At 59.0% G+C, this 112553-nt stretch carries 112 protein-coding genes (2 of these 112 only partly in view); 49 read left to right on the forward strand and 63 right to left on the reverse strand.

What is annotated here, in order from left to right:
- Positions 1-307 carry the final stretch of a polyprenyl synthetase family protein gene (locus AC4FIA_RS00280; protein WP_490364254.1) on the forward strand. It extends 695 nt beyond the left edge of the window, so only the last 307 of its 1002 coding nucleotides appear in the window; its start codon lies beyond the left edge, outside the window; its stop codon occupies positions 305-307.
- Here AC4FIA_RS00280 and AC4FIA_RS00285 read toward each other — a convergent pair whose 3' ends face one another.
- Together AC4FIA_RS00285 and AC4FIA_RS00290 are read right to left on the reverse strand one after the other, a co-directional pair.
- Positions 308-1135 (reverse strand): 4-(cytidine 5'-diphospho)-2-C-methyl-D-erythritol kinase, encoded by an 828-nt coding sequence (locus AC4FIA_RS00285; protein WP_490364255.1) that lies wholly within the window; start codon positions 1133-1135, stop codon positions 308-310.
- A complete protein-coding gene (locus AC4FIA_RS00290) occupies positions 1122-2840 on the reverse strand; it encodes a tetratricopeptide repeat protein (RefSeq protein WP_490364256.1) in 1719 nt (572 codons plus the stop codon). The genes AC4FIA_RS00285 and AC4FIA_RS00290 overlap by 14 nt, the downstream gene beginning before the upstream one ends.
- A gap of 521 nt (positions 2841-3361) precedes the next feature.
- On the opposite strand from AC4FIA_RS00290, the gene AC4FIA_RS00295 reads away from it, so the two are divergent.
- Positions 3362-3946, forward strand: a complete 585-nt coding sequence (locus AC4FIA_RS00295; protein WP_490364257.1) for a LytTR family DNA-binding domain-containing protein — start codon at positions 3362-3364, stop codon at positions 3944-3946.
- Here AC4FIA_RS00295 and AC4FIA_RS00300 read toward each other — a convergent pair whose 3' ends face one another.
- Complete coding sequence (locus AC4FIA_RS00300; protein WP_490364258.1) at positions 3947-5596, reverse strand: electron transfer flavoprotein-ubiquinone oxidoreductase; 1650 nt, start codon at positions 5594-5596, stop codon at positions 3947-3949. It abuts the gene before it with no gap.
- Between the two features lie 269 nt (positions 5597-5865).
- On the opposite strand from AC4FIA_RS00300, the gene greA reads away from it, so the two are divergent.
- Together greA and AC4FIA_RS00310 are read left to right on the forward strand one after the other, a co-directional pair.
- Entirely contained in the window at positions 5866-6336 is a 471-nt protein-coding gene (greA, locus tag AC4FIA_RS00305; RefSeq protein WP_287473444.1) for a transcription elongation factor GreA, read from the forward strand.
- A gap of 17 nt (positions 6337-6353) precedes the next feature.
- Positions 6354-7358, forward strand: coding sequence for a hypothetical protein (locus AC4FIA_RS00310; RefSeq protein ID WP_490364259.1), 1005 nt, complete (start codon positions 6354-6356; stop codon positions 7356-7358).
- Here AC4FIA_RS00310 and AC4FIA_RS00315 read toward each other — a convergent pair.
- The 4 genes from AC4FIA_RS00315 to AC4FIA_RS00330 are packed head-to-tail and all read right to left on the reverse strand — an operon-like array spanning position 7355 to position 11437.
- Positions 7355-9436 carry a molybdopterin-binding protein gene (locus tag AC4FIA_RS00315; RefSeq protein WP_490364260.1) on the reverse strand — a complete coding sequence of 694 codons (2082 nt, stop codon included), beginning with the start codon at positions 9434-9436 and terminating at the stop codon, positions 7355-7357. The two genes, AC4FIA_RS00310 and AC4FIA_RS00315, sit on opposite strands and share 4 nt — an antisense overlap.
- Positions 9433-9924, reverse strand: a complete 492-nt coding sequence (gene mobB / locus AC4FIA_RS00320) for a molybdopterin-guanine dinucleotide biosynthesis protein B (RefSeq protein WP_103910416.1) — start codon at positions 9922-9924, stop codon at positions 9433-9435. Before mobB ends, AC4FIA_RS00315 begins: the two co-directional genes overlap by 4 nt.
- The gene (gene mobA / locus AC4FIA_RS00325) at positions 9921-10553 is read right to left on the reverse strand and encodes a molybdenum cofactor guanylyltransferase MobA (RefSeq protein WP_490364261.1); all 633 of its coding nucleotides are present in this window, start codon (positions 10551-10553) and stop codon (positions 9921-9923) included. The genes mobB and mobA overlap by 4 nt, the downstream gene beginning before the upstream one ends.
- The gene (locus AC4FIA_RS00330; protein WP_490364262.1) at positions 10550-11437 is read right to left on the reverse strand and encodes a formate dehydrogenase accessory sulfurtransferase FdhD; all 888 of its coding nucleotides are present in this window, start codon (positions 11435-11437) and stop codon (positions 10550-10552) included. Before AC4FIA_RS00330 ends, mobA begins: the two co-directional genes overlap by 4 nt.
- Positions 11438-11486: 49 nt before the next feature.
- Between AC4FIA_RS00330 and AC4FIA_RS00335 the strand changes: the two genes are divergently transcribed.
- Both AC4FIA_RS00335 and AC4FIA_RS00340 read left to right on the forward strand, forming a co-directional pair.
- On the forward strand, positions 11487-12197 hold the full coding sequence (locus AC4FIA_RS00335; RefSeq protein ID WP_103910419.1) for an AzlC family ABC transporter permease: 711 nt from the start codon (positions 11487-11489) through the stop codon (positions 12195-12197).
- Positions 12194-12520 carry an AzlD domain-containing protein gene (locus AC4FIA_RS00340; protein WP_103910420.1) on the forward strand — a complete coding sequence of 109 codons (327 nt, stop codon included), beginning with the start codon at positions 12194-12196 and terminating at the stop codon, positions 12518-12520. Before AC4FIA_RS00335 ends, AC4FIA_RS00340 begins: the two co-directional genes overlap by 4 nt.
- On the opposite strand, the gene AC4FIA_RS00345 is transcribed toward AC4FIA_RS00340, so the two are convergent.
- The 4 genes from AC4FIA_RS00345 to AC4FIA_RS00360 form a co-directional block, all read right to left on the reverse strand.
- Entirely contained in the window at positions 12505-13161 is a 657-nt protein-coding gene (locus tag AC4FIA_RS00345; RefSeq protein WP_287473450.1) for a hypothetical protein, read from the reverse strand. The genes AC4FIA_RS00340 and AC4FIA_RS00345 overlap by 16 nt on opposite strands.
- A gap of 34 nt (positions 13162-13195) precedes the next feature.
- The gene (locus tag AC4FIA_RS00350) at positions 13196-13330 is read right to left on the reverse strand and encodes an aa3-type cytochrome c oxidase subunit IV (RefSeq protein ID WP_103910422.1); all 135 of its coding nucleotides are present in this window, start codon (positions 13328-13330) and stop codon (positions 13196-13198) included.
- A 108-nt stretch (positions 13331-13438) separates the two neighbouring features.
- Entirely contained in the window at positions 13439-14476 is a 1038-nt protein-coding gene (locus tag AC4FIA_RS00355) for an MBL fold metallo-hydrolase (protein WP_490364263.1), read from the reverse strand.
- Positions 14476-16191 carry an acyl-CoA dehydrogenase gene (locus AC4FIA_RS00360; protein ID WP_490364264.1) on the reverse strand — a complete coding sequence of 572 codons (1716 nt, stop codon included), beginning with the start codon at positions 16189-16191 and terminating at the stop codon, positions 14476-14478. Before AC4FIA_RS00360 ends, AC4FIA_RS00355 begins: the two co-directional genes overlap by 1 nt.
- A 130-nt stretch (positions 16192-16321) precedes the next feature.
- Between AC4FIA_RS00360 and AC4FIA_RS00365 the strand changes: the two genes are divergently transcribed.
- Complete coding sequence (locus AC4FIA_RS00365; RefSeq protein ID WP_490364265.1) at positions 16322-17278, forward strand: L-threonylcarbamoyladenylate synthase; 957 nt, start codon at positions 16322-16324, stop codon at positions 17276-17278.
- An 82-nt stretch (positions 17279-17360) separates the two neighbouring features.
- Entirely contained in the window at positions 17361-18356 is a 996-nt protein-coding gene (locus AC4FIA_RS00370) for a LacI family DNA-binding transcriptional regulator (RefSeq protein ID WP_490364266.1), read from the forward strand.
- Positions 18357-18473: 117 nt separating this feature from the next.
- Here AC4FIA_RS00370 and AC4FIA_RS00375 read toward each other — a convergent pair whose 3' ends face one another.
- The 5 genes from AC4FIA_RS00375 to AC4FIA_RS00395 all read right to left on the reverse strand — a co-directional run bounded on the left by AC4FIA_RS00375 (position 18474) and on the right by AC4FIA_RS00395 (position 23031).
- Complete coding sequence (locus tag AC4FIA_RS00375; protein WP_490364267.1) at positions 18474-18944, reverse strand: DUF1330 domain-containing protein; 471 nt, start codon at positions 18942-18944, stop codon at positions 18474-18476.
- A complete protein-coding gene (locus AC4FIA_RS00380) occupies positions 18945-19673 on the reverse strand; it encodes a hypothetical protein (RefSeq protein ID WP_490364268.1) in 729 nt (242 codons plus the stop codon).
- A gap of 200 nt (positions 19674-19873) precedes the next feature.
- Positions 19874-21007 (reverse strand): Gfo/Idh/MocA family protein, encoded by a 1134-nt coding sequence (locus tag AC4FIA_RS00385; RefSeq protein ID WP_490364269.1) that lies wholly within the window; start codon positions 21005-21007, stop codon positions 19874-19876.
- A gap of 12 nt (positions 21008-21019) precedes the next feature.
- Positions 21020-21913: a sugar phosphate isomerase/epimerase family protein gene (locus AC4FIA_RS00390; RefSeq protein ID WP_490364270.1), complete on the reverse strand. Its 894-nt coding sequence runs from the start codon at positions 21911-21913 to the stop codon at positions 21020-21022.
- A 14-nt stretch (positions 21914-21927) separates the two neighbouring features.
- Positions 21928-23031: a Gfo/Idh/MocA family protein gene (locus tag AC4FIA_RS00395; protein WP_490364271.1), complete on the reverse strand. Its 1104-nt coding sequence runs from the start codon at positions 23029-23031 to the stop codon at positions 21928-21930.
- Between the two features lie 104 nt (positions 23032-23135).
- Here AC4FIA_RS00395 and iolC point away from each other — a divergent pair, with 104 nt between their 5' ends.
- The 3 genes from iolC to AC4FIA_RS00410 are packed head-to-tail and all read left to right on the forward strand — an operon-like array spanning position 23136 to position 25797.
- Complete coding sequence (gene iolC, locus AC4FIA_RS00400; protein ID WP_490364272.1) at positions 23136-24116, forward strand: 5-dehydro-2-deoxygluconokinase; 981 nt, start codon at positions 23136-23138, stop codon at positions 24114-24116.
- 11 nt (positions 24117-24127) lie between these two features.
- Complete coding sequence (locus AC4FIA_RS00405; protein WP_490364273.1) at positions 24128-24970, forward strand: 5-deoxy-glucuronate isomerase; 843 nt, start codon at positions 24128-24130, stop codon at positions 24968-24970.
- The gene (locus tag AC4FIA_RS00410) at positions 24967-25797 is read left to right on the forward strand and encodes a class II fructose-bisphosphate aldolase (RefSeq protein ID WP_490364274.1); all 831 of its coding nucleotides are present in this window, start codon (positions 24967-24969) and stop codon (positions 25795-25797) included. Before AC4FIA_RS00405 ends, AC4FIA_RS00410 begins: the two co-directional genes overlap by 4 nt.
- Here AC4FIA_RS00410 and AC4FIA_RS00415 read toward each other — a convergent pair.
- Positions 25794-26369: a YqgE/AlgH family protein gene (locus AC4FIA_RS00415; RefSeq protein WP_490364275.1), complete on the reverse strand. Its 576-nt coding sequence runs from the start codon at positions 26367-26369 to the stop codon at positions 25794-25796. The two genes, AC4FIA_RS00410 and AC4FIA_RS00415, sit on opposite strands and share 4 nt — an antisense overlap.
- A 156-nt stretch (positions 26370-26525) precedes the next feature.
- Here AC4FIA_RS00415 and AC4FIA_RS00420 point away from each other — a divergent pair, with 156 nt between their 5' ends.
- Complete coding sequence (locus AC4FIA_RS00420) at positions 26526-27326, forward strand: protein-disulfide reductase DsbD domain-containing protein (RefSeq protein ID WP_490364276.1); 801 nt, start codon at positions 26526-26528, stop codon at positions 27324-27326.
- Here the strand turns inward: AC4FIA_RS00420 and AC4FIA_RS00425 are convergent, their stop codons facing one another.
- The 4 genes from AC4FIA_RS00425 to AC4FIA_RS00440 form a co-directional block, all read right to left on the reverse strand.
- On the reverse strand, positions 27327-30710 hold the full coding sequence (locus tag AC4FIA_RS00425) for an efflux RND transporter permease subunit (RefSeq protein ID WP_490364277.1): 3384 nt from the start codon (positions 30708-30710) through the stop codon (positions 27327-27329).
- A 2-nt stretch (positions 30711-30712) separates the two neighbouring features.
- Positions 30713-32170, reverse strand: a complete 1458-nt coding sequence (locus tag AC4FIA_RS00430; RefSeq protein ID WP_490364278.1) for an efflux RND transporter periplasmic adaptor subunit — start codon at positions 32168-32170, stop codon at positions 30713-30715.
- Positions 32171-32270: 100 nt separating this feature from the next.
- On the reverse strand, positions 32271-32813 hold the full coding sequence (gene moaB / locus AC4FIA_RS00435) for a molybdenum cofactor biosynthesis protein B (RefSeq protein WP_103909106.1): 543 nt from the start codon (positions 32811-32813) through the stop codon (positions 32271-32273).
- Positions 32814-32819: 6 nt separating this feature from the next.
- Positions 32820-33596 carry a uracil-DNA glycosylase gene (locus AC4FIA_RS00440; protein ID WP_490364279.1) on the reverse strand — a complete coding sequence of 259 codons (777 nt, stop codon included), beginning with the start codon at positions 33594-33596 and terminating at the stop codon, positions 32820-32822.
- 107 nt (positions 33597-33703) lie between these two features.
- Between AC4FIA_RS00440 and AC4FIA_RS00445 the strand changes: the two genes are divergently transcribed.
- From AC4FIA_RS00445 to plsY, 4 genes are all read left to right on the forward strand, one after another.
- Entirely contained in the window at positions 33704-34654 is a 951-nt protein-coding gene (locus AC4FIA_RS00445) for an aspartate carbamoyltransferase catalytic subunit (protein WP_103909108.1), read from the forward strand.
- A complete protein-coding gene (locus AC4FIA_RS00450) occupies positions 34651-35196 on the forward strand; it encodes an aspartate carbamoyltransferase catalytic subunit (RefSeq protein WP_490364280.1) in 546 nt (181 codons plus the stop codon). The genes AC4FIA_RS00445 and AC4FIA_RS00450 overlap by 4 nt, the downstream gene beginning before the upstream one ends.
- Before the next feature lie 26 nt (positions 35197-35222).
- Positions 35223-36518, forward strand: coding sequence for a dihydroorotase (gene pyrC / locus AC4FIA_RS00455; protein ID WP_490364281.1), 1296 nt, complete (start codon positions 35223-35225; stop codon positions 36516-36518).
- A 116-nt stretch (positions 36519-36634) separates the two neighbouring features.
- Complete coding sequence (plsY, locus tag AC4FIA_RS00460; RefSeq protein ID WP_103909111.1) at positions 36635-37243, forward strand: glycerol-3-phosphate 1-O-acyltransferase PlsY; 609 nt, start codon at positions 36635-36637, stop codon at positions 37241-37243.
- On the opposite strand, the gene AC4FIA_RS00465 is transcribed toward plsY, so the two are convergent.
- Both AC4FIA_RS00465 and AC4FIA_RS00470 read right to left on the reverse strand, forming a co-directional pair.
- Complete coding sequence (locus AC4FIA_RS00465) at positions 37231-38025, reverse strand: alpha/beta fold hydrolase (RefSeq protein ID WP_490364282.1); 795 nt, start codon at positions 38023-38025, stop codon at positions 37231-37233. The two genes, plsY and AC4FIA_RS00465, sit on opposite strands and share 13 nt — an antisense overlap.
- 11 nt (positions 38026-38036) lie before the next feature.
- Positions 38037-38636 (reverse strand): 2-hydroxychromene-2-carboxylate isomerase, encoded by a 600-nt coding sequence (locus tag AC4FIA_RS00470; protein ID WP_490364283.1) that lies wholly within the window; start codon positions 38634-38636, stop codon positions 38037-38039.
- 94 nt (positions 38637-38730) lie between these two features.
- On the opposite strand from AC4FIA_RS00470, the gene AC4FIA_RS00475 reads away from it, so the two are divergent.
- Positions 38731-39741, forward strand: coding sequence for a ribose-phosphate pyrophosphokinase (locus AC4FIA_RS00475; protein ID WP_490364284.1), 1011 nt, complete (start codon positions 38731-38733; stop codon positions 39739-39741).
- 51 nt (positions 39742-39792) lie between these two features.
- On the opposite strand, the gene AC4FIA_RS00480 is transcribed toward AC4FIA_RS00475, so the two are convergent.
- Positions 39793-40146, reverse strand: coding sequence for an H-type lectin domain-containing protein (locus tag AC4FIA_RS00480; RefSeq protein ID WP_490364285.1), 354 nt, complete (start codon positions 40144-40146; stop codon positions 39793-39795).
- Positions 40147-40365: 219 nt separating this feature from the next.
- On the opposite strand from AC4FIA_RS00480, the gene AC4FIA_RS00485 reads away from it, so the two are divergent.
- From AC4FIA_RS00485 to cysG, 11 genes are all read left to right on the forward strand, one after another.
- Positions 40366-40950 carry an ANTAR domain-containing response regulator gene (locus AC4FIA_RS00485; RefSeq protein ID WP_490364286.1) on the forward strand — a complete coding sequence of 195 codons (585 nt, stop codon included), beginning with the start codon at positions 40366-40368 and terminating at the stop codon, positions 40948-40950.
- Positions 40947-42098 (forward strand): CmpA/NrtA family ABC transporter substrate-binding protein, encoded by a 1152-nt coding sequence (locus tag AC4FIA_RS00490; RefSeq protein WP_490364287.1) that lies wholly within the window; start codon positions 40947-40949, stop codon positions 42096-42098. Before AC4FIA_RS00485 ends, AC4FIA_RS00490 begins: the two co-directional genes overlap by 4 nt.
- 252 nt (positions 42099-42350) lie before the next feature.
- Positions 42351-43721 carry a CmpA/NrtA family ABC transporter substrate-binding protein gene (locus AC4FIA_RS00495; protein ID WP_490364288.1) on the forward strand — a complete coding sequence of 457 codons (1371 nt, stop codon included), beginning with the start codon at positions 42351-42353 and terminating at the stop codon, positions 43719-43721.
- A gap of 93 nt (positions 43722-43814) precedes the next feature.
- The gene (locus AC4FIA_RS00500; protein WP_490364289.1) at positions 43815-44894 is read left to right on the forward strand and encodes an ABC transporter permease; all 1080 of its coding nucleotides are present in this window, start codon (positions 43815-43817) and stop codon (positions 44892-44894) included.
- Between the two features lie 5 nt (positions 44895-44899).
- On the forward strand, positions 44900-46582 hold the full coding sequence (locus AC4FIA_RS00505; RefSeq protein ID WP_490364290.1) for an ABC transporter ATP-binding protein: 1683 nt from the start codon (positions 44900-44902) through the stop codon (positions 46580-46582).
- Positions 46583-46586: 4 nt separating this feature from the next.
- A complete protein-coding gene (locus AC4FIA_RS00510; protein WP_490364291.1) occupies positions 46587-47063 on the forward strand; it encodes a globin family protein in 477 nt (158 codons plus the stop codon).
- Positions 47060-49498, forward strand: a complete 2439-nt coding sequence (gene nirB / locus AC4FIA_RS00515; protein ID WP_490364292.1) for a nitrite reductase large subunit NirB — start codon at positions 47060-47062, stop codon at positions 49496-49498. The genes AC4FIA_RS00510 and nirB overlap by 4 nt, the downstream gene beginning before the upstream one ends.
- Positions 49495-49836 (forward strand): nitrite reductase small subunit NirD, encoded by a 342-nt coding sequence (gene nirD, locus AC4FIA_RS00520; protein WP_103909122.1) that lies wholly within the window; start codon positions 49495-49497, stop codon positions 49834-49836. Before nirB ends, nirD begins: the two co-directional genes overlap by 4 nt.
- Positions 49833-52412 carry a molybdopterin-dependent oxidoreductase gene (locus AC4FIA_RS00525; protein WP_490364293.1) on the forward strand — a complete coding sequence of 860 codons (2580 nt, stop codon included), beginning with the start codon at positions 49833-49835 and terminating at the stop codon, positions 52410-52412. Before nirD ends, AC4FIA_RS00525 begins: the two co-directional genes overlap by 4 nt.
- Positions 52409-53344: a glycosyl transferase family 3 gene (locus AC4FIA_RS00530; RefSeq protein WP_490364294.1), complete on the forward strand. Its 936-nt coding sequence runs from the start codon at positions 52409-52411 to the stop codon at positions 53342-53344. The genes AC4FIA_RS00525 and AC4FIA_RS00530 overlap by 4 nt, the downstream gene beginning before the upstream one ends.
- Complete coding sequence (gene cysG, locus AC4FIA_RS00535; RefSeq protein WP_490364295.1) at positions 53341-54741, forward strand: siroheme synthase CysG; 1401 nt, start codon at positions 53341-53343, stop codon at positions 54739-54741. Before AC4FIA_RS00530 ends, cysG begins: the two co-directional genes overlap by 4 nt.
- A 97-nt stretch (positions 54742-54838) precedes the next feature.
- Here the strand turns inward: cysG and AC4FIA_RS00540 are convergent, their stop codons facing one another.
- The 6 genes from AC4FIA_RS00540 to AC4FIA_RS00565 all read right to left on the reverse strand — a co-directional run bounded on the left by AC4FIA_RS00540 (position 54839) and on the right by AC4FIA_RS00565 (position 60826).
- The gene (locus AC4FIA_RS00540) at positions 54839-55264 is read right to left on the reverse strand and encodes a F0F1 ATP synthase subunit epsilon (RefSeq protein WP_103909126.1); all 426 of its coding nucleotides are present in this window, start codon (positions 55262-55264) and stop codon (positions 54839-54841) included.
- A 60-nt stretch (positions 55265-55324) separates the two neighbouring features.
- Positions 55325-56749, reverse strand: a complete 1425-nt coding sequence (gene atpD, locus AC4FIA_RS00545) for a F0F1 ATP synthase subunit beta (RefSeq protein ID WP_490364296.1) — start codon at positions 56747-56749, stop codon at positions 55325-55327.
- Between the two features lie 16 nt (positions 56750-56765).
- Positions 56766-57641 (reverse strand): F0F1 ATP synthase subunit gamma, encoded by an 876-nt coding sequence (locus tag AC4FIA_RS00550; RefSeq protein ID WP_490364297.1) that lies wholly within the window; start codon positions 57639-57641, stop codon positions 56766-56768.
- Between the two features lie 15 nt (positions 57642-57656).
- Complete coding sequence (atpA, locus tag AC4FIA_RS00555; RefSeq protein ID WP_490364298.1) at positions 57657-59195, reverse strand: F0F1 ATP synthase subunit alpha; 1539 nt, start codon at positions 59193-59195, stop codon at positions 57657-57659.
- Entirely contained in the window at positions 59196-59762 is a 567-nt protein-coding gene (locus tag AC4FIA_RS00560) for a F0F1 ATP synthase subunit delta (protein WP_287473481.1), read from the reverse strand.
- Between the two features lie 314 nt (positions 59763-60076).
- Complete coding sequence (locus AC4FIA_RS00565) at positions 60077-60826, reverse strand: class I SAM-dependent methyltransferase (protein ID WP_103909131.1); 750 nt, start codon at positions 60824-60826, stop codon at positions 60077-60079.
- A gap of 62 nt (positions 60827-60888) precedes the next feature.
- Between AC4FIA_RS00565 and gloB the strand changes: the two genes are divergently transcribed.
- The 3 genes from gloB (at position 60889) to AC4FIA_RS00580 (ending at position 65085) form a co-directional block, all read left to right on the forward strand.
- Positions 60889-61650, forward strand: coding sequence for a hydroxyacylglutathione hydrolase (gene gloB / locus AC4FIA_RS00570; RefSeq protein ID WP_490364299.1), 762 nt, complete (start codon positions 60889-60891; stop codon positions 61648-61650).
- Positions 61651-61798: 148 nt separating this feature from the next.
- A complete protein-coding gene (gene clpA / locus AC4FIA_RS00575; RefSeq protein ID WP_490364300.1) occupies positions 61799-64126 on the forward strand; it encodes an ATP-dependent Clp protease ATP-binding subunit ClpA in 2328 nt (775 codons plus the stop codon).
- Entirely contained in the window at positions 64126-65085 is a 960-nt protein-coding gene (locus AC4FIA_RS00580; RefSeq protein ID WP_490364301.1) for a M23 family metallopeptidase, read from the forward strand. Before clpA ends, AC4FIA_RS00580 begins: the two co-directional genes overlap by 1 nt.
- A gap of 5 nt (positions 65086-65090) precedes the next feature.
- On the opposite strand, the gene AC4FIA_RS00585 is transcribed toward AC4FIA_RS00580, so the two are convergent.
- From AC4FIA_RS00585 to AC4FIA_RS00595, 3 genes are read right to left on the reverse strand one after another with little or no spacing between them, the layout of a single operon-like run.
- Positions 65091-67196 (reverse strand): peptidoglycan -binding protein, encoded by a 2106-nt coding sequence (locus AC4FIA_RS00585; RefSeq protein WP_490364302.1) that lies wholly within the window; start codon positions 67194-67196, stop codon positions 65091-65093.
- A 3-nt stretch (positions 67197-67199) separates the two neighbouring features.
- Positions 67200-68417 (reverse strand): biopolymer transporter ExbB, encoded by a 1218-nt coding sequence (locus AC4FIA_RS00590; RefSeq protein WP_490364303.1) that lies wholly within the window; start codon positions 68415-68417, stop codon positions 67200-67202.
- A 55-nt stretch (positions 68418-68472) separates the two neighbouring features.
- Positions 68473-69018, reverse strand: coding sequence for a gamma-glutamylcyclotransferase (locus tag AC4FIA_RS00595; RefSeq protein ID WP_103909137.1), 546 nt, complete (start codon positions 69016-69018; stop codon positions 68473-68475).
- A 67-nt stretch (positions 69019-69085) separates the two neighbouring features.
- On the opposite strand from AC4FIA_RS00595, the gene AC4FIA_RS00600 reads away from it, so the two are divergent.
- Both AC4FIA_RS00600 and AC4FIA_RS00605 read left to right on the forward strand, forming a co-directional pair.
- The gene (locus tag AC4FIA_RS00600) at positions 69086-70036 is read left to right on the forward strand and encodes a DUF2125 domain-containing protein (protein WP_490364304.1); all 951 of its coding nucleotides are present in this window, start codon (positions 69086-69088) and stop codon (positions 70034-70036) included.
- 57 nt (positions 70037-70093) lie between these two features.
- Positions 70094-71368, forward strand: coding sequence for an acetylornithine deacetylase/succinyl-diaminopimelate desuccinylase family protein (locus AC4FIA_RS00605; protein WP_490364305.1), 1275 nt, complete (start codon positions 70094-70096; stop codon positions 71366-71368).
- Between the two features lie 12 nt (positions 71369-71380).
- On the opposite strand, the gene AC4FIA_RS00610 is transcribed toward AC4FIA_RS00605, so the two are convergent.
- The 3 genes from AC4FIA_RS00610 to panB all read right to left on the reverse strand — a co-directional run bounded on the left by AC4FIA_RS00610 (position 71381) and on the right by panB (position 73860).
- The gene (locus tag AC4FIA_RS00610) at positions 71381-72049 is read right to left on the reverse strand and encodes a hypothetical protein (RefSeq protein ID WP_490364306.1); all 669 of its coding nucleotides are present in this window, start codon (positions 72047-72049) and stop codon (positions 71381-71383) included.
- Positions 72050-72172: 123 nt separating this feature from the next.
- Positions 72173-73015, reverse strand: coding sequence for a pantoate--beta-alanine ligase (gene panC / locus AC4FIA_RS00615; protein ID WP_103909141.1), 843 nt, complete (start codon positions 73013-73015; stop codon positions 72173-72175).
- Positions 73016-73026: 11 nt separating this feature from the next.
- Positions 73027-73860: a 3-methyl-2-oxobutanoate hydroxymethyltransferase gene (panB, locus tag AC4FIA_RS00620; protein ID WP_473030861.1), complete on the reverse strand. Its 834-nt coding sequence runs from the start codon at positions 73858-73860 to the stop codon at positions 73027-73029.
- 330 nt (positions 73861-74190) lie between these two features.
- Here panB and AC4FIA_RS00625 point away from each other — a divergent pair, with 330 nt between their 5' ends.
- The 3 genes from AC4FIA_RS00625 to AC4FIA_RS00635 are packed head-to-tail and all read left to right on the forward strand — an operon-like array spanning position 74191 to position 76453.
- Complete coding sequence (locus AC4FIA_RS00625) at positions 74191-74685, forward strand: hypothetical protein (RefSeq protein ID WP_490364307.1); 495 nt, start codon at positions 74191-74193, stop codon at positions 74683-74685.
- A gap of 21 nt (positions 74686-74706) precedes the next feature.
- Positions 74707-75447 (forward strand): glucose 1-dehydrogenase, encoded by a 741-nt coding sequence (locus tag AC4FIA_RS00630; RefSeq protein WP_490364308.1) that lies wholly within the window; start codon positions 74707-74709, stop codon positions 75445-75447.
- Positions 75431-76453: a P1 family peptidase gene (locus AC4FIA_RS00635; protein ID WP_490364309.1), complete on the forward strand. Its 1023-nt coding sequence runs from the start codon at positions 75431-75433 to the stop codon at positions 76451-76453. The genes AC4FIA_RS00630 and AC4FIA_RS00635 overlap by 17 nt, the downstream gene beginning before the upstream one ends.
- Position 76454: 1 nt before the next feature.
- Here AC4FIA_RS00635 and AC4FIA_RS00640 read toward each other — a convergent pair whose 3' ends face one another.
- Together AC4FIA_RS00640 and AC4FIA_RS00645 are read right to left on the reverse strand one after the other, a co-directional pair.
- On the reverse strand, positions 76455-77246 hold the full coding sequence (locus tag AC4FIA_RS00640; RefSeq protein WP_103909146.1) for an SseB family protein: 792 nt from the start codon (positions 77244-77246) through the stop codon (positions 76455-76457).
- A complete protein-coding gene (locus AC4FIA_RS00645) occupies positions 77239-77826 on the reverse strand; it encodes a uracil-DNA glycosylase family protein (RefSeq protein WP_490364310.1) in 588 nt (195 codons plus the stop codon). Before AC4FIA_RS00645 ends, AC4FIA_RS00640 begins: the two co-directional genes overlap by 8 nt.
- A 127-nt stretch (positions 77827-77953) precedes the next feature.
- Between AC4FIA_RS00645 and AC4FIA_RS00650 the strand changes: the two genes are divergently transcribed.
- Positions 77954-78292 carry an ArsR/SmtB family transcription factor gene (locus tag AC4FIA_RS00650; RefSeq protein ID WP_490364311.1) on the forward strand — a complete coding sequence of 113 codons (339 nt, stop codon included), beginning with the start codon at positions 77954-77956 and terminating at the stop codon, positions 78290-78292.
- The gene (locus AC4FIA_RS00655) at positions 78285-79313 is read left to right on the forward strand and encodes a permease (RefSeq protein ID WP_490364312.1); all 1029 of its coding nucleotides are present in this window, start codon (positions 78285-78287) and stop codon (positions 79311-79313) included. Before AC4FIA_RS00650 ends, AC4FIA_RS00655 begins: the two co-directional genes overlap by 8 nt.
- A 170-nt stretch (positions 79314-79483) precedes the next feature.
- Here AC4FIA_RS00655 and AC4FIA_RS00660 read toward each other — a convergent pair whose 3' ends face one another.
- Together AC4FIA_RS00660 and AC4FIA_RS00665 are read right to left on the reverse strand one after the other, a co-directional pair.
- Complete coding sequence (locus AC4FIA_RS00660; protein ID WP_490364313.1) at positions 79484-79864, reverse strand: Rieske (2Fe-2S) protein; 381 nt, start codon at positions 79862-79864, stop codon at positions 79484-79486.
- Positions 79861-80799: a VOC family protein gene (locus tag AC4FIA_RS00665; protein WP_490364314.1), complete on the reverse strand. Its 939-nt coding sequence runs from the start codon at positions 80797-80799 to the stop codon at positions 79861-79863. Before AC4FIA_RS00665 ends, AC4FIA_RS00660 begins: the two co-directional genes overlap by 4 nt.
- A 199-nt stretch (positions 80800-80998) precedes the next feature.
- Between AC4FIA_RS00665 and AC4FIA_RS00670 the strand changes: the two genes are divergently transcribed.
- The 4 genes from AC4FIA_RS00670 to AC4FIA_RS00685 all read left to right on the forward strand — a co-directional run bounded on the left by AC4FIA_RS00670 (position 80999) and on the right by AC4FIA_RS00685 (position 85342).
- On the forward strand, positions 80999-81934 hold the full coding sequence (locus AC4FIA_RS00670; protein WP_490364315.1) for a LysR family transcriptional regulator: 936 nt from the start codon (positions 80999-81001) through the stop codon (positions 81932-81934).
- Between the two features lie 66 nt (positions 81935-82000).
- The gene (locus AC4FIA_RS00675) at positions 82001-83125 is read left to right on the forward strand and encodes an FAD-dependent oxidoreductase (RefSeq protein WP_490364316.1); all 1125 of its coding nucleotides are present in this window, start codon (positions 82001-82003) and stop codon (positions 83123-83125) included.
- Positions 83126-83146: 21 nt separating this feature from the next.
- The gene (locus tag AC4FIA_RS00680) at positions 83147-84307 is read left to right on the forward strand and encodes an alpha/beta hydrolase family protein (RefSeq protein WP_490364317.1); all 1161 of its coding nucleotides are present in this window, start codon (positions 83147-83149) and stop codon (positions 84305-84307) included.
- A 72-nt stretch (positions 84308-84379) separates the two neighbouring features.
- Positions 84380-85342 carry a fumarylacetoacetate hydrolase family protein gene (locus AC4FIA_RS00685; RefSeq protein WP_490364318.1) on the forward strand — a complete coding sequence of 321 codons (963 nt, stop codon included), beginning with the start codon at positions 84380-84382 and terminating at the stop codon, positions 85340-85342.
- A gap of 104 nt (positions 85343-85446) precedes the next feature.
- Here the strand turns inward: AC4FIA_RS00685 and AC4FIA_RS00690 are convergent, their stop codons facing one another.
- Positions 85447-86538 (reverse strand): autotransporter domain-containing protein, encoded by a 1092-nt coding sequence (locus AC4FIA_RS00690; protein ID WP_490364319.1) that lies wholly within the window; start codon positions 86536-86538, stop codon positions 85447-85449.
- Positions 86539-86806: 268 nt separating this feature from the next.
- Here AC4FIA_RS00690 and AC4FIA_RS00695 point away from each other — a divergent pair, with 268 nt between their 5' ends.
- Both AC4FIA_RS00695 and AC4FIA_RS00700 read left to right on the forward strand, forming a co-directional pair.
- Positions 86807-87580 carry a cyclase family protein gene (locus tag AC4FIA_RS00695; RefSeq protein WP_490364320.1) on the forward strand — a complete coding sequence of 258 codons (774 nt, stop codon included), beginning with the start codon at positions 86807-86809 and terminating at the stop codon, positions 87578-87580.
- A gap of 3 nt (positions 87581-87583) precedes the next feature.
- On the forward strand, positions 87584-89470 hold the full coding sequence (locus tag AC4FIA_RS00700; RefSeq protein ID WP_490364321.1) for a TRAP transporter large permease: 1887 nt from the start codon (positions 87584-87586) through the stop codon (positions 89468-89470).
- A 109-nt stretch (positions 89471-89579) separates the two neighbouring features.
- Here AC4FIA_RS00700 and AC4FIA_RS00705 read toward each other — a convergent pair whose 3' ends face one another.
- From AC4FIA_RS00705 to ribA, 5 genes are all read right to left on the reverse strand, one after another.
- Complete coding sequence (locus AC4FIA_RS00705; protein ID WP_490364322.1) at positions 89580-90803, reverse strand: FAD-dependent oxidoreductase; 1224 nt, start codon at positions 90801-90803, stop codon at positions 89580-89582.
- Positions 90803-91816 carry a TRAP transporter substrate-binding protein DctP gene (gene dctP, locus AC4FIA_RS00710; protein WP_490364323.1) on the reverse strand — a complete coding sequence of 338 codons (1014 nt, stop codon included), beginning with the start codon at positions 91814-91816 and terminating at the stop codon, positions 90803-90805. The genes AC4FIA_RS00705 and dctP overlap by 1 nt, the downstream gene beginning before the upstream one ends.
- A 144-nt stretch (positions 91817-91960) precedes the next feature.
- Positions 91961-92473, reverse strand: a complete 513-nt coding sequence (locus AC4FIA_RS00715) for a L,D-transpeptidase family protein (protein WP_490364324.1) — start codon at positions 92471-92473, stop codon at positions 91961-91963.
- A complete protein-coding gene (locus AC4FIA_RS00720) occupies positions 92470-93471 on the reverse strand; it encodes an LLM class flavin-dependent oxidoreductase (protein ID WP_490364325.1) in 1002 nt (333 codons plus the stop codon). Before AC4FIA_RS00720 ends, AC4FIA_RS00715 begins: the two co-directional genes overlap by 4 nt.
- A 78-nt stretch (positions 93472-93549) precedes the next feature.
- Positions 93550-94641, reverse strand: coding sequence for a GTP cyclohydrolase II (ribA, locus tag AC4FIA_RS00725; protein ID WP_490364326.1), 1092 nt, complete (start codon positions 94639-94641; stop codon positions 93550-93552).
- A gap of 140 nt (positions 94642-94781) precedes the next feature.
- Here ribA and AC4FIA_RS00730 point away from each other — a divergent pair, with 140 nt between their 5' ends.
- Together AC4FIA_RS00730 and AC4FIA_RS00735 are read left to right on the forward strand one after the other, a co-directional pair.
- Positions 94782-95468 (forward strand): response regulator transcription factor, encoded by a 687-nt coding sequence (locus tag AC4FIA_RS00730; RefSeq protein WP_103909152.1) that lies wholly within the window; start codon positions 94782-94784, stop codon positions 95466-95468.
- Positions 95469-95720: 252 nt separating this feature from the next.
- Positions 95721-97088 carry a KAP family P-loop NTPase fold protein gene (locus tag AC4FIA_RS00735; RefSeq protein WP_490364327.1) on the forward strand — a complete coding sequence of 456 codons (1368 nt, stop codon included), beginning with the start codon at positions 95721-95723 and terminating at the stop codon, positions 97086-97088.
- A gap of 51 nt (positions 97089-97139) precedes the next feature.
- Here AC4FIA_RS00735 and pnp read toward each other — a convergent pair whose 3' ends face one another.
- The 10 genes from pnp to AC4FIA_RS00785 form a co-directional block, all read right to left on the reverse strand.
- Positions 97140-99281, reverse strand: coding sequence for a polyribonucleotide nucleotidyltransferase (gene pnp / locus AC4FIA_RS00740; protein WP_103909155.1), 2142 nt, complete (start codon positions 99279-99281; stop codon positions 97140-97142).
- A 240-nt stretch (positions 99282-99521) separates the two neighbouring features.
- The gene (gene rpsO, locus AC4FIA_RS00745; RefSeq protein WP_103909156.1) at positions 99522-99791 is read right to left on the reverse strand and encodes a 30S ribosomal protein S15; all 270 of its coding nucleotides are present in this window, start codon (positions 99789-99791) and stop codon (positions 99522-99524) included.
- A 149-nt stretch (positions 99792-99940) separates the two neighbouring features.
- Complete coding sequence (locus tag AC4FIA_RS00750; protein ID WP_490364328.1) at positions 99941-100891, reverse strand: calcium-binding protein; 951 nt, start codon at positions 100889-100891, stop codon at positions 99941-99943.
- Positions 100892-100965: 74 nt separating this feature from the next.
- Positions 100966-101622 carry a DUF1643 domain-containing protein gene (locus AC4FIA_RS00755; protein ID WP_490364329.1) on the reverse strand — a complete coding sequence of 219 codons (657 nt, stop codon included), beginning with the start codon at positions 101620-101622 and terminating at the stop codon, positions 100966-100968.
- Positions 101529-102440, reverse strand: coding sequence for a tRNA pseudouridine(55) synthase TruB (gene truB / locus AC4FIA_RS00760; protein ID WP_490364330.1), 912 nt, complete (start codon positions 102438-102440; stop codon positions 101529-101531). Before truB ends, AC4FIA_RS00755 begins: the two co-directional genes overlap by 94 nt.
- Positions 102441-102534: 94 nt before the next feature.
- The gene (locus AC4FIA_RS00765; protein WP_103909159.1) at positions 102535-102720 is read right to left on the reverse strand and encodes a Trm112 family protein; all 186 of its coding nucleotides are present in this window, start codon (positions 102718-102720) and stop codon (positions 102535-102537) included.
- Entirely contained in the window at positions 102717-103358 is a 642-nt protein-coding gene (locus AC4FIA_RS00770) for an LON peptidase substrate-binding domain-containing protein (RefSeq protein WP_490364331.1), read from the reverse strand. Before AC4FIA_RS00770 ends, AC4FIA_RS00765 begins: the two co-directional genes overlap by 4 nt.
- Positions 103359-103386: 28 nt before the next feature.
- Entirely contained in the window at positions 103387-104298 is a 912-nt protein-coding gene (trxA, locus tag AC4FIA_RS00775) for a thioredoxin (RefSeq protein ID WP_287473516.1), read from the reverse strand.
- Positions 104299-104382: 84 nt separating this feature from the next.
- Positions 104383-105171 carry an exodeoxyribonuclease III gene (locus AC4FIA_RS00780; protein ID WP_490364332.1) on the reverse strand — a complete coding sequence of 263 codons (789 nt, stop codon included), beginning with the start codon at positions 105169-105171 and terminating at the stop codon, positions 104383-104385.
- Positions 105172-105297: 126 nt separating this feature from the next.
- Positions 105298-105951 (reverse strand): peroxiredoxin, encoded by a 654-nt coding sequence (locus tag AC4FIA_RS00785; RefSeq protein WP_103909163.1) that lies wholly within the window; start codon positions 105949-105951, stop codon positions 105298-105300.
- 160 nt (positions 105952-106111) lie between these two features.
- On the opposite strand from AC4FIA_RS00785, the gene AC4FIA_RS00790 reads away from it, so the two are divergent.
- Positions 106112-107554, forward strand: coding sequence for an aldehyde dehydrogenase family protein (locus AC4FIA_RS00790; protein WP_490364333.1), 1443 nt, complete (start codon positions 106112-106114; stop codon positions 107552-107554).
- An 81-nt stretch (positions 107555-107635) separates the two neighbouring features.
- Here the strand turns inward: AC4FIA_RS00790 and AC4FIA_RS00795 are convergent, their stop codons facing one another.
- The 7 genes from AC4FIA_RS00795 to AC4FIA_RS00825 are packed head-to-tail and all read right to left on the reverse strand — an operon-like array spanning position 107636 to position 111754.
- Positions 107636-108286 (reverse strand): RluA family pseudouridine synthase, encoded by a 651-nt coding sequence (locus AC4FIA_RS00795; protein WP_287475484.1) that lies wholly within the window; start codon positions 108284-108286, stop codon positions 107636-107638.
- Positions 108286-109173 carry a homocysteine S-methyltransferase family protein gene (locus AC4FIA_RS00800; RefSeq protein ID WP_490364334.1) on the reverse strand — a complete coding sequence of 296 codons (888 nt, stop codon included), beginning with the start codon at positions 109171-109173 and terminating at the stop codon, positions 108286-108288. Before AC4FIA_RS00800 ends, AC4FIA_RS00795 begins: the two co-directional genes overlap by 1 nt.
- A 27-nt stretch (positions 109174-109200) precedes the next feature.
- Positions 109201-109806, reverse strand: coding sequence for a LysE family translocator (locus tag AC4FIA_RS00805; RefSeq protein WP_490364335.1), 606 nt, complete (start codon positions 109804-109806; stop codon positions 109201-109203).
- 2 nt (positions 109807-109808) lie between these two features.
- Positions 109809-110180: a GFA family protein gene (locus AC4FIA_RS00810; RefSeq protein WP_490364336.1), complete on the reverse strand. Its 372-nt coding sequence runs from the start codon at positions 110178-110180 to the stop codon at positions 109809-109811.
- Between the two features lie 3 nt (positions 110181-110183).
- Complete coding sequence (locus AC4FIA_RS00815; protein ID WP_488049530.1) at positions 110184-110801, reverse strand: LysE family translocator; 618 nt, start codon at positions 110799-110801, stop codon at positions 110184-110186.
- Entirely contained in the window at positions 110798-111256 is a 459-nt protein-coding gene (locus AC4FIA_RS00820; RefSeq protein WP_490364337.1) for a GAF domain-containing protein, read from the reverse strand. The genes AC4FIA_RS00815 and AC4FIA_RS00820 overlap by 4 nt, the downstream gene beginning before the upstream one ends.
- Before the next feature lie 54 nt (positions 111257-111310).
- The gene (locus tag AC4FIA_RS00825; RefSeq protein ID WP_490364338.1) at positions 111311-111754 is read right to left on the reverse strand and encodes an Lrp/AsnC family transcriptional regulator; all 444 of its coding nucleotides are present in this window, start codon (positions 111752-111754) and stop codon (positions 111311-111313) included.
- A gap of 82 nt (positions 111755-111836) precedes the next feature.
- Between AC4FIA_RS00825 and AC4FIA_RS00830 the strand changes: the two genes are divergently transcribed.
- Together AC4FIA_RS00830 and AC4FIA_RS00835 are read left to right on the forward strand one after the other, a co-directional pair.
- Positions 111837-112436 carry a LysE family translocator gene (locus tag AC4FIA_RS00830; protein WP_490364339.1) on the forward strand — a complete coding sequence of 200 codons (600 nt, stop codon included), beginning with the start codon at positions 111837-111839 and terminating at the stop codon, positions 112434-112436.
- Between the two features lie 60 nt (positions 112437-112496).
- Positions 112497-112553, forward strand: partial view of an acetyl-CoA carboxylase carboxyltransferase subunit alpha gene (locus tag AC4FIA_RS00835; protein WP_490364340.1) — the beginning only. Its footprint extends 903 nt past the window's final position; only the first 57 of its 960 coding nucleotides appear in the window; its start codon is at positions 112497-112499; the stop codon falls past the right edge of the window.

A 112553-nucleotide genomic window follows, 5' to 3' on the forward strand; every position in this document is an offset into this window, starting at 1 on the left:
CGGTAAAAACGTTGGTGACGATTTCCGTGAACGCAAACTGACCCTGCCTGTCATCAAAACCATCGCCAAAGCCGACGATGAAGAACGCGCCTTCTGGAAGCGGACCATCGAGAAAGGCAAACAGGAAGACGGTGATCTGGAACACGCCTTGGATCTTCTGAACCGTCACGGTGCGCTTGAAGCAACGCGCGACGATGCGCTGGAATGGGCTGAAAAAGCGAAGACAGCGTTGTCCGCGATCCCGCAAAGCGATCTGCGCGACATGTTGATTGATCTGGCGGATTACGTGGTCGCGCGGATCAACTGATCACGGGTTCAGCGTAACGGGCGCAACCCACCAATCCGGACGCTTGGCCGCAATGCGCAAGGCCGCCTGTTGGGCGGTCTCCTTATCCGGATAGAGCCCGAAGCACGTTGCCCCCGATCCGGACATCCGCGCCAAGAGCGCATCGTCGAGAACCGCCAGAACATCGTCGATCACAGGCGCAATCTCGCGCGCCGGAGCGGACAAATCATTGCGTTGGCCCGCCAACCAGTCCGCTGCCGCGGTCACATCGGCAAAGTCCGGGATGACGTCTGGCATCGGCGCATTATTCTTTGTCGCCAATCCTTTGAACGCCGCCGGAGTGGGGACACCCACGCGAGGATTGACCAGTACAGCAGGCATGGCGGGCAGTCCTTCGACGGGCATCCGCCCTTCGCCTGCGCCAGAAATACGGGCCGCTTTCGGCTCCAGACACATCGGCACATCAGCCCCCAGTGTCATCGCATTGCCCGGCAGGGGCATTCCCCACATCTCACCCAGCGCGCGCAGCGTGGCCGCCGCATCGGACGATCCGCCGCCGATACCTGCAGCCGACGGCAATTCCTTGTGCAAGTGGATCGACGCACCGCGCACCGGATCCAAGAGGCGCGCGGCTTTCAGAACCAGATTTTCCTCGCCGGTCGGGACACCATCGGCAAAGGGGCCATCGACGCTCAACGCCAGTTCGCTGTTCGGCGATACTTCGATGCGGTCGCCAAAATCGGCGAACACAACCAGCGAATCCAATAGGTGATAGCCGTCAGAGCGTTGGCCCAAGACGTGAAGGGTCAGGTTGATCTTTGCCGGAGCAAAGTCGTTAATTTTTGTCATCAGTTACCATGTTCAGCGGATCAGCGCCTTCTTCTTCAAGAAGCTGATCCAGCCCGACTTCCAATTTGCGCCGGATGCGGTCGGCATCCGCGTCTTCGGACACATTTTCGTAGTCCACAAAACTTAAGGCACGTCGCCACATAAACTGGGCCTCTGTCCGACGGCCAACAGCCCAATAGCTGTCCCCGAGGTGATCGTTCACAACAGGATCGATCGGCATCAGCTCGGCTGCGCGTTCAAGATGTTCGACGGCCTCTTCATAACGCCCGAGTTTGAAAAGAACCCAGCCAAGGCTGTCGACGATATAGCCGCTGCCCGGTTCGGCTGCGACCGCCCGTTCAATCATATCCAAAGCCTCATCCAGCTTGGTCTGCTTTTCGACCAGCGAATACCCCAGATAGTTCAGAACCTGCGGCTGATCGGGGTTCAGGTCCAGCGCGGTGCGAAAGTCGGCCTCGGCCGCCTCCCAGTTGCCGGACCGTTCGTTGGAAATCCCCCGCGCGTAGAACAAGAACCATTGCGACCGCTCGGGTTCGTCGAACAGGTCGATGGCTTTGGCGTAGGCTTCAATGGCGTCGTCATATTCGTTCAATGACCGCTTCAAGTCGGCTAAGGTCGATTGCACGACGGGCAAATCGCCGTGGGTCTCCGCAAGGCTTTCCAACACTTCCACCGCCGCATCGGTGCGGCCAGCAGCGCGAAGGGCACCTGCCCGCCCCAGTTCCGCCGCATGGAACGCCGGATCGTCGCGTTCGACATCACGGTAGGCATCGACGGCCAGTTCGTATTGGCCAAGACGTTCAAGCAATTCGGCCGTCATCAACGCCGCTTCGAAGTGGTCGCTGCGCAGGTGTTCGGCGATGCGTGCATAAAGAAGCGTGAAATCGTCAGACGCATCCTGCGCCAGCGCCTCGGCCAATGAGAAGAAGGATTCAGCCAACCCGTCCTTGGCAGAGCGAACCACGTTAAACGGCAGGGTTTCGCCCGCCTCAAGCGCGGCTTTTACGCTGCGCAATTCCGGGTCCATCTGGGCGTTAAAGGACTGATCCAGAAAATTGAGCGCTTCCTGATTACGCTCAAGCTGGCTCAGGATCGACAAACGCGCGATGACGGCGCGGCGGGTGAATTGCAGACCGCCAGCCATGTCCGTCGCAAAGATTTTTTCGGCACCCTCATAATCGCCGACAGATGCCAGTGCCAAAGCCTTGTGATACACCGCAAATGGTTCAAGCCCTTGGGTTTCGCCGACCTTTTCGAAAGCGACTAGCGCGGCGCTCATGTCTCCTTGGCCCAACTGGGACCACGCGGTGATCAATCCGTCAACCAAGGGGCCAACGCCACGGTTCTGCGCAATCATATCGATTGCACCGGCGTAGTCATCCTTGCCAAGGCGTTCGGCCATAACAGCCATCTGCGCGACCTGGCTGGATTGACCGCTTTCCAGAATGCGATTGCCCAGGACTGCCGCCCGCTCCACATTACCCAGAGACAGGTACGACAGCGCGCCGCGATCCATAAATTCGAGGTTGTCGGGATCGAACATCAGGGCGCGGTCAAAATAGCGGGCAGCCTGCTCAAAATCGCCGGTCATGCCCGCCTGACGCGCTGCCAGATAATCACCGGCAACCCCCTGAGCCGCCGACATCGACGGAAGGAAGAGTGCGATTGCCGTTGCCGCGGCTTTAAGCCAGCCTGATTGAGTCATTGTCGCCCTTTCGGCCTCTGTGAGGTGCTTTGCCTTAAACCTAGTCCTCTGCACAGCCACGCGCAATGAGGGGCCCACAAATATGGGCCCCTCATCATAAATCTTACGTTATCACGAAAAGACTTTCACAGCCTCCCAGCGACCAGCCAAAGCCGCTTTGTATGCTGCATCACTCACGCAGCAGAGGAAAATCTACTTAAGAGGAAGTAATAAACCTTACATGCGCAAAATCGCTGTGTTATTCGTGTAATAGTAGAGTTTTCAGATTGACGATGCGTGAAATAGACACATCAGTAAACCTGCCAAGGAAGTTCGTTTTTTATCTTACCTTGGTGGCTATTGTTACGGTGATTGGCCCATTTGGCACATACAACGCCCTTTCCCTTTGGGACAGGTTCGCGTTCTGGCTGGTGGACTTTTCCGCTGTGGCTGTCTTCGCCCATATCGGCGTTTATACTGCGTTTTCCGTAAATCTTTTCAATAAGCTATCGGGCACGACACGATTGTGCATCGGAGGCGTTTTGGGCGCAATCCCGTCTGCTGCGGCTGTCATGTTCATCTACAAGGTTTTCGCACCCGAAGCAGCCGCTGCGCTGATTTACCCCAAGGTATATCTGGAGATCGCAGTGATTTCCGCGCCCATGTTGTTAACTGAATTTGTCGTCATTCCAGCTGTCTTCCAGAAAACAAAAGGCGCCGAGGAAGAGGTTGCCGAACCAGTCGATGGAACGCCGCCAATCGAACCGGCAGCGCCCCTCGCCAAGCAACCAGACCTGCCATCTGCGTTGAAAGACCGCTTGCCGCCAGAGATGCACAGCGCGCGCATTTGCTCAATTTCCATGCAGGATCACTATGCCCACATCACAACAGATCGCGGAAATGCGATGTTGCTGATGCGGATGGGGGATCTTGTCGATCTGCTGAATGGGGTAGACGGCATTCAAATCCACCGCTCACACTGGGTGGCGACTGCGGAAATCGAAAAGATTGAGAAGAACGGGCGCAAGCATCATGTGCATTTGCGGGATGGACGGGTTTTGCCGGTCTCGTCCAACCGGTTGGATCAGGCGCGCGCCCAAATCGAGCGCGCGCAGGAAACTGTCTGATTACATGTTCGGATAGTTCGGACCTTCGCCACCCTGCGGTGTCGTCCAGTTGATGTTCTGACTAGGGTCTTTGATGTCACATGTTTTGCAGTGAACGCAGTTCTGGAAGTTGACGACAAAGCGTGTCTCTTTGCCCTCTTCCTCAACGAACTCGTAAACACCTGCCGGACAATAGCGCGCCGACGGGCCTGCGTATTTGGGCAGGTTAACCTTGACCGGAATGGTCGGGTCTTTCAGCTGCAGGTGCGGAGGCTGCTGTTCTTCGTGGTTCGTGAACGAGAAGCTGACGTTGGTCAGGCGGTCAAAGCTAAGCTTGCCATCGGGCTTGGGATAATCGATCGGTTCGAAATCCTTGGCCTCGCCTGTGGCATCCGCATCGGTTTTGCCGTGGCCGATTGTGCCCAGCAGCGAGAAGCCGAATGTGTTGGTCCACATGTCCAGACCGCCCACCATCAGCGATGCGACCAGACCGTACTTGGACCACAGCGGTTTCACGTTGCGGACCTTCTTCAGGTCTTTACCAATCGCGCCTTCGCGGACTTCGACCTCATAGTCGTTCAGTTCATCACCCGAACGATCCGCCTTGATCGCGGCAAAGGCGGCTTCTGCCGCGGCCTTACCGGACAGCATCGCGTTGTGGTTCCCCTTGATGCGCGGGACGTTGACCATGCCAACGGAACAACCCAGCAGCGCCACACCAGGTGCCACCATCTTGGGCATGGACTGATAACCACCTTCCGAGATTGCACGCGCGCCGTAAGCCACGCGCTTACCGCCTTCAAGCAGCTCGGCGACCATCGGGTGGTGCTTGAAGCGCTGGAATTCCATGTAGGGGAAGAGGTGCGGGTTTTCGTAGTTCAGGTGAACCACGAAGCCGACATAAACCTGATTGTTTTCCAGATGGTAGATGAAGGAACCACCACCGGCGTTCGAACCCAGCGGCCAACCCATGGTGTGGGTGACTGTGCCCTGCTTGTGCTTGGCGGGGTCAACTTCCCAAATCTCTTTCATGCCGATGCCGAATTTCTGCGGCTCTTTACCGGCGGAAAGCTTGTATTTCTCGATCACTTCTTTGGCGAGCGATCCGCGAACACCTTCGGACAGGAACACGTACTTGCCGTGAAGCTCCATGCCTGGCTCGTATCCATCGCCCGGTGTGCCATCGGGGTTCTTGCCGAATTCACCGGCAACCACGCCTTTGACTTCGCCATTGTCGCCGTACACCAGTTCGGAACAGGCCATGCCCGGGAAAATCTCGACGCCCAGTTCTTCGGCTTGTTCGGCCATCCAGCGGCAGACGTTGCCCATCGAAACGATGTAGTTGCCGTGGTTATTCATCAGCGGCGGCATGGGGAAGTTCGGCACGCGGATCTGGCCAGCTTCGCCCAGCATATAGAAGTTGTCTTCTTTGACCGGCGTGTTCAGCGGTGCGCCTTTTTCTTTCCAGTCAGGGATCAACGCATCCAGACCGCAAGGATCAAGAACAGCACCCGACAGGATGTGCGCACCAACTTCGGAGCCTTTTTCAAGGACAACGACATTCAGCTCCGCATCCAACTGTTTCAACCGGATCGCAGCAGACAGACCCGCCGGGCCCGCACCTACGATTACAACGTCATATTCCATCGCTTCGCGCTGAATATCGGTCATGACACTCCCTCTGCCCACAGAAACGGGCACTCTTGTGAAATAATCTTGCGTGACGAGGTAACGACCGACACCGCCAAGGTCAATTGTGACACGGCGTCTCGGGACCAAATGATGTGATGATAGCGCGAACGCCCGCCAATTTTTCTAGCAGCACTTGCCAAGTGCTTTGCACTGCAACACTGTTGCATCGCCCGACACCCCGTGATTAGGACACGGCATAACCAGTGACAGCGTTGCGATCCGTCGTGATGCAACCTCCGGGAAAGAAAATGGAAAAACTACCGATGACCCGCGCGGGGGCCACCGCGCTAGAAGTTGAATTGAAAAAGCTCAAGTCCGAAGAGCGTCCCGCCATTATTCAGGCGATCGCAGAGGCACGCGAACTGGGCGACCTGAAAGAGAACGCCGAATACCATTCCGCGCGTGAAAAACAGGGTTTTATTGAAGGCCGCATCAAAGAGATTGAAGGCGTTCTGGGTCTGGCCGAGGTCATCGACCCGACCAAACTGAGCGGCTCGATCAAATTCGGCGCGACCGTCACATTGGTTGACGAAGACACCGACGAAGAAAAAACTTGGCAGATCGTTGGCGAACATGAAGCCAACATCGAAAAAGGCCTTTTGAACATCAAATCCCCCATCGCCCGCGCCCTGATCGGCAAGGACGAAGGTGACAGCGTCGAAGTACGCACACCGGGTGGCGAGAAAAGCTACGAAGTGCTCAAGATTGAATACATCTGATCAAAGGTGCAGCTGATATGGCTGACAACAGTCAGAAAAAATCCGGTTTGGGCCTAAGCGACCGCCAGTCTGCCGAAGCAACGCGCGCGGTTGATCGGGCGGCTTTGGGCATTGGCATTGTGTGGCTTTTGCTGTCCGCAGGCTATTTCCTGTTCTTCAGTCAGGACGGGCTGGATGGCGTGCGCTTTCTGCTGATCCTGATGGTCGTGTTTATGCCGGTTGCCATGATCTGGGTTGCCGCCATGGCCATGCGCGCCGCCCGTATCATGGAGGCCGAAAGCGCCCGCTTGCAGGCCGCTGTGGACGCGCTGCGTAAGGCTTATGTGACCCAGTCCAAAGCATCATCGCCGAACGAACAACTGCCCGCTGTGTCGATCGCGAAAAAGCTGGATGAAATCGCCGCGGCCCAACGCAAAACCGAAACGGCCTTGGCGACCTTCACCACAGTGCGTCACCAGAACCCCGCGCCGCTGGCGTCTGATCCGTCCGATCCGAACGGCGGCGACCAGCCTGCGCTGGCGCTTGGCACACCGGCCGAAGCGATTGGCCAGCCGCTGAGCACCGCTCAGTTGATCCGCGCGCTGAACTTTCCAGAGACGGCGGATGATTCCGAAGGGTTCGCCGCCCTGCGCCGCGCGCTGAAAGATCGCCCGACAGCCCAACTGGTTCAGGCCAGTCAGGATGTGCTGACGCTGCTTAGCCAAGACGGCATCTATATGGACGATCTGCGCCCCGATCTGGCCCGCCCCGAGTTGTGGCGGCGTTTTGCGCAAGGTGAACGTGGACGCGTGATTGCAGCGCTTGGCGGTGTGCGCGACCGGTCTTCGCTGGCACTGACCAACGCGCGGATGAAGAAAGACCCGATCTTCCGCGATGCGACACACCACTTCCTGCGCCTCTACGATAAAGCGCTGGCGCAGTTCGAAAAGACGGCAACCGACGAAGAACTGGCCGATTACACCATGACCCGCACATCGCGCGCGTTCATGCTGTTGGGCCGCGTTGCGGGCACCTTCGACTAAAGCCCGAAACTGCCATAGGGGATGAAGCGCACCAGATCGCCCTCGGCGATATCCGCCGCTTCGTCCCCGATTTCAACCAGCCCTTCCGCCCAGCTAAGCCCCGACACGCGCCCTGACCCCTCAGAGGCAAACACCTCGGCCTTGCCGTTGCGCAGGCGGGCACGCAGGTATTCACGCCGTCCGGGTTTCTTGCGTTTGGTAAAGGCCGCAGGCACGTCGAACCCTTCGGGCGAAATCCAGCCTGCCCCTGACAACGCCGACATCGCCGGACGCGCAAAGATCAGCGAACAGACAAAGGCCGCCACCGGATTTCCCGGCAGGCCAAAGACGGGAACGCCGTTCCACATGCCCAGCGCCAAGGGACGACCGGGTTTCAACGCGATCCGCCATTCCTGCATCGCACCTGCTTCACGTAGCAGAGCCGACATGTGGTCCTCGTCCCCTGCCGAAGCACCGCCGGACGTCAGGATCACGTCTGCCTTGGTCGCAGCATCGTCCAGAATTGCGCGCAAGGCGTCGCGGTCATCGGGCGCGCGGCCCATGTCGACGGCTTCGTACCCCCAAGCCTCGGCCAAGGAACACAGCATCGGGCGGTTGGCGTCGTAAATCTGCCCTGCGCCCGCCTGTGCCCCTGCCTCGACCAGTTCGTCGCCGGTTGACAAGACAGCCACCCGCAGCCGTTCAAAGACTGGAACCGTGCCATGCCCCACGGACGCCGCGAGTGCCAATTCGGGCGGACGCAATTTGGTGCCCACGGGGATCGCCACTTGGCCAACGGCCATATCCTCGCCCGCCTTCCGCGTGTTGGCCCCACGGCGCAGACCACCCCGAAACGCGACCTGCGCGCTGTCCGCACTGCAGTCCTCATCCAGCACGACAGTGTCCACACCGTCAGGCAGATCAGCGCCCGTCAGAACGCGGATCGCGTGGCCTTGGGGGACCTTGCCGTCATAAGGCACCCCCGCGGCAGAGCGGCCTTGAACCAAGGGCAGAACGTTGTCGCCATCGGACATCGCGGCATGGGCAAAGCCGTAGCCATCCACCGCCGTATTAGGATGCGGCGGATTTGCGCGTTTGGCCAGTAGATCAACGGCCAGAACACGGCCACGGGCATCAGTCAGCGCGACATCCTGCTGCCCCACCACCGTATGCAACCGATCACGCAGCATCGCCAAAGCATCGTCCACAGGCGTCCAGTCGACACCCGCCGGCAAGGCAAAACAATCGTTCCGCAGGGGCGGTGGCCGCAGACCTGCGGCGTCGTTCAATTCGTCTTCAAAGCCCAAGCCCAGTATCCAACCTTCTTCCGGTGCGTTGACATCCAACATCTCAGCCAAGCGCGCGGGGGGCAACGCAGAAAGCGCACGGGCCAGTAACCTGACCTGATGCGCATCGCGAATACCGCCCAAAGCTTCGGCAGATTTCACAGAAGAATTAATAAGCCCCGGCCAGATTTCGACAAATGCCACAGGCGCGTCCAGTTTTTGAAACGGCCAGACAGCGACCTGCATTTCGCTCCGCAACCGATTGAGCACCGCCAGACCCGTAAACACCTGACCGCCAACGGCCCCTGCGCCACCCATCTGCCAACAGGTAAAGGCGCCTTTTGCCATGGCGTCACAGGCACGATGTTCGGACATTCCGTGACCTGTGCGCGTGTCTTTGCGTGGCAGATGGGCAAAGTCCTGCTTCAACGCATTGAACCAGAACGGCCCCACGCCCGCAAACTGCGCGTTGATCTGGTCGGCCAAAGCAAAGCGGTTGTTACCCTTGGGCGTATCATCAAGGTTCTGTTCGACCCAATCCCAAACGGCAAAAGGATCGTCCTGCCCTGTCAAAGCCAGCGCGAAGCCAGCGGGGTAGCCGAAAGGAAAGTCAAAGCCGATCAACAGGCGCTGGCCAAGCGCCTGAGCGTCATCAATCAACGCCCGCAGACGATCCTCTGCCACTACGCGATTGCGTAAGTATTCTGGCTCGGCCCCGTGTTCACACAGCCAGATCGCGTCCTTGCGCGGCTTGGGCCCTGTGTCATTGCCGCCCGACCAATCGACCACCACAAAGCGGTCGAAGCGGGTCACAGGCCGACTTCCCCGAGGATAAAGTCCGCGATGGCCTTTGTGTCGTTCAGATCAAACACCGGCCGATCCAGTTCCAGCGGCGTGTCCGAGGCAACCGCGCGGATGGTTGGATCATCGGGCGCGATCAGCGGATTACCCGGTTCCTGACGGTGCGCTTCGACCTTGGGATGACGATCGCGTTTATAACCCTCGATCAGCACAAGATCGACGGGCGACAGGCGTTTCAGCAAGTCATCAAGGCTCGGCTCATCCTGATCGCGCAGTTCCTGCATCAGGGCGACGCGGTTGCGCGATGACAACAATACCTCGCGCGCGCCTGCTTCGCGGTGGCGATAGCTGTCGCGACCAGGGTGGTCTACATCAAAGCTGTGATGGGCGTGTTTCACCGTGCTGACGGAAAATCCGCGCGCTGTGATTTCGGTCACCAGCCGTTCCATCAGCCCTGTTTTGCCCGCGTTTTTCCAACCCGTGACCCCGTAGATTTTCATGAAACAAGCGCCTCGGCTTTGGCCAGATCCTCTGGCGTATTGACGTTAAAAAACGGATCGCCCGCGTCTGTCGGAAACAGCGCCTCGCGTCCGTCGTGTTGTTCGGTCCAGATCACCACCTTGGCCCCGCCCCCTTCCAGAAACTTGCGCAGGTCGTCGCGTAGGGCAACCGGCCAAAGGCCGAAGGTGGGATGCCGTATCAGGCCGGACTGGGATTTCGATTTGGTCTTGGCCTCGCCCTTGGTGGCAGCCAGCGCCAAGGGGTGCGCCATCCCGTCGGCGGCCAGCAACAATTGCGGCACCAGATCGCAAGGAAAAAACGGCGTGTCGGCGGCAACGGTGACAATGGTTTCCGCGCCCTGCTCTGCCGCCCAATCCAGACCGGCCAGAACGCCCGCTAAGGGGCCTGCATAGCCGTCGATACTATCGGCAATCACGGGCAGGCCATAGTCCGCAAACCGCGCGGCATCGCCATTGGCGTTCAGCGCACAACCGGCGACCTGCGGTTCCAGCCGGTCGATCACATGGGACAGCAGGGTTTTGCCCCCGACAGTCAGCAGCCCCTTATCACCACCGCCCATGCGCGTGGCCTGACCACCCGCCAGAATAACGCCCAAAGGTTGCTTCATGCCGCGCCCTTCCGACCGGATTTCTTGGCCTCGTCCGGCACCGCGTCAGGATCGATGTCCCATTCCAGCCGGTCCTCGCCACTAAGGCAAACAAAGCGTTTGCCGCGCATCCGTCCGATACAGGTCAAACCTACCTGACGCGCGATATCGACGCCCCAAGCCGTGAACCCCGAGCGTGACGCCAGAACGGGAATGCCCATCAACGCGGTTTTGATCACCATTTCCGATGTCAGTCGCCCCGTCGTGTAAAGGATTTTGTCGTCGGCTGAGATACCGTTCAGAAACATCCAACCGGCGATCTTATCCACCGCGTTATGACGCCCCACATCCTCCATATAGACCAGCGGCTGATCGCCTTGGCATAGAACCGTGCCGTGGATCGCGCCTGCCTCCAGATACAGCGACGGGGTCGTGTTGATCTTGTGCGCAAGGCCGTACAGCCATGAGGTTTTCACAGGCGTCTGCGGCAGTTGAACCTGATCCAACCCCTCCATCATGTCGCCAAAGACGGTGCCTACAGCGCAGCCCGAAGTGCGGGTCTTTTTCTTGACCTTTTCTTCATAGGTCGTGGCCGACGCTGTGCGCACAACGACTGTCTCAAGCTCTTCGTCATAGTCGATGCCGGTGATCTCTTCGTCGTCTTTCAGCATCCCCTGATTGCGCAGGAAACCGACCGCAAGAAAGTCGGGATAATCCCCGATGGTCATGGCGGTCACAACCTCTTGGCTATTCAGATAGATTGTCAGCGGGCGTTCCTCGACCACGGAAATCTGCGTTTCTGCACCTGTGTGGTCAATGCCGGTGACTGCGCGGGTCAACCCGTTTCCTGCGGGATCAGGTGCAATCACGTAGTTGGCTTTTTCGTGAAGCTCTGCCAATTGCATCTTCCTTTTCACGGGTCTACGGCTGTTTTGATCAGATTAGGACAGAGTGATGGTGGCCACGAGCACAAAGTCAAGTTTCTGGCGCGGTTTTCGAACTGGCGTGCCGTTTCTTATGGTGATTATCCCCTTCGGTCTGCTGTTCGGGATCGTCGCCACGGACGCGGGCATGAGCAGTTTTGAAGCGCTGGCTTTTTCCGTTGTGGTTATCGCTGGCGCCGCCCAGTTCACCGCTGTTCAGCTTTTGCAGGATCAGGCCCCGATGGTTGTTGTTCTGGCATCGGCCATTGCGGTGAACCTTCGGATGGCGATGTATTCCGCCTCGATGACCCCGCACCTTGGCCGACTGCCGCTTTGGAAGCGCGCGATGACCGCGTATTTCCTTGTGGATCAGGTCTATGCCAGCGCGATCCTTGAATACGAGGAACGCCCGCAGCTGACACTTGCCGAAAAATTCGCATTCTTCATGGGGGTCGTGACACCGATTTGCCTGCCTTGGTATGTGGCGACAGTGGCCGGCACGATTGTTGGCAACGCGATCCCGCCTGAACTGGGTCTGGATTTTGCCGTGCCCATCACCTTCCTTGCGATGATCGGGCCGATGCTGCGCACCCGTGCACACGTCTGGGCGGCCATCGCCGCCGTGGCAGGGGCGCTGGCCTTTGTATGGTTGCCTTTCAATCTGGGCCTGATGGTGGGGGCCATCGCAGGCATGATCACAGGCGCCTACGCCGAAACCCGCGCAGAGGAGGCCAAAGCATGATCCCTGAATGGAAAATCTGGCTGACAATCATCGGTCTCGGCGCAGCAAGCTTTGGCCTGCGCTTTGTGTTCCTTGGTCTGATCGGCGACCGCGCCATGCCTGAATGGGTGCTGCGCCATCTGCGCTATACGGCTGTTGCTGTGTTACCAGCCCTGATCGCGCCACTGGTGCTATGGCCCAGCGCCACGGGCGGCACGTTTGATCCGCTGCGCTTTACTGCGGCGATGGCGACACTGGTGGTGGGCTATAAGACGCGCAACGTCGTGGCCTCGATCCTTGCCGGTGCCGCAATCCTGATTTCGGGGAATTACTTGTTGCCCTGATGCGCTTCGCCGCTTGGACTGGTGACGCTGGCTTCTTCGGGTTTGAAGGCGGCGATCGCCTCGGCCTTATCATCCGAATCGTTTTCGAACAGTTTGCGTTCGGTCACGCCGGGAACCTGAGACATCTGTTTCTGCAGATTGCCCGGGAAGAACGTCGGTTTGATCTGTTCGAATCCCGGAAGCTTGCTGAGCAGGCTGGACGTTGCGTTGGTACAAAACGCACTGGCAACGGTGCCGCGATCCTGCGCCAGACGCAGCGCCATTTCCGCAACCTCAGGCGATACCTCGATCCGCTGGATCACCACGTGATAGGTTTCCCGCGCATGTGCCCGTTCGTAAAAATCGGCAACCTGCGGCGTGATGCCATAAAGAACATCACCACGCTCCGCGATGGCGGGATGTTTGACCGACCCAGCCGGGTCGAACACCACGCGCTGTGATGCGTTGATCATAATGCTGCTGTGTGCGCCGCTGCCCGAGCGGTTTGACACCATCGTGTACAGCGTCAGAGCGGGAGGCCCATCATGGCGATAGGCGAATTGCTGTGTCGTCTCGATAGACACATCGTCCGGACTGTGCGCTGCACAGCCAGACAGTCCAAGGGCCACAACAAGACAAATCGATGCTTTCGATAGCGTCATGAGGCCCTCGGATATTCCGTAAAGTCAGGGGTGCTTATGCGCCGACAAGCGCCAGAATGACCACAGCCACCAGAATCGCAATACACGTTTTGATCGTGAAGCTGACGAAACCAGCAAATGTTTCTTCCTGAACAGTGATGTCCATTTCGCCGTGCTTGTGCTCTGCCATCGTTTCATTCCCTTCCAGAGTCGCGTTTCCCGTCTGCTACCGCATTTAAAACGGGCTGTCACGATGTCCATTAGGCGCATTCTGCCGCAAGGAGGCCGAAATGCGCAATTATCGGGCTTTAAACACCCAAGCGCCGTCATCCCGATCACTGCGAGTCGCCCGATCTTCGTGCCAGAGGTGAAGGCAGTGGGACATCGCCTCAACCAGCGCGAGACCGTATTCACCACTGCCGATGTTACGTTTGAACAGCGGCATAAAGCATTCGCCCGCCGCTTTGGGCGTGTCCAGATGGGCCTCAAGACGGTTCAGCGCGCTGTGATGGTTGTCGATCAACTGGCGCATGCGCATCGGCAGGCCGGTGAAAGGTAGCTTGTGACCGCCTAGAACCAGATGATCGGCCCGTGCGTGTGACGCCAGCCGTTCGCAGGCCTCGATCCAGTCGCTAACAGGGTCGGCTTCGGGTTCCGTCGCGTAGACACCGATGTTGGAACTGATCGACGGCAGCATCTGGTCGCCTGCCAGGATCAGGTTGTCATCGCGGCTCCAGAAGGTGGCGTGTTCGGGCGCATGGCCGTTGCCGATCCGCACGTCCCAGTCGCGCCCACCGATGCGAATGACATCGCCTTCTTGCACCCGCTTGAACCCCAAGGGCATCGGATGAACCACATCGGCAAAGTTAAAGGGTCGTTCTGCCGCGCGCTGGTCATAGACCTCTTGCGACATGCCGCAGCGGCGCCAGAATTCCAGCGTTTCCGGCGTTGGCGTGGACTGCGCGTCCAGCGTCAGCATACGCGCAAACAACCAGCTGGTGCGCGTCGCCCAAACCTTGGCGCCGCGCGTCTGGAACCAACCGGCCATACCCACGTGATCGGGGTGATGATGCGTCAGGATCACCCGCGAAACCGGCTTGCCCGCCAAGGGACCCGCCAACAGCTTTTCCCAAATCGCGATGGAGCGTTTGGAGTAGATACCTGCGTCAATCAGTGTCCAGCTATCGCCGTCATCCAACGCATAGATGTTGACGTGATCCAGCTTCATCGGCAGCGGTAGGCGAAGCCACAAGACCCCTTCTGCGATCTCCGTTGCCTCGCCCTCGGCGGGCGGTTCCGTCCAGGGGTAACGTATGCCCTCTGCCGCGCCGTCCATTACGCGGCCAGATCGTCGGGCGACAACGCGTAGAGGTCTTCGGCCCCACACCGCGCGTGCGCCAGAACACCTGTGTGCTCGGGCAACAGACGGTTGATGTAGAATCGCGCCAGACGCGCACGGGCGCTGTCGGGTTCCTGCATCGCCGCCTGAAGGTGATAGTAGCCACCCAGCACACGGGCAAACCCGCGCAAGAATGGAACAGAACCCGCAAAGCGTTCGTTCAGGTTGCCCTGCGCGACCATCCATTCGACCGTTTCACGCAGCGTTTCGCTGGCCTGCCAGACCGGTTCGGCCAGTTCGGGCATCTTGTCCCGCGCCTGTTCGGCAAAGCCTTCGATTTCGTCCAGCAGCGCAAAGATCGCGTCGCCGCCGTCCATCATTTTCCGTGCCACAAGGTCCATCGCCTGAATGCCGTTGGTGCCCTCGTAAATCGGGGTCACGCGCACATCGCGCAGGAACTGCGCCGCGCCGGTTTCCTCGACAAAACCCATACCGCCGTGAATTTGAACGCCCGTGTCGGCCACTTCACAGCCCACGTCAGTACCAAAGGCCTTAGCCACCGGTGTCAGCAGGGCCGCGCGCGCCGACCATTCCGGCTTGCCCGTGGCTGTCGCCATGTCGATGGCAACCGCACAGGCCAAAGCAATGGCGCGGGCCGCAAAGATATCTGCCTTCATCGATGCCAGCATACGGCGCACATCCGCGTGGTCGATAATCGCGCCTGTGCCGTTTTCAATCGGGCTGGCACCCTGTGTCCGGTCCATCGCATAGGCCAGCGCGTGCTGATAGGACGCCTCGGCGATACCGATGCCCTGTGCACCCACACCCAGACGGGCGTTGTTCATCATCGTGAACATCGCTTTCATGCCGCCGTTTTCCGACCCGACCAGCCAGCCAGTCGCCTCGTCGTACTGCATCACGGCGGTGGGCGAACCATGCAGGCCCATCTTGTGTTCAAGGCTTACACAGCGCAGCGAGTTCGCGACGCCCGGCTTGCCGTTCTCATCGGGAATGAACTTGGGCACCATGAACAGGCTGATGCCTTTGGTTCCGGGCGCACCGTCGGGCAGACGGGCCAGCACCAGATGACAGATGTTTTCCGCCACATCGTGATCACCCCACGTGATGTAAATCTTCTGGCCGCTGATCTTATAGGTGCCGTCACCGTTCGGTTCGGCCTTGGAACGTAGCGCACCAACGTCGGAACCGGCCTGCGGTTCGGTCAGGTTCATCGTGCCTGTCCATTCACCGGAAATCAGCTTGGGCAGATAGAGTTCCTTGATCTCGTCGCTTGCGTGATGCTCCAGCGCCTCGATCTGGCCTTGGGTCAGCAGCGGGCACAGTTGCAGCGCAAGGTTCGCACCCGACATCATGTCGTTTACCGCGGTTGCCACCGCTTGGGGCAGGCCCATGCCGCCGAATTCAGGGCTGGCTGAAACCGACACCCAGCCACCTTCGGCAATCGCCTTATACGCATCGCCAAAGCCAGGAGACGCGCGCACAACACCGTTTTCCAGAACCGCCGGCGTCAGGTCGCCCTGACGGTTCGTCGGCGCGACCACTTCGTCACACAGTTTACCGGCCTCTGCGATGATCGCCTCGACCACATCCGCTGTCGCATCTTCGAAACGTTCGGTGGCAGTGACGTCGTTCAGACCAACAATCTGATTAAAGAGAAAGGTAAAGTCGGAAACAGGGGCGCGATAGGGCATGAAGCCTCCATTGGAAATTCTTGGCAAGCACGTCCAGCAGGTCTATGCAGACGGCCATCGTTAGAGACAGGTTTACCCCCTCTAACTGCCTGTTCAACAAAAACGCGGCGTCATAGGTGCGCATCTTCCCATGAAACCAACTCAGACACGACGCATCACATCGGAGCATACCGCTGATGCGGTTTCGATCTGGCGCGACGGCGGGCTTGTCGCATTCCCGACCGAGACTGTCTACGGTTTGGGCGCAGATGCGACAAATGACCATGCAGTGGCCCGTATTTATGAGGCCAAGGGTCGCCCGAGTTTCAACCCACTGATCGTGCATTTCGCTGAACTGGATGATGTGAAGGCCCAAGTCATCTGGTCCAATCAGGCCGAGGTTCTGGCCAAAGCATTCTGGCCCGGCCCGCTGACCATGGTTCTGCCTTTGGCCGACGGGTCAAAGATGTCGAAACTCGTTTCAGCCGGTCTGCCCAGCTTGGCAGTGCGCATGCCTGCCCACCCAGTGGCCCGCGCGTTGCTGCGTGACTTCGGCGGTGGCATCGCTGCCCCTTCGGCCAACCGGTCGGGCCAGATCAGCCCGACGCGCAGCGACCATGTTCTGGCCACTTTGGATAGCCGGATCGAGGCAGTGGTCGAGGGCGGGGCCTGTGACGAAGGGCTGGAATCGACCATTATCGGTTTGACAGATACGCCGACAATCCTGCGCCCTGGCACCATCACGCGCACCCAGATCGAAGCGGTCTTGGGTCTGCCCGTCGCCATCCGCGAAGAAGCAGGTGCCATCAGTGCCCCCGGCCAACTGGCCTCGCACTATGCCCCCAACGCCCGCATGCGCCTGAACGCTACAGACTGGCATGACCGCGAAACGCGGCTGGGTTTCGGCGACGTGGATTGCGATCTGAACCTGTCGTCCACTGGCGATCTGACCGAAGCGGCTGCCAATCTGTTTGCCCACCTGCATGATCTGGACGCCAAGGGGGCATCGGTCATCGCTGTGTCGCCCATTCCAGACGAAGGTCTTGGCCGCGCCATCAACGACCGCCTTGGACGCGCTGCGGCACCACGCCCCGACGATCAGGTTTGAACGGTGAGGGCTTTGCCGGATATGCTTGGCCCGTCTGTGGCAGGTGGAGAGGGTCCCAAGTGACACAAAAGGCACGCGCAACATGGCTGTGACGTTGAAAGACGTGGCGCGCTACGCGGGCGTGTCGACCTCGGCTGTGTCCCGAACCTTTACCCCCGGCGCATCGGTATCCCCGAAAATGCGCGAAAAGGTCGAAAAGGCCGCCTTAGAGCTGGGCTACAGCCCGAACGCCCTGGCCTCATCCCTGACCACGGGCCGCACCAAGCTGATCGGTTTAGTGTCCAACAACTTCCGCAACCCGATCTTTCTGCAAATCTTCGACCTGTTCACACGCGGGCTTCAGGAACAGGGCCTGCGCCCCTTGCTGGTGAACCTGTCCGACGAAACGGACCCCGCGAATTCGGTCAGGATGCTGCGGCAGTATTCGGTGGATGGCGTTGTTGTCGCCTCGTCCACCCTGCCCCCTGAATTTGCCGAAGCCTTCCACGACGCGGGCATGCCCGTTGTCCACGCCTTCGGCCGCGCTGCGACAAACCCCAAGGTCGATATCGTCGGCATCGACAACGTCGCCTGCGGACGGATCGCGGCACAGACGTTGATCGATCGTGGCTACCGCAAGATCGGCTTTCTGGGCGGGCCGGATACAGCGACCTCGACCCAAGATCGTCTGAAAGGGTTTCAAGAGGTGTTGAGCGGTCGCGATGACATCGACCTGACCGTGTCCTTTGCCGCCGCCTATTCCTTTGACGCCGGTCGGGCCGAGATGCAGCGCCTGCTGACCGCCCCCCGCGCCGAAGCCTATTTCTGCGGTGATGATGTCCTGTCAATCGGCGCCATATCCGCCATCGCCGATCACGGCCTGCGCTGTCCCGACGACATCGGAATCATCGGCCTGAACGACATGGAAATCGCAGGCTGGAACAACATTGAGCTGACCACGATCCATCAACCCATCAGTGACATCGTCGATGCCGCCATCGCGGTCATGGACGAACTGCTGAACACCCCCACCAAAGCCCCCGCCGCGCGGATTTTTGAGTGCAAGGTGGTGGAGCGGGGGACTTTGAGAAAACTGTAAGCCAGATAGCATTTTTGAGCAGGTTGACCCATCGCGACACCAAAACAGTCAGCGATTATTAAACTCGGTGTCGCGTCGCCGAACAGGTTACAATGCCACCTGAGGGCTACGAACGACTCAAGGCAGTTTATCAACCAAAATCGCGTTCAGCGTCGATCCCGAACGGCGCAAGACAGCAAGCTTTTGGAACTCGTCCGAATTCCAGAACGCTTTTGCGTGGTCACGGTCGGGAAATTCAATGATGAAGGCCGCATCTGGAAGCAGGTCGTCCCCTTCCAAGCCTTCCGGATTCCCTCCACGTACTAAAAATTGGCCCTTATGATCAGCAACGACATGCGGGATTTTGTCGAAATATTCGCTCATCCAGTCTCTGCTGTGGATCTGCATCCGACCGATTACAAACGCTGCCATATGCCTGCCTTCCCTAGCCTTTAAACCAATCTGAGCACAAAGCTTAAAAGGCCGACGCGCTTTCGGCAAATCCACATTGAGGCACCTGCCCATCAGCGACATCGTCAATGTCGCCATCGCGGTCATGGGCGAACTGTTGAACAGCCCCAGCAAATCACCCGCCGCGCTGTGCAGCAATTAACGGTTCAGGATTTGACAGTGGTTTCTTTTTGCATAGGCACCAAAGGCTTCGGCTAGTTCTTTGGCTTTATCATCAGAGGTGACCGCGAACTCGAGAAAAGGAAGAGGAATAATTTCTCCTGTTAACAGCGTATCAGCAGATGGACCTCCCGTTGCAAACGTCGTGGTAGAGCGGAAGCTGATTGGTGAAGGAAGTTCCTCGACCGCTGTCGCGAATTCATAGAAATCGGGCGCATCTTCATGGGCAACAAGCTGTTGCTCTCCGCTGTCCGTGCTGACCACCTCAGCCATAACACGGTAAAAAAGGGAACCGTTTTCGGCTTCTAGAATTTTTCTGATACTTTCTGAATCAAGCGGAGACTGTTCCGCGCGTAAGCCCGATAGGTCATTTATTTTTGCGACCTGTTCCAGCGTCCGCTCTCTCAGGGGCAATCTGTTTACGCGCAGAATGATTGCTTGGGCGGTTGGACGAATTCCGAACTCTTTCAAATTGTAATTTCTTAAGTCGACCTTGGTGATGATACGCGTCAAAGAAATCGGGGCATCGTTCTCTCCCTCAACCTCACGCGATATAAACAGGTTGCAACCATCAAGCTGAACAAGTCCTTCCTGCTTCAACCCATCGATCAACTCGCTATTCACGCGATGATCCGCTGAAAATTGCCAAAGAAAGTATATCGCCGGCAGCACAAGGGCACTGAAAATGCCAATCAAAATATTTTTCAAATCATCTCTCCAAGTCTCGATATTTTTAGCCCTTAAACTTGGAAAAATGACAAGACATTTCTTCACGGGCACGGTTGCCCGCAAAGGCAACTGAAATGAACACGAGCGTCAAGGACGTGGGAATGGATCCATAGAGGGACCGCAAGGCCTTTTCATCGTGCGGACGCCCGATTTCAAGCACAGCCTAGCTACACATTTCCCTACCGGAACATCGGCGGCCTTGCGTCGACCCAGGCTCCGTTTTCTTTGGCAGACCGTACCGCTGCATGCACCGCCGCCATGGATCGCAGACCGGCCTCGGAGGTGGGCAGGGCATCGCGGGTTTCCCCTGCAATCGCATCCGCCAGATCGCAGTAGATGTTGGCCACGGCCAGAGGAAAGCCTTCTGGATGGGCAATCGCCACGCGTGACAGGCGTTGGGCGTCGGGGTGCAGGCCGCCTTCGCCTTTTTCGATGATCTGCGTGCGGCCACCGACAGGTGTGTAGATCAGCTGGTTGGGCTGTTCAGACGCCCAGCGCAGGCCGCCTGTTTCGCCGAATATCTGGATGTCGAACCCGTGCTGTCGCCCGATCGCCACCGAAGACGTCCAAAGCCGCCCGACCGTGCCGCCAGACATGCGGAAGTTGACCATAGCGTCGTCTTCCAATTCACGGCTGAGGATTGTCGAGGCAAAGTCGGCTGACAGGGTCTCTACCTCGTCCCCGACGATAAAGCTGGCCATATGCAACGCGTGGATACCGCAATCGGCGAACTGGCCCGACACACCCGCCATCGCCGGATCATAGCGCCAGCGTACACGCGGGTTATCTGCATCTGTGGCGTCGCCATGATGGCCGTGGCTGAAGTTTGTCACCACCAGACGGACCTTGCCGATCTCGCCGAACCGCACCATATCGCGTGCCTGCCGGACCATCGGGTAAGCGGAATAACAGTAGTTCACCGCACAGATTGCATCGCTTTTCGCAGCGATCTTCTGTATTTCCTCGCCTTCCTCGACGGTCATGGTCATCGGCTTTTCGCAGAGCACATTGAAGCCCGCCTCAAGGAAGGCCTTGGTAATCTCGAAATGGGTCGAGTTCGGTGTCGCGACGGTGACCAGATCGATCCGGTCGGACCGATCCTTTTCACCTGCCAGCATTTCCTGCCAGTCCCCATAGGCGCGATCCGCCGCCAGCCCGAGGCGTTGGGCATATTCACGGCCCACATCGGGTCGGTGATCCAAGGCACCGGCGGTAAAGTCGAACCGCCCGTCCGCCAAAGCACCCAACCGGTGTGCCGGTCCGATCTGGCTGCCTTCGCCGCCACCAATCATGCCCCATTTCAGTTTAGCCATTCCAACGCCTCCTTAGGAAAAGCCGATAGATTTCAGATAATCGCGGTTCTTGCGCGCATCGCCCACTGGGTCGGGATCAAGCAGCGGATCGCAGTCTTGTTCGACCGTGCACCAGCCATCGTAGCCCGACGATTCCAGCAGTTCGCGCACCGCCGGAAAGTCCACTTCGCCCTGCCCGAGATTGCAGAACACCCCCTGCCCGCAGGCATCGTAGAACCCGATCCGGTTTTCGATCACATGCGCCTTCACCTTGGGATCGGTGTCTTTGAAATGGACATAGGAAATGCGATCCATATGCCGCTTCATGAACACCACCGGATCAAAGCCCGCATAGCTGTGATGGCCCGTGTCAAAACAGATTTTCAGCAAGCTTTCGTCGACTTCGTCCAGCAGACGCTCCAGCTCTGGTTCAAAGTCCATGAACCCCGCGGCATGGGCGTGGATGCTGACGGTCAGGCCATACTCTTGGGTGCCGATGCGCGCGGCCTCGGCCAAACGGTTGCGCAACCCGTCCCATTCGGTGGGGCTCAGCTGTTCCGCCTCATCCACCCGTCCGGCGGTGGGCGCGCGGCGTTCGGAAATCGAGTCGATCAGCACCAGATGGTTGGCTCCGTGGGCGGCAAGGGAACGGGCCGTGCGATGGGTGGCATCCAGAACGTCGCTCCATGCCAGCGGATCGTGAAACGGGCGGAAAACAACGCCGCCGATCAGTTCCAGATCATGTTGGGCTAGGGCATCGCCCAGCAACACCGGATCTTCGGGCATAAAGCCCACTGGCCCGAGTTCGATCCCCTTGTATCCGGCCTCGGCACATTGCTGCAGAACCGTTTCCCACGTGGGGTTACGTGGGTCATCGGCAAACTCGACACCCCAAGAACAGGGGGCATTTCCGATCCTGATCGCCATTGCGCCACCTCCCCTTAGAAGTCGCTGATATCCTGCCACGCACGGCTTTCATGCGATGCAAACGCTGCCGAAATAATCCGGTTCACCTCATGCCCGTCTTTGAATGTCGGCCACATCGACTGGCCATCGGCGATGGCCGTCAGGAAATCCTTGGCTTCGATGATGATCTGATCCTGATAGCCCGTTCCATGGCCCGCGCCCTGACAGAACGGCAGGTAATCAGGATGCGCCGGACCCGTCAGGATTTTGGTAAAGCCGCGCTGTGCTTCTGGACCTTCGGCCTTATAAAGCCACAGGGCATTCTGATCTTCCTGATCAAACCGGATCGCGCCTTTGGTGCCAGTGATTTCGTAAGCGTAACCCATCTTCCGCCCCGTCGCGACGCGTGAGATGTACAAATGCCCCATCGCTCCGTTTTCAAAGCGGCACATCATCTGTGCCTGATCATCGTTCGTAACCGCGCCGCCCGTACGTTGTGGGTGAACAGTCTCGGTCTCGGCCATGACCGTTTTGATCGGTCCCATCAGGGCCAATGCCGCATTGATCATATGGGGGGCCAAATCGCCCATGGTTCCATTCGCGCGGCCCGTTGCACGCCATGTGGCGGGTATTTCGGGGTTGGCATAAAAATCTTCGGTGTGTTCCCCACGGAACCACGTGATGTCTCCAATCGCACCTTCGGCCAACAGTTGACGGGCGTACTGGCTGGCGGGTGTGCGGATATAGTTGAAGCCCACCATGTTGACGATGCCGGACGCCTCGGCCGCGGCGACCATGGCGGCGCTGTCTTCTAATGACGCGCCCATCGGCTTTTCGCAGAACACAGGCTTGCCCAGCGCAAAGGCCGCCTCGGCGACGATACGGTGTGTGCTTTGGGGGGAAGCGATGACAACCGCGTCAACCTTGGGGTCGTTGACCAGTTCCTTCCAGTCGCTTGTTGCGCGGGAAAATCCATAGGCCGCCCGATACCGTTCCGCGCTTTCATCCGAGGTGGCGCAGATCATTTCCAGACGCGGGCGCAGCTTGGTATTGAACACGGCACCCACCGCTGCCATCGCGACAGAATGCGCCTTCCCCATATAGCCGCCGCCAAGAATGCCTATTCCGATTTCGGTCATTCTGCGCCCTCCCCTGCTCAGATTTCATTTGCAACCGGTTGCAAAATTCATATCCTGAGGTCTACCGTCACGCAAGACGCATTTACAGATCGTAAGAGGCCAAGATGGACAGGCTTTTCGAAAAGATCAGAGGCAACCGCTTTGTGGTATTTGGCCGCGCGGGCATGGACCTGTTTGCACAAGACGTCGGCGTCAAAAGCGAAGACGCCGAGGTGTTTCAGGCCGATCTGGGTGGGTCGTCCGCCAACACTTGCGTTGGCCTTTCCAAACTGGGCAGCAGCGCCGCGCTGGTCACCTCCGTTTCGAATGACGCTGTGGGACGGTTCTGTATCAACCGGTTGAAACACTACGGGGTCAGTACAGACTATATCCGGTCGATTGACGGGGAATTCCGCACGTCGCTGGCGGTCTACGAAAGCCGGACCGAGGATTTCCAGAATGTCCTCTACCGCAACGCGGCCGCCGATTTTCAGGTGACCGAGTCGGATGTCGATCAGGTCGATTACACCCGTTTTGACGTGGCGCTGGGTGCCGGAACCGTGTTCGCGTCTGAACCCTCGCGCAGCGCGACGTTCAAGGCCTTTGCCAACGCCAAAGCCGCAGGTCTGCCCATTGTCTTTGACATCGACTACCGCCCCTATTCATGGCTCTCGCCCGAGGTTGCCTCCGATGTTCTGACCCGCGCGGCAGAGGCCAGCGATGTGATTGTCGGCAATGATGAAGAGTTCGACTTTATGGCCGGCGGCGCGGGCAAAGGGCTGGCGATGGCCGAACACCTGGCCACGGCAGGCAAGCTGGCGATCTACAAAATGGGCCCCGACGGCGCGATCACCTTCTGGTCCGGCCAGCGGATCAGAACCGGCGTCTATCCGACGAAAGCGATCAAACCGGTCGGTGCGGGCGACAGCTTTCTGTCCGGCCTATTGGCGTCGCTCGCGGCAGGACACGATCTGGAATCCGCCATCCTGCGCGGATCAGCCTGCGCCGCGATCACCGTCAGCCGACCGGGCTGCGCGCCAGCCATGCCCACCACCGAAGACCTAGACGCGTTCCTGCGCGATCACCCCGTTCCGACGCAACCCTGAGGAAGACGACCATGCATATCGCCCCCTACGACAATGCAAACAAACCCATCGTGGATGTCGAAGACGACCTTGTTCCGCTGACCTATTTCAACATCGTCAAACTGACCAAGGGCGAGGTGTTCGAATATCAGGTTCAAGGCTATGAAACCTGCGTCGTGCCCGCGACTGGAACCGTGGATGTCGATGTGGACGGCGCGGTTTACACGCAGCTTGGCAATCGCGGCGAAGATGTTTGGGACGGCGAGCCGGAAGGTGTCTACGTGCCCGTCGGCGCCAAGGTACGTCTGACCTGTGTTTCGGACAAAACCGAAACCTTCATTGCCGGCGCGAAATACGACAAGGTTCTGGAACCATTCGATGTGCGGGCGGCTGATCTGGACGTGGTGCAATACGGATCGGACGACACCAAAACGCACCGCAAGATCAAACATATCCTAGGCGCCCATCACCACGACAAAGTGGGTCGTTTACTGGTCAGCGAACTGTTTACCGTGGGTGCAGGTGGATGGTCGGGTTTTCCCAGCCACAAACACGACACCGACAGACTGCCCGACGAAACACGCCACGATGAAACCTATAACTTCCGGTTCAAGCCGAACTACGGATCGGGCCTTCAGATGTTGCAGCGGATGGATAATAAACCGGGCGATGCCTATCACATCATGGACGGGTCCACCGTGCTGATCGACAAGGGCTATCACCCCTGCTGCGTGCTGCCAGGGTACGAGATGTATTATTTCACCATCCTTGGCGGGCTTAGCCAGCGGTCGTTGAAACAGTATTTCCAGCCGACCCATGCCGAACAGCTGCACACGATCCCCGGCATTATGGATATGGTGGCCAAGTTTAAATGACCGTCGCCACCCTGTCCGAGGTTCTGCAACCAGCCCTGCGCGATGGCTATGCCGTGGCGGGGTTGGTCGTGCTGGGATGGGAAGATGCCCGCGCCTTCGTAACCGCCGCCGAGGCCGAGCGCCTGCCCGTGATCCTACAGGCCGGTCCAGCATGCCGCGCCCACACGCCCCTGCCCATCATAGCCTCCATGTTTCGGCATCTGGCAGAACAGGCCAGCGTGCCGGTCGTCTTGCATCTGGATCACGGCTACAGCCGCGAGGAATGCCAGATGGCGTTGGATCTGGGGTTCACATCGGTCATGTACGATGGATCGCGCAGACCGCTTGAGGACAATATCGCTAAGACCGCAGCGATTGCCGAAATGGCCCACGCGGCGGGGGCCTCTTGCGAAGGAGAGATCGGGTTCGTCGGCTATCACGACGGTGCCGCGTCAAAGGGCACTGACCCCGCCGAGGCCGCGATTTTCGCCGAACAAACGGGCGTGGATGCCATGGCGATTTCGATCGGAAACGTACATCTGCAATCCAGCGCCAGCAGCACGCTGGACGAAGCCCGTCTGCGCGACATTCAGGCGCTGACCGGCGTTCCTTTGGTCATCCACGGCGGATCGGGTGTGCCGATGGATCAACGCCGCGCCTTGGCCGGAAACTCGAACGTCTGCAAATTCAACATCGGCACCGAACTGCGCCAAACGTTCGGAAAAGCGTTGCGATCAGCACTAGACAGCGACCCGAATGCTTTTGACCGTATCGAGATTTTGAAACAAACCCACGACCCGCTGGTCACGGCAACCCGCCGCATCCTGCGCAATCTGAAGCCGGATTAGGCGCTGCCCCCTTCGGCAGACAGCATATGCGGCGACACGCCCAGCGTGGACAGCGCCGCGCTCCATTTCAGCACATTGGGTGTGCCGAAAACCAACAGCGGGTCGGCATCACACACAAGCCAGCCGTTCTGGGCCAACTCGCCCTCAAGCTGGTTCGGGCCCCACCCCGCATAGCCCAGACACATCAGCTTTTCCTGCGGACCTTTGCCTTTGGCGATGTCTTCCAGAATGTCCAACGTCGCTGTCATATGGAAATCTTGGTTCACCTCAAGCGTCGTCACAACCGACGTGTAATCAGGCGAATGCAGCACAAATCCGCGCCCCGTTTCGACCGGACCGCCGAATTGCACCGGCATATCCACCATGTCTGGCGTCACTTCGATATCCAACTGATCCATCAGCTTTTTCAGGCGGATATCCTTGCTGGGTTTATTGATGATCAACCCCATGGCCCCGTCTTCCGAATGGGCGCACATGTAGATGACGCTTTGTAGAAATCGGGGATCGCCCATGCCCGGCATGGCGATCAGCAGCTTTCCTGTCAGGCTTGTGTCTTGCAACCGATCAGCCATTCTCCGCTCCGATAATCTGCAACCAGCATGGCCGACCGCACCCCAAGGCGCAAGGCCCGTTGCCCGATTGTACGACGTGTCACAGTTATCACGGCTTCGTGCCTTCGCTTAGTCGTGACTTTTCATTTCAGACCGAATGCCCACATCTTACCGGACATGAAAAACAAGATTCTGACATCGGCTTTGGCCCTTATGACCTTGGGCTCAGCTGCTACGGCTGCGGACCTGAGCAATATCATTCAGGCCGAACTGCGCCCCGGTTGGCGTAAGGCCGACGGAACCCATATGACCGCGCTGCAGCTGACACTGGCACCGGGGTGGAAAACGTATTGGCGCGCGCCCGGGGATGCGGGCATTCCGCCCAGCTTTGACTGGTCGGGGTCGTCCAATATGGAATCCGTTGGCATCACTTGGCCCACGCCCAAGGTGATGTACCAAGCTGGAATGCGGTCGGTCGGCTATTCCGATCAGGTGGTTTTCCCGATCCAGATCACGCCCTCAGAAGACGGCGATATTAATCTAAATGCTCGCGTTGATCTGGGTCTGTGCAAGGACATCTGTCTACCGCACAGCGTTACCATCCGCGCCACGCTAACGGCGGATACGACCAAACCCGATCCGGTCATCGCAGCCGCGCTTTCAGACCGCCCGTTTTCGGAAAAAGAGGCAGGCGTTGGCAAAGTCACCTGTGACATTAAGCCGAGCAGCGATGGCGTGACTCTGACCGCGCGCATTCCCATGGCGGACAGTGGCGGCAAAGAAGAAACCGTGATTGAAACGTCGAACCCGATGATCTGGGTGTCCGAACCGGACGTCACACGTCAGGGCAAAGAGCTGATCACCGCAGCGGACCTGTCCCATGTTGAGGGCAAGCCCTTTGCGTTGGATCGCTCTGGCATCCGCATAACCGTTCTGGGCAAATCCTACGCAGTCGATATCAAAGGCTGCGACGGCTGATCAGGCGCGTTTGCGCCTGACCGCAATCAAGCTTCCTGCCACGATATAAGCCACCAACGCCAAGACCGCCGCGCCTACAACAAACAGCGCAAAGGCCATTTGCAGCGACGTGACCTGTGGAAACATTTGCGCCAACGGGCCAGCCATTGCGCCGTTCACGGCGAACGCACCCAGTGTCGCCGCCAACCACGCCAGCAAAACCGCCACACCCGCCAGATATGCCGCACGCACCCGCGCCACGCGGAAACGCAGGCCATGCATCAACGCGGTTTTCGCCCGGCCAAAGTCCTCACCAATCGCGATCAGCGCCGGCACGACCAGAAGCACCAGCACCATGCCAAAGCCCAGACCATAGCAAAGCGTGACAACAGTCGGCTTCAGGAACTGCGCCTGCGACGAGGTTTCATAAAGCAGCGGCGCAAGGCCCAGAACCGTTGTCAGCGTGGTCAGAAGAACAGGGCGCAAACGGTCGGCTGTGCCGTCGATAATGGCTGGAATGATCCCACGGTTTTCGGCGTATTCGTCGATGGTCGTCACCAGAACGATGGAGTCGTTGATGATGATCCCTGTCATCCCCAGAAAGCCGACGACCGTGAACATACTGGTCGGAATGTCCCAGATCGCGTGACCATAGATCGTGCCCACCAGACCAAACGGGATGATCGCCATCACCACGAAAGGCCGCGACCAACTGGCAAAAACCCACGACAGGACAAGGTAAATCCCCAGCAACACCAGCGTCAGGCCTGTCATCGCATCCGACAGGAATTCGCCTTCCTGCTCCGACAGGCCGGACAGGCGGAAATCGACCTGACGGGTGCTGGCGATGGCGGGCAGGATCTCTTCCTCCAGCGCCTTCATGATCTCGTTGGCGCGTTCGGCGTTATCCTCGGAAATGTCGCCGGTGACGGAAATCAGACGGATGCCGTTTTCGCGCCGGACGGTCGAAAATCCGGTCCTGCGTTCGACGTCCACAATGTCACCGAGGATCACATAGTTGCCGTCGGGCGTGCGCAGTTGCGTGCGTTCCAAGAAATCCGCCGTCAGTTCGCTTTCCGGCAGTTCCACACGGATCGAGGCCGACCGCGATCCATCTGGATACGTTGCAGCCTCAAGCCCGCCCAGACGCGCGCGCAGAGTTGTGCCCAAACTGTCGATATCAAAGCCCAGCGCCTGACCCTGTGGTGTCAGATCAAGGATCAGTTCTTCTTTGTCATAGCTCAGATTGTCTTCGACCGCCGATACCTCGGGGAAGCGCAGCAGCGCTTCTTTCAGGTCTTCCGAGGCCGCCTTTAGAACCGCCGCGTCCGCACCGTAGAATTGCACATCCAGCGCGTCACCGCCGGGGCCCGACCGCCAGCCACGGAAGCTGACCGTTTCAGCCAAGGGGTGGTTCACGACCTTGTCCTGCAGTTCGCCCACAAAGGCGAAACTGGAATAGGGGCGTTCGTCCGCGTCGATCAATTCGATGGAAATCGAACCAAGCTGTTCGGGGTCTTTGCTTTCGGTGCCAGACAAGCCGCGACCGGCGTTTCCACCGATTTCCGCCAGCACATAGGCCACCGGATTTTTGCCATAGCGTTCTTCGTATTCCGCGCCCAGCGCCTCGACCGCGCGCTGCATTTCGCGCATCATTTCGATGCTGTCGTCGCGCGTCGCCCCTGGTGCCATGGCAAAGTTGCCTGTGACCGACGAATTCTCGGGCGCGTTAAAGAACCGCCAGTTCACATCGCCCCGGATCAGTTGCGACGCCTGCGATGCCAGCAGAACAATCGACGCCGCCAGAACAACGTAGCGGCCCGCCACAACGCCAGCCATCACACGGCGGAAAATATTATCGCGGAACCAGCGGAAGCCGCGGTTCACAACACGCGACGGCAGGTCGTACCAGTGTTCCTTGCCGGTGTGCTTCAGGGCGTGGGACATGTGGTTGGGCAGGATCAGAAAACATTCCACCAGCGATGCCAGGAGCACCACGATCACCGTAAAGGGAATGTCCTTGATAAGATCACCGAACCGCCCACCAATCGCGACCAGTCCGAAGAACGCGATCACGGTCGTCAGCGTGGCGCAGAACACAGGCAGCGCCATACGTCTTGCGGCGGTTTCCGCCGCCTCGACAGGCGTCAACCCGCGCCGCGCCAGATGATCAGCGTGTTCACCCACAACGATGGCGTCATCCACCACGATCCCCAACGTGATGATCAGCGCGAAAAGCGAGATCATGTTGATCGTGATCCCGAACCCGTACATCAGCGCCACAGCGGCCAGCATCGCCGTCGGAATGCCCGCGGCTACCCAGAACGCGATGCGCGCGTTCAGGAACAGGAACAACAGCAAAACAACCAGCGCCAGACCGGTCAGACCGTTGTCCAACAGGATGTTCAGACGCCCCGTGATTTGTTCGGCGCGCGTGCGGATCAGATCAATTTCGGTGCCAGCAGGCAATTCCGCCTCAAGCTTCGCCGCGACCTCCTCGACCGTGCGCTGGATGCCGATGGCGTCGCCACGGGCGTTACGATCAACCCTGACGGAGATCGCGGGGTTTTCGCCCACGAAATAGCTGCGTTCGCGCGTTACGCCTTCGACAAAAACTGTGCCCACGTCGCCGATGGTCAGCTTGGTGCCATCTTGGTTCGAACGTAGAACGATCCCCTCAATCTCTTCAGCACTGCGCTTTTCGGTGCCGGTGCGGATACGGGCGTTGGCCCCTTGCACTTCACCTGCGGGATCAGCGTCGACTTCGGCCGCAATGGCCGTCGCGATTTCGCGCATGGTGACGTCATAGGCGATCAGGTTGGCCGAGGGCACTTCGATGATCGTGCGTGGTGCCGCAACCCCGCGAATGGTTGTCGAGGTCACGCCCTCGACAAACAGACGCGCGACGAATTCATCGGCGAACCGCGCCAGCTGATCGGCACCGACAGGGCCGGTGATCACCACGTCCGTCACACGGTCAAACCACGTCGAACGCCCGATTTCCGGCTCATCCGCATCGTCGGGTAGTTCCGTCACCGCATCCACGGCCTGACGCACGTCATTGGCGGCGCGGGCCATGTCCCAGTTCGGTTCGAATTCCAGCTCAATGCTGGCCACACCTTCTCGGGATCGCGAGACCGAGCCTTCGACGCCCTCAACAGCCAGCAGCACAGGTTCAAGCACCTGAATGATGCCGGTATCAATATCCTCGGCCCCTGCGCCGTCCCAGCGGACGCTAACGTCGATTTCGTCGATAATCACATCGGGGAAAAACTGCGCGCGCATGTTCGGCATGGCCAGCAGACCAGCCGACAACATCATGACCAACAGCAAGTTCGCCAACGTTCTGTGGCGGGTAAAGTAGCTGAACAATCCGCCCGTTCTGGCCGAGATCTGACGCGCCATGATCAGCCCCCGATCCGTGCTTCGATACGTTCGACGACTTCAGCGGGGACTTTCGGTTGCGACAGCTGCGCCAAGACGCGTTTCTTGGCCTCTTCCGGCATGCGCCCGTTGCCTTCGACAAAGGCCACAAGACGGGCGCGGCGTTCCTCGGTCAGTTCAAGCAGTGTGGGTTCCGCCGTGGCGTTTTCGCCAGCAGGCGCCAGAGAACGAACTTTGATCCCGTCCCCCAGCAAGGGCGTCCGTTGCGCCACGATCTGTTTGCCTTCCAGTTCAGGAGCACGCACCAGAACGTCGTCACCCTGACGACGCATCACCTGCACGCTGGCCGAGATCAGGCGCTCTTCCTCGCCAATCACCAGAACCGTGTCATTGCCGTCCACCGCCGTGGCAGGCAGGCGCACCACGTTGTCGAGCGCCGGTTCCTGCACGCTGACGGTCACGAAATCACCCGGCCGGAAGCTGGGGGCGCGGTCCATTCGGGCATAAACCACACGGCCCGTCTGGCCATCGCCGGTCGAGGCCGCAACGCGATCAATCCGCGCCTGTGCTTCGATATCGGTGCCGAACACGTCCAGCGTGACGGTCACATCCGCCTTCAGCAATTGGCCATTGTCATCCAGCAGACGCGCATAGGCCTGCGTCGACACTCGGAACGCGACTTCAAGCGCGTCGGGGTCCACCAAGCTTGCGATCTGTTCGTTCGAGGACACCAGACGCCCTTCGACAACTGTCACATCGCTCAGCGTACCAGAGAAGCCAGCGCGGATTTCGGTGTCGGCAAGGCTACGCTCAGCCTCGGACACGGCCAGTTTCGCCCGTTGCACGGTCGTCGCGGATTGATCCACGCGGGCCTTCGCCTCGGCCAACGATTGACGGCGCTGGATCACGGTTACGCGGGCGCTGGATGCCTGTAGTTCGGCTGTTTCAACAGCGGCGGCAGTACCGACACCACGGTTTTGCAAATCGGTCTGACGCTGGAACGCCTTTTCATAAAGCTGCGCCTGTTCTTGGGCCGCAGTCAGGTTGTCCTGCGCCAAAACAACGGCGTCTGCGGCTTCGCGGGCCTCTGCCTCGGCGTCGTATAAATCGGATTGTGCGCGTTCCAGAGCCGCCTCGGCATCGGCAGGATCAATGCGAGCCAAGAGCTGCTGATCCTCGACATGCCCGCCTTCTACAAAGCCATCCGCCAGTTCGACAATCCGCCCACCAGCACTGGCGCGCAGTTCCAGTTCGCGGCGGCTTTCGACCTGACCGAAGGCTGTCAGCACAGACACCTCGCGTCCTGCTGTGGCGGTGACAACATTGACGGTAAACACACGTTCCCGCGCCTGCGGCACGCGCGGCTCTTCGGACATTCGGGTCTGCACCGCGTCGCGCACGGTCGCAGCGGCATAGACCAAGAGTCCCAGCGTAGCAGCCAGAAGAAAAAGCCCCGTCAGGCTTTGACGCAGAAAACGCATAGAAACCGATCCTTAAGCAGGCGACACAGATGCCATAGATTTAGGACGCCTAAGCCAAACGCAAAGACGTACATAGTCCAAGGTTATACGCTGGTCCGGATTATTTCCGTCGCAAATGTTCGTCGAGTCGCGGAAAAATCTCGACAAAGTTACAAGGGCGGTGCCGGAAATCGAGCTGTTTGACCAGAATTTCATCCCAAGCGTCCTTGCAGGCACCCGGACTGCCGGGCAGTGCGAACAGGTACGTGCCATTGGCAACGCCACCGGTGGCGCGGCTTTGAATCGCGGATGTGCCGATCTTCTGCATGGAAATCATTGTGAAAACCGTGCTGAAGGCATCGATTTCCTTTTCATAGACATCGCGGTGCGCCTCGACCGTCACGTCACGGCCCGTCAGACCGGTGCCGCCTGTGGACAGGATCACGTCAATCTCGGGGTCGGCACACCATTCGCGCAGCTTGGCCGCGATCTGGTCGCGTTCGTCTTTGATGATGTCCCGCGCAGCCAATGTGTGGCCCGCTTCGGTCAAGCGCCCGACCAGCGTATCGCCGGACCGGTCATCTGCCATCTCGCGCGTGTCGCTGACGGTCAGAACGGCAATGCGCACCGGAATAAAGTCGCGGGTTTCGTCAATTCTGCTCATGTCTTTTTACCCTTTTAGGCGCGCCTGAATGGCTTGCAGGTCGGCCCATGCTTCGCGTTTGGCCAGCGGATTGCGCAGCAGGTAGGCGGGGTGGAACATCGGCATCACAGGCAAGTCCCACGCAGTCGCCCAAGTGCCACGCAACCGCGTGATGCCGCGCTGCCCCAACACCGCCTGAGCCGAAATATTGCCCATCACCACCAGCAATTCAGGTTTTGCCAGCGCGATGTGCCGTTCCAGAAACGGCTTCATCATGGCAATCTCTTCAGGCTTCGGGTCGCGGTTTTGCGGCGGACGCCACGGCATCACGTTGGTGATATAGGTCGCCTGATCGCCTTCGCGGTCACGGCCCATGCCGATTGCCGCAAACATCTTGTCCAGAAGCTGCCCGGCGCGCCCGACAAAAGGCCGACCTTCGCGATCCTCGTCACGCCCCGGTGCTTCGCCGATGATCATCACGCGGGCACCCGCCGTTCCATCGCTGAAAACCAGATTGCGCGCGCCACGTTTCAGGTCGCAGTGTTCAAACGCCGCCATGGCGGCCTGCAACGCCGCCAGATCGCCAGCGGCAGAGGCCGCCTCTTTCGCCTCGGCCACCGGATCGACCTGCGGCAAGGCAACGGGCGCCACGGGTTGCTGGGGCTGGGTTTTCGCTGCGGCGGGCTGAGCTGCGGGAATCTCAAAGCGATTGATCGGCGTTTCGCAAATGGCCTCGGTCGCGCCAAGTTCCACCTGCCACTCCAAAAGCGCACGGGCGCTATGCCAATCCAGTTCCGATTCCATGGCTGGACCTTACACGCGGCAGCGCCCCGCCGAAAGACATCCTCGATCCCCTTGCCGCAACCGCGCGACCTGCCTATAACCGCCGCGATCTTTCCGAGGAATTGCACATGCGTTTCGACCAGCGTCACCTTCTGGGCATTGAACCCCTGCGACCCGATGAAATCACGACGCTGCTGGATCTGGCTGACAAATACGTGACGCTGAACCGCCAGCGCGAAAAGCGTTCCGGCGTGCTGTCCGGTCTGACGCAGATCAACATGTTCTTTGAAAACTCCACCCGCACACAGGCCAGTTTCGAACTGGCGGGCAAGCGCCTTGGCGCGGATGTGATGAACATGGCGATGCAGGCCAGCTCGATCAAAAAGGGTGAAACGCTGGTCGATACAGCGCTGTCGCTGAACGCGATGCACCCTGATCTGCTGGTGGTACGTCACCCCCATTCTGGCGCGGTCGATTTGTTGGCGCAAAAGGTAAACTGTGCCGTCCTGAACGCAGGCGACGGCAAGCACGAACACCCCACTCAGGCGCTCTTGGATGCGTTGACGATCCGCCGTGCTAAGGGCCGCTTGCACCGCCTGAACATCGCGATCTGTGGCGACATCTCGCACAGCCGCGTGGCGCGTTCGAACATCCTGTTGCTGCACAAAATGGAAAACCGCGTGCGTCTGGTGGGCCCACCCACGCTGATGCCGTCGGGCATTGAACACTTCGGGGTCGAGGTTTACGACGATATGCGTGAAGGCCTGAAGGATGTGGACGTCGTGATGATGCTGCGTCTTCAGAAAGAACGCATGGACGGCGGCTTTATCCCGTCCGAGCGGGAATATTATCACCGCTACGGCCTGGACGCCGAAAAGCTGTCTTATGCGGCCGATGACGCCATCGTCATGCACCCCGGCCCGATGAACCGTGGCGTGGAAATCGACGGCACAATTGCAGATGACATCAACCGGTCCGTCATTCAGGAACAGGTGGAAATGGGCGTTGCCGTGCGTATGGCCGCGATGGACCTGTTGGCCCGCAACCTGCGCGCCCGCCCGAAAGAGGTGATGGCATGACACAGATGGAAATCAAATCCTCTGAAAGCGGGATCACCCGCGTGTTCCACATCAACCTGCCGCCCGAAGCGATCGAACGGTTCACCACACAGGCAGGCACCGGCGAATGGCCTTTGCAATACGCGCTTGGCGCCACCAAGCTGCGGAGCTCTTTCGTTGAGGTCGTGAACCTGCGTGACCTTGGGGACATGCCGCTGTCGACCTATCTGCGGCAGGGCTATGGGCTGACCGGCGATGACTTGAAGCTGTCCGCGCGCGAACTGGATTCGCTGACCGGTCATGTTCTGGTCCTGCCCAGTCAGGCCTTTGACAACACCGCACAGGTCCTGACCATCGGGATGCCGCTGCGCTGGGTCGGCACGTTTGAGGAACCCGGTCGCAGCAAAGCCAAGCTGCCCCTGTCTGCCGAAAGCGCCAAGGGCGTTCTGGAAGGCGCGCTCGGCCAAGCCGGTGAAAGCACAGGCCGTTCCCGCCTTTTGACCCTGATTATGGCTGGCTTGGCCATTCTGATCATCGCCATTCTGGCGCTGGTTCTGTTCTAATTGTTTCGATCGCACGGACTCTGACCATGACCGCCACACTGATCAAAAACGCCCGACTGATCGACCCCTCTGCGGATACCGTGACCGAAGGCGGCGTGTTGATCGGGGATGGCCGCATCACGGCGGTTCTGTCCCTGTCCGATGCAGAAGACGCGATCAGCCGCGTTCCGCAAGAAAACGTGATCGATGCAGGCGGTGCTTGCCTTGCGCCGGGGATCGTTGATCTGGGCGTAAAGGTTTGTGAACCGGGCGAACGCCATAAGGAAAGCTTCAAGACAGCCGGTCAGGCCGCTGCTGCTGGCGGTGTGACGACAATGGTCACGCGCCCCGACACCGATCCGGCCATCGACAACCCCGAAGTGCTGGAATTCATCCGCCGCCGCGCGAATGAGGTGACACCGGTCAACGTGCGCCCCATGGCTGCGCTGACCAAGGGCCGTCAGGGCCGCGAGATGTCTGAAATCGGCTTTCTGCTCGATGCAGGTGCCGTGGCCTTTACCGATGGCGACAACGTCGTCACAGACACCAAGGTCCTAAGCCGCGCAATGACCTATGCCCGTTCGCTGGGTGCGTTGGTGATCGGCCACCCGCAGGACCCCGGCCTGTCCAAAGGGGCGGCTGCGACCTCGGGCAAGTTCGCATCGCTGCGTGGCCTGCCGGGTGTGTCACCTATGGCGGAACGCATGGGGCTGGATCGTGACATCGCCATCGTCGAAATGACCGGTGCGAAATACCACGCCGACCAGATCACCACGGCGCGCGCCCTGCCCGCGCTGGAACGCGCCAAGGCCAATGGGTTCGACGTGACCGCAGGCACGTCCATGCACCATATGACGCTGAACGAACTGGATGTGTCTGACTACCGCACGTTCTTTAAGGTCAAGCCGCCGCTGCGCGCCGAAGAAGACCGTCAGGCCGTAATCGACGCCATTCGCAGCGGGTTGATCGACACGATTTCGTCGATGCACACCCCGCAGGACGAAGAAAGCAAACGCCTGCCGTTTGAAGAGGCCGCATCCGGTGCGGTCGGCCTGGAAACCATGCTGCCGGTTCTGTTGCGCCTTTATCATTCCGGCGATCTGGAACTGCCGACGCTGTTCCGCGCGCTGTCGCTGAACCCCGCCAAACGGTTGGGTCTGGATTGTGGTCGTCTGGAAAAGAACGCCCCCGCCGATCTGATCCTGTTCGATCCCGACAAACCGCTGATCCTTGACCGTTTCAAGCTGAAGTCGAAGTCCAAGAACACGCCCTTCGACGGTGCGCGCCTTCAGGGCCGCATCCTGCGTACGCTGGTGTCGGGCGAAACTGTCTACAAGCTCTGATTCCGCAACGCTGCGTCGCTTGCGGCGCGGCCATTTGCCGACACATCTTCTGTGCTTGGCGGAAACGTGCCCTGCGGGTAAACTCTCGCAAAATAATCGCAAAAGAGGCGAGTGCCATGCCCGCAATCGAGACATCCCTGCCCCTTCTTCTGCTATTGGGCGTCTTTGCCTATCTGCTGGGATCGGTGCCCTTCGGACTGGTTGTGACGAAGGTCTTTGGCCTTGGCGATCCACGTCAGATCGGGTCCGGCAACATCGGGGCGACGAATGTTTTACGGACAGGCAGCAAATCGGCTGGCGCACTGACGCTGCTTCTTGATGGGGCAAAAGGCGCGGTTGCTGTTCTGATTGCACGTGCCGTTGCTGGCGAAGATGCCGCGCAACTGGCCGCGCTATTGGCGTTTATCGGTCACTGCTATCCGGTCTGGCTCAAGTTCAAAGGTGGTAAGGGTGTTGCCACTTTCCTTGGCGTTCTGCTGGCTTTGGTCTGGCCCGTTGGCCTTTTGGTTTGTGCCACATGGCTTGCTGCGGTTGCGCTTACACGGATTTCCAGCATGGGCGCACTGGTTTGCGCTTCAAGCTCGACCTTGTGGATGCTGTTGCTGGGCCGCGGAGAGGCGCTGCTGCTGGGCATGATCCTGACACTGATGGTGTTCTACCGCCACCGCGCCAACATCTCGCGGCTACGGGCTGGTCAGGAACCGAAAGTCGGTCAGAAATCCTGATCCAGCATGTTGGTGACAGCTTTGGCGACATCGTCGACATGGCTCATGGGGGCCATATGACCGGCACCTTCAATCACCTGATCCCGCGCGTTGGGCAACACCTGCTCTAATCCCTTATGGACGGCCTGAATAACAGGGGCGGTTTCCGATCCGCGTAGAAGCAGCGTCGGCATTGTGACCTTGGCCAGCGCGTCAGGTTTCAACACACCGGCCCGATCATCCATGAGCGCTGGGTTGCTGCCGAACACAAAGGCCATCTGTTTCGCCATCATATCGCGTACCGGCTGGGGTGTTTTTTCCCAAGGACGTCCCCCACCCCAGATCGAGGTAAACAGCCGCGCGGCCTCTAGCCCGTCGCCTTCGTAGAACTTGTTCCGCGCATGGGACGCCTGTTCGAAATGGTCGTCAAAGGCCTGAACCGACACGATCTTGGCCGCGTTGAACAGAACGGGTTCTATCAGCGTCAGCGTCTTCACCTTGTCGGGAAACATCTCGGCCAGACGCAGGGCAATCGTGGCCCCAAAGCTGTGCCCGATCAGATGATCGCCGTCCTGCAAAAGCCCCGCAGCAATATCCGTAACCTGATCGTGTACATCGCCTTCCAAGGGCACGCCTGCGCTCTTGCCATGCATCGGCATATCAAAGCCGCGCATCGTTAACCGGTCGCCTAAAAGCGGTTCATATGCGGCCCAGAAACCGGAATGGCCCAAGGCACAATGCAGGCACAAAGCGCCTTCCGGCCCCTTCCCGAAGGAGCGAGTAAAGATCGTTGGTTCAGTCACAGTCTATCCGATCACAAGTTACCCGACAGATGGGCGTCCAGATCAGCCAGACGATCCTGCCCCCAGAACCGCTGATCGGTGTCGGTCACATAGAACGGCGCGCCAAAGACGCCGCGATTGACGGCCTCTTCCAGATTGGCCGCATATTCTTCGGCCCCGACCAGCAATCCGCTGTCGGCAAGCGACGGATCAAAGCCGGCCGCGCTCAGACATGCGCGCACCACCTCGTCGTCGGCGATGTTCTTTTCCTCGGCCCAGCAGGCCCGCATAAAGCTGTGGGCCAACGCACCCAGATCACCGCCGCCCGCCTTTTGCGCGGCAATGATGGCATAGGATGACGGCGCCATGTTGGTCGGCCAGTGCATCGGTTGCAGGTTGAACGGCTTTTCTGCTTTCGCCGCCTGACGCTTCAGTTCCTGCGCGCGGTATTCCTGACGGCTGGGATGGCGTTCCTTTGGTGGTGTGCCACCGGTGCGCCCGAACAGCGCGATAATATCCAGCGGCTTATAGGTGATTGTCGCGCCGTGTTTGTCTGCAATCTCTTCCAGTCGCTGGCCTGCGAGATAGGCATATGGCGACAATGTCGCAAAGAAGTAATCAATATGGGGCACTTTTCGTCCTCCTCTGCGGGTTCGCCTTTGCCACACGGGTGCGGCGTGTTAATCGACGCGCACTCTGACGAATCGTTAATCCGGAGACAAGCCCATGCCTGCCGTCATCGAACCCAAACTTATCTCTGGAAACGCGAACCTGCCGCTGGCGCAAGCCATCGCACGCCGCATGTCCCTGTACCGCGGGATGAACGTCGGTCTGGTGGACGCCCGCATCGAACGGTTCAACGACCAAGAGATTTTCGTCGAGGTGTTCGAAAACGTCCGTGGTGAAGACATGTTCATCATCCAATCGACGTCGAACCCCGCCAACGACAACCTGATGGAGCTGCTGGTCATGGCAGACGCGCTGCGCCGTTCGTCGGCTGCACGCATCACCGCTGTGATCCCCTACTTCGGCTACGCCCGTCAGGACCGCCGCACAAAGGCGCGTACACCGATCACAGCCAAGCTGGTTGCCAACATGATGGTGTCGGCTGGTATCGAACGCATCCTGACCATGGACCTGCACGCCGCGCAGATTCAGGGCTTCTTCGACATTCCGGTGGACAACCTTTACGCTTCGCCGATTTTTGCGCTGGACGTGCTGTCGCAGTTCAAAGACGGTCTGGAAGACGTGATGGTTGTGTCCCCCGACGTGGGCGGCGTGGCCCGTGCCCGCGAACTCGCGAAACGTATCAACGCGCCGCTGTCCATCGTAGACAAGCGCCGCGAAAAGCCCGGTGAAATCGCTGAAATGACCGTTATCGGCGACGTCAAAGGCAAGAAATGTATCATCGTGGACGACATCTGCGACACGGCTGGTACGCTCTGCAAAGCTGCTGAAGTTCTGATGGAACACGGCGCGACCGAGGTGCATTCCTACATCACACACGGCGTTCTGTCCGGCCCTGCGGTTGAACGCATCTCCAAGTCGGTCATGAAGTCGCTGGTCATCACAGACTCGATCGAGCTGACCGACGCCGCGAAAGCCGCGCCGAACATCCGCGTTGTCCCGACAGCCCCGATGTTCGCCCAAGCGATCCTGAACATCTGGAACGGTACATCGGTTTCGTCCCTGTTCGAGACAGAAACACTGGGCCCGATCTACGAAGGCATTCTGTAAGTCTTCGATCTTGATCTAATCGCAAAGAACGGGCCCCAGCGGCCCGTTTTTTTATAGCATCAACTCGAAATCGTCTTCGTTCGGCAATTCACCAATCGCCATCCAGCTCATCCGGACGCGGGCCACGCGTGTGTCACCCCATGTGCGAAAGACCAGTTCGAAACCGGTGGTATCCACTTTTTCGGCCACAATATCGGCGCGCACGTTGGCGTCCGAGTCCATGTCCCACAGTGACAGGGTGACATGAACCACGGGCGTTGACCGGAAGCTTTCGGAAAAGGCGATCCACTTGCGGCGTTCACGGGCTCCGGATCCGGTCCACATGTCGCCACCGGTCGCGAAATCGGAGAAAAGCTCAACATTGCCTTGTTCGACACCGACAGAGTTGCTGCGCATTCGCTTCATGCAACCGATACTCCTTTACCTCTGGTGTACTTAGACAAATTGGCCGTAAAGAGAAAAGCCATTTTGTACCCTTTGCATCAGGATCAGGCTTACCCAAATGCCCAATTTTCCGTCACACGGTCAATTTGACGCCTACCGAATGGCCAGCAGGCGTGTTCCAGTGCCCTGCACACACCTAGCCCCCTTCGACTTTCACAAAATTTAAGAGACGCGAAGACTATGGATCAGGACCTGCGCATTCTGGTGGTCGAACCGGACCCCGAACGAGCCCATTCTATTATCGACGCCCTCACTGCTGACGGGTGGACCAATCTGCATGTCGTCGGCGATGTGACCGCCCTTGACCGCCAGATGAAAACGTTGTCGCCGGACATTGTTTTGATCGATCTGGCCAACCCGGATCGCGACACGCTGGAACATATCAGCATGGTCAGCGACGCCAAATCGCGGCCCGTGGCGATGTTTGTCGACAAAACCGATGATGCCATGACCCAAGCGGCCGTTCAGGCAGGTCTTAGCGCCTATGTTGTGGACGGGCTGCATATGAACCGGATCAAACCGGTGATCGAAACGGCCATCGCGCGGTTTCAGGTCATGCGTAAAATGCAGACCGAACTGGACGCGGCCAAACGCGCGCTGGCAGATCGCAAAACCATCGACCGTGCGAAGGGTCTTATTATGAAAGCGCGCGGCATTGGCGAAGACGAAGCCTACGCCCTGCTACGCAAATCCGCGATGGATCAGGGGAAAAAGGTGATCGACGTCGCGCAGGCCCTCGTGACCGCATCGGATTTGCTGTCATGAGCGCAACACACCTGAATTGCGGATACGTTCCGCTGATCGACTCTGCCCCGCTGATCATCGCGAAAGAACTGAACTTCGCAGCCGAAGAAGGTCTGGAACTGACACTGACGCCACAGCCGTCATGGTCGGCGCTGCGCGATATGCTTGCGCTTGGGCATCTTGAAGCGGCCCAAATGCTGGCACCGATGTCGGTTGCGATGTCCATGGGGCTGGGCGGATTGTCGGCCCAGATCGATGCGCTGATGGTTCTGTCGGTCAATGGCACGATCATCGGCGTTTCACAGGACATGTCCAAAGCGATGGGCGACGTGCCTTTCGCCGACCCCAAGCTGAACGCCGAGGCCCTGCTGGCCGCGGTCAAAGGAAAGTTGCGCGTTGGCGTGCCCTTTCCATTTTCGATGCACCGGCTGCTGTTTGAATACTGGCTGTCAGATAAGGCCGCCGAAGCAGGGATCGAGATCGAGATTGTCACCACCCCGCCGCCGCGTATGGCCGATGCGCTGGAAAACGGTCTGGTTGATGTATTCTGCGTCGGCGAACCCTGGGGCAGTGTCGCTGTTGCGCGCGGCGTTGGCCGCCTGATCCTGCCAAGCTCTGCTATCTGGCAGTTCGCACCGGAAAAGGTTCTGGCCGTGCGCCATGAATGGGCGAACGAAAATCCCGAAACCTGCGGCGCACTGATGCGCGCTATCTATAAGGCGGCCCGGTGGCTGGATACCGGTTCGAACAAACCTCTCGCCGTCGACATTCTCAGCCGCAGCGCACATCTGGATTTGCCGGACACGGTGATCGACCCTGCTATCAGCAACTCGCTGTCGCCTGACATGGGCCTTCCGGGCGAACACGTCGAAAACTTCCTGATCTTCAACCGCCATGCCGCCAATTTCCCGTGGCGCAGTCAGGCCGCATGGATCGCGGCGCGTCTGAATGCCGATGCAGAGGGAATCGAAACGGCCAAGAAAAGCTTCCGGTCTGATCTGTACCGTCAGCACCTGAGCACAATTGGGGCCGATATGCCCGGCGCATCCGAGAAACTTGAGGGCTCAATGCGTCACGCGACAGCCGTTGCATCGGCTCGCGGGCACCTGATTCTGGGGCCAGACGCATTTTTTGACGGCAAAATCTTCGACTCAGGTCAGGAAGTTTGACTATTTTTTAGGCAGTTTCTGCGATGCAGCAGAATCTTGGCAAAAAAACGGGAACCTTTGTTGAGCCGCACACGGCCTTCATAGAATGTATTCACAGGGCATAGACGCCCACGACTTTCCGGTACCGACGTAGGCACCAACACATATCCGAGCAAAGCCGCTCGTCTGTTTGATGACATCCTCCCCGTCATCGCTCAGACGCGCGGCTTTTTTCTTTTCCCGGCCCTGATGGCCAAAACGACAGGACGTCTAATGAAAAAACTTCTTTCTTACGCTCTTGCATCAAGCATGCTGGTGGCCCTGCCCGCCAGCGCCGAGATGCTTGATCTGGAAAAAGACGAGCTGACCTTCGGCTTTATCAAGCTGACCGATATGGCACCGCTCGCTGTAGCATATGAAAACGGCTATTTCGAAGACGAAGGCCTGTTCGTCACTCTGGAAGCACAAGCGAATTGGAAGGTTCTTCTGGACGGCGTCATCGACGGTCAGCTGGACGGCGCGCACATGCTGGCGGGTCAGCCTTTGGCGGCGACAATCGGTTTCGGTACAGAAGCACACATCATCACACCGTTCTCGATGGACCTGAACGGCAACGGCATCACGGTTTCCAACGAAATCTGGGAACAGATGAAGCCGAATATCCCCAAAATGGACGATGGCCGCCCGCAGCACCCGATCAGCGCCGAGGCACTGGCACCGGTTGTTGAGGACTACAAAGACCAAGGCATCCCGTTCAACATGGGCATGGTTTTCCCTGTTTCCACACACAACTACGAACTGCGCTACTGGCTGGCGGCAGGTGGCCTGCACCCGGGTTACTATTCGCCCGAAGACATTTCCGGCCAGATCGGCGCGGATGTTCTGTTGTCCGTAACACCTCCGCCGCAGATGCCGGCCACGCTCGAAGCGGGCACAATCTTTGGCTACTGCGTAGGTGAGCCGTGGAACCAGCAGGCCGTATTCAAAGGCATCGGTGTTCCTGTCGTCACAGATTACGAACTGTGGAAGAACAACCCCGAGAAGGTATTCGGCATCACCGCAGAATTCGCGGAAATGTACCCGAACACCACAGCAGCTGTGACCAAAGCGCTGATCCGCGCGGCGATCTGGCTGGATGAAAACGACAACGCCAACCGTCCTGAAGCGGTCGAAATCCTGTCCCGTTCCGAATACGTGGGCGCGGATTACGACGTGATCGCGAACTCGATGACTGGCACCTTTGAATACGAAAAAGGCGACGTTCGCGAAGTTCCCGACTTCAACGTGTTCTTCCGTTACAACGCGACATACCCCTTCTACTCGGACGCGATCTGGTACCTGACACAGATGCGCCGCTGGGGCCAAATCGCCGAGCCGAAGTCCGACGAATGGTATGTAGAAACAGCCAAGTCCGTTTACCGCCCCGACATCTACCTGAACGCAGCGCGTATGCTGGTTGATGAAGGTCTGGCAAACGAAGCTGACTTCCCTTGGGACAGCGACGGCTTCAAGGCGCCGACACCTGCCGAAGATATCATCGACGGCATCGCCTATGACGGCAAAGCGCCGAACGCCTACCTCGACAGCCTGCCGATCGGCCTGAAAGGCGAACAGATTGTCGTTGGCAGCGAAGTCAAAGGCTAAACACACCTCTCCCTGCTCCCCCTGCAGACTATCGCAGGGGGGCCTTTTCTCTCCCCCTCTTTCTCAACCCTACCTGATCACAGGACACTCCTAATGACCGCCATTGATCCTGAAGTCGTCGACGCAGAGGCCGAAGCCCGCCGTGCACGCCTCTTCACCCGCATCAACAAAGCTGACGCTTGGTTTAGCGCCTTAGGCCTGTCTTGGGTCACACCCATCCTGCGTGCTGTCGCAGGTGACAACCCCAGCGCCCAAGCCAAAGAAATCTGGCGCCTGCTGGGCGTGCCTGTGCTGGCGATTTGCGCATTCCTTGTTGCATGGGGCAGCCTTGCACCCAAAGTTCAAACATCGCTTGGCGCGATCCCGGGACCTGTTCAGGTCTGGGAACAGGTGATCAACCTGCACGAAGACGCCGTTCGCGAAACCGAAAAAGAAGCCGCGTTCTACGTGCGTCAGGACGAACGTAACGCCAAGCTGATCGCAAACGGCCAAGCCGATAAGGTCAAAGAGCGCGTCTACACCGGCAAACCGACCTACTACGATCAAATCTGGACCTCGATCAAAACCGTATTCTTCGGCTTTCTGATCGCATCTGTCATCGCGATCCCGCTGGGTATCTCGGCCGGTCTGTCCCAGACAGCCAACGCCGCGCTGAACCCGCTGATCCAGATCTTCAAACCCGTTTCCCCGCTGGCATGGTTGCCCATCGTGACCATGGTGGTATCCGCCGTCTACACAACCAACGACGGCATGTTCTCGAAATCCTTCCTGATCTCGGCCATCACCGTGACCCTGTGTTCGCTGTGGCCCACTCTGATCAACACCGCGCTGGGTGTGTCCAGCATCGACAAGGATCTGGTGTCGGTTTCCAAGGTTCTGAAAATGAACACATGGACCAAAATCACCAAACTGGTTCTGCCGTCCGCCCTGCCTCTGATCTTCACTGGTCTGCGTCTGTCGCTGGGTGTTGGCTGGATGGTTCTGATCGCCGCTGAAATGCTGGCGCAGAACCCGGGCCTTGGCAAATTCGTCTGGGACGAATTCCAGAACGGCTCTTCCCAGTCGCTGGCCAAGATCATGGTTGCTGTCTTCACCATCGGCATCATCGGCTTCCTGCTTGATCGGATCATGTACGCGATCCAGGCCGCCTTTACCTTCACCAACAACCGGTAATCCCCATGGCTATCCTGAAACTCGATAACGTTTCCAAAGGCTTTGGCGAAGGCACCGCCGCCACCGAAGTTCTGAAGAACATCAACCTTGAGGTCGAAGAGGGCGAGTTCCTTGTCCTTCTCGGCTTCTCGGGAACCGGCAAAACAACCCTGATCAACCTGCTGGCTGGTCTGGAAATGCCGACAACCGGTTCTGTGACTTTCAAAGACAAACCGATCACGGGTCCCGGCCCTGAACGCGGCGTGATTTTCCAAAGCTATTCGCTGATGCCGTGGCTGACGGTGGACGGAAACGTCGAACTGGCTGTCGACACGGTGTTCCCCGATTTGTCCAAGACCGAAAAGAAGGCCAAAGTCGATCACTACGTAAAAATGGTTGGCCTGAGCCACGCCAAAACACGCCGCCCTGCGGAACTGTCTGGCGGTATGCGCCAGCGTGTGAATGTGGCCCGCGCCCTTGCGATGAACCCCGAAGTTTTGCTGCTGGACGAACCGCTGTCTGCGCTGGACGCGCTGACACGGGGCAATCTGGCCGATGAAATCGTATCCATCTGGGCTGAGGAAAAACAGACCTGCGTTCTGATCACCAACGATGTGGACGAAGCCATTGTCATGGCCGACCGCATCATCGCGCTGAACCCTGACGGCACCTTGGGTAAGGAATTCAAGGTCACGCTGGACCGCCCACGCGAACAAACCGCGATGAACCACAACGAGACGTTCAAGAAACTGCGGATGGAAGTCACGAACTACCTGATGGACGTGGGCATCGAGGCCAAAGCCGAAGGCACCAAGCTGTTGCCGGACGTGACCCCGATCCACGGTGTTCCTGCGGCGGTTGCCCAAGCGACCGAAGGCATGATCGAAGAACGTTTCCTCGACTTCTCGCAGTTGCACAAAGTGTACCCGACGCCTAAAGGCCCGCTGACCGTGGTCGAAGACTTCGAACTGAAGGTCAACAAGGGCGAGTTTATTTCGCTGATCGGCCACTCGGGCTGTGGTAAGTCCACGGTTCTGACAATGGCCGCTGGTCTGAACAGCATCTCCAAAGGCGCGATCAAACTGGACGGTCGCCACGTCGAGGGCGCAGACCCTGAACGTGCCGTTGTGTTCCAGTCGCCCAACCTGTTCCCTTGGCTGACTGCCAAGGAAAACGTCGCCATCGGCGTGGACAAGGTTTACCCGCGCGCCAGCATGGCCGAGCGTCAGGATGTTGTTGAATACTATCTCGAGCGGGTCGGTCTGGCTGACTCGATGGATAAATCTGCATCTGATCTTTCCAACGGCATGAAACAGCGCGTCGGCATCGCCCGCGCCTTTGCCCTGTCCCCCAAGCTGCTGCTTCTGGATGAACCATTCGGCATGCTGGACAGTCTGACCCGTTGGGAACTGCAAGAGGTTCTGATGGAGGTCTGGTCACGGACCAAAGTCACCGCGATCTGTGTCACCCATGACGTCGACGAAGCCATTCTTCTGGCGGACCGCGTTGTCATGATGACAAACGGGCCACAAGCGACAATCGGCAAGATCACTGACGTGAAACTGCCGCGTCCGCGCACCCGCAAAGCTCTGTTGGAACACCCTGACTACTACACGTACCGCCAAGAGGTTCTCGATTTCCTCGAAGAGTACGAACACGGCGCAAAGCCGAAACCAAAGCCACAACCAACAACTATAGCAGCGGAGTGAACTAATGAACGAAAACCAGATTGATATGATCCAGGCCAGCTTCAAGAAAGTGGCCCCTATTTCGGACGTCGCAGCCGGCATCTTCTATGCCCGCCTGTTCGAAATCGCCCCCGAGGTGAAGCCTATGTTCAAAGGCGACATCAGCGAGCAGGGCAAAAAGCTGATGACCACACTTGGCGTTGTCGTCAACGGACTGAAAGATCTGGATAAAATCGTTCCAGTTGCTCAACAGCTTGCCGTCAAGCACATCGATTACGGTGTGAAGGCAGAACACTATGCACCCGTAGGCGAAGCGCTGATCTACACGCTGGACAAAGGTCTGGGCGATGATTTCACGCCTGAACTGAAAGCCGCATGGCTGGAAGCCTACACTATCCTCTCCGGTGTCATGATCGACGCCGCCTATTCCGACAAGATCGAAACAGGCGCGGCGGCAAATGAGACCACTCCTGCAAAACCTTGGTGGAAATTCTGGGCATGACTAAAAAACTCGTCGTCATTGGGGCCGGTATGGCCAGTGGTCGGGCGCTCGAACAACTGTTCGACGCCGCTCCCGGCGAATATGACGTAACCCTCTTCAATGCCGAACCTCGCGGCAACTACGACCGCATCATGTTGTCCCCCGTTCTTGCGGGAGACAAAACATACGAAGACATCGTGATCCACGATTCTGCGTGGTACGAAGAGAACGGCGTGACGTGCCGTTTCGGTGAAAAGGTCGTTGCAATCGACCGTGACGCCAAAACGGTAACGGCTGCCAATGGCGACGTGTTGCCCTACGATAAACTCTTGTTCGGCACTGGTTCGAACCCGTTTATCATTCCCCTGCCAGGTCACGATCTGGAAGGCGTGATTGCCTATCGTGATCTGGAAGACACCGAACGGATGATGTCCATGGGTCCCGACAACAAGGTTGTTGTGATCGGTGGCGGTCTGTTGGGTCTGGAAGCCGCGGCTGGTATGGCCGCACGCGGTGCAGACGTGACTGTGGTCCACATCATGGGTCACCTGATGGAACGTCAGTTGGACGAGGCGGCAGGCTACCTGCTGCGCAAGGCGCTGATGGACAAAGGCATCACCGTCAAATGCAGTGCGAATTCCAAAGAAATTCTGGGCAAAGACGGCCATGTCCGCGCCCTTCTGCTGGACGACGGCACCGAACTGCCCTGTGACCTGCTGGTCATGGCGGTCGGCATCCGCCCGAACGTCGCCTTGGCGGCCGAGGCCGGTCTGGCTGTTGGCAAAGGCATCCACGTAGACGACCAGATGGTCACATCCGATGCAGATGTGCTGGCCGTTGGTGAATGCGTCGAACACAACGGGGCGATCTTTGGCCTTGTTGCGCCGCTTTACGATCAGGCCAAGGTGGTCGCCAAAACCCTGCTGGGGGAAGAGGCGCAGTATGTTCAGAAAGAACTGTCCACCAAGCTGAAAGTCACCGGCTGTGACCTGTTCAGCGCAGGCGACTTTGCCGAAGGCGAAGGCCGCGAAGACATCGTCTTCCGCGATCCGTCGCGCGGTGTCTACCGCCGTCTGGTCATCGAAAACAACGTGGTCGTTGGTGCCGTGATGTATGGCGACACCGCCGACAGCAACTGGTTCTTCGGCCTGATCCGCGACAAGACCGATATCTCGGACATGCGCGAAACCCTGATCTTTGGCCCCGCCTTCCAAGGGGGTGCCCAAATGGACCCTTTGGCAGCCGTTGCAGCCTTACCGCGTGATGCGGAAATCTGTGGCTGTAACGGCGTCTGCAAAGGGGACATCGAGGATGCAATCGCCGCCGGTTCCACCGATCTGGCCGCGATCCGTGCCACAACCAAGGCGTCGGGTTCCTGCGGGACCTGCACAGGTCTGGTAGAGCAGGTTCTGGCGGTCACGCTGGGCGATGATTTTGTCATCCCCACAAGCCAGTCGATCTGCGCCTGCACCGACATGACGCACGAAGACGTGCGCCGCATGATCAAGTCGCAGGAACTGAAATCGATGGCAGCGGTCTGGCAGGAATGCGGGTGGAAAACACCCTGCGGCTGTCACGTGTGCCGCCCTGCCCTGAACTTCTACCTGCTGGCCGACTGGCCGCTGGAATATCAGGACGATCCGCAAAGCCGTTTCATTAACGAACGCAAACACGCGAACATCCAGAAAGACGGCACATTCAGCGTCGTTCCTCGGATGTGGGGTGGTATCACCACGCCGGACGAACTGCGTGCAATCGCCGATGCCGCAGACAAATACAAAGTGCCGACCGTAAAGGTCACAGGGGGTCAGCGTATCGACCTTCTGGGTGTCAAAGGCGAAGACCTGCCTGCCATCTGGGCCGATCTGAACGCTGCTGGCATGGTCTCCGGTCACGCCTATTCCAAAGGCCTGCGCACGGTAAAAACCTGCGTCGGCACAGATCACTGCCGCTTTGGCACCCAAGACAGCACCGGCCTTGGCATCAAGCTGGAAAAGGCGCTGTGGGGGTCCTGGACACCGCATAAGGTTAAGTTGGCCGTGTCCGGCTGCCCGCGCAACTGCGCCGAAGCGACCTGTAAGGATGTGGGCGTGATCTGTGTGGACAGCGGTTATCAGGTCAGCGTCGGCGGTGCCGCCGGTATGGACGTGAAAGAAACCGAACGTCTGGTCGATGTGCATTCCGAACAGGAAGCGATCGACGTGACCGTGGCCTTTGTTCAGCTTTATCGCGAGCACGCCAAGTATCTGGATCGCCCCTACAAATTCATCGCCAAGGTGGGCCTTGATTGGGTCAAGGAACGCGTTGTCGACGATCTGGAAGAACGCAAGGCGCTGATCGAACGGTTCGAGCTGTCCCAGTCCATCTACCGCAAAGATCCTTGGGCGCAGCACGTTCAGGACAAAGCGCAAACTTACCAGCCTCTGGCTGATCTCGCACTGGAGGCCGCAGAATGACCAACTGGATCGACATTGCCGCGCTAGACGACATCCCGCGCCGTGGCGCGCGGGTTGTCAAAACCCGCCAAGGCTGTGTTGCAGTTTTCCGCACGGCCGAGGACGAGGTCTATGCTCTGGACAACGCCTGCCCCCACAAGGCAGGCCCCTTGGCCGAGGGCATCGTGCACGGTTCATCCGTCACCTGCCCGCTGCACAACTGGGTCATTTCGCTGGAAACAGGTCAGGCTCAGGGGGCCGACGAAGGTCAGGTGCAAACCTATCCAGCAAGCGTTGAAAACGGGCGCATCCTTCTGGATGCAGCGTTCTTGCGCACACGTCAGGTGGCTGCCGAATGACGCTGACACGGACAACCTGCCCCTACTGTGGTGTGGGCTGTGGCGTGCTGGCTGGTGCGGATGGCACGATCAAAGGCGACCCTAACCATCCCGCCAACTTTGGCCGCCTGTGCTCCAAGGGATCGGCCCTTGGCGAAACCATCGATCTGTCGGGCCGCCTACTGGCCCCGCAGATTGCTGGCGAACAGGCGGACTGGGACACAGCGCTTGATCTGGTGGCCTCGAAATTTTCCGAAGCCGTGCGTGAACACGGTCCGGACTCGGTCGCGTTCTACGTCTCGGGCCAGTTGCTGACCGAAGATTACTATGTCGCCAACAAGCTGATGAAGGGTTTCATCGGTTCGGCGAACATCGATACAAATTCCCGTTTGTGCATGGCCTCGTCCGTCGCGGGCCACAAACGCGCCTTTGGCACCGATACTGTGCCGAACACCTATTCCGATCTGGAGCAGGCCGATCTGATCGTTCTGGTGGGGTCGAACACCGCGTGGTGTCACCCCGTTCTGTTCCAACGCATCGCCGCGGCCAAAGCCGAACGCCCGTCGCTTCGTGTGATCAACGTTGATCCGCGCCTGACCGCGACCAGCGATATTGCCGACATGCACCTGCGCATCCGCCCCGATGGCGATGCCGCGCTGTTCAACGGCCTTCTGGCGCATCTGGTGGCAAACGGCCACGTTGATGCGGACTATGTTGCAGCCCACGTGAACGGCTTTGACGCCGCCGTGGCCGAGGCGCAGGCAAGCACCCCCACCGACAGCGGCCTGACCGCTTCCGAGCTTGAGGCGTTCTATCGCCTCTGGGCCGGTACCGATAAGGTCATGACGCTGTATTCCCAAGGCGTGAACCAGTCTGTCTGCGGCAGCGATAAGGTCAACTCGATCCTGAACTGCCACCTTGCCACCGGCCGCATCGGCAAAGAGGGCTGTGGCCCCTTCAGCCTGACAGGCCAGCCCAACGCCATGGGCGGTCGCGAAGTGGGCGGCTTGGCCAATATGCTGGCCAACCATCTGGATATCGAAAACGCCGATCACCGAGATGCGGTTCAGGGTTTCTGGGAAAGCCCCACCATCTGCACGCAGGCCGGTCTGAAGGCTGTCGATCTGTTCAACGCCTGCGCCGACGGCAAGATCAAGGCGCTGTGGGTCATGTCCACAAACCCCGCCGTATCCATGCCCGACGCCGATGGCGTTGCCGAGGCGATCCGGAATGTGCCCTTCGTCGCCGTCAGCGATATCATGGCCCGCACGGACACTGGCGATCTGGCCGATGTTCTGCTGCCCGCGACGGGCTGGGGCGAGAAGGACGGCACGGTCACCAACTCCGAACGCCGCATTTCCCGCCAGCGCGCTTTCCTGCCCGCACCAGGTGACACGCGCCCTGACTGGAAGATCATCAGCGACGTGGCCGCCCGCATGGGCTGGGCCGAGGCGTTCAACTACGATGGCCCTGCAGATGTCTTTGCCGAATACGTTGCGCTATCCGACGCGGCCAGCGGTTTTGCCCGTGATTTGGACCTAAGCGTTTTCGCCGACGTGGACTATGCCAACATGATCCCGCGCCAGTGGCCTGACAATGACAGCCGCTTTTTTGCCGATGGGCGTTTTTATCATGCCGACGGCAAAGCCAAGATGCTGCCGATCACGCCACCAACCCCCATCGCGCACACCGGTTTCCACCTGAACACAGGTCGTATCCGCGACCAGTGGCACACCATGACCCGCTCGGGCAAAGCGCCCAAACTGGGCAGCCACCTTGCCGAGCCTTATGTCGAGGTGAACCCCGCAGACGCAGCGGCCCTTGGTCTGGGCTTGGGCGATCTGCTGCGCCTGCAATCGAACGAAGGCCGCGCCACGTTCCGTGCGTTGGTCACCGACCGGGTCGCCAAAGGCCAGTTGTTCGCGCCGATGCACTGGACGCGTCAGAAATCCAGCAGCGGCACGGTGAATTCGCTGGTCACATCGATCACCGATCCAACCTCGGGCCAACCCGCGCTGAAAGCGGGTAAGGTCAGCGCCGAACGGATGGACGCCGCGTGGTACGGCTTTGCCGCCTCTATCGTCGAAATGGAGCCAACCCGCCCCTACGCCGCCATCGCGCGGACCGAAACCGGTTGGCAGGCCGAAGTTGCGGGCATGAAGTGCCCGACCGACTGGGTGTCCGAGGCCCGCACCGTGACTGGCATCGCCGAGTCAGAGGTTGCCATCCTCGAAGATCCCGTGACGGGCCTGACCCGAATTGCCCTTTATTCAGGCAAAGTTCTTAAAGCGCTGTTTTTTTCAGCACTTAAGCCGGTGCAACTGTCGCGCCGACATGCTATTTCTCTGGTGGGTACCGAAACCGCGCCCATGACTGCCTTGGCTGGCCGCAGCGCTGCTGATCAGCCGGATCCAGGACCAACTGTTTGTGCATGTTTCAGCGTAGGGTTGAACACGCTGCGCGATGCGGTTGCGAACGGGGCCAACACAGTCGAAGCGCTGGGGGAGGTTACCTGCGCAGGGACAAACTGCGGGTCGTGCAAACCAGAGCTTGCGGCATTGATTGCCAAAGCTCGCCCAGCAATGGCGGCGGAATGAGCCTATCAACATTTGTACGTATCGTTGCCCGAGGAAAAGGTCGCGCACGCGCTCTGACCTTTGAAGAGGCACATGCGGCAATGACCCTGATCCTGACGGATCAAGCCGAACCCGAGGCGGTAGGAGCCTTGCTGATGGTCCTGCGATTGCGCGGAGAGGAGCCGCAAGAAATCGCCGGTTTCACACAGGCCTTGCGCGACCATGTGTCGGGCAGCCTGCAGCCTGCCGATCTGGACTGGCCCAGCTATGCCGCAGGCCGCACCCGTGGTGCGCCGCTGTTTCTGCTGTCGGCCCGTCTGGTCGCGCAAGCGGGCTACCGCGTGTCGATGCACGGCTGGAACAGCCACCAACGGGAAGAGGCCGACGTTCGCGCTGCCTTGGATGCCGTTGGCCCCGACGTGATCTATTCTCCGCTGGAACAGCTGTGCCCCGAGGCATTCCGCCTTCTGCAATTGCGCGATACCTTCGGTCTTCGGTCCTGCATCAACACGGTTCTGCGCATGTGGAACCCATCGAACGCACCCGCCAGCGTTCAGGGCGTGTTCCATCCGTCCTATCGCGGACTTCAGGCGCAAGCCGCGCAGATGATGGGCCAGACCACCCTGACCGTGATCAAAGGCGGCGGCGGCGAATTCGAACGCAACCCCGCCAAGGACATCACGCTGTTCGGTCTGCGCGACGGTGAACACATCCAGATCACCACGCCCCCGATCCTTGATGAACACCGCCGCCTGCACGAGGCAGATGAAACCGTCGACATCATGGCGTTGTGGGACGGATCGCTGATGAACCCGTTCGCCGAAGCGACGGTGATCGGCACAGCGGCCTTGGCCCTTTGGACGCTTGGCGCGGCTGCCTCGCCCGAAGAATGCACAACGCTGGCACAGTCCCTTTGGGAAAAAAGACACGACACACAAAGGATCTCGGCATGAAGACCTTCCCCATGTTCCTGCAAATGGCCGGTCGCCGCGTCACCGTTGTCGGTGGCGGGGAACAAGCCGCGCAAAAGGTGCGTCTGCTGCTGAAAACCGAAGCGCAGATCATTGTGCATGCCGATGATCTGGACCCCGAACTGGAAGGTCTGCGCGACGAAGGCAAGATCACGCAGGCAAGCGCTGTGGTCACTCAGGCCGATTTCACCGACCGCGCATTGGTCTTTATCGCAACCGGCTGCCCCGGCGCCGATGCGGCCTCGCATGCGGTGGCGAAGGCCGCTGGCGCTGTCGTCAACGTGGTTGACCAGCCCGACCTGTGCGACGCGATTACCCCGTCCATCGTTGACCGTGACCCTGTCGTGGTCGCCATCGGCACCGAGGGCACAGCCCCCGTTCTGGCCCGACAGATCAAAACCAAGATCGAACAACAGCTTGAGCCCCGACTGGGTGATCTGGCCGCTTTGGCCGGTCGCCTGCGCGATCTTGCTGCCAATCGCCTTGGCCCCCGCGACCGCCGTGATCTGTGGCGCTGGGTGTTCAATGGCCCCGTGCGCAACGCACACGCCCGTGGCGCAGAACGTGACGCCGCCAAACAGATCAAAACCGCCATCGAAACCGGCGAATTCAGCCGTGAGCAAGGCGGCAGCGTCGCCTTGGTTGGCGCAGGGCCCGGCGCGAAAGACCTGATCACTCTGCGTGGCGTCCAGCGCCTGCAAGAGGCCGATATCATCTTTTACGACCGTCTGGTTGATCCCGACATTCTGGAACTGGCCCGCCGTGATGCGGAACGCGTTTATGTCGGCAAAGCGCCCGGCAATCACAGCTGGCCGCAAGATAAGATCAGCAACATTCTGGTGTCTGCCGCCAAGCAGGGCAAACGGGTCGTGCGTCTGAAATGCGGGGATCCGGGCATCTTCGCCCGAGGTCTGGAAGAGGCCGAGGCGCTGGCGGCCGCCGGCATTGCGTTTGAAATCGTGCCGGGCGTCACAGCGGCCACCGCTGCCTGTGCCGCGCAAAACCGGTTCCTGACAGAACGGCAGGAAATCGATGCCGTGATCATGACAACAGGCCGTACCGCGACAAACGATGGCCCGGCCGAGTGGCTGTCCGAACTGCGTCCGGGCACCCGTGTGTGTCTGTACATGGGCGTCCACAGCGCGGTCGAGCTGCAAGAACATCTTCTGAAAAGCCAGTATGTCGATCAGATCCAGATCGAAGTCGTCGCTGAAGCGCAAACCGATCGCCAGAAAACCGTGGATTGCGGCGTACGCGATCTGATGACGGCCTTGGCCGAGAATGAGATCACCGGCACAGCGATCCTTTCCGTGGTGCTTCGCAAGTCCGCTGCAGCCGCAGCCACTCCGCCACTGCGCCTGATCGATACCGCTTCCTGACAGGATAAGGCGACGCACCTGTTCCCAGCGTTGCCCCAAAGCAAAAGCCCCGGCGCATCAGCGACCGGGGCTTTTGTTAATCTGTATCAGACTGAAATCAGTCGTCAGCCGTCAAACCGATGTGACCACCGATGTTGACCATGTCGGACAGCAGCTTGGCTGCGTCGTCGACGGGGCCCGGTTCGTTTTCGAAGACTTCCTTCGCCTTACCGTATGCCTCTTTGGCCTCTTGAACCAGTTTGTTGAATGTTTCCTGGGTCATCTCTGCCATCGGCAGAGCGTTTTCCGCCAGAACGGAAACACCTTCGCCCAGCTCCGCGAAACCGCCGGTGACGACGAATTCTTCGGTGCCCGACGTTGTTTCAACGCGCAGGATGCCCGGACGCAGTGTTGTGATCAGCGGCGCGTGGTTCGGCATCGCTGTCATATCACCATCAGCACCCGGAATCTGGACCGACGTGACCTCAGCCTGCATCAGCCGCCGTTCGGGGCTGACTAGGTCGAATTGCATTGTCTCAGCCATGTGAGCCTCCTTGAAAGCAAGGGGGAGCTTGATTGCACCCCCTGCCTCTAGTCACGGGTCTTAGGCTGCGTCTGCAGCCATCTTCTCGGCTTTTGCGATCACTTCGTCGATGCCGCCAACCATGTAGAAGGCGCCTTCCGGCAGGTGATCGTATTCGCCAGCAACAACCGCTTTGAACGACGAGATTGTGTCTTCCAGAGCAACCTGAACACCGTCAGAGCCTGTGAAGACCTTCGCAACGTCGAACGGCTGCGACAGGAAGCGCTGGATCTTACGTGCACGAGCAACTGTCAGTTTGTCTTCTTCCGACAGTTCGTCCATGCCGAGGATCGCGATGATGTCCTGCAGCGACTTGTAACGCTGAAGGATACCCTGAACGTCACGAGCAACACCGTAGTGTTCTTCGCCAACGATCTGCGGGTCCATCAGACGCGAGTTGGAGTCGAGCGGGTCAACAGCCGGGTAGATACCCAGTTCCGAAATCGCACGGGACAGAACGGTTGTCGCATCGAGGTGCGCAAAGGTTGTCGCCGGAGCAGGGTCGGTAAGGTCGTCCGCGGGAACGTATACGGCCTGAATGGATGTAATCGAGCCGTTCTTGGTCGATGTAATCCGTTCCTGCATCGCGCCCATGTCTGTCGCCAGTGTAGGCTGATAGCCCACCGCCGAAGGAATACGGCCGAGCAGAGCCGAAACCTCGGAGCCCGCCTGAGTAAAGCGGAAGATGTTGTCGACGAAGAACAGAACGTCTGTACCGGACTGGTCGCGGAACTGTTCAGCCAGTGTCAGACCTGTCAGGGCAACACGTGCACGCGCTCCCGGAGGCTCGTTCATCTGACCGTAAACCAGGGCCACCTGCGATTCCTGCAGGTTGTCCGGCTTAATAACGTTGGATTCGACCATCTCGTGGTAAAGGTCGTTACCTTCACGAGTACGTTCGCCAACACCCGCGAACACGGAGAAGCCCGAGTGTACTTTCGCGATGTTGTTGATCAGTTCCATGATGAGAACGGTTTTACCAACGCCCGCACCACCGAACAGACCAATCTTACCACCCTTCGCGTAAGGCGCGAGAAGATCGATAACCTTAATACCTGTTACCAGGATTTCGGATTCTGTGGACTGTTCGTTGAATTCCGGCGCGTCTGCGTGGATCGGACGGTATTCGTCAGCGACAACGGGGCCACCTTCGTCAACCGGCTCACCGACGACGTTCAGAATACGACCCAGGGTCGCGTTACCAACCGGAACCGAAATCGGGGAACCGGTGTCTTCTACTTTCTGACCACGAACGAGACCTTCGGTCGCGTCCATAGCGATGGTACGTACTGTGTTTTCACCGAGGTGCTGAGCAACCTCGAGAACCAGCCGCTTGCCGTTGTTGTCTGTGGTAAGTGCGTTCAAGATCGCCGGAAGGCTATCTTCGAACTGCACGTCAACCACGGCGCCAATGACCTGGGTCACTTTGCCTTGTGCGTTTGCCATGTTTCGTCTCCGGTTCTTAGAGCGCTTCGGCGCCCGAGATGATTTCGATCAGTTCGTTCGTGATGACGGCCTGACGTGTGCGGTTAAATTCGATCGTCAGGTTGTCGATCATATCGCCCGCGTTCCGTGTCGCGTTGTCCATCGCGGACATACGCGCGCCTTGTTCCGATGCCGCGTTTTCAAGAAGAGCAGCAAAGATCTGCGTCGCGACACCGCGCGGCAACAGGTCTGCCAGAATTTCTTCTTCGGACGGCTCGTAGTCATAGAGCGTTGTGCTCAGATCAGCCTCATCGCCTTCGAACTTAGCAGGGATAATCTGCTGAGCTGTCGGGATCTGGCTGACGACGTTTTGGAACTTGGAATAGAAGATCGTCGCCACGTCGAACTCCTCATCGTCGAAACGCTTGAGGATGTCGATTGCGATGCTTTGTGCGTCAGCGTAGTTCACGTTTTTCATCTCAGTGAGATCAACGTGACCAATGAAGTCGCTGCCAAAGTCGCGACGCAGGGCGTCACGGCCTTTTTTGCCGACAGTCAGGATTTTCACCGTCTTGCCTTCGGACTTCAGTTTTTGCGCGTGGGTACGAGCCAGTTTGGAGATGTTCGTATTGAAACCACCGCACAGACCGCGTTCAGCCGTCATGACGACCAAAAGCTGTACCTTGTCGCTACCCGTACCGCTCAGCAGTTTGGGCGCGCTGTCGCTTCCGCCAACCGCGGCCGCCAGTGCACCCAGAACGGCATTGAACCGTTCTGCGTACGGGCGGGACGCTTCGGCAGCATCCTGCGCGCGGCGAAGTTTCGCCGCGGCAACCATTTGCATGGCCTTTGTGATCTTGCGGGTCGATTTGACCGACTCGATCCGAGTTTTTAGGTCCTTGAGATTCGGCATTGCCTTATCTCCCCCTTACGCGAAGTCAGCGGCGAATTCGTCCAGAACGGCCTTAACTTTGTCTGCGGCATCGCCTTTGATCTTGGGATCTTCGTCTGTGATCCAAGCCAGAAGGTCTGCGTGCTTGTTGCGCAGGAAGTTCAGCAGCTCTGTTTCGTAGCGACCAACATCCTTCAGCGCGACCTTGTCGAGGTAACCGTTTGTACCTGCAAAGATGATGCAGACGATTTCCGAGTTGGTCAGCGGCGAGTACTGCGGCTGCTTCATCAGTTCTGTCAGACGCGCACCACGGTTCAGCAGCTGCTGAGTTGCGGCGTCAAGGTCGGAACCGAACTGGGCGAAGGCCGCCATTTCGCGGTACTGAGCCAGCGACAGTTTAACCGGACCGGCAACCGAGGACATCGCCTTGGTCTGAGCGGACGAACCAACGCGGGAAACCGACAGACCGGTGTTAACCGCAGGACGGATACCCTGGTAGAACAGTTCTGTTTCAAGGAAGATCTGGCCGTCGGTGATCGAGATCACGTTGGTCGGAATAAACGCCGAAACGTCGCCACCCTGAGTTTCGATGATCGGCAGAGCTGTCAACGAACCGTTGCCGTGATCGTCGCCCATTTTCGCCGAACGCTCGAGCAGACGCGAATGGAGGTAGAAAACGTCGCCCGGGTAAGCTTCACGGCCCGGCGGGCGGCGCAGCAGCAGGGACATCTGACGGTAGGAAACAGCCTGCTTGGACAGGTCATCATAGATGATCAGAGCGTGACGGCCGCTGTCGCGGAAGTATTCGCCCATCGCTGTCGCTGTGTAGGGTGCCAGGTACTGCATCGGCGCCGGGTCGGACGCTGTCGCTGCAACAACGATCGAGTACTCGATCGCGCCTGTTTCTTCCAGTTTCTTCACCAGCTGAGCAACTGTGGAACGCTTCTGGCCAACCGCGACGTATACGCAGTACAGCTTTTTGCTTTCGTCGTCGCCGGCAGCTTCGTTGTAGGACTTCTGGTTCAGGATCGCGTCCAGAGCAACAGCAGTCTTGCCTGTCTGACGGTCGCCAATGATCAGCTCTCGCTGGCCACGGCCGATCGGGATCATCGCGTCAACGGCTTTCAGGCCTGTCGCCATCGGTTCGTGAACCGATTTACGCGGCATAATGCCCGGCGCTTTAACGTCCGCAACCGAACGCTGTTTTGCTTCGATCGGGCCTTTGCCGTCCAGCGGGTTACCCAGACCGTCTACAACGCGACCCAGCAGGGCTTCGCCTACCGGAACGTCCACGATCGAGTTTGTACGCTTAACAACGTCGCCTTCTTTAATGTCACGGTCAGAACCGAAGATAACAACACCAACGTTGTCAGTCTCAAGGTTCAGTGCCATGCCGCGAATTCCGCCGGGGAATTCGACCATCTCGCCGGCCTGAACGTTGTCAAGGCCGTGAACGCGGGCAATACCGTCACCAACGGAAAGCACACGACCCACTTCGGCAACTTCGGCTTCTTGGCCAAAGTTTTTGATCTGCTCCTTTAGGATCGCAGAAATTTCGGCTGCTTGGATACCCATTTATCCGACCTCTTTCATTGCATTCTGGAGGGAGTTGAGTTTCGAGCGGATCGACGTGTCGATCATTTTCGAACCCACTTTAACGACAAGACCGCCGATGAGAGCTTCATCAACGGTCGCATTAATCTTCACATCCTTGCCAACCTGCGCTTTCAGCGTTTCGGCAAGTTTCTTGGACTGAGCGGCGGTCAGCTTCACGGCAGATGTTACTTCTGCTGTTACTTCGCCTTTATGCTCGGAAATCATGTCGCGCAGGCTGGCGATCAGCGCCGGCAGCACGAACAGACGACGCTTGGAAGCCATCAGGCCCAGCATATTCGTCACAATATCGGTAAGTCCCATTTTCTTCGCGACAGCAGTGATAGCCTGCCCTTGTGTGTCGCGCGAATAAACAGGAGAGTTGATCAGGTCCCGCAGATCATCACTGTCTGCAAGGGCCGCCGCCAGGGCATCGACATTCGCTTCGAGCGTGCCGATCGCGTTTTCTTCCTTGGCGATGTCGAACACGGCTGCAGCATATCGGTCTGCGATGCCGGAGGAAATCGAAGCTGATTCAGACACGTCCATCCTTCCGCTAACAAGCCCCCGTGGCCCCGTTTGAAGGGGACCCGAGAGCGGTCAAGCTGTCCTGACGACTTTGCCAAGACAGTAAAATCAGCGCGGATGTAGCAGAGCATCCCCCACCTAGCAACATGCTTAGAGGCTTAAATGTGACCTAACGTGCCATTAGTTCCTATGTTAACGCTAAGGGTGCGACCATGTGCGCAGGTCAAACGACCTAGATTCAACAATTTTCCCCTTGCATGGTGATTCTGCACTGCCGCGAAAATTATTCGGACCCTAGACAAATGTCTGTGTGATCACAAAACGGGGGAATCGCTTTAAACGGGTTTCGCCGCGTTGGCCGGTTTCGGTGACAGCACATCCAGCGGGTTCAGGACCCGTGCGGCTTCGCCCACGCCACGCGGTCGCGGCGGATAGCGTTTAGACGCCCGTACCACCATCACGCCCCCTGCCATCACCGCAGGCACCGACCGCCCGATCTGCTCCCAGACCGGACCGGTCTTCATCCAGAAGCGGCGGGTCGACGGCGGTTGATAAAGCAGCGACGAATGTGTGTTCGGCAAAAAGTCGTGATAGCGAAGCTGTGTTTCCAGCTGACCCCGCGAATAGGGCCGCCCATAACCGAAAGGCGTGCGATCCGACCGCGCCCAAAGCCCGCTTCGGTTCGGCACGATAAACAGCGCCTCGCCCCCCGGCCCCAAAACGCGATAGCATTCGTCCAAAACCGCCGTCGGGTTCTCGGATGTTTCCAGCCCGTGCATCACCACCAGCTTATCGACATGCCCCGTTTCCAGCGGCCATTGCGTTTCGTTCGACAGGACCGACACATTCGGCATGCCCGCTGGCCAGTGGATCACGCCCTGTGGCGCAGGCATCAACGCCACAACGCGCCGCGCCTCTTGCAGGAAAGGGCGCAGCAAAGGGGCCGCAAAGCCGAAACCCGCTACGGTTTGACCATGCACATCGCTCCAGAATTCGCGCACATGCGTCCGGATCACCTTTTGCGCCGCACGGCCCAAGGCGTTGCGGTAATAGAAACTGTGAAGATCACGGACATCTAGGTGCATTGCAGTGTCGATCCTGATGCGGTTGACTGGGGACACTTTTACAAAGCGCGCAAGGAAAGACCATGCCTCTTGAAATCGTGACGATCCCCTGCCTGAGCGACAACTACGCTTATTTGGTCAATGGCCCCGACGGCGTTGCCCTGATTGATGCACCAGAAGCCGGACCGATTATCGCAGCACTGGAAGAACGCGGCTGGTCGCTGGGCGTTATCATGATCACGCACCACCATCACGATCACGTGGGCGCCGTGGCCGAGTTGAAAGAGAAATACGGCTGCATGGTCATGGGCCCTGAGGCCGAGAAAGACAAACTGCCCCCGTTGGACTTTGCCCTGCCCGACGGATTTTCCGGCGGAAATGGCGATGGCCTGTGTCAGGTGATTGCCGTGCCGGGCCACACGCTGGGGCACATCGCTTATTATTATCCCAAGGCGAACGCTATCTTTACCGCAGACAGCCTGATGGCACTGGGCTGCGGGCGTCTGTTCGAGGGCACGCCGGAAATGATGCACGAAAGCCTGTCCAAACTGGCAGCCCTGCCGCCGGAAACGATGATCTACTCGGGCCACGAATATACAGCGTCGAACGCAAAATTTGCGCTGACTATTGAACCGGACAATGCCGAGCTTATTTCTAGAACCGAGGCCATTGCCGAGGACCGGCGCAACAACAGGCCCACTGTTCCTGCATCTCTTTCGCTAGAACTTGCTACCAATCCGTTCCTGCGCGCCTCTGAAATGTCGGTGCGTCGCCAACTTGGCATGATTGATGCCACCGATACGGAAGTGTTCGCTGAAATTCGCGCGCGGAAGGATAGTTTCTAATCCGTATGGTCAAAAAACGCGCTATGAATAAGATTGTGAGCAAAAGAAATGCAGTTTTCACTTGAAGGTCCACAGCAATCGACCAAACTTTAATACCAAGAGGCAATGCTGAGGCGACAGTCACGGCGCAGACAAGAGGAGCACTCCAGTGCCTTCATTCTCAAACACCCTAGAGCAGGCCATCCACGCAGCGTTGGCATTGGCGAATACACGTTCCCACGAATTCGCGACTCTCGAACATTTGCTGTTGGCATTGATCGATGAGCCCGATGCAGCACGGGTGATGAAGGCCTGTGACGTAGACACAGAAGAGCTCCGGACGACTCTGGTCGAGTTTATCGACGACGACCTGTCGAATCTGGAAACAGAAACAGAAGGATCCGAGGCTGTGCCCACAGCCGCGTTCCAGCGCGTGATCCAGCGCGCCGCGATCCATGTTCAGTCTTCGGGCCGGACAGAGGTGACAGGCGCGAACGTTCTGGTCGCAATCTTTGCCGAACGCGAATCCAACGCGGCCTACTTCCTGCAGGAACAGGACATGACCCGCTACGATGCGGTGAACTTCATCGCGCATGGCGTGGCCAAAAACCCCGCCTACGGCGAAAGCCGTCCGGTCACCGGTGCCAGCGACGAAGAAGAAACCGTTTCTGCCGACACCTCGAACCCCGGCGAACAGAAAGAATCCGCGCTGGCGAAATACTGCGTCGATCTGAACGCCAAAGCGCGCAAAGGTGACGTTGATCCGCTGATCGGTCGCTCGGGCGAAGTTGAACGCTGCATTCAGGTGCTGTGCCGCCGCCGCAAGAACAACCCGCTTCTGGTGGGCGATCCGGGCGTGGGCAAAACCGCCATCGCCGAAGGTCTGGCCCGCAAGATCGTCAACGGCGACACCCCCGAGGTGCTGTCGAACACAACGATCTATTCGCTGGATATGGGCGCGCTTCTGGCGGGCACACGTTACCGCGGTGATTTCGAAGAACGCCTGAAGGCTGTCGTGACCGAACTGGAAGAGCATGAAGACGCTGTTCTGTTCATCGACGAAATCCACACCGTGATCGGTGCGGGTGCCACATCGGGCGGCGCAATGGATGCATCCAACCTTCTGAAGCCCGCGCTTCAGGGTGGCAAACTGCGCACCATGGGCTCGACCACATATAAAGAGTTCCGTCAGCACTTTGAAAAAGACCGCGCCCTGTCGCGTCGCTTCCAGAAGATCGACGTGAACGAACCGTCGGTTCCGGACACCATCAAGATCCTCAAGGGCCTGAAACCTTACTTTGAGGAACACCACGGCGTGAAGTATACAGCCGAAGCTGTGAAAACGGCGGTGGAACTGTCTGCGCGTTATATCAATGACCGCAAACTGCCGGACAAAGCGATCGACGTGATCGACGAAGCGGGTGCTGCTCAGCATCTGCTGCCCGACAGCAAGCGCCGCAAAACCATCGGCCCGAAAGAGATCGAGGATATCGTGGCGAAAATCGCCCGCATCCCACCGAAGAACGTGTCGAAAAGCGATGCAGAGGTTCTCAAAGACCTCGAAAAATCGCTCAAGCGCGTGGTCTTTGGTCAGGACAACGCCATCGTGGCGCTGTCGTCCGCGATCAAACTGGCGCGTGCCGGTCTACGTGAACCTGAAAAGCCCATCGGCAACTACCTCTTCGCCGGTCCGACCGGTGTGGGTAAAACCGAGGTCGCCAAGCAACTGGCGGATACGCTGGGTGTGGAACTGCTGCGTTTTGATATGTCCGAGTACATGGAGAAACACGCCGTTTCCCGTCTGATCGGTGCACCTCCGGGCTATGTGGGCTTTGATCAGGGTGGCCAGCTGACCGACGGCGTTGATCAGCATCCGCACTGCGTATTGCTGCTCGATGAAATCGAAAAGGCGCACCCCGATGTCTACAACATCCTGCTGCAGGTCATGGACCACGGCACGTTGACAGATCACAACGGTCGCACCGTTGATTTCCGCAACGTGATCCTGATCATGACATCGAACGCAGGCGCCGCAGAGCAGGCGAAGGCCGCAATCGGCTTTGGCCGTGATCGTCGCGAAGGCGAAGACACAGCCGCGATCGAACGCACCTTCACACCTGAATTCCGCAACCGGCTGGACGCCGTGATCAGCTTCCAGCCGCTGCCGAAAGAGGTCATCCTGCAAGTCGTCGAAAAGTTCGTGTTGCAGCTTGAAGCGCAGCTTCTGGATCGCAACGTGACCATCGAACTGACCCGTCCGGCCGCTGAGTGGCTGGCGGACAGAGGCTATGACGACAAAATGGGTGCGCGTCCGCTGGGCCGCGTCATTCAGGAGCACATCAAAAAGCCGCTGGCCGAAGAACTACTGTTCGGCAAGCTTCAGAAAGGCGGCGTGGTGCGTGTTGCGGTCAAGGATGGCGAACTGGATCTGCAACTGTCCGGCCCGGAAAAACGCCGCATCTCGGGCAGCAAGCCACCGCTTCTGACCGCCGACTGATGCGCGCGACATATGTCGCTTTGATTTGCGCCTCTGCCGTCCCAGCGATGGCAGAGGCGCCGTTTCTTCAGCTACCGCTTGATTGCGTCTATGGCGAAACCTGCGTGGTCGAGGATTACGTGGATGCCGACCCGACCGACCGTCAACACGATTTCACCTGTGGTCTGAAATCACGCAACGGGCATCGCGGCACAGACTTTGCGCTGATGTCGGATGCCAAACTGGCCGACAACGTTCAGGTGCTGGCCGCCGCCGACGGCATTATTCAGGTCACCCGCGATGGCATTCTGGACCAACCTTACACCGCCGCCATCGCCCCGCAGCTAAAGGGCAAGGAATGCGGAAACGCTGTTCGGATCGGGCACCCGAACGGGTATCAGACGCTTTATTGCCATCTGAAAAAGGGCAGCATCGCGGTTCAGACCGGCGATGCGGTGACGGCTGGAACACCCCTTGGCGTTGTCGGGATGAGCGGGCAGTCAAACTTCGCCCATCTGCATTTCACGGTCCTGAAGGACGGTCGGGTTGTTGACCCGTTTTCGCCCACCCCAAAGGACACCTGCGGTTGGGATGGCGAAACGCTGTGGCTGACCGATCTGCCCTATTCGACCACCGGCCTATTCACTGCCAGCTTCACCACGTGGATGCCGCGCATGGCGCATGTGCAATCCGGTGCCGCGCGGCGGATTGATGCGACGCCGCAGGATGATCTGCTGCTGTATGGTTTTGCCTTCTACGCGGAAACCGGCGACCAGATGGCGTTTGAGGCGACAGGCCCCGACGGCCCCGTTTTCGCAGACACCGTGACCATCGACAAAAGCCAGCCGCAACTGTTCCGCACGTTCGGACGCAAGGCCCCTGATGGCGGCTGGAAACCCGGCGATTACACGGGCACGGTCAAGCTGACCCGCAAAGGACAGGTTCTGGCCATCCGCAACGCACAAATCCGCATCGAATAAGCGGCTTACTTTTCCGTCAGCTTCAACTCGATCCGCCGGTTTTGGGCACGCGCCTCGGCAGTGTCATCGGTATTGATCGGCTGATACTGGCCAAAGCCGTTGGCCGACAGGCGATCCGGCGGAATGCCAAGGAAGTTCGACATAAAGCGCACCACCGACAGGGCACGGGCCTGCGACAGTTCCCAGTTATCGGCGAATTGGCCGAAACCGGACAGAGGGATGTTGTCGGTGTGGCCGTCAACACGGATCACCCAATCGATCTCGGGCGGGATATCGGCGGCGATGTCGCGCAGGATTTGCGCAATGCCCGCGATCTGGCGCTGACCCGCTGGTGAAAGTTCTGCGCCACCGGGCGGGAACAGAACCTCGGATGAAAAGACAAACCGGTCGCCTTCGATCCGCACCCCGTCCCGTTCGCCGATCAGTTCACGCAGACGCCCAAAGAATTCGGACCGGTAGTTCGCCAGATCAGCAGCCTCGGCTTCAAGCCGCTTGCGCTCGGCTTCTTCCAGCTCGCGACGGCGACGTTCTTCTGCGGCAGCACGGGCCAACGCGGCGTTCAGATCGCTGCCCAAAGATTGCAGCTGGACCTGAGCGGCAGCATCGCGCGCCTTGGCATCGTCCAGAATAGCCTGCAAAGACCCAAGCTGTTCCCGCAGGGCGGCGACCTGCTGGTTCAAAAGCTCGGCTTCTTTCTGGGCGGCCGTGGCGCGGGCAACTTCTGTACTGAGTTCAGACTGCGCCGCAGCCAGCAATGCAGCCTGTCGTTCGGCCTCGGACATCGCTTCTTGTGTTTCGGCATCCGCAGCCAGTTCTGCGGCCAGAGCCGCCGCCAGACGCTGACGCAACTCTTCTTCGCTGCCCGACAGTTCCTCTTGCGTGCTCAGCGCGGCAGCCAGTTGGGCGCGCAAGGTTTCTTCGGTTGTGGTCAGCTTGGCCTTTTCTGCCAAGGCCGCAGCCAGTTCTGTACGGAGCTGTTCTTCGGTCGCGACCAATGTGGTTTGTGTGGCTTTCAATTCCGCCAGCTCGCGCCGCAAGTCATCCTGGGACAACGTGGTTTCTTCAAGATTGGCCAACGCATTGGCCAACTGGGTGCGCAATTCCTGCTCGACCGCGTTCGCCGTTTCCTGTGACGCCAACAATGCATCCAAACGCTGTTCAAGGTCCGCTACGCGTTCGCTTTCCTGACGGCGTGCCAAAAGCGCAGCAGTCAGGTCGCTCGTCAGATCAGCCTGTGCTGAGCGTGCAGCCGCGAGCAGGGTCAACGTGTCTTCGGCCTCTTTGCGCTGTGCCTCTAACGACAGGGTCATGGCTGTCAGCTCTGCATCCGCCTCTTCCAGCCGTTTGCGTAGGGCGGCGGCGGCTTCAGCTTCCGCAAGGCGCGCAGCCTCTTCTTCAGTCAGGGCGGTGTTTAGGTCATCGACCTGCCCAGACAACTGACCGATCCGCGTTTCGGCATCCGCATTCTTGGCCTCAAGATCAGCGATCAGGGCCTCTAATGCCTCGCGTCGCGCGGCGGCCAGACGGGCGGCTTCCTCACCTGCGTCAATCTCGGACCGCGCCGCCGCCAAAGCAAGGTTCAGCGCGTCGCGTTCATCGACCAGTGCCGCGCGGGCGGCGTCGATCTCATCGCGGCTGGCGATCAGGTCCGATATCCGTGCATTCGCCGCGTCCTGATCGGCCAACAACGCCGCAACGCGATCCTCGAACTCGACGATACGGGCAGCGGCGGCTTCAAGTTCCGCCGCTTGTTGGTCGCGCGTCGCAGTCAGGGCGTTGATGATGGATTGCCGTTCGGCCAGTTGCGCGTCGCGGTCGACCAGCGTGGCGTTCAGCGCACCCAGCCGGTTTTCCAGCGCAGTGTTTTCCTGTTGCTCCATGCCCAGCGCGGCGGCGAGTTCGGCCAGTTCCGCCGACAACACATCCAACTGGTCCGATTGCCGTGACAGTTCGTCGGCCTGACCCGTAATGGTTTCCCGCAGCACGAACTGGATCACCATAAAGATGGTCAGTACGAACATCAGCACCAGCAAAAGGCCGGTCATCGCATCGACAAAGCCAGGCCAGATCGAGGCCTGAAACCGCTGTCCGCTGCGACGGGACAATGCCATGGCTTAGTCTTCCTGCCGCAAAGGCCGTACAACAACCTTCTGCGGCTTGGCGTTCGCTTCGGCCTGACGTCCGATGCGGGTCAGGATGCGGTTCAACGTGGCCAGATCGGTGCGCAGTTCAGCCATGCTTTCCTGACGCCCCGCTGCCATTTCTTCCAGAATGCGCAGCATCTGAACGTCAATCGACCGCAGGCGCATCCGGCTTTCGCTGTCAAAGCCATCTTCCGCCTCGCGGTTCTGCAGAACTGAAATCAGGCGTTCCTGACCTTCGGCGATGCGCATCATCGCGGTGCTGGACGGCGCTGTCGCCTCGATGCGTTCGGTCAGCCGTTCGACTGAATCTGCCAATTGCCCCAGTCGCGCTTCGATTTCCGAGCGGCTTTCCTCGGACCGTGCGAACAGCATCTGCATGCTTTCCATCTGGTCCGCGACCTGTTCCAACGCCATCGCTGCGCCGGACATTTCATCGGTGCCTTCCGCCCCACCATGGGACAGGCCGATGCGCGTGATCGACGACAGCCATTCCTCAAGTTCACGGTAGAACCGGTTCTGGCCGTGGCCCGCAAACAGTTCCAGCAAACCAACCACCAGCGACCCCGCCAGACCCAGAAGGGATGAGGCAAAGGCCACGCCCATGCCGCCAAGCTGGCTTTCGAGACCCGTCATCAGACGCCCGAACAGCTCGCCCCCTGTTTCGCCCTCTTGCGGAACAAGGCTTCGGATCGTGTCGACCAATGCGGGAACTGTGGTGGCAAGGCCATAGAACGTGCCCAAAAGCCCAAGAAAAATCAGCAGCGATACGATGTAGCGGGTGATTTCGCGGGCTTCATCAATCCGCTGCGCAACGGAATCCAGAATGGACCGGCTGGACGTCGTGGTGATCTGCATGCGCTGGCCACGGGTCCGCAGCAGCGCCGCCAAAGGCGCCAGCATCTGAGGCGCGCGCGCAGCAGTCGCCACGTTGTTACCCCGTGCAAACCCTTCGATCCAACGGACCGAGTTCACAAGCTGCGCCACCTGCCAGAAACAGGCCAGCACGCCGACGATGAACACGAAAAAGATGAACCCGTTCAGGTACAGGTTTTGTTCGAATACCGGCAGAACACGCGGCAGGGCCATCACCAGCCCGAGGGCAGACAGACCTAGCGCCGCCAGCATCATCAGGATCTGGCGGATCGGTTGCGAAAAATGCGGCTCGGCCTCGAGGTCCGGCTGATCCATAAGGACCGCTCCTGACACGTTTGTATTTCGTCAGGAAAACCCTAGCGGGCAATTTTTAACAAGCCAAGCCTTGTGCGCTAAGTGCCCGAACACGTTCATCCAGCCATTGCAGTTCTGCATCGGGAATACCCAACACGCGCAACCGGTCTACCGTGTTGTGCAGGTATTCCGTGTTGGGGCCGCGTCCGCCGACCGCTTTGGCGATAATCTGTGCCTGCTCTTCCAATGGAAGACCGCCGCAGTACTGGTTGTGATCCGCATCAATCACGTAGGTGACGGCAGATACGGTGCTGCCATCGGCCAAGGCAATGTCGCACATGCGTTCCAGATAGGCCGACGACACCAATTCGCGTTCGCGCAGATATTCCAGCGTCTCTTCGGTCTTGTCCGGATGTGCAGCAAGCGCCAGACCGTGGCATTCCGCCTGATCTTCGGCATCCAGCGCCAGCACCAGTCCCGGGTCTTCGGCCGTGCCACGGTGATGAATCGACCGCATGCAAAAGCTGCGGCGATACCCCGACAGGCGCGCTGGGCGCGTGTCGACCACCTCGAAACCGGGGTTCCACAAAAGCGATCCGTATCCGAAAACCCAAAGGGTCATGTTCACTGGTCCTTGTCCGTTTGGCGTTATATCTACCAAAGCAGATCGCGCGAAAAGGGGCCGAGTGATGAAGAAGCTGTTATTTGTAATTGTCGCTGCGGCGCTGGCGTGGTCGGGCTACTGGTTTTTTCAGGCCAACGCGCTGAAAACCGCGATCGACGACTGGAAGGCCCGCGAAATCGCCGCCGGTCGTGATGTCAGCTATTCCGATGTGTCGGTCGCTGGTTTCCCGAACCGGTTGGATACGACCTTTACCGATCTTGTGATCGCAAACCCCGACACAGGCTGGTCATGGAGCGCCCCGCAGTTCCAGATCCTGCGCATGGTCTATAGCGACCGCCAGATGATCTTTGCCTTCCCGAACAGTCAGCAGATTGCGAACCGGTCTGACGACTGGACAATCACCAGCGAACGCCTGCTGGCCAGCTTCCGACGTAATGGGGATGATGCGCTGATCCGGTTTATCGCCGAAGCCCCGTTTATGAACATTGAAAGCAGCGACGGCACATCCACGGCCTTGGCCGCTGTGAACTTTGCCATCGAACAGACCGATGTCGAACCCGGCCTGTATCGCGCGATCCTATCGGCTGATGCCGCCGCCCGTTCGGACGAGGCAACCGTCGATGGCCTGACCGCGCAATCTGAACTGCGCTTTGCCGCGCCCCTGTCACCGGGCAAGGACCGCCCCGCGATCCAGCAGATCAACCTGAAGTCCGCCGAATACGGGCTTGGCGATACGCGCATCACGCTGGATGGTGAGTTCGACGTGGACAAACGTGGCCGCCTGACCGGCGATCTGGCGTTTGAAACCGAAAACTGGCGCGCATTGCTGGAACAGGCGCAGGACGACTGGGGGCTTGGCCGCGATGGCGTGCGGTTCCTGAATGACGTGCTGACGCTTGTCGCCTCGCTTCAGGGCAACCGCGACCAGCTGAACGTCAAACTGCGCCTGAACAAAGGCGTTGTGTCGCTCGGGCCCCTGCCTGTCGGTCAAATTCCCCCGATCCCGCAGCCCTAAGGCCTTGCCCACCGGCGGTTTCCCGACAAGGATGACGGCAAGATACCGGAGAGTTTGATGACCGACGCCTTGCAGCACCGAATTGAGGGGATGCGCGATGATCTGATCGCGCTGACGCAGGATTTGATCCGCATTCCCACGCTGAACCCGCCGGGCGAAAACTATGCTGCGATCTGCGATCTGCTGAAACAGCGGCTGGCCGCCAAGGGGTTTGAAACCACCCTGATCCGTGCCGAAGGTGCACCCGGCGATTGCGAAAAATACCCCCGCTGGAACATCGTCGCGCGGTACGAGGGCGCCAAGCCCGGCCCTTGCGTGCATTTCAACGGCCACACCGATGTGGTCGAAGTGGGCGCAGGCTGGACCTATGATCCCTTTGCCGCCACGCTGGACGGCGACCGCATCTATGGGCGCGGGGCCTGCGATATGAAGGGAGGTCTGGCTGCGGCCATCATCGCCGCCGAGGCGTTTATTCAGGAACATCCCGATTTTTCTGGCGCCATCGAAATCAGCGGCACAGCGGATGAGGAATCCGGCGGCTACGGTGGTGTCGCCCATCTGGCGCAGGAAGGCTGGTTCGATCCAACCCGCGTGCAGCACGTGATCATCCCCGAACCACTGGGCAAGGATCGCATCTGTCTGGGCCATCGCGGCGGATGGTGGGCCGAGATCGAAACCAAGGGCGAGATTGCCCATGGATCGATGCCTTTCCTTGGGGATTGTGCGATCCGCCATATGGGCGCGGTGTTAGAGCAGTTTGAAACCACGCTTTATCCTGCCATGGCTGCACGGCGCACCGAAATGCCGGTGATCCCCGATGGCGCGCGCGCCTCGACCATGAACATTAACGCCATTCACGGCGGTCAGCCGGAAGAGCCCGAAGACAGCACCGCCCTGCCCGCCCATTGCGTGCCTGACAGCTGCCGCATCACCATCGACCGCCGCTTTCTGGCGGAAGAGCCGATTGATCAGGTTGAAGGCGAAATCCGTGACATTCTTGACGGGCTTAAGGCCAACCGCCCCAAGTTCGACTACGAACTGCGCGAACTGAACCGTGTCCTTCCATCGATGACCGACGAAGACGCGCCTGTGGTCAGCACCGTCAAAGCCGCGATTGCCGAAACCCTTGGCCAAGACCCCAGCTTTGTCGCCTCGCCCGGCAGCTATGACCAGAAACACATCGACCGGATCGGCAAGCTGAAGAACTGCATCGCTTACGGACCCGGCGTGCTGGAACTGGCCCATAAGCCGGACGAATGGATTGGCGTCACCGACATGATCGATAGCGCCAAGGTCATGGGCCGGACGTTGGAAAAGCTGCTGCTTAGTTAACCGCGATAACGGTCACAAAGGGCGGTAGTCCGGCGGTGGCCCGTATGGCCCGCCTCCTTTGCACTTCACCGCAATGGCATCTTCACCGACGAAAAAATATCCGTTTGACTGTGTGTGGATGGAAATCAGTTCGCGGGGCGTTTCCGCGGTTTCAGTGGTCATTTGCACAGCCTCAACCAATGACAACTGGTCGCGAGAGCCGGCAAGCTGATAGAAATTCGCCGGTAGGAAAAGCTGCCCTGACATTACCGGCCCAGAAACTGTCATTATCGGCTGCGATATAGACATTTCTATCGTTCTGTCCTTGCCTGTGCGCAGCGTCAGCACCTGATCATGATCTGATTTGCGCACATGCGCCACGTCATCAGCCAAGACATTTCTATCAGCGTCGCAGGCGAGAATACGATCGCCTTGCCCAACCTCTGCGATTTTTCGTGTGGATCCATCGGCCATCCAGATCAGCGTATCCGGCGCCAGGCAACCATGCGACACCGGCGGATCCTGTTTGTAGATGTAGTGATGCTGGACGCCGACGGGATGTTCTCTGACATGCCTTTCGATTATTCCGGCAACGTCAGCAGGATCAACGTAAGCACCGATAAAAGTGTAGGGATGCCCATCGCTTTTGCAGTAAATCGCGGTTTTCGTAGACGCTTTGTCGTCGGATTTATCCGAAGCCATTGCTTAATTCACCTCATGCTTTTGGGGGCTCCCGCCCCTTCCCAAGCTGTCGCTCGTAGTCTTGGGCGGACGAAAAGCCTTGGTCACAAGGGATCGTCACAACCATAAGGTTATCTGTCAATATTAAACCGCGATATTGTCGATCAGGCGCACGCCGTCGATCCATGCGGCTGCAAACAGGCGCGCGGGTTCGTCCAGACGCTCCATCAGACGCAGGTTCAGCTTGGCGCGCAGATCAAGGTATTCGACCTCGGTAAAGCCTGCGGCCAGAATGTTGGCGGTGGCCTCTTCCAGCGCGGGTTTCAGCGCGCGTCCTGCGTTTACCTCATCCGCCAGTTTCTGCATCTGGGCATAGAGCACAGGCGCTGCGGCGCGGCCGTCTTTGGTTAGGCGAGCGTTGCGCGATGACAAAGCCAGACCGTCGTCATCGCGAATGGTCGGACAGCCTGTGATGTCGATCGGAATATCCAGATCGGTCGCCATACGTTTCACGACCTGCAGCTGCTGGAAATCCTTTTCACCGAAGAACGCTTTATCGGCGCCCGTTTGCAGGAACAGCTTGGACACGACCGTTGCCACACCATCAAAATGACCCGGACGATGCGCACCGCAAAGAACGTCTGTCAGACCTTCGACCGACACGGTTGTTGCGAAGCCTTCGGGGTACATCGTTGCGCCATCTGGCACATAGATCGCGTCCACACCGAAGGGCGCCAGTTTCACGGCGTCGTCTTCTTCGGTACGGGGATAGTTCGCCAGATCCTCGGCCGAATTGAACTGCTTGGGGTTCACGAAGATCGTCACGATCACCCGATCTGCGCCCGCTTTGGCCGCTTCAACAAGGCTCAGGTGACCGGCGTGCAGCGCACCCATGGTCGGGACCACGGCCACACACTCACCTTTGGATTTCCACTCGGAAACAGCCGCGCGCAGGGCGGGCAGGGAACGAATAATAGGGGCTGTCACGTCAAAGGTTCCTATGACTTCTTCGCAGGGGCCTGATCGGCAAAGACATGCTCCGGCCCGGGGAATGCGCGGGCGCGGACGTCTTTGGCATATTCTGCAATCGCCTCTTCCGCGCCATGGCCCAGTTCGGCGTAGCGCTTGACGAATTTGGCTTTGAACTTGGTGAACAGACCAAGCATGTCATCAACCACCAGAATTTGGCCATCACAGCCAGCCGAGGCACCGATCCCGATTGTCGGAATATGCACCTCTGCCGTAACTTCGTTCGCGAGTTTTTCCGGCACTTTTTCAAGTACAACGGCAAAGGCACCCGCCTCGGCCACAGCCTTGGCATCTGCCATCAGGGCATCACCCGCAGCACCGCGACCCTGCACCTTGTAACCGCCCAGTGTGTTGATCGACTGGGGCGTCAGGCCGACATGCGCCATCACAGGCACACCGCGCGATGTCAGAAAGCGGATCGTTTCAGCCATCGCAACGCCACCTTCCAGTTTGACGGCACCAGCCTCGGTTTCGGCCATCAGACGGGCGGCATTGCGGAACGCCTGCTCGGGGCTTTCTTCGTAAGACCCGAACGGCATATCGACCACCATCATCGCCGATTTCAGACCACGGCGCACGGCTTTGCCATGCATGATCATCATGTCCATCGTCACGCCCAGCGTCGACGGCAGACCGTGCAGCACCATTCCAAGGCTGTCACCCACCAGAACAAAGTCGCAATGCGCGTCCATCCATTCGGCCATAGGGGTGGTGTAAGCTGTCAAACTGACGATCGGCGTGCCGCCTTTCATGGCACGGATATCATCCGGCAACGGGGCCTGTTTGCGTGCGGTGGCGCTCATTCCGGGTCTCCTCCGAACCAGTCACTGCGGCCTGCAATAACATTTGCGCTGCGATTGCTAAAGCCCTGTTAGCGCCAGCGGCACTTCCGCGACGCTGCGTCCCGCACGGCACACACCGACTAGAACCATGTAAACATTGAATTATTGCAAACCCAGCCACGAAGTGTCGCAGACTATCGCACATGCGGCATTGCAGCATCGGAGTGAGCAAATCCGCGAAATGCCGCCTCAGCGGATCGAATCCACGCAAAAGCTTGGTCCAGAACTCTTGTTTCACTCCGGTCCAGAGCTAGGACAAATAGAAGGGGATGCCGAACGTGTGTGAGGCTGATGTACAGACTGAAGACAATTCTTGCCCTCGTGTGCTTTGCAACGGTGACTGCCTCGGTATTCGGCGTGGCGAACAGTCAGTTCATCTATGCTGTTGGGCCTTCTTTCTTTGACGAATTCGTATTCGAGAAATACGCAATTCCTGAGCACTGGAACGAATACCTCAGGGTCTCGGTTGCAGGTTTCAAAGCGGCCTGGTGGATGGGTCCGCTGCTTTCCATTCCTGTCTTTGTGATCGGCTTGACCCTGATTGAAAACCAGCGCCGGCTTTTTTCCGCAGGCTGGCGCGCAATCGCTTTGGCTTTCTTCATTGCATTGACGGGCAGCCTGTTTGGCTATCTTCTGGCTTATGCGGTTGTTCCCGACGATCTGGTCGCACGCGAAAAGGGCTATTTGTACGCCTCGACGATGTGGACAGCCGTTTACTGGAGCGGCGCAGTCGCGCTTCCGGTGGCATTATGGCTGATGTTTCTGGAAGGGAACCCAGCCGACTGACAGACCAAACGGGAGGGGTCTATGAAACTGGCAGGGAAAAAAGCGATCGTCACAGGCGGCGGATCAGGGTTCGGCGCAGGGATCGTAAAGCGGTTTCTGGAAGAAGGCGCGCAGGTGCTTGTGGCCGATATCAATCTGGATGCCGCCAAAACCATCGCTGACAACGATCAAGCCATCGCCTGCCATGTGGATGTGTCCAAGGGCGACAGCGTCGATGCGATGATCGCCACGGCCATGTCCGATCTGGGCGGCGTCGATATCCTGATCAACAACGCGGGCATCACCCATCTTCCCGCCCCCATGGAAGAGGTCAGCGAGGACGATTTCGACCGCGTCTTTGCGGTGAATTGCAAATCCGTCTACCTGACCGCACGCGCTTTGGTCCCGCATTTCAAAGCCGCTAGTGCTGGCTGCATTCTGAACATCGCCTCGACCGCTGGCGTGTCCCCTCGCCCACGTCTGAACTGGTACAACGCATCCAAAGGCTGGATGATCACAGCCACCCGCGCCATGGCGGTGGAACTGGCCCCCATGGGCATCCGCGTGAACGCGCTGAACCCTGTGGCAGGCGAAACGCCGTTGCTGTCCAGCTTCATGGGCGAAGACACCCCCGAGATGCGCGCCAAATTTCTGTCGACCATCCCCTTGGGCCGCTTTTCCACCCCCAACGATCTGGCCGCGGCGGCGACGTTCCTATGTTCGGAAGATGCCTCGATGATCACCGGCGTCTGTATGGAGGTCGATGGTGGCCGCTGCATCTAGGCTTGCATCAAAAACTGGGCCGCGCAATCTGATCACCGACGTCGCGGGCCTGTCTGTCGGCAACGCGCGGGACGATGGTCTGAAATCCGGCACGACGGTGCTGGTCTGTGATGAGCCAGCGGTTTGTTCTGTGTCCGTTATGGGCGGCGCACCGGGAACACGCGAAACCGATTTGCTGGAACCTGACAAAACGGCCCCCGGCGTGGATGCCTTGGTTTTATCCGGCGGCAGCGCCTTTGGCCTTGCTGCTGCACAGGGCGTTATGGATGCGCTTCACAAACAAGGGCGCGGCTTTCCGGTTTTATCGGCCCGCGTTCCGATTGTGCCTGCGGCGATCCTGTTTGATTTGCTGAATGGCGGTGGGAAAGACTGGGGCGACAACCCCTATCCTGCTTTGGGGGCACAGGCCTTTGCCGCTGCGTCAGATACGTTCGCTTTGGGCAGTGTCGGTGCGGGCACGGGCGCACAAACCGCGCAGGTCAAAGGCGGCTTGGGATCGGCATCGATGGTGGTCGACGGGATCACCGTTGGGGCCTTGGTCGCCGTGAACCCGATGGGCTGCGTGACGACGCCGTCCGGCAAACATTTCTGGGCCGCGCCTTTTGAAATCGAGGATGAGTTCGGCGGTCTGGGCAGCGACCCTGCCCAAGGTCTGCAAGACCTACGGCCAAGCGCCAAGTTCGCCGCCATGGCCGGTCTGGGCAACACAACAATCGCCATTGTTGCGACCGATGCGGTGATCACCAAAGCGCAGGCCAAACGGCTGGCGGTTGCGGCGCATGACGGGATGGCCCGTGCGATAGTCCCGTCGCACAGCCCGTTCGACGGTGATCTGGTGTTTGCCTTGGGCACCGGAAAAAAGGCGCTGGATACTCCGGATATACAATGGTCCGCGCTCGGCCATGCCGGATCGGTCTGCCTTGCCCGCGCCATCGCCCGCGCGGTGTGGGAAGCGACGCCAGCGAAGGGCGACACGCTACCCACATTCCGCGAAACGCTAGGCTAGATTAGCGCAGCTTTGGTGGCTTGTCGGGGTCCATCCCCGGCGCCGACGGTGCCACAGGCTGCGGCACCTGCGGTTCGGGCAGGTCAAAGCGCAGACCCACGCGTGCCAAAGATGCCGCCGCAGGATCGTCATCCTCCAAGAACGCCACGTCCAGCGCGCCTGCCTCGATGCCGGAAAACACCAGAGCTTCGTTGATTGCTCGGGCCAAAGGCGCCTGGGCACCGGCACGCGCGCCGGTGATCCCGAGGATATGGCCACGCGACCCGTCGTCATAGGTCACGCCCGCAAGATACGCCTTGCGCGCCAAACCGGTGGCGGTGCTGAGTTTCGTGTCCAGCGCCGTGATCAGGATTTCGGGCAGGCCTTGCGGTGCGCTGAATTCAGACGGGCGTGCCTCGGCCTCTTGCGGGCCTTCGGTCAGCGTTTCAGCCAACCAAGCGACACCTTCGGGCGGGATCAGATGCGACGATGGCGCGACCTCAAGGTTCAGGCCAAGGCCAACACCCTGCCCTGCCAGAACGCCTGCGATGACGCGACCTGACAGGGCGGCGTAGGGCGCGATCTTGCCCACGAATTCGGCCAGCCGTTCTTCGCGGTCGAAGACCAGCACGAAACTGGCGTCGGTCAGTTCAAACACCTCGGGGTCCAGAACTTCGCCCTCAGCCTCTTTCTTCAATAACAGAAACAGCTCTGAATCCGCCAGTCGCTCATAGAACCGCAGACGCGCAGCATCGTCTTGCGGCGCGGCCTCCATTGCGGCGAATGCATCATCAAGGGGTGTCGTCTCAGCCATTCAGAACCTCCTTCACGCGGGTCTGTAGAGCGGGCAGCGCATCAGTTTCGAACCAAGGGTTTCGTTTCAACCATGCGGTATTCCGCCAAGACGGATGGGGCAAGGGCATCTTTTCCGGCATTTGGTCACGCCACGCGGCAACGCGGTCGGTCACAGGCAACGTGCCACCCAGATGATAGCGGTGCGCATAGCCGCCGACGATCACCTGAAATTGCAGATCGGTCAGGGTTTTGAACACCTGATCGTGCCATGTTTCGTCACAGATTTTCGGGGGCGGCAGATCGGCCCCTTTGGCGTCATAGCCCGGAAAGCAGAACGCCATAGGCACGATGGCAATCGCATCGCGGTCATAAAACGTGGCGCGATCAATGCCCAACCAGTCGCGCAGCCTGTCACCGGATCGGTCATCAAATGGCTTGCCACTTTCATGCACCCGCAGCCCGGGCGCCTGCCCCGCGATCAGCAACCGCGCGGTCGGCCTGAACCACGCCACAGGGCGCGGGCTATGGCGCGATGCAGTCACGCGGAAGCGATCAGCGCACAAACGGCAGGTGGTGATTTGATGCAGCAGGTCATCCATGGACAAAGATGTAGGGCATCCGCGCCCGAGCCAAAAGTCACGTTCATTTCGATAACTTTCGAAATAAGTCTTGGCAGACGGTATTATTTCGATAATTCTAGAAATATCGAATCATCAGAGGTGACCCATGACGCTGGCACATGAACCCGACATCGGACTGGAAATCGCGGCTTCGACCTTTGCGGCGCTTGGGTCGGAACAACGCCTGAACGTTCTGCGCACCTTGGTGCGGGCGGGGCCCGAGGGGCTGTCGATTGGCATGTTGGGCGACCGGACGGGTGTCGCGGGATCGACCTTGACGCATCATCTGAAAATTCTGGCGCAGGCGGGCTTGGTCAAACAAACCCGTTCCGGCCGCAGCATTATCTGCGCTGCCGTCGCCTATGACGAAGTGCGCGCCTTGTCCGAGTTCCTGCTGAAAGAATGCTGCGCCGATTGCACAGACGGGGGCCACAGCCATGACTGATCTAACCGCACAAATCGCCAGACTGCCCCGCCCGGGTAAGGCGTGGATCGCAAGTCTGGCCTTGCTTTTGATCGTCGGCATTCTGGACCCATCGAACCTGTGGCCGACTGTGGAATTCGCCGCCGGCGCGATCTGGCACACCCTGCCCTTTATCCTGTTTGCCGTGCTGGCGGTGGCCTACCTGAAAGCCACCGGCGCAGAAACTTTGCTGGCCAAGGCTTTTGAGGGCCGCGAAACGCGCATGATCTTTATGGCGGCACTTCTAGGGGGCCTTTCGCCCTTTTGTTCGTGTGAGGTCATCCCCTTTATCGCCGCCCTTCTGGCCGTTGGCGCACCGCTAAGTGCGGTTATGGCCTTCTGGCTGGCGTCGCCGTTGATGGATCCTGCCATGTTTCTAATCACTTCAGGCACGTTGGGCTGGGATTTCGCCATCGCCAAAACCATTGCGGCTGTCGGGCTTGGATTGATCGGCGGGTTCGGTGTGATGGTCTTTGCGCAATCGGTCGTGTTCCGTGATCCGCTTCGGGAAAAGCCGCAGGTGGGTGGCTGTTGCAGCGCCAAGAAACCGTTCCAAGGGGCCCCTGTCTGGAAATTCTGGCCGCACGAGGACCGCCGCGACACGTTCCGTGAGACTGCGGTTGAAAACGGGCTGTTCCTGCTGAAATGGCTGACGTTGGCCTATGTGATCGAGGCGCTGATGATCCACTACGTCCCCGCCGACATGATCGCGGGCATTCTGGGGGGCACCGGCGTCTGGCCCATCATTATGGGCGCTGTGATCGGCGCGCCAGCCTATCTGAACGGCTATGCCGCTGTGCCCATGGTCGACGCGCTGCTGGCCCAAGGCATGGCACCGGGCGCGGCAATGAGCTTTGTTCTGGCCGGTGGCGTCAGCTGTATCCCCGCCGCGATTGCGGTCTGGGCGCTGGTGAAACCGCGTGTATTCGGGGCCTACCTTGGCTTTGCGTTCACAGGCTCGCTGATCGCTGGCTTGGCATGGGGCGCGTGGGTTTGGGCGTGATCGTTTAGCCCAAAGTCATCGCACCGACCACGTGTGAAAGAAAGACATTGAAAAAGGGCCATGCGGGATGATCGCATGGCCCATTCAGGAAGGCGGCTGGAGGCAACCGCACCCCCCCTGATAATCACTCGAAAACCACCGGACCTAGGGCACGCCTGACGCCCCAGCCATTATCGCCTAAAACCAGGCGCATATTCTCCGACAATCCAGAGCGCGCCGTCGTGCAACCGAATTGGCACCGGTGTCAGACTTTGGCCGACGCAGGGGCCGATTTCGCAAACACCGTCTTCGATCCGGAACAGCGCGCCATGGGCGGCGCACATGATCCGGCTTCGATCCCCGTTCAGAAATTCGTCCTTTTTCCACGCCATACGTGCGCGATCATAGTGCGGACAAAGGTTGCGCCACGCGTGAACCGTGTCGCCCTTGCGGACGACAAACATTGTATCACGGCCCTCATCCAGCGGATCGAAGCCGACTGATTGCCCCTCGGGCAGATCAGCGATCCGACACAATGGCCGATCCAGTTCACGCGCGGCCCAAGTGCTCACTCAGGCTTGCCGCCTTTGCCCGGAGGTGGGCCGCCCGGTGCCCACTTCTCGACGTTCTCAAACAGGAACATCTGCGCTTGTTCCGGACCCATTGGGCCTTGGCGGTGGATCCAGTCGCCATCGTGGTGATCCATGTCGGCGTCATACTCGACATGCGTGCCCAACGGTGAATTGAAGTACCAGAACCAGTTCGATCCGAATTTGTGTCGCCCAGGTCCCCAAAAGCTTTCGTAGCCCTTTTTCACCATGCGCGAGCCTGCCAGCATAAGTTCGGTCGGCCCCTGCATATGGAACGCGAGGTGTTCGAGCCCCTGCATGTAGGGCGGTGTCTGGATCATAAAGAGAACGTGGTGATCGTTGTTTGCCTGCGGGCGCAAGAACGGGCCGGTGTTGGTGAATTTGTCCGTAATGACGAATTGCAGCCGATCAATGTAAAAGTTTGCCATCACGTCCATGTCAGGGACGAAATACACGATGTGGCTTAGGGTGCGCGGTTTGGCCTCTGCGTCCTCGTTAGCAGCGATCTCATTCGGGGCGCGGCCCGGTTTCGCGCCCGGGGAATTGATCATCTCGGCGGGCAAATCCAACGGGCGGCGGCGCGTCAGCTGGAACCCGATTTCAAAGCCAGCGTCGTCTTTTGTCAGAAGCTGCCCGTCACTTTTAACAATCTCGCGATCCTTGGACAGTTCGGCCTCGATCGCATCAAGCGATGCCTGATCTTCGACGCCCCAAATGGTGCGGCGTAGCATAGACCCTGTTTCCAACGCAGAGGGCAAAGACGCGTCGTCGCGGGCGCGCAACGTGATGGCGGTGCCATCCAGCGCCTCGAAGGTATCATTGCCCGCATCCGTCAGCCCGTAATCGACCAAGAATGCGCGGCTGGCCTCCAGATTGTCGACGCCGAAAATCAGCTCGTCCGGCCCGATAATTCTCATGTTCTGAAACTCCTCCGTCCAGCGCATCCCGGATGAGACGCGGCTTTTGGAAGGGACAATATGCAGCACTGAACTATTGCGAAAATTGGAAGTCTGGATGGTTTGCATTGATTTAATGAATATGACAAGGCACCCTTTGCCATAGAGGATTGCACCGTCAAAGCGTGGCATCGCGAATGCCGCGAAGGGAGGATGAGACATGCGGTTCAAGAGGCTGGACCTCAATTTGCTGGTAGCGCTTGATAACCTGCTGGCCTTGCAATCGGTCAGCGCGGCGGCGGCCCGCATGAACATGAGCCAATCGGCCATGAGCAATGCGCTGACCCGCCTGCGCACCTATTTCGACGATCAATTGCTGGTGCAGGTGGGCCGCAGGATGGAGCTGACACCGCGGGCGGCATCCATGCAATCAGCGGTGCGTGATATCCTGGTCCGGATCGAGGCCACCATCGAAACCGCACCTGAATTCGATCCGGTTAACACAGACCGCGAATTTTCGATCCTGCTGTCGGACTATTCCCTAACCGTGCTGATGCCTCGCGTCATCGCCATGGCCGAAGAGATGGGTGCAAATGTCCGTTTTCGGCTGCTGCCGCAGACAGCCCACCCGTACAAACTGCTGGAAAAGGGCGAGGCAGATTTGCTGGTCTCGCCCGAGCCTTATGCGTCGGACGAGCATCCCTATGAACGGCTGTTTGCCGATCCTTACGTCTGCGTCGTCTGGAAAGGCAGCGCATTGGCCGGTACAGAAATCACCATGGACAACTTCCGCAATGCAGGTCACGCGGTGATGGTGCCCCCCAACTCCGCCGGATCGCTAGAAGCCGAGATGATGGCCCAGATCGGTTTGGAACGGCGCGTCGAAGTGAAATCGTTCTCGTTTTCGACGTTGCCCAACCTTGTAGTCGGGACAGAACGGATTGCCACAGTGCATGGGCTTGTGGCTAAGGCCGCCTGCGAAACATTGCCACTGGAAATGCACCCGCTGCCCTTCCCTTTAGAGCCGCTGACACAGACGTTGCAGTGGCACAGCTACCGCGATGGCGACCCCCGTCTAGTATGGTTGCGGGACCTGATCATTCGCGCGGCTCACAGCCTTGAACCCATTGAAGTGATGAATACACCCGATCCGTAACTTCCATTTCCCAAATGCCTGACATCTCCGTAGCGTTTGCCCGAACGACGGGAGGGGAGGCCTGCGATGGAGTTGGATTCGGTTCTGGTGATTGGTGGTGGTATCGGCGGGTTAACTGCGGCGATTGCGCTTCGGCGCAAGGGTTTCGCGGTTGAAATCGTCGAAAAGGACCCCGAATGGTCCGTGTACGGCGTAGGCATCATCCAGCAGTTCAACGTGATCCGCGCCATGGCATCCCTCGATCTTCTGGATGCCTATATGGAAAAGGCCTACGGGTTTGACCGTACTGTTTTGTTCGCCGGTCCCGCGGGGCAGCAAGTGGCCGACTTCAACACACCCCGACTTGCGGGCGAAAACCACCCATCGAACGCGGGTATCCGACGGCGCGACCTGCAAAAGGTCTTGGCGGATCGGGCCCAAGCGCTTGGTGTCACCATCCGGCTTGGGACGACTGTGGAGACAATCACGGATGACGGCGCAGGCGTTACCGTGGCACTGTCTGACGGAACCGAAGGACGCCATGACATCGTGATCGGCGCAGATGGCGTCTTTTCCAGAACACGCGGCATGATCCTGCCCGATGCCCCCAATGCGCGCTACACTGGGCAATGGGTGTGGCGCTATAACCTGCCTCAGCCGCCCGAGATGGAAGGCATTCAGATTTTCTCCGGCCCCGTCAACGCAGGCTTTGTGCCGCTTGGCGCAGGCCAAATGTACATGTTCCTGCTCAGCGAAGAGCCCGACGGCATGACCCTGCCACTAGAGGGATCGGCCGAAGCGATGCGCGACCGCATCGGTCCGTTGGCCCCGCCGCAAGTCAAGGCGGTCGCAGACCAGATCACCCAAGACGCAGACGTTGTTGCCCGCCCCCTTGAAGTCGTCTTTGTGGACAGCGACTGGCACAAGGGCCGCGTCGTTCTGTTGGGCGATGCGATCCACGCATCCACGCCGCATTTGGCACAAGGCGCAGGCATGGCGATCGAAGACGGCATTGTTCTGGCCGAAGAGCTGACCCGGCACGACACGCCCGAAGCTGCCTTTACGGCGTATCGCAACCGCCGCTTTGCGCGGGCGAAATTCATCGCGGACAACTCAGTGCTCATTGGCGACAGCCAAATGGGCAAAGTGCCCCCCGTGGACGTCGGCGCACTGAACGGGCGCACCATCGGCCTGATGGCCGAACCCATCTGATCAAAAGGAGACGCCACCCCTATGGCGATGTTCGATTACTTCCCCAACTATGTCTGGAACCTGTCCGTTTCGATCGCAATGGCAAGCGGCGCTGAACTGGGCGAGATCATGGATATGTGCCAGCCCTTGTTGGCCAAGGCACAAGCAGGCGAAGACGCCGGCACGCAGGATTTTATGGCGGCATGGTTGAAGGTCGCCGATAAGCTTGTCGATCTGGCAGGCGAAGACGAGGCCGCAGGCCGGATGTTGTCGGCAGGTCCCAAGCTTCAACGTGCTGCGCTATATTACCTGACAGCCGAACGGATGCAGGGCCACGGCCATCCGGGCCGCGCGGAGACTTTTCAAAAGGGGCTTGATGCCTTTCAGAAAGGCACGAAAGCATCGCGTGACAATGTCGAACGCTTTGACATCCCTTACGGCGACAAAACCATTCCCGTCCTTTACACCCGAGCCGAAGGTGTCGACGGGCCCGCGCCTGCCGTCGTCTACCTGAACGGGCTCGATAGCTGTAAAGAGCTTTTGTATTGGTCGCGCCTGCCGCACGAGCTGGCCAAGCGCGGCATTTCCACGCTTTCCGTCGATCAACCTGGAACAGGTGAAAGCCTGCGCAAGCAGGGAATGCCCGCGCATTACGATTCTGAGAAATGGGGAACCCCGGTCTATGAATGGCTGGCTGCACGTGACGATGTGGACGCAGAGCGCGTCGGTGTGACCGGTATCTCTCTGGGCGGCTACTATGCCCCGCGCGTCTGTGCGTTCGAGCCGCGCTTTGCCGCGGGTGCGGTTTGGGGGGCGAACCACAACTGGGCCGAGGTTCAGCAGCGGCGCCTGAAGCGCGAGGGAGAGAACCCCGTGCCGCATTATTGGAACCACGTTCAGTGGGTTTTTGGCGCGTCTGACATGGACGACTTTTTCGCAAAAGCCGCAGGCATGAATCTGAATGGCGTGATGGAGCACATCAAGGTGCCCTTCCTTGTAACGCATGGCGCGAACGATCGTCAGATCAGCCTCGATTATGCGCACCAATCTTACGACCAAGTGGTGAACAGCCCCCGCCGTGAACTGAAGATCTTCACCGAACGCGAAGGCGGCGTTGAACATGTCGGGGCGGACAACATGAGCTTTGGCCGCAGTTATATCGCCGATTGGTTCGCTGAAACGCTGGGCGGACGGCTGGCCTGAACCACAGGTTTCGCAACACAGGGCGGCCGATTTCCGGGCCGCCCTTTTGCCTTCTTATGACAGGAGTACACGATGAAATTTGCCACCTTGCCGAATGGCACCCCCGATGGCGCGCTGTATCTGGTCAGCCATGATCATAGCCGCTGTGCCCCTGCGCTTGCGGTCTCGACGTTGCAGGCCTTGCTTGAAGACTGGGATAAGTTCGCCCCCGCGCTTCAGGCTGAATATGATGCGGTAAACGCGGGCGCAGGCGTCGAATTTGATCCGACACAGACGCTGTCGCCCCTACCGCGTGCATGGCAGTGGCTGGACGGCTCTGCCTATGACAGCCATGGCGCATTGATGGAAAAGGTGTTCAACATCGCGCCCCTGCCGACGTGGCCGCCGCTGATGTACCAAGGTATTTCCGACCGGTTCCACGCCCCTTGCGCCGATGTACCCCTTCCATCCGAAGACGACGGTATCGATTTTGAGGGCGAGTTCGGCATCATCACCGACCACGTCCCCATGGGCACCGATGCCGAGGCCTCCTTCAGCCATATCCGCCTGCTGGTGCAGGTCAATGACTGGTCCCTGCGCAAACTTGCCCCGCGCGAGATAAAAACAGGCTTTGGTTGGCTGCAGTGCAAACCCGCCTGCACCATGGCCCCTGTAGCTGTTACACCGGATGAACTGGGCGACGCTTGGCGCGACGCACGGATCGACCTGCCGCTGAATGTGGACTGGAATGGCACACGCTTTGGTGCGGCCGAAGGGTATGAGATGTCGGTGGGCTTCGACCAATTGATCGCCCACGCGGCATATTCGCGTGATCTGGTCGCCGGCACAGTGATCGGGTCCGGCACCGTTTCAAACGAAACCTATCGCGAAGTCGGATCGTCCTGCATTGCCGAGCGCAGAGGCATCGAGATCCTTGATCACGGCGCGCCCGAAACAGAATTCATGCGCTTTGGCGACCAAGTCCGTATGGAAGCAGTGGCGCGTGACGGCACGCCGTTGTTTGGCGCCATCAACCAGCGGGTCGTCAAGGGCTGACCCTCTCAGCGCAAAACAGAAAGGCCGCTGGCGCGAAGTGCTCCAGCGGCCTTTTTTGTGGCGGGCCAGAGCAACCGGCCCGGACACCACCACGAGGGATCGTTTTAGAAGTTCACCGTAAAGGCCGCGACCAGCGCCTGATTGTAGCGCTTGCCCTCTAGCCCGTGATGGCGCGTGTAAGACAGATCGACACGGTTTCCGCGTTTGTCCATGTGCGACAAACCCACGCCCAGAATGGCCGAGTTGCGATCTTCGACGTAGTGATCCAGATCGTTGGCGTATTCGTGTTCCAAACCGAGCTTAAAGCTTGGCGACCATTGGCCGGGGGGCGCTTCTTTTTCAAACTGCGCGACAGCCCAGACAGCTCCGTAGTCTTCGGTATCCCCGACAACGCCAGAGGACGAGACACCAAAGCTGTCGGTGGTTTCCTCGATAAAGTTGCGCTGGAAGTTCATACCGAATGTCGGATGAAACACCCAAGAACCCAGCCCCGCAATCTGATCCGATGTGTAGGCACCGATCACTTCGGTCTGGAAATAAAGACGGTCATCACCCTGAACATGGCGCAGCGTCATGCCGGGGCCTGCCTCGACCTCAAGCTCTGTTTCGCCCCACGCGTATTCAATGCGCGATGCCACACCCCAATTGGGTGCAAACTTGTGCAGCACGTCTGCACGCAGACCATAGCCGTCATTCTTGACCGTGCCCGCGCCGACAATTTCCAGATCGCTTTTGTTATAGAACGCGCCAATGCTCAGCATCGTGTTCACATTCGGGAACGTCAGATACTGAACATCCAGCCGCGCGATATCGCCGTTCAGCTCGATCATTTCGTCGCTGCCGTCAGCCCAGTTCAGCTCAAGTCCAAATCGCAGATAGGACTTGCCGTCCGGCAACATCTTAAGCGCGTTCAAAGGAACGATCACGTTGCTCGCCCCGTCCTCGTACCCTGTTTGCGGGGCAAAGGGGGCCTCTGCTGCGCCGATGGTGGAACGTCCCTGACCGATACGGAACTGGGCAGTGCCAAAGGCATCGTTGCTGTAAAAGCTGCCCAACAATCCGGCCTTACCCAGATTGATCTGCCCCAAAACGCCTGGTGGCAGACCGCCCGGAGGGCCACCCGGCGGACCGTCTTGGGCGTACAGCGGGGTTGTGGCGGTCACCGCGATTGCGGCCGCCAAATACATCGATTTCATAACTGTCCTCCTCGTCAAACTTTCACGCGACGGGCCTCCTCCGGCCCGAGTTTTCACGCGTCTGACCGGCAGGGTAGCGGTGGCGGACGGCGGAACAGAAAGCCTTTCCCCTCATGTGAAATATTCACCTTGTGAATACATCTTTGGCGGTTCGGCCCGCTCGATGCATTCACGGCATCAAGGTCACCCATTGCTTTCATTCATTAGACCGAAGCTACGCGCCCGCGATACCGTCGCGCGGAACGCTGATTTAAGGGAGGGATTCCGCGTGCCCAGACGTATCGTCGATTTGTCCGTTGTGCTTACTGATAAGGTGGCCAGCGATCCGCCCGGTTTGGGCCCCAAGATCACCTACGTCGATCATGATGCGGGCGCGAAAGAGTTCGAGCAGATTTTCGGGATGCCGGTTGAGCAGCAACTCGACCAGAAGGGCGCGGCTGTCGAGCGGCTTGAGCTTACCACGCACAACGGCACCCATATGGATGCCCCGTGGCACTATCACCCCACCATGAACAACGGCGAACCGTCCATGACCATCGATCAGATCCCGTTGGAGTGGTGCATGGGTCCGGGCGTAAAGCTTGATTTCCGCGAACGGCCCGATGGCCATGTCGTCACCGCAGCCGAGGTCGAGGCCGAACTGGACCGGATCGGCCATGACCTGAAACCCGGTGATATCGTTTTGGTGAATACCCGCGCCGGATCGCGTTATGGTCATGACGATTACGTCGCTGCTGGTTGCGGCATGGGCCGCGAGGCGACGCTGTGGCTGACGGAACGCGGGATGCGCGTCTGCGGAACAGACGCATGGAGTTGGGATGCGCCGTTGGCAAGCCAGATGGCCCGCATCCGCGAAACTGGAGACTGGTCGATTTTCTGGGAAGGTCACAAGGCAGGGGCCGAGACGCTGTACTGCCACATGGAAAAGCTGGCGAACCGCGATACCCTCCCCTCCACCGGCTTTGAGGTCATGGCCTTTCCAGTAAAGGTCGAAAAGGGATCCGCCGGGTGGTGTCGCCCTGTCGCGATCCTGAAGGACTGATCCATGACAAAAGGATGGGCTGACCAGTTCAGCGCAGGGCTTTCTGCGCTGGCCGTGCTCGGAATGCTGTGCGGCGCGCTTGTAATCGTGGCGGATGTCTTGTTGCGCTGGCTTGCTGGCAGCGCGGTTGTCGCCCTGAACGAGGTGATGGGACAGGTATTTGCCATGGCTGTCGCGTTGACCCTTCCTGCCGGCGCAGTGGGTCGCGTGAATCTTAAGGTCGATTTACTGGCACGCCATTTCGGACCGCATCTGACAAGGGGCTTGGCCGTCACGGGATCCGCCCTGTTGGGACTGTTCTTCGCGATCCTTGCTTGGAAGACATGGGGTCTTGCCGTGAAGTATCACGACCAAGGCCGCCAGACCCTGCTGTTGCAATGGCCGCTGGCGCCCACCTATTTCGTCGTCTCGATCGCCATGGGCGTCGCGGCCTTGGCGCAGGTGCGCAATGCAGTTCACGACGCCCACATTCCGCAAACCCTCGCTGGCAGGACAAGCCCCTTCGGTACCGCCGTCGTCGCGACCTTTGTCCTTTTGCTGGGCGCGGCATTGGTCTGGGCCATCGCAGACCTGCGCGGCCTGTCCGGCTTTGCTCAGACCAAACCTGCAACCTTCGTATTGCTGGCCTTTGGCCTTCTCTGGCTTGCCGTCTTTGCGCAAATCCCCTTGGCAGCAGTATCTGGTCTGATCGGACTTGGCGGAACCGCGTTGTTTATCGGCGCACCTGCGGCTGGCAATGTGATGGCAGGCGATGTGGGCGAGTTCCTCTCCAACGCTCAGGTCGCCACTCTGCCGTTGTTTCTGATGATGGGCAGTTTTGCTGTGGCTGCGGGCATCTCGGATGATATTTACCGGCTGGCCCATGCGCTTTTGGGGCGCGTACGTGGCGGTCTGGCCTATGCCACCGTTGCGGGCTGTGCAGGCTTTGGTGCGGTCAGCGGGTCGTCGATTGCCACCGCAGCCACCTTTGGCCGCATCGCGTTGCCGCAGATGAAGGCACGGGGATACGCGCCATCCTTTGCCAGCGGCACAGTCGCCGCGGGCGGCACATTGGGCGCACTGGTGCCACCGTCCGGCGCGATCATTCTGTTTGCGCTTTTGACCGAACAATCTATTGCGACGTTGTTTGTGGCTGCCATGGTCCCCGCCCTACTGGCGCTGTGCCTTTACTTTATCACCATATGGGTTGTCGTGCGGCGCAATGAGCTTCATGACGTCAGCTCTGATCAGACACCGCTACTACCTGCCCTGCGCACAGCGCTGCCCGTGGCTCTGTTGTTCGGTGCCGTGATCGGCGGGCTGTACGGCGGGATTTTCACCGCCACTGAAAGTGCCGCTGTTGGCGCTGTCGGGGCTTTCCTTCTTGCCGCAGCACGCGGCCGGCTCAGCCGCGACCGTTTTCTTTCGGTCATGGCCGAAACGACGCAGACCACGGCCCTGATTTACGGACTGATCTTTGGCGCGCTGATCTTTTCCTTTTTCGTGAACATGGGACAGGCCCCCGATATGGTGACCAACTGGATCGGCAGTCTGGATACGCGTCCGATCATCATCCTTGCGACACTGGTGGTGTTCTACCTGCTGCTAGGGGCGGTGATGGACAGTTTCGCGGTGATGGTCATCACAGTGCCAGTTGTCACGCCGCTGGTGACAGGGCTTGGCTATGACATCAACTATTGGGGCGTCCTGATGCTGGTGGTGGTCGAGGTCGGGCTGATCACGCCGCCGTTCGGGATCAACCTGTTCGTGCTCAAAAGCCTTCAGCCCGAGGTTGGCATCGGCAAAGTCATGCGAGGGGTATTGCCGTTTGTATTGGCGGACGTGGTCAAGGTGGCCTTGCTGCTGGCCTTTCCTGCACTGGCGCTGTGGTTGCCCGGCACGATGCAATAAGGATCGCGGCTCGTCGTACAGCGGGCTGCACTGCTCAGGATACACAATGATCGCAAAAGCAAAGGGCCGCCCCATTGTTGGACGGCCCTTTAACCTTGCTCTGCATTAATCAGACATGCAGTTCTTTCAGGCTAAGCGACATCACCTCGGCATCCTTAAGGTAGTCCTTGGTGATAAGTTTCTCCAACGTTTTAGTGTTGTCGAAAATCGTGTCGCGCAACCATGCCACCGGCTTGGGGGCATGGTGGAACTGGTTGCCAAGCTTACGGGCGAATTCCACGTGGTGTGTTACGTAGGCGACCCGCTCTTTTTCGTAGCGGGCAAAGGCCGCATCTACGCCTGCCTTGCTGGACAGATCGCAACCGCCCAGTGCGCGCGCAAGGAAATAGCCGTCCTCAATCGCCATGCCCATGCCATAAGCCGCATAGGGCGACACCGGATGAACCGCATCGCCAAGACCCGCCATCCGTCCTTTGGTCCAGTGCTCCAGCGACGGACGGTTGTAGATTTCCCAGCGGAAGACCTGCGTATCGAAGTTCGTGTGCTCAAGGAAACGCGGCAAGGGATCGGCGAAGTGGCTGATCCTTTCCCGAAGATGCGCCTCGGGGTTTGCGGGGGTTTCAGCCCCCTCGCCTGACTTCTCGACGACCCACCATTCCCATCCGGGTTTGCCTTCGTGCAGCATGGGAAAGAAGCTGGCCTGAACATCACGACCGTGGGTGATCGCCCCAACAGAGCGATCCAGTCCGCCGAAATCTTCGCACCATGCAAGCCAGACTCGCAGGCCCACGTGGAAAAGTTTGGGATCGCCAAACGCCTGTTCGGCAACCTTTGACCGGATGCCATCTGCGGCGATCAGGATGTCAGCCTCTTCGGGTTCGCCATCCTCAAACAACACGCGCACGCCATCGGCGGTTTCCTGATAACCCGAGACCGCACGGTTCGGGACGATCACGCCGTCAGGCAGCTTCTCAAGCATTTTGCCAAAGGCCGTCGACCGTAGGACGCCGTAGTGCCAACCGGGGATGCCAAGCGCGTTTTCAACCTTTTCGTTGAACGGTAGCTTGGCCCGCACGTGCCCCTTGTTATTGCGGAACTCGACAATTGTCTTGCTGCCGAAACTCGGCCCGACATCAAGCCCGTAGTGCCGCAAAATCGCGAGCACGGGTGTCGACAACAAGACCGCCCCGCCCAAGGGTTTGGGCTCTGGCGCGCGTTCGTAGATACGCACGTCATAGCCCTGGTTCAGCAGCTCTAGCGCTGCTGAAACCCCGCCGGGGCCTGCGCCGGACACAGCAACTCTGCGTCCCTTGCGCCACATTCTGGATGTCATCAAGCGCCCCCTTCTCCGGCTTTGGTCAGCGCGGCACCGAACTGTTCAATCAGCACTATGCCACCGGGCACCGCGTGCGAAAACCCTTCCAGAAGACCGGGCCAATGCTGTTCGCGCAGGGCGTCGACCTGTTCCGGCGTTGCCTCGGTCACGGTATGACCGTCCTGAGCGGCGATCATAGCCATGGCCTCGGCCTCCCAACCGTCAATGAACTGGCCAAAGTTACGGCTGGCATCACAGCCGGATTCCGCTTTGATCGCGTCCTGCGCTGCGGGGGACAGGGCATTCCAGCGATCCTTGGACATAAACACAACGCCCATTGCACCGCCCAAGGGCGCGATCAGGGTGGTGTCTGTCACTTCGTTCAGGCGAAAGCCCGCCATGGCAGTCGCGTTCAGGATTGTGCCATCCGCCGCACCACGCTGAAGCGCCTCGTATTGTTCGCCAATGCTGAACGAAAGCGGCGCGCCGCCGTGCTGTTCCACGATGGCGGCTGCCGCTGGACTGGATGTAATCAGCTTACGACCTGCCACGTCATCCAGCACCTCTAGCGTGCCGCCTTTCACGTGGATCGATGCCTGTGGGAATTCAACAAACAGCAGCGGCTGAATGTCGTTGAAGTCGTCATCAAAGATACCGTCTTCGTACATCGCACAAAGCGCGGCAGAGCCTTGTTCCGAGCTTTCGACCATGAACGGCACAGTCGACACGAGCGTCGACGGGAAGCGCCCCGGATTAAAGATCGTCATGCCCCAACTGATCTGGGCTACATCGTCGATCACACGGTCGTAAAAGTTCGTATGGTTCGCCAGCATCGGGCCATGACGGATGTCGACCTCGACCGCGCCATCAGCGGCGGCGGTGATGCGTTCGGCCCAAGGGATCAGGAAACCCTGATTGATGGGGTGTTGTGCGGGGTTTGTCGTGGCAAAGACCAGCGTCTCGGCGCCAGACATGGCGGGCACAGCCGCAAGCGTCACGGCCAGCGCCGCAACGGAGTTCTGAAGTTTCATGCTATCCTCCCTGTCTCAGGCAACGTCACCGCGCCTGTCGGACTAAAAGGTAGGAAACTTCTGAGGCTTCAGAAAATTGAATATCACCATGCGATATATTCACAGGATGGATACAAAACGGTGGCGGCGAAACGGGCCTGCGGCTTAATCGATGGCAAGACCTTCGGGCACGATCAGGCGGGTTTCGTACCGGATCAGCCGCGCGATCTGGCGCAGGTGATCGCGGCGGAAGGCGACGCAGCCTTCGGTCGGGTATCCGGCACGGCGACGTTGATGCAGGAAGATCGCCGATCCACGCCCCTTTTCCGCGTAGGGCCAGTTCCAGTCGGTCAGGATCACGATGTCATAAAGCGGATCGGCGCGGCGCAGCTTTTCGTGGCTATAGGGATATGGCGCGCGGACCATCTGGTTGTAATCTTCGTGCCCCACATCGTCCGACCACAGATCAGATGGCCCGATGGGCACCGCCCAATCCGCAGGCCGTGCGATCCGGTCGGGACGGTAGAGCATGCCGACAATCCGGTGTTCGCCCGCAGGGGTCGCGCCATCACCTTCGCGCTTGTCGCGTTTGACGGCCCCCTTGCCGATGGAACAGGGCCACAACCGCCCGCAAAACCGCAGCCCTTGCCGCGTCAGAACCATATCGGTGGGCTTCATGCGGCGTCTTTCCGGGTCAGGCGCGCCATCACATCCGCGGCGATTTCGTAGCTGTGCAGGCGGGCTTTGTGATCATGGATATGGCCCGACAGGATAACCTCATCCGGCTGGTAGGTATCGATAAACGCCTTGATCTGCGCCTCGACCTGATCGGGTGTGCCCACCGCCGACACACGCTGTGCATCATTCACGCCCGCCAGATACTGGGGCGGCACGACATCTTCAATCCGGTCCACCGGATAAGGCAGCTTGCCGGGTTGGCCGCTGCGCAGACGGTAGAACGCCTGCTGCATCGAGGTGCGGATGCGGATCGCCTCGGCCTCGGTATCGGCGGCGATCACGTTGATCGCCATCATCGCGTGCGGTTTCGACAAGGTGTCGCTGGGTTTGAATTTGTCGCGATAGACGCGGAACGCCTGATCCAGCGCGGCAGGCGCGAAATGTGAGGCAAAGGCGTAGGGCAACCCGAAATGCGCCGCGACTTGTGCGCCGTATAGGGACGACCCCAAGATCCACAATGGCACCTCGGTCCCCGCGCCTGGATGGGCGTTGACGGCTGCGGCGGGGTTGAGCGGGCCGAACAGGCGCTGAAGCTCGGCCACCTCGTCAGGGAAGCGGTCAGCGCGTTCATGGGTCACGCCCATGGCCTGCATCACAGCGTGATCACCCCCCGGCGCACGGCCAAGGCCCAGATCAATGCGGTTCGGGTAAAGCGTGGACAATGTGCCGAATGCCTCGGCCACAGCCAAAGGCGCGTGGTTCGGCAGCATGATGCCGCCAGCCCCCACGCGGATCGACTTGGTCAAACCGGCCACATGGCCGATCAGAACGGCCGTCGCCGCCGATGCTATGCCGGGCATGTTGTGATGTTCCGCCAGCCAATAGCGGTGATAGCCCCAGCGTTCGGCGTGCTGCGCCAGATCACCGGTGTTGCGCAGCGCGTCAGCGGCGTCTGAGCCTTCGGGAACGGGGGCCAGATCAAGCAGCGAATACTTCATCGCGATCTCCTTTGTCCTGAAGCTATGCATGAACGCGCAAGACGCAAGGCCGCATCAATGCAGCCCCAACTTTGCGTGTTACAGCATGTGGCCCGACTTGGCCGCCTTGGTCGCCAGATAGCGGGTGTTGTGTTCGTTTTCGCCCACTTTCAGGGGCACACGTTCGGCCACCTTGATCCCGCAGTCTTCCATGCGCGCGATCTTGGCCGGATTGTTTGTCAGTAGCCGCACCTGCGACACGCCGAGCTTGCCCAAAATCTGCGCCCCAAGACGGAAATCGCGTTCGTCATCTTCAAAGCCCAGACGGTGGTTGGCCTCGACCGTGTCGAACCCCTGATCCTGAAGCGCATATGCGCGCATCTTGTTCGCCAGACCGATGCCGCGGCCTTCCTGATTCAGGTAGAGCAGAATGCCTGCGCCCTCGGACCCCATCGCATTCAGCGCCGCGTTCAACTGCGGCCCGCAATCGCATTTCAACGATCCCAGCAGATCGCCCGTGAAGCAGGCCGAATGAAGACGCGCCAGAACAGGCTTTTCCCGATCGGGACGACCGATTTCGATGGCATAGTGTTCCTCAGACCCATCCTCGGGCCGGAAAATATGCAGGCGGGCATTTTCTGCCGCACGAAGCGGCACGCGGGCGGACACCACATGATCCAGCGGGCTGAGCGCTTCAAGATGCGGGGCGGCGGCAGTGGCATCGACCAAAGACAACGCATTCTCGGCGGCAAAGGCCGCGCCATCGGCGACAGGGACGACAACCGCGGCAGGCAACAGACGCGAGGATTTGCACAGAGTGATCGCCAAACGGTGCAGGGCTGCATCGCCCTCTCGGCGCGAATTCAACGGCCCCTTCATCGGCGTGGCCAGATCATCCGCCGGATCAGCAATGCTATGCACCCAACGAAGGCTGGCATCCGCTGGCAGTACGACACGCGCGATGTCGCCATCATAGGCCCGCGCCTTTAAAGTCTGCGCACGGCGACCCGTGATGGCCAGATCGGCAGGCAGCCCCAAGGCCAGAACATCCGCCAACCGCGCAGGCGCAATGGTTTCCGCCGACAGCACCAAAGCAGCGCCACTTTCGCCTGTCAGAACGATCCCCACCCCCATGCGAAGATCGGCACGCGCACGGGCAAGTGTTTCAGTCAGGTCAGGAGAGAGCGTCATATCGGGCCTTCTAATTTGCGGAAGCCGCCTGCATTTGTAACAATTGGCCTTCGTTTACACGAGGACGTGAAAGACTTGCAGCAAAACTTGCGCAACCGCCACAGCGATCACATTTTCGTTTGAAACCACGGAGGACCACAATGGCCCAACTGAAAAATATTCTGCTGGTCGATGACGACGAAGACCTGCGCGAGGCGCTGGCCGAGCAACTTATTCTGACCGAAGACTTCGAAGTTTTCGAAGCCGAAGACGGTGCCAGCGCGCTGGGACGCGTCAAGGAACAGCACTACGACCTGATCATTCTGGACGTCGGCCTGCCCGACACGGATGGCCGCGAGCTGTGCAAACTGATGCGCAAGCAGGGCGTGAAATCGCCGATCCTGATGCTGACGGGGCATGACTCGGACGCAGACACGATCCTTGGTCTGGATTCCGGCGCGAATGATTACGTGACCAAGCCGTTCAAATTCCCTGTGCTTCTGGCCCGCATCCGCGCGCAACTGCGTCAGCACGAACAATCGGAAGACGCCGTATTCCAGTTGGGGCCGTATTCCTTCCGCCCCGCGATGAAGCTTCTGGTGACTGAAGACGACCGCAAGGTGCGCCTGACGGAAAAGGAAACCAACATCCTGAAATTCCTCTACCGCGCACCCGACGGCATTGTGGCACGGGATGTGCTTTTGCATGAGGTGTGGGGTTACAACGCGGGCGTCACAACGCACACGCTGGAAACCCACATCTACCGCTTGCGGCAGAAGATCGAGCCCGATCCGTCGAACGCGCGTCTTCTGGTTACCGAAAGCGGCGGCTACCGCCTTGTGTCATAGGGCACAGATTTTTTGGGTGATTAATGGAACTTTTATAAAGTCCGTTAGTTACCCTGACAGTTCCCTTCGCATGTGAGGGTCATCACATGCACCCCTCCCTGTTGGACTGACCCGGGCAAGCCCCGGGTCTTTTTTTGCGGAGAACTAATCCCACGCGTCAAAATTGCAGAAATCGGCTGTTCCCTCTTGAATAGGAGCAGTTCCCAGACTCTAATCCGTTGGATACTCGATTATTCAATTATTGGATTATTTATGGCCAATTCTTCGCCTTGGAACGATGACCTTCTTGAGTTTTCAAAGATCGGCACAACTTTCACGAACCTAATCAAGTCTCTGGACACCGAAAAAGTTGTCTCGATTGAGGCTGGGTTTGGTCGCGGGAAGACGTTTTTTCGAAAGGCATGGGCCCAGCAACTTAGAGATGCAGGTGAAAATGTAGTTGAAGTTGATGTCCAACTTTCAGACCACTCCGGCGACCCGATCGTCACATTGCTTGGCGCATTGGTCGACGCGATCCCTAAGAAAGATGCATCATCGGCTCAAAAGGCTTTTGCCTCAGCAAAACACATCGCAGCGCTCGGTGCCAAAAGTGCAACTCGGATAGTGTTGCGTTCTGCCGCCGACGAAGTAATTGACGCTTTCACAGACAGTGCGACAGATGCACTAGGCGATTTTGATCATTTGAACGATGTCATTCAAGATTTCGGAGACAGTCTATCCAAAGCCGCCGGAAACCTGATTGCGTCCCAAATGGCCGCAGAAAAAATTCGGAAAATTGAACTCCCCGAACACATACAAACCCTAAGAACCGCAATCTGCGAAGGGTCTGATAGCGAACAAGTGGTTGTCATAATAGACGAACTGGACCGCTGTCACCCTGATTACGCATTGGCATTCCTTGAAGCCACTAAGTTGATTTTTTCTCAATCAGGCTTTGTGTTCTGTTTAATGGTAAACACTGAGCATTTGGAAAACTTGGCCAATCATCGCTTTGGGCAAACAGAAGGCGATGAAGCATACCTTGAAAAGTTCGTCGATATTCGGCTCAAACTTGAGGCATCGCAAGAAGCTGTAGCGTCAGCAGTTTCACAACTTGTTCACAAGCTACCGGCAGAAAGGCTATTTTCAGAACAAGCCGAGTTTTCATTGGAAAGCGCCGCTAAACTGGCAGTTAAGCTGACACAAAAAACCGGGATTGGAATGCGAAAAATAGAGCGCATTCTTCTCAGAGTCGAAATGGCATTGAGGTGTTACCCTGACCAATACTTCGACATACCTCTGCTTATATATCTAGCATTTGAGAACACATTAGATTCGAAGATTTCCACCGATGATCTTTCGAGAGCATCACTTACCCCAGAACGTGCCGAAACCTTCGTATTGGATCGATCATTAGCTACTGAATATCCATTAAGAGAAAGGTCAGAGTCGGAGATGATGAGAGTAATTCGCGACGATTTTCCTGAACTTCTCGAAATTCCAAGAGAGCGCTTTAAATTCCCAGACGATAGGGACTACTACGACTGGGCAAAAGTGTTTGTATTTTTGGCCCCTCACTACATTCCCAGCCACCAACAAGCGCTAAACGCGGTAGCAGAGCTTTTGGTCGAAGTTGAATAAAAAAGCCCCCGCAAAACTGCGAGGGCTTCTTTTGAGCTTCAGAAGGGCGGATTATTCCGCGTCTTCTTTTTTCTCTTCTTTTGCGGCTTCTTCGCCGGTCTCTTGGTCAACGACCTTCATCGACAGGCGAACCTTGCCGCGATCGTCGAAGCCCAGCAGCTTGACCCACACTTCCTGACCTTCTTTCAGAACGTCGGACGGGTGGTTCAGGCGGCGGTTTTCGATCTGGGATACGTGTACCAGACCGTCGCGCTTGCCAAAGAAGTTCACGAAGGCGCCGAAGTCGACGATCTTCACAACTTTACCTTTGTAGATGCCGCCTTCTTCCGGCTCTGCCACGATCGAATAGATCATGTCATAGGCCTTTTTGATGGCCTCGCCGTTCGGACTTGCGATCTTGATCACGCCGTCGTCGTTGATGTCGACTTTCGCGCCGGAGGTTTCCACGATCTCGCGGATGACCTTACCGCCGGAACCGATCACTTCACGGATCTTGTCGGTCGGGATCTGCATGGTTTCGATGCGCGGCGCGTGGACCGAGAATTCGGACGCTTCTGTCAGCGACTTGGCCATCTCACCCAGGATGTGCATACGGCCCGCTTTGGCCTGAGCCAGAGCTTTCTTCATGATCTCGGGCGTGATGCCTGCAACCTTGATATCCATCTGCAGCGAGGTGATGCCGTTTTCGGTACCAGCCACTTTGAAGTCCATATCGCCCAGGTGATCTTCGTCACCCAGAATGTCTGTCAGAACGGCGTAGGAGCCGTCATCTTCCAGAACCAGACCCATGGCCACACCGGCAACCGGTGCTTTCAGCGGAACGCCTGCGTCCATCATGGACAGCGAGCCACCACAGACCGACGCCATCGAGGACGAACCGTTGGATTCGGTGATCTCGGATACAACGCGGATTGTGTAGGGGAAGTCTGTCGCCGCCGGCAGAACCGCCTGAAGCGCGCGCCATGCCAGTTTACCGTGACCGATTTCACGACGACCCGGCGAACCAACGCGGCCCACTTCACCAACCGAATAGGGAGGGAAGTTATAGTGCAGCAGGAAGTTCGAACGGAAGTTGCCGTGTAGCGCGTCGATGATCTGTTCGTCATCGCCGGTGCCCAGAGTGGTCACAACCAGACCTTGGGTTTCGCCACGTGTGAACAGCGCGGAACCGTGTGTACGGGGCAGCAGGCCTGTTTCACAAACGATGTCACGCACTTCGTCCAGCGCGCGGCCGTCGATACGCTTGCCTTCTTTCACAACTGTCGAACGCAGAACTGTGGATTCCAGCTTTTTCAGCGCAGAGCTGAGGTTCGCATCGGCCAGTTCTTCTTCGGACAGCTCTGCCTTGATCGCTTCTTTGGCAGCGGCAACAGCGGCAACGCGCTCTTGCTTGTCCAGAATGCTGTAGGCGGCTTTCATCTGGTCTGCACCCAGCGCGCTTACGCGCTCGTACAGGGCAGAGTAATCCGGCGGTGTGAATTCGAACGGCTCTTTCGCGGCGTCTTCGGCCAGATCGATGATCAGGTCGATAACCGGCTGGATCTGTTCGTGCGCGAATGTCACGGCGCCCAGCATTTCGTCTTCGGTCAGTTCGTACGCTTCGGATTCAACCATCATCACGGCGTCTTTGGTACCGGCAACGACAAGGTCCAGACGCTGTTCAGGGTTGTTGCGCAGCTGATCCATATCCTCAACCTCGGGGTTCAGGATGTATTCGCCGTCAACATAGCCCACGCGACAGCCCGCGATCGGGCCCATGAACGGTGCGCCCGAGATGGTGAGGGCAGCAGAAGCCGCGATCATCGCAACAACGTCGGGGTCGTTGACAAGGTCGTGGCTCAGAACGGTACACATCACCAGAACTTCGTTTTTGAAGCCGGGAACGAACAGCGGGCGGATCGGACGGTCGATCAGACGCGCAGTCAGCGTCTCTTTTTCCGTCGGACGCGCTTCGCGCTTGAAGAAGCCACCCGGTACTTTACCGGCAGCATAGTATTTCTCTTGGTAGTGAACGGTCAGCGGAAAGAAATCCTGACCTTCTTTTTGCGTCTTGGCAAAGGTCACGTTCGCCATGACCGAGGTTTCGCCAAGCGTCGCGATGACTGTGCCATCGGCCTGACGGGCAACCTTACCCGTTTCCAGTGTGAGCGTTTCCTCGCCCCACTGCATTGTTTTCTTCGTAACGTTAAACATCAGCGTTTCCTGTATGGGAGCGCTCCCGGCCCTCCGGGTCTCCCGTTTGAATGGCGGCCCCATTGCCGCCGACCCCTTCAATCTTTTCATGCGCCGGGGTCAAAGCGTCACGTCTCAGATGGGCGCCACATACACGACTTTGCGGCATATTGAAAGCCATTGCGCATTTGGCGGGCGACCCAAAAAAACGCCCGCCTGAAACCAGACGGGCGTCCTGAATTCCGATCAGATCGGATTGGCTTAGCGGCGGATGCCGAGTTTGCCGATCAGGTCTGTGTAGCGAGCTTCTTCTTTGCCCTTCAGGTAGTCCAGCAGCTTACGGCGCTGTGCAACCAGTTTCAGAAGACCACGACGCGAGTGGTTGTCTTTCTTGTGGGTTTTGAAGTGCTCTGTCAGCGTTGTGATACGGCTGGTGAGGATCGCAATCTGTACTTCCGGCGAACCTGTGTCGCCTTCTTTGGTTGCGAATTCTTTCATCAGACGCTGTTTTTCTTCAGCTGTAATCGACATCGGGGTCTCCTTCAGAGTTAAGGGTTATGGCGCAAGCCGGGATGTCGTCCAGCATGGCCCGTGGAGCACAACGGGTCCCAAGAACCCGAAGCGATGCGCGCGTATAGGTCGATTCCTATACAAATGGAAGGAAAATGTGGGTTGCGGTGCTAGACCCCGAAATCGCCCGCCAGCGTTTCAGGTGCCAGAACGATGTCGCTGACAAGTGGGGCCTGATCGGTCGGCACGGTGCAGGCGATATCCCCGTTCAAAAGGATATTGGTGATCGCCGGATTGTCCGCATCCTGTTCGATGCTCAGTTCGGGCTCGACGCCTGCGGTGTCGTCAAACAGAACGATGATCTGGTCTTCGGTATCATCGTAATCCATGAAATGCGCCGCTGCTCCGATATCCGTGGCGTCCATGACAAAGCTGTCCGCCCCGTCGCCACCGGACACATAATCGCCCTGCCCGGCGACCAGCGTATCCGCGCCGTCACCGCCATTCAAAAAATCGGTATCCGCGTCATCATTGCCATAGAGCACGTCATTGCCCCACGCGCCGAACAGCGTATCGATGCCTTCGCCGCCAGACATCGAGTCATCGCCTTCGCGACCCATCAGCGCGTCATTCCCAGTGTCACCATTCAACACATCATTTCCCAGACCACCGGTCAGGCTGTCATCACCAGCACCACCTGAAAGGCTGTCATCCCCAGCGCAGCCCTGCAGGTCGTCATTCCCATCGCCGCCTTCGATCCAGTCGCCGTCATCCTGACCTGCCATGGTGTCATTACCATCGCCACCCGTCAGAAGGTCGCCGCCCGCGCCACCGCGTAGGACATCGTCGCCCGCGTCGCCATCTATCGCGTCCGCACCATCGCCGCCATCCATATGATCGGTTTCCAAACTACCGGTCAGATCATCTGCGCCGTCGCCACCGCCGATGATCCATCCACCTGCGCCAGTGGTCTGAACCTCGTCGTCTTCCTGATCGTCAGACAGGTCATCGGCCAGCAGATCGTCATCGGCGTCGCTGTCTTCGTCAGGCATAGGAAGCGTGGCCAACATCGCTGTCGACCCCAACACCATCAAACCCAAGAGACCCGATAAAAGAAGCATGCCCAATCCGCCACTGTTCAACCCGAACCAACACCAATCCGGTGAGTTAAGGCAAACACCTTCGGATTCCGTGGTTAATGAATTCCTGCATAGCGCGTGCCAACGGGCCAATCTGCGGGACGGGTTTTGTAGGACACATAAAGGGGATGTCGCGGATGGCCGTCTTTGGTCAGGCCAAGGTGGGTCATTGGCCCCAGTTTTGCGGCGAGATCGGCGGCACGACCCAGATGCGCGCCATGCACACCCCACGCGGCAATCGTGGTGCCTGCAAGGTCGTGCCACTGCAATAAAATCTGGTCATTGGCGGGGCCAACCGGATCCTTCGCCTTTTTAAGATCCTCGGGTTTGGTGGCGCGGAAGGCAAACAGATTGGCGATCATCACACCGCCATATCCCATGTCCCGCGCACGGGTTTCGCAGCGGTGGATTGTGGGGTCATTCTTCAGCTCCGTCGCCGTGGACGGGTTGAGCATAATGAATAAAACATGAGGTTTTTCGGCATCCCAGACGCGGCGGAGGCCATAGCGGTACCGTTCACATCCGCTGTAGACCGCCATCGATTCGGTGCCATCCTCGGCCTGATGGTGGCGTTCGATCAGTTCGGATTTTGCCCCGCGTCGTGCCAGCGCCCCGCCCCTTAGTCTGCTTCGACAAACACCCGCGACGGATGCAGTTCGCCCGCTTTGAACCGCCCAACCGCGATGGGTGTGCCATTCAAAGATGCCCAGCATTCTTCGCCGTATTCGACATCCGATGCAATCACGACCGCCGGATTGCCATTGCGAAGGCGCGTGGCGGACTCGGGCGGACAGGTCACTTCGGGCAGATCGGCCAGACCGACCTCGATCGGCAGCAGTTTGGCATCCAGTTCGGGCGTTTTTGCCAATGCGTCGATCTCTTCAATCGACACGCCGTCTTCGACCTCGAACGGGCCGGACCAGATACGGCGCAATTCGCGCACGTGACCAAAGCAGCCCAAAGCCTGCCCCAGATCGCGGGCAATCGAACGCACATAGCCGCCTTTGCCACAGGTCATTTCCAGCGTGACGTGATCCGCATCAGGGCGTTCCAGCATGATCAGCTCTTCGACCCACAAGGGGCGCGCGGCCAGTTCCATTTCCTCGCCGTCGCGGGCGCGTTTGTAGGCGCGTTCACCGTCGATTTTCACAGCCGAGAACTGCGGCGGGACCTGCATGATATCGCCCACGAACTGATGCAGCGCCTCTTTGATCTGATCGTCAGTGGGACGTTCATCAGAGGACGCGATCACTTCGCCTTCGGCGTCATCTGTGTTGGTCGCCTGTCCCAGACGGACCGTGAACCGGTAGGCCTTCATTGCATCAGTGATGTAGGGAACCGTTTTGGTCGCCTCGCCCAGCGCCACCGCCAGAACGCCGGTCGCTTCGGGATCAAGCGTACCTGCGTGGCCTGCCTTTTTCGCGGCCAGCGCCCAGCGCACCTTGTTCACAACAGCCGTCGAGGTGATGCCAGCAGGCTTGTCCACCACCAGCCATCCAGAAATATCGCGACCTTTGCGTTTCCGTCCCATACGACCTGCCTTTGAAAGATACGGGCAAAAGATAAGGGCGCCCGCCTAGCCCAGCGAATGCGCCCTGTCAATTCATCCCGAAAGGACCAATCGCTCAGTCGAGAACCCGTGCCTCGTCCCGCAGCATGACAGGAATTCCGTCGCGGATCGGGAAGGCCAGATTGGCGGCCTTGCTGACCAGTTCCTGCTTTTCCGCGTCATATTCCAGACGGGTGTGGGTTTCAGGGCAAACAAGCGATTCAAGCATGCGGCGGTCAAAGACCTGTGGCGCGTCAGTCATTGCAGCATTCCTTCTGTCGCACCGCCACGCAGCGCGTATTCAATCAGGGTCACCAGAGTTTCGCGCCGTTGTGTCAGCGATTTCGCCTCGAGCAAAGCCTGTTTGTCTTCAGGATCGAACTCCAGAAGCATGGACAGCGAATTGATCAGCAGTTCGTCCTCGGCATCTTTCAGCGTGTCCCAGTCGGCAGACAGGTCCATCGCATCGAAATACCGATCCAAGAGATCAAGGAAAGACGAGCGATCAAAGCTGACATCACGTTCGGTGCCATCCAGATCGAGCGAGTAATTATCCCAAGACACCTCGCAGCGCCGATAGGGTGTGAATCCTTCGACTTCATCACGCACTTCGAACCGCGACACGCCTGCCAGTGTGATCATGTAGCGGCCATCTTCGGTTTCCGAAAACTGCGTCACACGTCCGGCGCAGCCGATGTGCTGCAGGCCGAACTTATTGCCCGCAACATCGCTGGGTTGAACCATTCCGATCAGCCGCGACGGCGTTTTCAGCGCGTCATCCAGCATGGCCAGATAACGGGGTTCAAACAGGTGTAAGGGAAGTCGGGCACGCGGCAACAGCAGCGCACCTGGCAAAGGGAAAACCGGAATGATGTCCGGCAGGTCTTTGATCCGTGTCATATATGATGAGGTTAGCCCAAAAGCCGGTTTAGGCAAATATCATCGAGCTGAGTTTCCGACGTCCGTTCAGCACGATAGGATCGTTCGGTTTCAGCGCATCGAAAATGGTGAAAAGCTGTTCTTTCGCCGCACCATTGTTCCATTCGCGATCCTTGCGGAACAGTTCAAGCAGGGTTTCCACCGCTTCTTCTGTCTGACCGTTGGCGTTCTGTGCCTGTGCCAGATCGAAACGCGCCTGAAGGTTATCGGGTTCTGCCTCAACCTGCGCCATCAGTTCGGCCACAGGGCCAGCGTTTTCCGCCTGCTTCGCCAACGCCAGTTGCGCATACGCGGCTTCCAGTTCCGGCGATTGCGAAATCTCGGCAGGGGCCCCGTTCAGGATGGCTTCTGCCTGTTCGACCTCGCCCACCGCCAGATAGGCGCGCACCATGCCGCCATAGGCCGCGGCGTTGTTCGGATCTTCGCCCAGAACCGCTTGGAACACCTGAACCGCGTCAGTGGCGGCACCCTGTTCCAGCATTTCCTCGGCAGCTGCGATCGCGTCATCCAGACCGCCAGAGGCATCGCCACCGGACGCCTTGACCAGACGTTCGATGAACGCCTTGATCTCGGACTGCGGCACCGCGCCTTGGAAGCCGTCCATCGGCTGCCCCTGATAAAAGGCATAAACCGTCGGGATCGACTGGATTTGCAGCTGGCCAGCGATGGCCTGCGCCTCGTCGACGTTGACCTTGGCCATCTTCACGGCACCTTTGGCGTCGCGAACCGCTTGTTCCAGCATCGGACCAAGCGTTTTGCACGGGCCGCACCACGGCGCCCAGAAATCGACGATGACGGGAACGTCGCGGCTGGCTTCGATCACGTCTTTCATGAAGTCGCGCTCTGCGACGTCTTTGATCAGGTCCTGATCCTGAGGTTGCGCTCCGCCCAGTTCAATCATCACGCGCCCTTTCGCAAATATCCCAAAGTTACTGCCTTACATGGCCGTCCTGCCCCTATCATGCAAGGGGCAGCACTGTCGCGCTTACACGTCGAAGGTTGCAAAGACCGGCGCGTGGTCTGAGGGTTTTTCCCAACCGCGCACATGGCGCAGGATTTTGCTGGAATGTCCCGCGCTGGCGATATCCGACGTGGCCCAGACGTGATCCAGACGGCGGCCCTTATCCGCTGCATCCCAGTCGCGGGCGCGGTAAGACCACCAGCTATACAGCAAACCTTCGGGAATATCGGCGCGGGTCACGTCGACCCAGTTGCCTGCATCCTGCACCTGCGCAAGGTGTTCGACCTCGACCGGGGTGTGGGACACGATCTTCAACAGCTTCTTGTGATCCCACACATCATCTTCGCGCGGGGCGATGTTCAGATCGCCGACCAGAATGGATTTCTCGGGCTTTTCGTTATGAAACCAGTCGCGCATGCCGGTCAGGTAATCCAGTTTCTGACCGAACTTTTCGTTCTTTTCGCGGTCCGGTTCGTCACCACCGGCTGGCACATAGAAGTTGTGGATCGTCACACCGTTTTCCAAACGCCCCGCGACGTGACGGGCATGGCCGAGGTTGGCGAAATCCTGATCGCCTGCATCCTCGATCGGCAATTTCGACAGGATCGCGACACCGTTGTAGCCCTTTTGCCCCCGCGCAACCATGTGGTTGTAACCAAGGGCGCGGAACTGCTCCATCGGGATCTTCTCGACGGGACTTTTGCATTCCTGAAGGCACAACACGTCCGGCGCCTCTTCGGACATCAGTTGCGCCACGATACCTTCACGCAGACGGACCGAGTTGATGTTCCATGTCGCAAGGGTAAAGGGCATCCGAGTTCTCCTGAATTTGTCGGGCGGAGAATGCCCAGATCGGCGCGGTTTCCTCAACCCGAAAACAAACAAAACCCGCCAGACACGTTTGCGTCCGACGGGTTCTTATCAATCAAGCCAGCAGTCTTACGACGGCAGCTTGGCTGTGCGCAGATACGGCAGAACGGTTGTGAATTCGCCGAACTTTTCTTTGGCGTCCTCAGCCGAAACGGTTGCCGGAATGACAACGTCCTGACCAACCTGCCAGTTTGCCGGTGTGGCGACGGTGTATTTGGCCGCTGTCTGCAGACCGTCCAGCGCGCGCAGCACCTCGGCAAAGTTGCGGCCAACGTTCATTGGGTAGGTCATGGACAGTTTCAGCTTCTTGTCGGGACCGATGATAAAGACGGAACGCACTGTCGCGCTGTCGTTCGGTGTGCGGCCATCGGGCAGATACGCCTCGGCGGGCAGCATGTCGAAGGCTTTGGACAGTTCCAGACCGTCATCCGCGATGATCGGGAAGCCAGCAGCGGTGCCTGCAACCTTCTCGATGTCGCCTTTCCATTTCTTGTGGTCTTCGACGCCATCAACGGACACGCCGATCACCTTTGTGTCGCGCTTTGCCCATTCGTCGGCCAACTGAGCGACCGCACCGAATTCGGTTGTGCAGATCGGCGTGAAATCCTTGGGGTGCGAGAACAGGATCGTCCAGTTGTCGCCAATGAACTCATGCAGAGTGAATGTGCCAAGGTCGGTTTCGACCTTCAGATCAGGTACGGTGTCGTTAATGCGCAAGGACATGTGAGTCTCCCTAAAAAATCTGCGTTGAGTCTTACCTAAGGGTTTCAATTCGGGAAAGAACCCCCAATGTTGCCGCAGGGGACTTGCAATAGCTGCAAGGCAGAGGCAAGAATTTGATCAAATTCACATAGCGCACCGGTTGCGCAGGGAGGTTTCAGGCATGGACCATAAGAAATTCTACATCGACGGCGCATGGGTAGACCCGATTGAAGGCCGCGATCTGGATGTCATCAACCCGACGACAGAAGAGCCTTTTGCAACGATTTCGCTGGGTGGTCAGGCCGATACAGATGCAGCCGTTGCCGCCGCTAAGCGTGCCCTGCCCGGTTGGATGGCAACCCCGCCGGAAGAGCGGATCGCAGCGGTAGAACGCCTGCTGGCCGCCTATAAGGCAAAGGCCGAAGAACTTGCGCAAGCCATGAGTCAGGAAATGGGCGCACCGCTTGATCTGGCGCGGCGCAATCAGGTTGGCGCAGGCATCTGGCACCTGAGCGGTTTTCTGAAAGCCGCCAAGGATTTCAAATTCGAAGAGCCTCTGGGCGATCACGCCCCGAATGACCGCATCATTCACGAAGCCGTCGGTGTTGCCGCGCTGATCACGCCGTGGAACTGGCCGATGAACCAGATCACGCTGAAAGTGGGCGCCGCTGCTGTGGCAGGTTGCACGATGGTTCTGAAACCGTCTGAGGAAAGCCCGATTTCCGCGATGGTCTTTGCCGAAGCGATGCACGAGGCAGGATTCCCCGCCGGTGTGTTCAACCTTGTAAACGGTGACGGCGTTGGCGTCGGGTCGCAACTTTCGGCGCATCCGGATGTGGATATGGTCAGCTTCACGGGTTCGACCCGCGCAGGCAAACTGATTTCAAAGGCCGCAGCGGATACACTGAAACGCGTGCATCTGGAACTGGGCGGTAAAGGCGCGAACCTGATTTTCGCCGATGCGGACGAGAAGGCCGTCAAACGTGGCGTCCTGCATATGATGCAGAACTCGGGTCAAAGCTGTAACGCGCCGTCGCGTATGATGGTTGAAGCGCCTGTGTATGATCGCGTGGTGGCCGAGGCTGCCGAAGTGGCCGCGAAGGTCACAGTTGGTCCGGCATCCGAGGAAGGCCGCCATATCGGCCCCGTCGTGAACCGTACCCAGTGGGACAAAATTCAGGGGTTGATCCAGACAGGCATCGACGAAGGTGCACGTCTGGTCGCCGGTGGTCCCGGATTGCCCGAAGGCATGAACAAGGGCTTCTTTGTGCGTCCGACAGTTTTTGCCGATGTCACACCCGACATGACCATCGCGCGGGAAGAGATTTTTGGCCCCGTTCTGTCGATCATGAAGTTCGACAGCGAAGAGGAAGCTTTGGAGGTTGCCAACGACACGCCCTATGGCCTGACGAACTATGTGCAAACCGCTGACGGCGCGCGGCGCAACCGTCTGGCGCGTCGTTTGCGGTCGGGCATGGTGGAAATGAACGGTCAGGACCGCGCGCAGGGGTCGCCCTTTGGCGGCATGAAGCAATCGGGCAATGGCCGTGAAGGTGGTTACTACGGTCTGATCGACTTTCTTGAGGTCAAAGCTGTGTCCGGTTGGGACAGCGGCGAAGCCTGATCCGGCGGAGTGCTGCTGCACGCCGCAGCACACGGGTTGGCCTCGGCCAAAAGGCCTCGGGCGGTTCCCCTTTCAAGGCCCCTAGAACGGGGCCTTGACGCGGAACGTGTGGCCCTTGCCCCCGTCGGGGTGACTGATGCGCAATTCTTCGGCGTGCAACATCATGCGGGGGTAATCCTGATAGGTATCAGGCGTATAAAGAGGGTCGCCCAGAATGGGGTGACCGATGAATTTCGTGTGCACCCGAAGTTGGTGGCTGCGACCGGTTTTCGGGAACAGACGCAGGCGGCTTTCGGTGTCGTTTGACTTCATGACGCGCCAGTCGGTTTGCGCCGCGCGACCGTTTTCGTAGTCGATCATCTGCAAGGGGCGGTTCGGCCAGTCGACGCCGATAGGCTGGTCTACTGTGCCGGTCTTTTCCTCGACCTTGCCGTGGACGCGGGCCACATAGGTTTTCTTGGTCGTGCGTTTTTCAAATTGCTTGCCGAGGTGACGCTGCGCGTGGGGTGTCAGCCCGAACACCATCGCGCCGGATGTGTCGCGGTCCAGACGATGGACCAGCAGCACCTCGGGGTAGATCGCCTGCAGACGTGTGATCAGGCAATCTGCCAGTTCGGGGCCCTTCCCCGGCACCGACAAAAGGCCCGAAGGTTTGTTGACCACCAGAATTTCGTGATCGGCATGGACGATTTCGATGTCGTCCTGCGGCGGGTTGTAGGGGGTGATCGACATCAGACGATTTCATGTCCCGCGGCCCGCAAACGCTCTGCCACCGCCGCAATGTGGGCCGGACCGGTTTCGCAGCACCCGCCGATGATTGTCGCGCCGCGGTTCACCCAATCCATGGCAAAATCGGCGTAGCGTTCGGGCGTTATGTCGTCGCGTGGATGAAGCGCGTCGACCGTGGGGCTGTCTGTCAGGAACTCTTTGGTGATCTGGGTGAACGCATTTGCGAAGGCGCCGACAGGCAAACCAGATGGCAGGAATTCGTCGATGGCTGCTGCCATCGCCTCGGGCGCAGAGCAGTTGGCCAGCAATGCGTCTACGCCTGACAGTTGAGCGATGTCGGAAACAGGTTCACCAGACCGTAACAACGTGCCATCTTCATCATCCACTGTCACAGCCAGCCAGACGGGTTTGCCACAGCCTTGCGCGGCCTCAAGCGCGGCTTTCGCGTGGGCGACCGATGCGACCGTTTCGAACAGGATCAAATCGACATGCGGGGCGAGAGCCGCCACCACGGGGGCATATTCGGCAACGCCCTTGGCATGATCCGGGAAAATATCAGGCTGATAGGACGCGCCGAGCGGTCCGATTGCACCAGCAATCCGGCCGGAGCCGTTTGCATCGCGCGCGGCGTTGGCCTCAGACAATGCAGTGGCGCGCAATACGTCTTCCTGATCGGCAATACCGGCCTTGACCAAACGATCCCGCAGCAGGGCGTAGGTGTTGGTCGTTGCGATCGTGGCGCCCGCCGCAAAGTAATCTGCGTGGATTTCCTGAACCAGTCCGGGGTGATCCACCATCACCTGCGTGGCCCAAAGGGGGGTGGGCGTGTCGCCTGTGCGGTGCAGCAACTCTTGCCCCATGCCGCCGTCTAAAAGCGTGATTTTTGCCATGTCAGACCTCAGTGAACCTGTCGCGCCCTACCCTTTCACCAGACGTAGCGCAAGCGCGGCAAAAACCACAGAGGCAATGCGGTTCAGAACAATCGCACGGCGTGTCATCGCGCTGGCAAACCAGCCACCCAACGCGCCGTAGGCCGAAGTGACGATAAATCCTGTGGTGATGAACATCGCGCCCAGCACCAGCATCTGCGCCCAGACAGGGCCGCGTGCGGGGTCTGCGAACTGCGGCAGGAAGGCCAGCACGAACAGCGCAACTTTCGGGTTCAGCAGATTGGTGATCGCGCCTTGACGGACGGCACCCAGAAGGCAGGCCTTGCCCTGAGTTGTTTTTGTGGCGGGGTCAGCAGTCCATGCCTGCCATGCCAGCCACAAAAGGTAAGCCGCGCCCGCGTATCGCAGAATGTCGAACCCCAAGGGATACGCCGCCAGCAAGGCCGCCACGCCGAAGGTCGCCAACAGAACATGGCCCATCGCGCCCAAGGCAACACCGGCGGAAGCCGCAACACCTGCGCGCCAACCGCCACGGGTGCCCGAGGCGATGGCGAACATCACATCGGCCCCCGGTGTCAGGTTCAACGCGATGCCAGCGGTCAGAAAGGCAAGGATGGTTGGCAGATCCAGCATGATCAGTCCTTTTGCGGCAACCCGTCGGCGATGTCGTAATAGTCGCCCTTGTCAACAACGAAGATGTGCTTTTCCAGCGTGACACCCGAGGGCCCGTCTACGGCGCCCAAGGCAAAACTGATCGTTTCTTCGTCATGCGCCTTCCAAAACAGGAACGATCCACATCGCGGGCAGATGCCGCGTTTGGCGGTATCTGATGCCTCGAACCACGTGACCGGCCCTGTGATGGACAACTCGGTGTCCGAAACCTGCGCCGAAGACCACGCATATCCCGACATTTTGCGGCATTGGGTGCAGTGGCAGACCGACATGCCTTTGGGCGTTCCTGTCACGTCAAATGTGACATCTCCACAGCAGCAGCTTCCCTTGATCATGCCTTATCCCCAATTGAAAATCGTGGCCGCCAAAGCGACGCCGTACAGAATGAAACAGGCCGCCAGAACGCGGCGCACCACTGTGTTGGCAACCGCACCCATAGCCGCGCGTCCCAACACTGCGCCCAAGGCGGTGTAGCCGCAATAGCTGAGTGCAGTGATGACCAGCGCCGTCGGCACAATCGCCGACATCTGCGCCATGATCGGCACGTCCGGCTGTACGAATTGCGAAAAGGCGGCAAGGTAGCCCGCTACGCTTTTCGGGTTGATCGTGGCGATCATGAAGGCACGGACATAGATCGACCCGGCGGCAGGGGCTTGAGTCGCCAAGGGTTTGTCCGCCGCGCGCCAGTTGCGCACGCCCAGCCAGATCAGCACCGCAGCACCCAGCAGCTTAGCGATCAGAAAGCCTGTCGGTGAATGGGTCAGCAGCGCGGTGATGCCGGCGGCTGACAAGATCAGGAACAGCAACGCTTGGGTCAGAATACCCAACACACCCCAAAGCGCGCGGCGGAACCCGAGGTTCATACCGTTCTGGATGCAGTTGACCGCGTTCGGGCCGGGCGAGGTGACAAAGACAACCCAGAAGGCCGCAAATATCAGCCAGCCCTCAACGCTCATGTCGCATTCGCAAAGGTTGCGGCCAGAATATCGGTCAACGCATCGGCGTCATCTTGGGTAAAGGCGGCCGGTTGGTCGCTGTCGATGTCCAGAACGCCCAGCAACGTACCCGCGTTGTTCCAGACCGGCAGAACGATTTCGGATCGCGTCGACGATGCGCAGGCGATGTGGCCCGGAAAGGCATCGACGTCGTCGACCAGTTGCACCTGCCCTGTCCGCGCCGCCGCACCGCAGACACCACGCGAAAACGGGATCACAAGACAGCCGTGGCCACCCTGATAAGGCCCGATCTTCAGAAGTTCAGGCTCGGTCACGCGATAGAAGCCCGTCCAGTCGAACCGGTCGTCCGCATGATGCAGCTCACAGGCTACCGTTGCCATCAGGGCGACTGTGTCGGTTTCGCCCTCAGCCAAAGCGGCAATGGTTTTCGACAGTTCAGAATAATCAGCGCGCATGGGATGTCCTTTTCATTGGCCAAGGCGTAGACCCGCCATCGGCCAAGTGCAAGATCACGCGCGGTCGTCTTTCGGCGATCCCATCACCACATAAGACGTGATCGTATTGATCTGCGGAAGCGTACCCAGAATATCGGTGTGGAACACCTTGTAGGCGGCCAGATCCGGCACCTCGACCCGCAGCAGGTATTCGACTGATCCGGTAATGTTGTGACACTCCCGCACCTCGGGCGCACGTATCAGCGCACGTTCAAACGCCTCTTGGCTGGCCTTGGTGTGGCTGTTCAGACCGACAGTGATATAGGCGACGAAACCGACGCCCATCTTTTCAGCAGATAGCGTTGCACGGTAACCCGTGATGGTGCCGTTCTTCTCAAGCGCGGCAACGCGGCGAAGGCAGGCAGAAGGCGACAGCCCCACCCGTTCGGCCAGCGCCAGATTGCTGAGCCGACCGTCGCGGCGCAATTCTTGCAATATACTTTCGTCGATTCTGTCCATTACCGATATTTATTGCAAATTTTTTTACCAAACCGCAATCAACGCAATTCAATGCCACAAAATCTAGGGCAATCATTGCGCCATGAACTACGATCTTCTTCCCGCCCTTTTCGCCTTTGCCCTTGTGACCGTGATCACACCGGGGCCGAACAACCTGATGCTGATGACGTCAGGCACCAACTTCGGCTTTCGCCGCACGATCCCGCACATGCTGGGTGTTGGCTTGGGCTTTCCGACGATGTGCTTTCTCGTCGGGCTGGGCGTGATGAAGCTGTTTGATCTTTGGCCCATGTCCTACACGGTTCTGACCGTCGTTTCGGTGCTTTATATGCTGTATCTGGCATGGAAGATCGCCAACGCCGCCCCGATGGGCGACGGCAAGACCGAAGGCAAACCCCTGACCTTCCTTCAGGCCGCGTCGTTCCAGTGGGTCAACCCCAAGGCATGGTCCATGGCGCTGTCTGCAATCACGCTTTACGCCAGCGGCCGCGATCTGATCTCGGTCCTGTGGGTGGCGGGGATGTATGTGCTGTGTTCCTGCATTTCGACCACCAGTTGGACGGTTCTGGGCACGGGTATCCGCCATCTTCTGGCCAATCCCATGCGGTTGCGCATTTTCAACTGGTCGATGGCAGCACTTCTGGTGCTTTCGCTGGTGCCTGTTCTGTTGAACCAATCCTGAACGGTTGCAAAGTAGGCGACGCAGGGTCATATAGCCGCAAGACCAAGATGGGGCCTATACATGCATTACCTCGACTTTGAAAAACCGCTGGCAGAAATTGAAGGCAAGGCTGAAGAG

This window comes from Thalassococcus sp. (assembly GCF_982780845.1).

Coding starts and splice junctions, on each gene's coding strand:
- AC4FIA_RS00685 (WP_490364318.1), top strand. CDS start 84,380: ATGAAATTTGCCACCTTGCCGAATGGCACCCCCGATGGCGCGCTGTAT.
- AC4FIA_RS00365 (WP_490364265.1), top strand. CDS start 16,322: ATGAAACCAACTCAGACACGACGCATCACATCGGAGCATACCGCTGAT.
- AC4FIA_RS00330 (WP_490364262.1), bottom strand. CDS start 11,437: ATGCAATTGGCAGAGCTTCACGAAAAAGCCAACTACGTGATTGCACCT.
- AC4FIA_RS00630 (WP_490364308.1), top strand. CDS start 74,707: ATGAAACTGGCAGGGAAAAAAGCGATCGTCACAGGCGGCGGATCAGGG.
- atpD (WP_490364296.1), bottom strand. CDS start 56,749: ATGGCAAACGCACAAGGCAAAGTGACCCAGGTCATTGGCGCCGTGGTT.
- AC4FIA_RS00530 (WP_490364294.1), top strand. CDS start 52,409: ATGAGCCTATCAACATTTGTACGTATCGTTGCCCGAGGAAAAGGTCGC.
- AC4FIA_RS00680 (WP_490364317.1), top strand. CDS start 83,147: ATGGCGATGTTCGATTACTTCCCCAACTATGTCTGGAACCTGTCCGTT.
- AC4FIA_RS00350 (WP_103910422.1), bottom strand. CDS start 13,330: ATGGCAGAGCACAAGCACGGCGAAATGGACATCACTGTTCAGGAAGAA.
- AC4FIA_RS00645 (WP_490364310.1), bottom strand. CDS start 77,826: ATGGATGACCTGCTGCATCAAATCACCACCTGCCGTTTGTGCGCTGAT.
- AC4FIA_RS00600 (WP_490364304.1), top strand. CDS start 69,086: ATGAAGAAGCTGTTATTTGTAATTGTCGCTGCGGCGCTGGCGTGGTCG.
- AC4FIA_RS00405 (WP_490364273.1), top strand. CDS start 24,128: ATGCATATCGCCCCCTACGACAATGCAAACAAACCCATCGTGGATGTC.
- AC4FIA_RS00415 (WP_490364275.1), bottom strand. CDS start 26,369: ATGGCTGATCGGTTGCAAGACACAAGCCTGACAGGAAAGCTGCTGATC.
- AC4FIA_RS00440 (WP_490364279.1), bottom strand. CDS start 33,596: ATGGAATCGGAACTGGATTGGCATAGCGCCCGTGCGCTTTTGGAGTGG.
- AC4FIA_RS00810 (WP_490364336.1), bottom strand. CDS start 110,180: ATGATCAAGGGAAGCTGCTGCTGTGGAGATGTCACATTTGACGTGACA.
- greA (WP_287473444.1), top strand. CDS start 5,866: ATGGAAAAACTACCGATGACCCGCGCGGGGGCCACCGCGCTAGAAGTT.
- AC4FIA_RS00550 (WP_490364297.1), bottom strand. CDS start 57,641: ATGCCGAATCTCAAGGACCTAAAAACTCGGATCGAGTCGGTCAAATCG.
- AC4FIA_RS00785 (WP_103909163.1), bottom strand. CDS start 105,951: ATGTCCTTGCGCATTAACGACACCGTACCTGATCTGAAGGTCGAAACC.
- AC4FIA_RS00790 (WP_490364333.1), top strand. CDS start 106,112: ATGGACCATAAGAAATTCTACATCGACGGCGCATGGGTAGACCCGATT.
- AC4FIA_RS00670 (WP_490364315.1), top strand. CDS start 80,999: ATGCGGTTCAAGAGGCTGGACCTCAATTTGCTGGTAGCGCTTGATAAC.
- AC4FIA_RS00495 (WP_490364288.1), top strand. CDS start 42,351: ATGAAAAAACTTCTTTCTTACGCTCTTGCATCAAGCATGCTGGTGGCC.
- AC4FIA_RS00500 (WP_490364289.1), top strand. CDS start 43,815: ATGACCGCCATTGATCCTGAAGTCGTCGACGCAGAGGCCGAAGCCCGC.
- AC4FIA_RS00360 (WP_490364264.1), bottom strand. CDS start 16,191: ATGCCCTATCGCGCCCCTGTTTCCGACTTTACCTTTCTCTTTAATCAG.
- AC4FIA_RS00410 (WP_490364274.1), top strand. CDS start 24,967: ATGACCGTCGCCACCCTGTCCGAGGTTCTGCAACCAGCCCTGCGCGAT.
- AC4FIA_RS00390 (WP_490364270.1), bottom strand. CDS start 21,913: ATGGCGATCAGGATCGGAAATGCCCCCTGTTCTTGGGGTGTCGAGTTT.
- AC4FIA_RS00585 (WP_490364302.1), bottom strand. CDS start 67,196: ATGGCATTGTCCCGTCGCAGCGGACAGCGGTTTCAGGCCTCGATCTGG.
- AC4FIA_RS00445 (WP_103909108.1), top strand. CDS start 33,704: ATGCGTTTCGACCAGCGTCACCTTCTGGGCATTGAACCCCTGCGACCC.
- rpsO (WP_103909156.1), bottom strand. CDS start 99,791: ATGTCGATTACAGCTGAAGAAAAACAGCGTCTGATGAAAGAATTCGCA.
- AC4FIA_RS00395 (WP_490364271.1), bottom strand. CDS start 23,031: ATGACCGAAATCGGAATAGGCATTCTTGGCGGCGGCTATATGGGGAAG.
- AC4FIA_RS00820 (WP_490364337.1), bottom strand. CDS start 111,256: ATGCGCGCTGATTATTCTGAACTGTCGAAAACCATTGCCGCTTTGGCT.
- AC4FIA_RS00650 (WP_490364311.1), top strand. CDS start 77,954: ATGACGCTGGCACATGAACCCGACATCGGACTGGAAATCGCGGCTTCG.
- AC4FIA_RS00290 (WP_490364256.1), bottom strand. CDS start 2,840: ATGACTCAATCAGGCTGGCTTAAAGCCGCGGCAACGGCAATCGCACTC.
- AC4FIA_RS00815 (WP_488049530.1), bottom strand. CDS start 110,801: ATGAGCGTTGAGGGCTGGCTGATATTTGCGGCCTTCTGGGTTGTCTTT.
- pnp (WP_103909155.1), bottom strand. CDS start 99,281: ATGTTTAACGTTACGAAGAAAACAATGCAGTGGGGCGAGGAAACGCTC.
- plsY (WP_103909111.1), top strand. CDS start 36,635: ATGCCCGCAATCGAGACATCCCTGCCCCTTCTTCTGCTATTGGGCGTC.
- AC4FIA_RS00490 (WP_490364287.1), top strand. CDS start 40,947: ATGAGCGCAACACACCTGAATTGCGGATACGTTCCGCTGATCGACTCT.
- AC4FIA_RS00625 (WP_490364307.1), top strand. CDS start 74,191: ATGTACAGACTGAAGACAATTCTTGCCCTCGTGTGCTTTGCAACGGTG.
- AC4FIA_RS00370 (WP_490364266.1), top strand. CDS start 17,361: ATGGCTGTGACGTTGAAAGACGTGGCGCGCTACGCGGGCGTGTCGACC.
- AC4FIA_RS00355 (WP_490364263.1), bottom strand. CDS start 14,476: ATGGACGGCGCGGCAGAGGGCATACGTTACCCCTGGACGGAACCGCCC.
- AC4FIA_RS00335 (WP_103910419.1), top strand. CDS start 11,487: ATGGTGGCCACGAGCACAAAGTCAAGTTTCTGGCGCGGTTTTCGAACT.
- AC4FIA_RS00765 (WP_103909159.1), bottom strand. CDS start 102,720: ATGACTGACGCGCCACAGGTCTTTGACCGCCGCATGCTTGAATCGCTT.
- AC4FIA_RS00610 (WP_490364306.1), bottom strand. CDS start 72,049: ATGGCTTCGGATAAATCCGACGACAAAGCGTCTACGAAAACCGCGATT.
- AC4FIA_RS00715 (WP_490364324.1), bottom strand. CDS start 92,473: ATGAAGCCCACCGATATGGTTCTGACGCGGCAAGGGCTGCGGTTTTGC.
- nirD (WP_103909122.1), top strand. CDS start 49,495: ATGACCAACTGGATCGACATTGCCGCGCTAGACGACATCCCGCGCCGT.
- AC4FIA_RS00540 (WP_103909126.1), bottom strand. CDS start 55,264: ATGGCTGAGACAATGCAATTCGACCTAGTCAGCCCCGAACGGCGGCTG.
- AC4FIA_RS00690 (WP_490364319.1), bottom strand. CDS start 86,538: ATGAAATCGATGTATTTGGCGGCCGCAATCGCGGTGACCGCCACAACC.
- AC4FIA_RS00580 (WP_490364301.1), top strand. CDS start 64,126: ATGCGCGCGACATATGTCGCTTTGATTTGCGCCTCTGCCGTCCCAGCG.
- mobA (WP_490364261.1), bottom strand. CDS start 10,553: ATGAAGCAACCTTTGGGCGTTATTCTGGCGGGTGGTCAGGCCACGCGC.
- AC4FIA_RS00340 (WP_103910420.1), top strand. CDS start 12,194: ATGATCCCTGAATGGAAAATCTGGCTGACAATCATCGGTCTCGGCGCA.
- AC4FIA_RS00700 (WP_490364321.1), top strand. CDS start 87,584: ATGACAAAAGGATGGGCTGACCAGTTCAGCGCAGGGCTTTCTGCGCTG.
- AC4FIA_RS00705 (WP_490364322.1), bottom strand. CDS start 90,803: ATGACATCCAGAATGTGGCGCAAGGGACGCAGAGTTGCTGTGTCCGGC.
- AC4FIA_RS00450 (WP_490364280.1), top strand. CDS start 34,651: ATGACACAGATGGAAATCAAATCCTCTGAAAGCGGGATCACCCGCGTG.
- AC4FIA_RS00285 (WP_490364255.1), bottom strand. CDS start 1,135: ATGACAAAAATTAACGACTTTGCTCCGGCAAAGATCAACCTGACCCTT.
- AC4FIA_RS00605 (WP_490364305.1), top strand. CDS start 70,094: ATGACCGACGCCTTGCAGCACCGAATTGAGGGGATGCGCGATGATCTG.
- AC4FIA_RS00485 (WP_490364286.1), top strand. CDS start 40,366: ATGGATCAGGACCTGCGCATTCTGGTGGTCGAACCGGACCCCGAACGA.
- AC4FIA_RS00665 (WP_490364314.1), bottom strand. CDS start 80,799: ATGAGAATTATCGGGCCGGACGAGCTGATTTTCGGCGTCGACAATCTG.
- AC4FIA_RS00830 (WP_490364339.1), top strand. CDS start 111,837: ATGAACTACGATCTTCTTCCCGCCCTTTTCGCCTTTGCCCTTGTGACC.
- AC4FIA_RS00300 (WP_490364258.1), bottom strand. CDS start 5,596: ATGACCGATATTCAGCGCGAAGCGATGGAATATGACGTTGTAATCGTA.
- AC4FIA_RS00430 (WP_490364278.1), bottom strand. CDS start 32,170: ATGCGTTTTCTGCGTCAAAGCCTGACGGGGCTTTTTCTTCTGGCTGCT.
- pyrC (WP_490364281.1), top strand. CDS start 35,223: ATGACCGCCACACTGATCAAAAACGCCCGACTGATCGACCCCTCTGCG.
- iolC (WP_490364272.1), top strand. CDS start 23,136: ATGGACAGGCTTTTCGAAAAGATCAGAGGCAACCGCTTTGTGGTATTT.
- AC4FIA_RS00805 (WP_490364335.1), bottom strand. CDS start 109,806: ATGCTGGATCTGCCAACCATCCTTGCCTTTCTGACCGCTGGCATCGCG.
- AC4FIA_RS00640 (WP_103909146.1), bottom strand. CDS start 77,246: ATGGCTGAGACGACACCCCTTGATGATGCATTCGCCGCAATGGAGGCC.
- AC4FIA_RS00510 (WP_490364291.1), top strand. CDS start 46,587: ATGAACGAAAACCAGATTGATATGATCCAGGCCAGCTTCAAGAAAGTG.
- AC4FIA_RS00505 (WP_490364290.1), top strand. CDS start 44,900: ATGGCTATCCTGAAACTCGATAACGTTTCCAAAGGCTTTGGCGAAGGC.
- AC4FIA_RS00480 (WP_490364285.1), bottom strand. CDS start 40,146: ATGAAGCGAATGCGCAGCAACTCTGTCGGTGTCGAACAAGGCAATGTT.
- AC4FIA_RS00595 (WP_103909137.1), bottom strand. CDS start 69,018: ATGACCCTTTGGGTTTTCGGATACGGATCGCTTTTGTGGAACCCCGGT.
- AC4FIA_RS00675 (WP_490364316.1), top strand. CDS start 82,001: ATGGAGTTGGATTCGGTTCTGGTGATTGGTGGTGGTATCGGCGGGTTA.
- AC4FIA_RS00590 (WP_490364303.1), bottom strand. CDS start 68,417: ATGGATCAGCCGGACCTCGAGGCCGAGCCGCATTTTTCGCAACCGATC.
- AC4FIA_RS00655 (WP_490364312.1), top strand. CDS start 78,285: ATGACTGATCTAACCGCACAAATCGCCAGACTGCCCCGCCCGGGTAAG.
- AC4FIA_RS00420 (WP_490364276.1), top strand. CDS start 26,526: ATGAAAAACAAGATTCTGACATCGGCTTTGGCCCTTATGACCTTGGGC.
- AC4FIA_RS00795 (WP_287475484.1), bottom strand. CDS start 108,286: ATGTCGATCACCCCCTACAACCCGCCGCAGGACGACATCGAAATCGTC.
- AC4FIA_RS00735 (WP_490364327.1), top strand. CDS start 95,721: ATGGCCAATTCTTCGCCTTGGAACGATGACCTTCTTGAGTTTTCAAAG.
- moaB (WP_103909106.1), bottom strand. CDS start 32,813: ATGAGCAGAATTGACGAAACCCGCGACTTTATTCCGGTGCGCATTGCC.
- atpA (WP_490364298.1), bottom strand. CDS start 59,195: ATGGGTATCCAAGCAGCCGAAATTTCTGCGATCCTAAAGGAGCAGATC.
- AC4FIA_RS00385 (WP_490364269.1), bottom strand. CDS start 21,007: ATGGCTAAACTGAAATGGGGCATGATTGGTGGCGGCGAAGGCAGCCAG.
- ribA (WP_490364326.1), bottom strand. CDS start 94,641: ATGACGCTCTCTCCTGACCTGACTGAAACACTTGCCCGTGCGCGTGCC.
- AC4FIA_RS00560 (WP_287473481.1), bottom strand. CDS start 59,762: ATGGACGTGTCTGAATCAGCTTCGATTTCCTCCGGCATCGCAGACCGA.
- truB (WP_490364330.1), bottom strand. CDS start 102,440: ATGGGACGGAAACGCAAAGGTCGCGATATTTCTGGATGGCTGGTGGTG.
- trxA (WP_287473516.1), bottom strand. CDS start 104,298: ATGATTGAACTGGGCGGAGCGCAACCTCAGGATCAGGACCTGATCAAA.
- AC4FIA_RS00525 (WP_490364293.1), top strand. CDS start 49,833: ATGACGCTGACACGGACAACCTGCCCCTACTGTGGTGTGGGCTGTGGC.
- AC4FIA_RS00425 (WP_490364277.1), bottom strand. CDS start 30,710: ATGGCGCGTCAGATCTCGGCCAGAACGGGCGGATTGTTCAGCTACTTT.
- AC4FIA_RS00720 (WP_490364325.1), bottom strand. CDS start 93,471: ATGAAGTATTCGCTGCTTGATCTGGCCCCCGTTCCCGAAGGCTCAGAC.
- AC4FIA_RS00345 (WP_287473450.1), bottom strand. CDS start 13,161: ATGACGCTATCGAAAGCATCGATTTGTCTTGTTGTGGCCCTTGGACTG.
- gloB (WP_490364299.1), top strand. CDS start 60,889: ATGCCTCTTGAAATCGTGACGATCCCCTGCCTGAGCGACAACTACGCT.
- mobB (WP_103910416.1), bottom strand. CDS start 9,924: ATGAAAATCTACGGGGTCACGGGTTGGAAAAACGCGGGCAAAACAGGG.
- AC4FIA_RS00730 (WP_103909152.1), top strand. CDS start 94,782: ATGGCCCAACTGAAAAATATTCTGCTGGTCGATGACGACGAAGACCTG.
- nirB (WP_490364292.1), top strand. CDS start 47,060: ATGACTAAAAAACTCGTCGTCATTGGGGCCGGTATGGCCAGTGGTCGG.
- AC4FIA_RS00770 (WP_490364331.1), bottom strand. CDS start 103,358: ATGACACGGATCAAAGACCTGCCGGACATCATTCCGGTTTTCCCTTTG.
- AC4FIA_RS00780 (WP_490364332.1), bottom strand. CDS start 105,171: ATGCCCTTTACCCTTGCGACATGGAACATCAACTCGGTCCGTCTGCGT.
- AC4FIA_RS00565 (WP_103909131.1), bottom strand. CDS start 60,826: ATGCACCTAGATGTCCGTGATCTTCACAGTTTCTATTACCGCAACGCC.
- panB (WP_473030861.1), bottom strand. CDS start 73,860: ATGAGCGCCACCGCACGCAAACAGGCCCCGTTGCCGGATGATATCCGT.
- AC4FIA_RS00800 (WP_490364334.1), bottom strand. CDS start 109,173: ATGGCAAAAATCACGCTTTTAGACGGCGGCATGGGGCAAGAGTTGCTG.
- cysG (WP_490364295.1), top strand. CDS start 53,341: ATGAAGACCTTCCCCATGTTCCTGCAAATGGCCGGTCGCCGCGTCACC.
- AC4FIA_RS00750 (WP_490364328.1), bottom strand. CDS start 100,891: ATGCTTCTTTTATCGGGTCTCTTGGGTTTGATGGTGTTGGGGTCGACA.
- AC4FIA_RS00310 (WP_490364259.1), top strand. CDS start 6,354: ATGGCTGACAACAGTCAGAAAAAATCCGGTTTGGGCCTAAGCGACCGC.
- AC4FIA_RS00475 (WP_490364284.1), top strand. CDS start 38,731: ATGCCTGCCGTCATCGAACCCAAACTTATCTCTGGAAACGCGAACCTG.
- AC4FIA_RS00825 (WP_490364338.1), bottom strand. CDS start 111,754: ATGGACAGAATCGACGAAAGTATATTGCAAGAATTGCGCCGCGACGGT.
- AC4FIA_RS00755 (WP_490364329.1), bottom strand. CDS start 101,622: ATGCTGGGCATCTTTGAATGGCACACCCATCGCGGTTGGGCGGTTCAA.
- dctP (WP_490364323.1), bottom strand. CDS start 91,816: ATGAAACTTCAGAACTCCGTTGCGGCGCTGGCCGTGACGCTTGCGGCT.